Origin of the sequence: Xylanimonas oleitrophica (assembly GCF_003244315.1) — a bacterium.
GTDB lineage: Bacteria > Actinomycetota > Actinomycetes > Actinomycetales > Cellulomonadaceae > Xylanimonas_A > Xylanimonas_A oleitrophica.
In genome coordinates this window covers 1-114,316 of the sequence record NZ_QKWH01000008.1, presented here as the reverse complement: position 1 = coordinate 114,316, position 114,316 = coordinate 1, and the positions used below count along the sequence as shown (strand labels likewise).

At 74.7% G+C, this 114,316-nt stretch carries 101 protein-coding genes, 1 tRNA gene and 2 pseudogenes (1 of these 104 cut by a window edge); 54 read left to right on the top strand and 50 right to left on the bottom strand.

Features of this window, described 5'->3' with window-relative positions; all coding sequences use genetic code 11:
- Positions 1 to 387: the 3' end of a DNA integrity scanning diadenylate cyclase DisA gene (disA, locus tag DNL40_RS11215; RefSeq protein WP_111251343.1), read on the top strand. It extends 699 nt beyond the left edge of the window; only the last 387 of its 1,086 coding nucleotides appear in the window; its start codon lies off the left edge, out of view; the stop codon is at positions 385 to 387.
- A gap of 27 nt (positions 388 to 414) precedes the next feature.
- Here the strand turns inward: disA and DNL40_RS11210 are convergent, their stop codons facing one another.
- Entirely contained in the window at positions 415 to 1,161 is a 747-nt protein-coding gene (locus DNL40_RS11210; RefSeq protein WP_146252080.1) for a hypothetical protein, read from the bottom strand.
- A 701-nt stretch (positions 1,162 to 1,862) separates the two neighbouring features.
- Here DNL40_RS11210 and DNL40_RS11205 point away from each other — a divergent pair.
- Positions 1,863 to 2,747: an HhH-GPD family protein gene (locus DNL40_RS11205; protein WP_245885860.1), complete on the top strand. Its 885-nt coding sequence runs from the start codon at positions 1,863 to 1,865 to the stop codon at positions 2,745 to 2,747.
- 81 nt (positions 2,748 to 2,828) lie between these two features.
- Here DNL40_RS11205 and DNL40_RS11200 read toward each other — a convergent pair whose 3' ends face one another.
- The 3 genes from DNL40_RS11200 to DNL40_RS11190 form a co-directional block, all read right to left on the bottom strand.
- The gene (locus DNL40_RS11200; protein WP_218926047.1) at positions 2,829 to 4,298 is read right to left on the bottom strand and encodes a glycoside hydrolase family 64 protein; all 1,470 of its coding nucleotides are present in this window, start codon (positions 4,296 to 4,298) and stop codon (positions 2,829 to 2,831) included.
- A 229-nt stretch (positions 4,299 to 4,527) separates the two neighbouring features.
- Positions 4,528 to 5,088, bottom strand: coding sequence for an amino-acid N-acetyltransferase (locus DNL40_RS11195; RefSeq protein ID WP_245885857.1), 561 nt, complete (start codon positions 5,086 to 5,088; stop codon positions 4,528 to 4,530).
- 5 nt (positions 5,089 to 5,093) lie between these two features.
- Positions 5,094 to 6,143, bottom strand: a complete 1,050-nt coding sequence (locus tag DNL40_RS11190; protein WP_111251339.1) for a sugar-binding transcriptional regulator — start codon at positions 6,141 to 6,143, stop codon at positions 5,094 to 5,096.
- 176 nt (positions 6,144 to 6,319) lie between these two features.
- Between DNL40_RS11190 and DNL40_RS11185 the strand changes: the two genes are divergently transcribed.
- The 6 genes from DNL40_RS11185 (at position 6,320) to DNL40_RS11160 (ending at position 17,490) form a co-directional block, all read left to right on the top strand.
- Entirely contained in the window at positions 6,320 to 8,065 is a 1,746-nt protein-coding gene (locus DNL40_RS11185) for a glycerol-3-phosphate dehydrogenase/oxidase (protein ID WP_111251338.1), read from the top strand.
- A gap of 114 nt (positions 8,066 to 8,179) precedes the next feature.
- Positions 8,180 to 8,923, top strand: a complete 744-nt coding sequence (locus DNL40_RS11180) for an MIP/aquaporin family protein (RefSeq protein ID WP_111251337.1) — start codon at positions 8,180 to 8,182, stop codon at positions 8,921 to 8,923.
- 56 nt (positions 8,924 to 8,979) lie between these two features.
- Positions 8,980 to 10,494 carry a glycerol kinase GlpK gene (gene glpK, locus DNL40_RS11175; protein ID WP_111251336.1) on the top strand — a complete coding sequence of 505 codons (1,515 nt, stop codon included), beginning with the start codon at positions 8,980 to 8,982 and terminating at the stop codon, positions 10,492 to 10,494.
- Between the two features lie 139 nt (positions 10,495 to 10,633).
- Positions 10,634 to 11,941, top strand: a complete 1,308-nt coding sequence (locus DNL40_RS11170) for an alpha/beta fold hydrolase (RefSeq protein ID WP_218926046.1) — start codon at positions 10,634 to 10,636, stop codon at positions 11,939 to 11,941.
- A 237-nt stretch (positions 11,942 to 12,178) separates the two neighbouring features.
- Positions 12,179 to 16,171: a Pls/PosA family non-ribosomal peptide synthetase gene (locus DNL40_RS11165; protein WP_111251335.1), complete on the top strand. Its 3,993-nt coding sequence runs from the start codon at positions 12,179 to 12,181 to the stop codon at positions 16,169 to 16,171.
- Between the two features lie 11 nt (positions 16,172 to 16,182).
- Positions 16,183 to 17,490, top strand: coding sequence for a M1 family metallopeptidase (locus DNL40_RS11160; RefSeq protein WP_111251334.1), 1,308 nt, complete (start codon positions 16,183 to 16,185; stop codon positions 17,488 to 17,490).
- Between the two features lie 21 nt (positions 17,491 to 17,511).
- Here the strand turns inward: DNL40_RS11160 and DNL40_RS11155 are convergent, their stop codons facing one another.
- Positions 17,512 to 18,093 carry a 4'-phosphopantetheinyl transferase family protein gene (locus DNL40_RS11155; protein ID WP_111251333.1) on the bottom strand — a complete coding sequence of 194 codons (582 nt, stop codon included), beginning with the start codon at positions 18,091 to 18,093 and terminating at the stop codon, positions 17,512 to 17,514.
- Positions 18,090 to 19,586, bottom strand: coding sequence for a helix-turn-helix domain-containing protein (locus tag DNL40_RS11150; RefSeq protein ID WP_111251332.1), 1,497 nt, complete (start codon positions 19,584 to 19,586; stop codon positions 18,090 to 18,092). The genes DNL40_RS11155 and DNL40_RS11150 overlap by 4 nt, the downstream gene beginning before the upstream one ends.
- Positions 19,587 to 19,695: 109 nt before the next feature.
- Here DNL40_RS11150 and DNL40_RS11145 point away from each other — a divergent pair, with 109 nt between their 5' ends.
- Positions 19,696 to 21,630, top strand: a complete 1,935-nt coding sequence (locus tag DNL40_RS11145; RefSeq protein WP_111251331.1) for a phosphoenolpyruvate carboxykinase (GTP) — start codon at positions 19,696 to 19,698, stop codon at positions 21,628 to 21,630.
- 71 nt (positions 21,631 to 21,701) lie between these two features.
- Here DNL40_RS11145 and DNL40_RS11140 read toward each other — a convergent pair whose 3' ends face one another.
- From DNL40_RS11140 to DNL40_RS11115, 6 genes are read right to left on the bottom strand one after another with little or no spacing between them, the layout of a single operon-like run.
- Entirely contained in the window at positions 21,702 to 22,781 is a 1,080-nt protein-coding gene (locus DNL40_RS11140) for an aminoglycoside phosphotransferase family protein (RefSeq protein ID WP_111251330.1), read from the bottom strand.
- Positions 22,771 to 23,985, bottom strand: coding sequence for a phosphotransferase (locus DNL40_RS11135; protein WP_111251329.1), 1,215 nt, complete (start codon positions 23,983 to 23,985; stop codon positions 22,771 to 22,773). Before DNL40_RS11135 ends, DNL40_RS11140 begins: the two co-directional genes overlap by 11 nt.
- The gene (locus DNL40_RS11130) at positions 23,969 to 25,780 is read right to left on the bottom strand and encodes an ABC transporter ATP-binding protein (RefSeq protein ID WP_111251328.1); all 1,812 of its coding nucleotides are present in this window, start codon (positions 25,778 to 25,780) and stop codon (positions 23,969 to 23,971) included. Before DNL40_RS11130 ends, DNL40_RS11135 begins: the two co-directional genes overlap by 17 nt.
- Positions 25,780 to 26,973 carry a glycosyltransferase family 4 protein gene (locus DNL40_RS11125; protein ID WP_111251327.1) on the bottom strand — a complete coding sequence of 398 codons (1,194 nt, stop codon included), beginning with the start codon at positions 26,971 to 26,973 and terminating at the stop codon, positions 25,780 to 25,782. Before DNL40_RS11125 ends, DNL40_RS11130 begins: the two co-directional genes overlap by 1 nt.
- Before the next feature lie 23 nt (positions 26,974 to 26,996).
- Positions 26,997 to 28,190 (bottom strand): glycosyltransferase, encoded by a 1,194-nt coding sequence (locus DNL40_RS11120; RefSeq protein WP_245885856.1) that lies wholly within the window; start codon positions 28,188 to 28,190, stop codon positions 26,997 to 26,999.
- Entirely contained in the window at positions 28,180 to 29,388 is a 1,209-nt protein-coding gene (locus tag DNL40_RS11115; RefSeq protein ID WP_146252079.1) for a glycosyltransferase family protein, read from the bottom strand. Before DNL40_RS11115 ends, DNL40_RS11120 begins: the two co-directional genes overlap by 11 nt.
- A gap of 100 nt (positions 29,389 to 29,488) precedes the next feature.
- Between DNL40_RS11115 and DNL40_RS11110 the strand changes: the two genes are divergently transcribed.
- The 3 genes from DNL40_RS11110 (at position 29,489) to DNL40_RS11100 (ending at position 32,411) form a co-directional block, all read left to right on the top strand.
- Positions 29,489 to 30,778, top strand: a complete 1,290-nt coding sequence (locus tag DNL40_RS11110; protein ID WP_179951049.1) for an MFS transporter — start codon at positions 29,489 to 29,491, stop codon at positions 30,776 to 30,778.
- 98 nt (positions 30,779 to 30,876) lie between these two features.
- A complete protein-coding gene (locus DNL40_RS11105) occupies positions 30,877 to 31,887 on the top strand; it encodes a DUF808 domain-containing protein (protein WP_111251324.1) in 1,011 nt (336 codons plus the stop codon).
- A 74-nt stretch (positions 31,888 to 31,961) separates the two neighbouring features.
- A complete protein-coding gene (locus DNL40_RS11100; protein WP_179951053.1) occupies positions 31,962 to 32,411 on the top strand; it encodes a tRNA (cytidine(34)-2'-O)-methyltransferase in 450 nt (149 codons plus the stop codon).
- Positions 32,412 to 32,447: 36 nt separating this feature from the next.
- Here DNL40_RS11100 and DNL40_RS11095 read toward each other — a convergent pair whose 3' ends face one another.
- The 5 genes from DNL40_RS11095 to DNL40_RS11075 form a co-directional block, all read right to left on the bottom strand.
- Positions 32,448 to 33,161, bottom strand: coding sequence for a ThuA domain-containing protein (locus tag DNL40_RS11095; RefSeq protein WP_111251322.1), 714 nt, complete (start codon positions 33,159 to 33,161; stop codon positions 32,448 to 32,450).
- Positions 33,158 to 34,075, bottom strand: a complete 918-nt coding sequence (locus DNL40_RS11090) for a PfkB family carbohydrate kinase (RefSeq protein WP_111251321.1) — start codon at positions 34,073 to 34,075, stop codon at positions 33,158 to 33,160. The genes DNL40_RS11095 and DNL40_RS11090 overlap by 4 nt, the downstream gene beginning before the upstream one ends.
- A gap of 5 nt (positions 34,076 to 34,080) precedes the next feature.
- On the bottom strand, positions 34,081 to 35,142 hold the full coding sequence (locus DNL40_RS11085; RefSeq protein ID WP_111251320.1) for an aldo/keto reductase: 1,062 nt from the start codon (positions 35,140 to 35,142) through the stop codon (positions 34,081 to 34,083).
- 96 nt (positions 35,143 to 35,238) lie between these two features.
- Complete coding sequence (gene eat, locus DNL40_RS11080) at positions 35,239 to 36,669, bottom strand: ethanolamine permease (protein WP_111251319.1); 1,431 nt, start codon at positions 36,667 to 36,669, stop codon at positions 35,239 to 35,241.
- A gap of 49 nt (positions 36,670 to 36,718) precedes the next feature.
- Complete coding sequence (locus DNL40_RS11075; RefSeq protein ID WP_111251318.1) at positions 36,719 to 37,813, bottom strand: phosphotransferase enzyme family protein; 1,095 nt, start codon at positions 37,811 to 37,813, stop codon at positions 36,719 to 36,721.
- Between the two features lie 344 nt (positions 37,814 to 38,157).
- On the opposite strand from DNL40_RS11075, the gene DNL40_RS11070 reads away from it, so the two are divergent.
- Positions 38,158 to 39,495 carry an aspartate aminotransferase family protein gene (locus DNL40_RS11070; protein ID WP_111251317.1) on the top strand — a complete coding sequence of 446 codons (1,338 nt, stop codon included), beginning with the start codon at positions 38,158 to 38,160 and terminating at the stop codon, positions 39,493 to 39,495.
- Positions 39,492 to 40,310, top strand: a complete 819-nt coding sequence (locus DNL40_RS11065) for a GntR family transcriptional regulator (protein ID WP_146252078.1) — start codon at positions 39,492 to 39,494, stop codon at positions 40,308 to 40,310. The genes DNL40_RS11070 and DNL40_RS11065 overlap by 4 nt, the downstream gene beginning before the upstream one ends.
- Before the next feature lie 15 nt (positions 40,311 to 40,325).
- On the opposite strand, the gene DNL40_RS11060 is transcribed toward DNL40_RS11065, so the two are convergent.
- On the bottom strand, positions 40,326 to 40,808 hold the full coding sequence (locus DNL40_RS11060; protein ID WP_111251315.1) for a SprT-like domain-containing protein: 483 nt from the start codon (positions 40,806 to 40,808) through the stop codon (positions 40,326 to 40,328).
- Positions 40,809 to 40,947: 139 nt separating this feature from the next.
- On the opposite strand from DNL40_RS11060, the gene DNL40_RS11055 reads away from it, so the two are divergent.
- The 4 genes from DNL40_RS11055 (at position 40,948) to DNL40_RS11040 (ending at position 44,045) form a co-directional block, all read left to right on the top strand.
- Positions 40,948 to 41,484 carry a histidine kinase gene (locus DNL40_RS11055; protein WP_111251314.1) on the top strand — a complete coding sequence of 179 codons (537 nt, stop codon included), beginning with the start codon at positions 40,948 to 40,950 and terminating at the stop codon, positions 41,482 to 41,484.
- A gap of 79 nt (positions 41,485 to 41,563) precedes the next feature.
- Complete coding sequence (locus DNL40_RS11050; RefSeq protein WP_111251313.1) at positions 41,564 to 42,403, top strand: DUF4097 family beta strand repeat-containing protein; 840 nt, start codon at positions 41,564 to 41,566, stop codon at positions 42,401 to 42,403.
- Between the two features lie 50 nt (positions 42,404 to 42,453).
- Positions 42,454 to 43,227 carry an ABC transporter ATP-binding protein gene (locus DNL40_RS11045; protein ID WP_111251312.1) on the top strand — a complete coding sequence of 258 codons (774 nt, stop codon included), beginning with the start codon at positions 42,454 to 42,456 and terminating at the stop codon, positions 43,225 to 43,227.
- Positions 43,227 to 44,045, top strand: coding sequence for an ABC transporter permease (locus tag DNL40_RS11040; protein ID WP_111251311.1), 819 nt, complete (start codon positions 43,227 to 43,229; stop codon positions 44,043 to 44,045). The genes DNL40_RS11045 and DNL40_RS11040 overlap by 1 nt, the downstream gene beginning before the upstream one ends.
- A gap of 78 nt (positions 44,046 to 44,123) precedes the next feature.
- Here DNL40_RS11040 and DNL40_RS11035 read toward each other — a convergent pair whose 3' ends face one another.
- A complete protein-coding gene (locus tag DNL40_RS11035) occupies positions 44,124 to 46,364 on the bottom strand; it encodes an LLM class flavin-dependent oxidoreductase (RefSeq protein ID WP_111251310.1) in 2,241 nt (746 codons plus the stop codon).
- 105 nt (positions 46,365 to 46,469) lie between these two features.
- Between DNL40_RS11035 and DNL40_RS11030 the strand changes: the two genes are divergently transcribed.
- The gene (locus DNL40_RS11030; protein WP_111251309.1) at positions 46,470 to 46,979 is read left to right on the top strand and encodes a MarR family winged helix-turn-helix transcriptional regulator; all 510 of its coding nucleotides are present in this window, start codon (positions 46,470 to 46,472) and stop codon (positions 46,977 to 46,979) included.
- A gap of 39 nt (positions 46,980 to 47,018) precedes the next feature.
- Here DNL40_RS11030 and DNL40_RS11025 read toward each other — a convergent pair whose 3' ends face one another.
- Positions 47,019 to 47,729 (bottom strand): FadR/GntR family transcriptional regulator, encoded by a 711-nt coding sequence (locus DNL40_RS11025; RefSeq protein WP_111251308.1) that lies wholly within the window; start codon positions 47,727 to 47,729, stop codon positions 47,019 to 47,021.
- Positions 47,730 to 47,841: 112 nt separating this feature from the next.
- On the opposite strand from DNL40_RS11025, the gene DNL40_RS11020 reads away from it, so the two are divergent.
- The 6 genes from DNL40_RS11020 to DNL40_RS16770 all read left to right on the top strand — a co-directional run bounded on the left by DNL40_RS11020 (position 47,842) and on the right by DNL40_RS16770 (position 53,369).
- A complete protein-coding gene (locus DNL40_RS11020; protein ID WP_111251307.1) occupies positions 47,842 to 48,663 on the top strand; it encodes a (Fe-S)-binding protein in 822 nt (273 codons plus the stop codon).
- Positions 48,660 to 50,300: a LutB/LldF family L-lactate oxidation iron-sulfur protein gene (locus tag DNL40_RS11015; RefSeq protein ID WP_111251306.1), complete on the top strand. Its 1,641-nt coding sequence runs from the start codon at positions 48,660 to 48,662 to the stop codon at positions 50,298 to 50,300. Before DNL40_RS11020 ends, DNL40_RS11015 begins: the two co-directional genes overlap by 4 nt.
- Positions 50,297 to 50,998 carry a LutC/YkgG family protein gene (locus tag DNL40_RS11010; RefSeq protein ID WP_111251305.1) on the top strand — a complete coding sequence of 234 codons (702 nt, stop codon included), beginning with the start codon at positions 50,297 to 50,299 and terminating at the stop codon, positions 50,996 to 50,998. The genes DNL40_RS11015 and DNL40_RS11010 overlap by 4 nt, the downstream gene beginning before the upstream one ends.
- 64 nt (positions 50,999 to 51,062) lie before the next feature.
- The gene (locus tag DNL40_RS11005) at positions 51,063 to 51,749 is read left to right on the top strand and encodes a uridine kinase family protein (protein ID WP_245885855.1); all 687 of its coding nucleotides are present in this window, start codon (positions 51,063 to 51,065) and stop codon (positions 51,747 to 51,749) included.
- 66 nt (positions 51,750 to 51,815) lie between these two features.
- Positions 51,816 to 53,027 (top strand): glycosyltransferase, encoded by a 1,212-nt coding sequence (locus DNL40_RS11000; protein WP_218926045.1) that lies wholly within the window; start codon positions 51,816 to 51,818, stop codon positions 53,025 to 53,027.
- A gap of 69 nt (positions 53,028 to 53,096) precedes the next feature.
- Entirely contained in the window at positions 53,097 to 53,369 is a 273-nt protein-coding gene (locus tag DNL40_RS16770; protein ID WP_245885854.1) for an SDR family oxidoreductase, read from the top strand.
- A gap of 60 nt (positions 53,370 to 53,429) precedes the next feature.
- Here DNL40_RS16770 and DNL40_RS16215 read toward each other — a convergent pair whose 3' ends face one another.
- Positions 53,430 to 53,570 carry a hypothetical protein gene (locus tag DNL40_RS16215; RefSeq protein ID WP_179951048.1) on the bottom strand — a complete coding sequence of 47 codons (141 nt, stop codon included), beginning with the start codon at positions 53,568 to 53,570 and terminating at the stop codon, positions 53,430 to 53,432.
- Here DNL40_RS16215 and DNL40_RS10990 point away from each other — a divergent pair, their 5' ends adjacent.
- From DNL40_RS10990 to DNL40_RS10975, 4 genes are all read left to right on the top strand, one after another.
- Positions 53,571 to 53,810 (top strand): hypothetical protein, encoded by a 240-nt coding sequence (locus DNL40_RS10990; protein ID WP_425450776.1) that lies wholly within the window; start codon positions 53,571 to 53,573, stop codon positions 53,808 to 53,810.
- A gap of 130 nt (positions 53,811 to 53,940) precedes the next feature.
- Entirely contained in the window at positions 53,941 to 54,264 is a 324-nt protein-coding gene (locus tag DNL40_RS10985; protein ID WP_245885853.1) for an STAS domain-containing protein, read from the top strand.
- Entirely contained in the window at positions 54,261 to 54,725 is a 465-nt protein-coding gene (locus DNL40_RS10980) for an ATP-binding protein (RefSeq protein ID WP_111251304.1), read from the top strand. The genes DNL40_RS10985 and DNL40_RS10980 overlap by 4 nt, the downstream gene beginning before the upstream one ends.
- Before the next feature lie 106 nt (positions 54,726 to 54,831).
- Positions 54,832 to 55,176 carry a hypothetical protein gene (locus DNL40_RS10975; RefSeq protein ID WP_111251303.1) on the top strand — a complete coding sequence of 115 codons (345 nt, stop codon included), beginning with the start codon at positions 54,832 to 54,834 and terminating at the stop codon, positions 55,174 to 55,176.
- Between the two features lie 47 nt (positions 55,177 to 55,223).
- Here DNL40_RS10975 and DNL40_RS10970 read toward each other — a convergent pair whose 3' ends face one another.
- Entirely contained in the window at positions 55,224 to 56,570 is a 1,347-nt protein-coding gene (locus DNL40_RS10970) for a PP2C family protein-serine/threonine phosphatase (RefSeq protein ID WP_111251302.1), read from the bottom strand.
- Between the two features lie 106 nt (positions 56,571 to 56,676).
- Between DNL40_RS10970 and DNL40_RS10965 the strand changes: the two genes are divergently transcribed.
- Positions 56,677 to 57,084, top strand: coding sequence for a hypothetical protein (locus tag DNL40_RS10965; protein WP_146252076.1), 408 nt, complete (start codon positions 56,677 to 56,679; stop codon positions 57,082 to 57,084).
- Here DNL40_RS10965 and DNL40_RS10960 read toward each other — a convergent pair.
- Positions 57,060 to 58,193: a mannonate dehydratase gene (locus tag DNL40_RS10960; RefSeq protein WP_111251300.1), complete on the bottom strand. Its 1,134-nt coding sequence runs from the start codon at positions 58,191 to 58,193 to the stop codon at positions 57,060 to 57,062. The two genes, DNL40_RS10965 and DNL40_RS10960, sit on opposite strands and share 25 nt — an antisense overlap.
- Before the next feature lie 73 nt (positions 58,194 to 58,266).
- Positions 58,267 to 59,274, bottom strand: coding sequence for a LacI family DNA-binding transcriptional regulator (locus DNL40_RS10955; protein ID WP_111251299.1), 1,008 nt, complete (start codon positions 59,272 to 59,274; stop codon positions 58,267 to 58,269).
- A gap of 114 nt (positions 59,275 to 59,388) precedes the next feature.
- Between DNL40_RS10955 and uxaC the strand changes: the two genes are divergently transcribed.
- Together uxaC and DNL40_RS10945 are read left to right on the top strand one after the other, a co-directional pair.
- Positions 59,389 to 60,891 carry a glucuronate isomerase gene (gene uxaC, locus DNL40_RS10950; protein WP_111251298.1) on the top strand — a complete coding sequence of 501 codons (1,503 nt, stop codon included), beginning with the start codon at positions 59,389 to 59,391 and terminating at the stop codon, positions 60,889 to 60,891.
- Positions 60,892 to 60,896: 5 nt separating this feature from the next.
- A complete protein-coding gene (locus DNL40_RS10945; protein WP_111251297.1) occupies positions 60,897 to 62,996 on the top strand; it encodes an alpha-glucuronidase in 2,100 nt (699 codons plus the stop codon).
- A gap of 73 nt (positions 62,997 to 63,069) precedes the next feature.
- Here the strand turns inward: DNL40_RS10945 and DNL40_RS10940 are convergent, their stop codons facing one another.
- The 6 genes and pseudogenes from DNL40_RS10940 to DNL40_RS10920 all read right to left on the bottom strand — a co-directional run bounded on the left by DNL40_RS10940 (position 63,070) and on the right by DNL40_RS10920 (position 69,109).
- Positions 63,070 to 63,846: a glycosyltransferase gene (locus tag DNL40_RS10940; protein ID WP_146252075.1), complete on the bottom strand. Its 777-nt coding sequence runs from the start codon at positions 63,844 to 63,846 to the stop codon at positions 63,070 to 63,072.
- Between the two features lies 1 nt (position 63,847).
- On the bottom strand, positions 63,848 to 65,152 hold the full coding sequence (locus DNL40_RS10935; RefSeq protein WP_342766647.1) for a GH39 family glycosyl hydrolase: 1,305 nt from the start codon (positions 65,150 to 65,152) through the stop codon (positions 63,848 to 63,850).
- A 91-nt stretch (positions 65,153 to 65,243) separates the two neighbouring features.
- Positions 65,244 to 65,396 (bottom strand): annotated as a pseudogene (locus DNL40_RS16950) (GH39 family glycosyl hydrolase); the annotation flags it as partial.
- 80 nt (positions 65,397 to 65,476) lie between these two features.
- Positions 65,477 to 67,126, bottom strand: a complete 1,650-nt coding sequence (locus DNL40_RS10930; protein ID WP_111251295.1) for an ABC transporter substrate-binding protein — start codon at positions 67,124 to 67,126, stop codon at positions 65,477 to 65,479.
- Between the two features lie 61 nt (positions 67,127 to 67,187).
- Complete coding sequence (locus DNL40_RS10925) at positions 67,188 to 68,126, bottom strand: carbohydrate ABC transporter permease (RefSeq protein ID WP_425450775.1); 939 nt, start codon at positions 68,124 to 68,126, stop codon at positions 67,188 to 67,190.
- Positions 68,120 to 69,109 carry an ABC transporter permease gene (locus DNL40_RS10920; RefSeq protein WP_111251294.1) on the bottom strand — a complete coding sequence of 330 codons (990 nt, stop codon included), beginning with the start codon at positions 69,107 to 69,109 and terminating at the stop codon, positions 68,120 to 68,122. The genes DNL40_RS10925 and DNL40_RS10920 overlap by 7 nt, the downstream gene beginning before the upstream one ends.
- 329 nt (positions 69,110 to 69,438) lie before the next feature.
- On the opposite strand from DNL40_RS10920, the gene DNL40_RS10915 reads away from it, so the two are divergent.
- The 3 genes from DNL40_RS10915 to DNL40_RS10905 all read left to right on the top strand — a co-directional run bounded on the left by DNL40_RS10915 (position 69,439) and on the right by DNL40_RS10905 (position 72,265).
- Positions 69,439 to 70,482 carry a LacI family DNA-binding transcriptional regulator gene (locus DNL40_RS10915; RefSeq protein ID WP_111251293.1) on the top strand — a complete coding sequence of 348 codons (1,044 nt, stop codon included), beginning with the start codon at positions 69,439 to 69,441 and terminating at the stop codon, positions 70,480 to 70,482.
- A 70-nt stretch (positions 70,483 to 70,552) separates the two neighbouring features.
- Positions 70,553 to 71,557, top strand: coding sequence for an NAD-dependent epimerase/dehydratase family protein (locus tag DNL40_RS10910; RefSeq protein WP_111251292.1), 1,005 nt, complete (start codon positions 70,553 to 70,555; stop codon positions 71,555 to 71,557).
- A gap of 39 nt (positions 71,558 to 71,596) precedes the next feature.
- On the top strand, positions 71,597 to 72,265 hold the full coding sequence (locus DNL40_RS10905; RefSeq protein ID WP_111251291.1) for an HAD hydrolase-like protein: 669 nt from the start codon (positions 71,597 to 71,599) through the stop codon (positions 72,263 to 72,265).
- A 237-nt stretch (positions 72,266 to 72,502) separates the two neighbouring features.
- Here the strand turns inward: DNL40_RS10905 and DNL40_RS10900 are convergent, their stop codons facing one another.
- Entirely contained in the window at positions 72,503 to 75,064 is a 2,562-nt protein-coding gene (locus DNL40_RS10900) for an ATP-dependent Clp protease ATP-binding subunit (RefSeq protein ID WP_111251290.1), read from the bottom strand.
- A 290-nt stretch (positions 75,065 to 75,354) separates the two neighbouring features.
- Here DNL40_RS10900 and DNL40_RS10895 point away from each other — a divergent pair, with 290 nt between their 5' ends.
- On the top strand, positions 75,355 to 75,990 hold the full coding sequence (locus tag DNL40_RS10895; protein ID WP_111251289.1) for a hypothetical protein: 636 nt from the start codon (positions 75,355 to 75,357) through the stop codon (positions 75,988 to 75,990).
- Between the two features lie 200 nt (positions 75,991 to 76,190).
- A complete protein-coding gene (locus tag DNL40_RS10890) occupies positions 76,191 to 77,081 on the top strand; it encodes a universal stress protein (RefSeq protein WP_111251355.1) in 891 nt (296 codons plus the stop codon).
- Between the two features lie 78 nt (positions 77,082 to 77,159).
- Here the strand turns inward: DNL40_RS10890 and DNL40_RS10885 are convergent, their stop codons facing one another.
- Both DNL40_RS10885 and DNL40_RS10880 read right to left on the bottom strand, forming a co-directional pair.
- The gene (locus DNL40_RS10885) at positions 77,160 to 77,795 is read right to left on the bottom strand and encodes a pentapeptide repeat-containing protein (RefSeq protein ID WP_245885851.1); all 636 of its coding nucleotides are present in this window, start codon (positions 77,793 to 77,795) and stop codon (positions 77,160 to 77,162) included.
- Positions 77,792 to 78,259, bottom strand: coding sequence for a hypothetical protein (locus tag DNL40_RS10880; RefSeq protein ID WP_111251288.1), 468 nt, complete (start codon positions 78,257 to 78,259; stop codon positions 77,792 to 77,794). Before DNL40_RS10880 ends, DNL40_RS10885 begins: the two co-directional genes overlap by 4 nt.
- Positions 78,260 to 78,365: 106 nt before the next feature.
- On the opposite strand from DNL40_RS10880, the gene DNL40_RS10875 reads away from it, so the two are divergent.
- Entirely contained in the window at positions 78,366 to 78,926 is a 561-nt protein-coding gene (locus tag DNL40_RS10875) for an alpha/beta hydrolase family protein (protein ID WP_111251287.1), read from the top strand.
- A 94-nt stretch (positions 78,927 to 79,020) separates the two neighbouring features.
- Here DNL40_RS10875 and def read toward each other — a convergent pair whose 3' ends face one another.
- On the bottom strand, positions 79,021 to 79,707 hold the full coding sequence (gene def / locus DNL40_RS10870) for a peptide deformylase (RefSeq protein ID WP_111251286.1): 687 nt from the start codon (positions 79,705 to 79,707) through the stop codon (positions 79,021 to 79,023).
- A gap of 96 nt (positions 79,708 to 79,803) precedes the next feature.
- Here def and DNL40_RS10865 point away from each other — a divergent pair, with 96 nt between their 5' ends.
- Positions 79,804 to 80,502, top strand: coding sequence for a UdgX family uracil-DNA binding protein (locus tag DNL40_RS10865; RefSeq protein ID WP_111251285.1), 699 nt, complete (start codon positions 79,804 to 79,806; stop codon positions 80,500 to 80,502).
- A gap of 42 nt (positions 80,503 to 80,544) precedes the next feature.
- Positions 80,545 to 80,871: a DUF6966 domain-containing protein gene (locus DNL40_RS10860; RefSeq protein WP_111251284.1), complete on the top strand. Its 327-nt coding sequence runs from the start codon at positions 80,545 to 80,547 to the stop codon at positions 80,869 to 80,871.
- A gap of 67 nt (positions 80,872 to 80,938) precedes the next feature.
- On the opposite strand, the gene yidD is transcribed toward DNL40_RS10860, so the two are convergent.
- From yidD to DNL40_RS10845, 3 genes are all read right to left on the bottom strand, one after another.
- Positions 80,939 to 81,235 carry a membrane protein insertion efficiency factor YidD gene (gene yidD / locus DNL40_RS10855; protein ID WP_111251283.1) on the bottom strand — a complete coding sequence of 99 codons (297 nt, stop codon included), beginning with the start codon at positions 81,233 to 81,235 and terminating at the stop codon, positions 80,939 to 80,941.
- A gap of 191 nt (positions 81,236 to 81,426) precedes the next feature.
- Positions 81,427 to 82,410 carry a glycoside hydrolase family 11 protein gene (locus tag DNL40_RS10850; RefSeq protein WP_111251282.1) on the bottom strand — a complete coding sequence of 328 codons (984 nt, stop codon included), beginning with the start codon at positions 82,408 to 82,410 and terminating at the stop codon, positions 81,427 to 81,429.
- A gap of 230 nt (positions 82,411 to 82,640) precedes the next feature.
- Complete coding sequence (locus DNL40_RS10845) at positions 82,641 to 83,594, bottom strand: helix-turn-helix transcriptional regulator (RefSeq protein WP_111251281.1); 954 nt, start codon at positions 83,592 to 83,594, stop codon at positions 82,641 to 82,643.
- Positions 83,595 to 83,710: 116 nt separating this feature from the next.
- On the opposite strand from DNL40_RS10845, the gene DNL40_RS10840 reads away from it, so the two are divergent.
- The gene (locus DNL40_RS10840) at positions 83,711 to 84,178 is read left to right on the top strand and encodes a VOC family protein (protein WP_111251280.1); all 468 of its coding nucleotides are present in this window, start codon (positions 83,711 to 83,713) and stop codon (positions 84,176 to 84,178) included.
- An 86-nt stretch (positions 84,179 to 84,264) separates the two neighbouring features.
- Here DNL40_RS10840 and DNL40_RS10835 read toward each other — a convergent pair.
- Positions 84,265 to 84,337: transfer RNA gene (locus DNL40_RS10835), tRNA-Thr, on the bottom strand.
- 113 nt (positions 84,338 to 84,450) lie between these two features.
- Between DNL40_RS10835 and DNL40_RS10830 the strand changes: the two genes are divergently transcribed.
- Positions 84,451 to 85,341 (top strand): potassium channel family protein, encoded by an 891-nt coding sequence (locus tag DNL40_RS10830; protein WP_245885850.1) that lies wholly within the window; start codon positions 84,451 to 84,453, stop codon positions 85,339 to 85,341.
- Between the two features lie 10 nt (positions 85,342 to 85,351).
- On the opposite strand, the gene DNL40_RS10825 is transcribed toward DNL40_RS10830, so the two are convergent.
- From DNL40_RS10825 to tmk, 4 genes are all read right to left on the bottom strand, one after another.
- Positions 85,352 to 86,893 carry an alpha/beta hydrolase gene (locus tag DNL40_RS10825; RefSeq protein WP_342766646.1) on the bottom strand — a complete coding sequence of 514 codons (1,542 nt, stop codon included), beginning with the start codon at positions 86,891 to 86,893 and terminating at the stop codon, positions 85,352 to 85,354.
- 70 nt (positions 86,894 to 86,963) lie between these two features.
- Positions 86,964 to 87,563, bottom strand: coding sequence for a hypothetical protein (locus DNL40_RS16460; RefSeq protein WP_179951047.1), 600 nt, complete (start codon positions 87,561 to 87,563; stop codon positions 86,964 to 86,966).
- 162 nt (positions 87,564 to 87,725) lie between these two features.
- Positions 87,726 to 88,877 (bottom strand): DNA polymerase III subunit delta', encoded by a 1,152-nt coding sequence (locus DNL40_RS10815; RefSeq protein ID WP_111251279.1) that lies wholly within the window; start codon positions 88,875 to 88,877, stop codon positions 87,726 to 87,728.
- A complete protein-coding gene (gene tmk, locus DNL40_RS10810; RefSeq protein WP_111251278.1) occupies positions 88,874 to 89,554 on the bottom strand; it encodes a dTMP kinase in 681 nt (226 codons plus the stop codon). Before tmk ends, DNL40_RS10815 begins: the two co-directional genes overlap by 4 nt.
- A 120-nt stretch (positions 89,555 to 89,674) precedes the next feature.
- Between tmk and DNL40_RS10805 the strand changes: the two genes are divergently transcribed.
- Positions 89,675 to 90,076: a pyridoxamine 5'-phosphate oxidase family protein gene (locus tag DNL40_RS10805; protein ID WP_111251277.1), complete on the top strand. Its 402-nt coding sequence runs from the start codon at positions 89,675 to 89,677 to the stop codon at positions 90,074 to 90,076.
- A gap of 40 nt (positions 90,077 to 90,116) precedes the next feature.
- On the opposite strand, the gene DNL40_RS10800 is transcribed toward DNL40_RS10805, so the two are convergent.
- Positions 90,117 to 91,247 carry an FUSC family protein gene (locus DNL40_RS10800; protein ID WP_179951046.1) on the bottom strand — a complete coding sequence of 377 codons (1,131 nt, stop codon included), beginning with the start codon at positions 91,245 to 91,247 and terminating at the stop codon, positions 90,117 to 90,119.
- Positions 91,248 to 91,419: 172 nt separating this feature from the next.
- Positions 91,420 to 92,541 carry a Gfo/Idh/MocA family protein gene (locus DNL40_RS10795; protein ID WP_179951045.1) on the bottom strand — a complete coding sequence of 374 codons (1,122 nt, stop codon included), beginning with the start codon at positions 92,539 to 92,541 and terminating at the stop codon, positions 91,420 to 91,422.
- A gap of 128 nt (positions 92,542 to 92,669) precedes the next feature.
- On the opposite strand from DNL40_RS10795, the gene DNL40_RS10790 reads away from it, so the two are divergent.
- The 11 genes from DNL40_RS10790 (at position 92,670) to DNL40_RS10740 (ending at position 105,575) form a co-directional block, all read left to right on the top strand.
- Complete coding sequence (locus tag DNL40_RS10790) at positions 92,670 to 93,449, top strand: NUDIX hydrolase (protein WP_111251275.1); 780 nt, start codon at positions 92,670 to 92,672, stop codon at positions 93,447 to 93,449.
- Positions 93,446 to 94,771, top strand: coding sequence for a quinolinate synthase NadA (nadA, locus tag DNL40_RS10785; protein WP_111251274.1), 1,326 nt, complete (start codon positions 93,446 to 93,448; stop codon positions 94,769 to 94,771). Before DNL40_RS10790 ends, nadA begins: the two co-directional genes overlap by 4 nt.
- 29 nt (positions 94,772 to 94,800) lie before the next feature.
- Complete coding sequence (locus DNL40_RS10780) at positions 94,801 to 96,495, top strand: L-aspartate oxidase (RefSeq protein WP_245885849.1); 1,695 nt, start codon at positions 94,801 to 94,803, stop codon at positions 96,493 to 96,495.
- Positions 96,492 to 97,388 carry a carboxylating nicotinate-nucleotide diphosphorylase gene (gene nadC / locus DNL40_RS10775; protein ID WP_111251272.1) on the top strand — a complete coding sequence of 299 codons (897 nt, stop codon included), beginning with the start codon at positions 96,492 to 96,494 and terminating at the stop codon, positions 97,386 to 97,388. The genes DNL40_RS10780 and nadC overlap by 4 nt, the downstream gene beginning before the upstream one ends.
- Positions 97,385 to 98,599 carry a cysteine desulfurase family protein gene (locus tag DNL40_RS10770; RefSeq protein ID WP_111251271.1) on the top strand — a complete coding sequence of 405 codons (1,215 nt, stop codon included), beginning with the start codon at positions 97,385 to 97,387 and terminating at the stop codon, positions 98,597 to 98,599. The genes nadC and DNL40_RS10770 overlap by 4 nt, the downstream gene beginning before the upstream one ends.
- Before the next feature lie 110 nt (positions 98,600 to 98,709).
- Positions 98,710 to 99,978: an ATP-binding protein gene (locus DNL40_RS10765; protein WP_179951044.1), complete on the top strand. Its 1,269-nt coding sequence runs from the start codon at positions 98,710 to 98,712 to the stop codon at positions 99,976 to 99,978.
- Positions 99,975 to 100,718 (top strand): response regulator transcription factor, encoded by a 744-nt coding sequence (locus DNL40_RS10760; RefSeq protein WP_111251270.1) that lies wholly within the window; start codon positions 99,975 to 99,977, stop codon positions 100,716 to 100,718. The genes DNL40_RS10765 and DNL40_RS10760 overlap by 4 nt, the downstream gene beginning before the upstream one ends.
- Before the next feature lie 143 nt (positions 100,719 to 100,861).
- A complete protein-coding gene (locus DNL40_RS10755) occupies positions 100,862 to 101,584 on the top strand; it encodes a TNT domain-containing protein (protein ID WP_179951043.1) in 723 nt (240 codons plus the stop codon).
- 138 nt (positions 101,585 to 101,722) lie between these two features.
- Entirely contained in the window at positions 101,723 to 102,535 is an 813-nt protein-coding gene (locus DNL40_RS10750; protein WP_111251268.1) for an ABC transporter ATP-binding protein, read from the top strand.
- A complete protein-coding gene (locus tag DNL40_RS10745; RefSeq protein WP_111251267.1) occupies positions 102,532 to 105,231 on the top strand; it encodes an ABC transporter permease in 2,700 nt (899 codons plus the stop codon). The genes DNL40_RS10750 and DNL40_RS10745 overlap by 4 nt, the downstream gene beginning before the upstream one ends.
- 35 nt (positions 105,232 to 105,266) lie before the next feature.
- Positions 105,267 to 105,575 carry a hypothetical protein gene (locus DNL40_RS10740; protein ID WP_146252074.1) on the top strand — a complete coding sequence of 103 codons (309 nt, stop codon included), beginning with the start codon at positions 105,267 to 105,269 and terminating at the stop codon, positions 105,573 to 105,575.
- 66 nt (positions 105,576 to 105,641) lie between these two features.
- Here DNL40_RS10740 and topA read toward each other — a convergent pair whose 3' ends face one another.
- From topA to DNL40_RS16455, 6 genes and pseudogenes are all read right to left on the bottom strand, one after another.
- Entirely contained in the window at positions 105,642 to 108,404 is a 2,763-nt protein-coding gene (gene topA / locus DNL40_RS10735) for a type I DNA topoisomerase (protein ID WP_111251265.1), read from the bottom strand.
- A gap of 166 nt (positions 108,405 to 108,570) precedes the next feature.
- A complete protein-coding gene (locus DNL40_RS10730; protein ID WP_111251264.1) occupies positions 108,571 to 109,488 on the bottom strand; it encodes a phosphatase PAP2 family protein in 918 nt (305 codons plus the stop codon).
- A 139-nt stretch (positions 109,489 to 109,627) separates the two neighbouring features.
- Positions 109,628 to 110,770, bottom strand: a complete 1,143-nt coding sequence (locus DNL40_RS10725; RefSeq protein WP_111251263.1) for a S1 family peptidase — start codon at positions 110,768 to 110,770, stop codon at positions 109,628 to 109,630.
- Between the two features lie 189 nt (positions 110,771 to 110,959).
- Entirely contained in the window at positions 110,960 to 112,591 is a 1,632-nt protein-coding gene (locus DNL40_RS10720) for a DUF7059 domain-containing protein (RefSeq protein ID WP_111251262.1), read from the bottom strand.
- Positions 112,592 to 112,619: 28 nt separating this feature from the next.
- Positions 112,620 to 113,273 carry a hypothetical protein gene (locus tag DNL40_RS10715; RefSeq protein WP_111251261.1) on the bottom strand — a complete coding sequence of 218 codons (654 nt, stop codon included), beginning with the start codon at positions 113,271 to 113,273 and terminating at the stop codon, positions 112,620 to 112,622.
- A gap of 72 nt (positions 113,274 to 113,345) precedes the next feature.
- Positions 113,346 to 114,316: pseudogene (locus DNL40_RS16455) on the bottom strand (hypothetical protein); the annotation flags it as partial.

The window sequence follows — 114,316 nt, the reverse complement described above, 5'->3', positions numbered from 1 at the left end:
GACCGTGAGTTCGTCGTCCGTGACTACGTCGACCTGGAGCGCTCGGGCAAGACCCTGGCCGACGTGCAGGCCGACCTGGGCGCCCTCGACTCCAGCCAGCTGCTCGACCTGGGGCAGATCGGCCGTGTCCTCGAGCTGCCCGGCGCGGGCATCGCCCTCGACGCCGCGGTCGCGCCGCACGGCTACCGCCTGCTGTCCAAGGTGCCTCGCCTGCCGGGCGCGATCATCGACCGGCTCGTGGCCCACTTCGGCGGCCTGCAGAAGCTGCTGGCCGCCAGCGTGGACGACCTCATGACGGTCGACGGCGTGGGCGAGCAGCGCGCGCGGGCCGTGCGCGAGGGCCTGTCCCGCCTCGCCGAGTCCAGCATCCTCGAGCGGTACGTGTAGCAGCGCCCTCCAGCCAGCACCACCGTGTCAGCCGGCGGGCACCTCGGGCGGCGCCTCGCCGGCGGGCTGCTCCACGGGCGCCTCGCCCTCGGGCTGCTCTCCGGCCCCCGCGTCGGCAGGCGCCTCGCCCTCCGGCGCACCCTCGGCTCCGGCGTCAGCCGACACCTCCCCCTCCGGCGCACCCTCGGCAGGCGCCTCGCCCTCGCCCGGCACCTCCGCGCCCTCCTCCGCCACGGTGACCGTGGAGACCTCGCTGACGGCGTCGGGGATCGCGACCATCACCACGCTGGCGGTGTACTCGCCGGGCGGCACCGGCTGCTGGTCGCGCGTGCAGGCGCCGGGCACCGACGGCTTGCCGGACCACCGCACGGTGCGGGAGTCCACGTCGCCGGGCCCGAGGAGCAGCTCGCGCGAGCCGGAGCTGCAGTCCGCGCTGGACCACACCTGGTTGCCGGCGGCGTCCGTGACGATCACCTGCCGGTTGGTCTCCGAGCCGTCGACGAGGCAGGGCCTGCGCCCGGAGTTCTCCACGCTCACCGCGAAGGCCACCATCTGCCCGGGCGCGACCTGGGCGTTGTCCGGCACGGCGCGCATGGTGAGGCTCGTGGGCGCACAGGGCCGGCTCGGGCCGCCCACGTCGATGGGCAGCGGGGGCGCGACCTTGGACGCCTCGAGCGCGGGAACAGGGTCGGGCCACACGTCGCGGACCCACAACGTGCCCTTGCCCACCCCGTAACCGACGGCGGTGCCGGCCCCGACCAGGACGGCCAGCACCACGAGCAGGCCGACGAGGAACGCACGCGGGGTGATCGCGTCCCCGCCGTTCGGGCGGCCGGTTCCCCGCCCCGGGCGGCCCGCTCCTCGCCCCGGGCGGTCGGTGGAGGGACGGGTGGTGGAAGGACGCGTGCTCGCGGACGGCCTGGCCCCCCGCGCGGCGTCGTCCCCGCGCCGGCCCGAGAAGGGGCCGTCGGAAGCCCGCGTGGCCCGGTGTCCGTCGCGCGGCCGGGGCCGCAGCTCGCGGACCTCCGCCCCTCGGCCACGGTCTTCTCGTCCACGGTCCCGCCGAGCGGGGTCGGCCCCTGCGCGGGGCGCGCCACCGGCACGCACGGCCCGCGCTCCCCGCCCCGACGACGAGCCGCGCTGCGCGCGGTCGCGGTCGACAGGTGCCACGGGAACCTCCGGCGAGGGCGATGACGGCGTGCAGGACGGGGCAAAGGTACGACATATCCGCGGGATTCCGCGGGTGCCGCGCCCGCTGGCTCCCGCCCTGCCGCGGTGGCCCGCAGGGGCAGGCCCGGGCCGCCTCCCTGTCCGCGCGCGTCGCCGTGCTCTCGCTCGCCGCTCCGCTCGTGCCCCGGCCCCGGGCGCCCCGGCCCGGCGACTACCGTGTGCGGGTGCTCCGCTCGCCGCTCCCCCCAGGCTCTCGCACACCGACGTCCGGGCACGCCGGGCACGAGCCGGACCTCGACGAGCTCGTGGAGCGCACCGTCGGCTGGTTCGCCACGGCCCGGCGCGACCTGCCCTGGCGTGCCGCCGACCGCACCCCCTGGGGTGTGCTCGTCAGCGAAGTGATGCTCCAGCAGACGCCGGTGGTCCGGGTCGAGCCGGCCTGGCGGGCCTGGATGGAGCGGTGGCCCACGCCCGCGCACCTCGCGGCGGCGTCCACGGCAGACGTGCTGCGGGCCTGGGACCGGCTCGGCTACCCCCGCCGCGCGCTGCGCCTGCAGGAGTGCGCCCGCGCCGTCGTCGAGCGCCACGGTGGCGCGGTGCCCGACGACGAGGAAGCGCTGCGTGCCCTGCCCGGGATCGGCGAGTACACCGCCGCGGCGGTGCGGGCGTTCGCTTTCGGGCGCCGCTCCGTGGTCGTGGACACCAACGTGCGCCGCGTGCTGGCCCGGACGATCACCGGGGCGGCGCTGCCCGCCCCCTCCCCCACGGCTGCGGAGCGGGCGGTGGCGGCCGCCGTCGTGCCGGACGGCGATGCCGACGCCGCCGCGTGGGCGGCGGCCTCGATGGAGCTCGGGGCGCTGGTGTGCACGGCACGCTCCCCGCACTGCCTGACGGACCCGGGTGCCTGCCCCGTGGCGGACCTGTGCGCCTGGCGCGCTGCCGGCTACCCCGCCGACGAGCACGCCCACCGGCGTCGTGCGCAGTCGTGGCACGGCACGGACCGGCAGTGCCGCGGCCGCATCATGGCCGTGCTGCGCACCGCCCCCGGGCCGGTGGGCCGGGTGGCGCTGGACGCCGCCCTCGCCACCGAGCCGGACGACCCCCAGGTGACCCGCTGCCTGGGCGGGCTCGTCGAGGACGGCCTCGTCGAGCAGGACGACGCCGGGGCGTACCGCCTGCCGGAAGACTGACCCGTCCGAGCGCGACACCGGGGGCGGGGGCCGTTGCGGCCCCCGCCCCCGGTGCTGTGAGCACTACGTCCTAGCGGGTCGTCACCAGAACTTCAGGGTGCCGAACCAGTCGCCGACCTGCACGAAGAAGGTCTTCTTGGGCTTCTCCGTCTTGGCCGGGGCGGTCTCCGACGAACCGGCGCCGGACGACGCCGTCTCGCTCTCGGTCGCGGAAGCGTCCGCCGTGGCGGTGCCGGCGGGAGCGGTCGCCCCCTCCTCGGCCGGCGCCTCTGCGGCGTCGGCCGTGGCCGTCTCAGAGGCGGCGGCCGGAGCCGGCGTGCCGGCGTCCTGCGTGGCGGCGGCGGGGGTGCTGCCCTCGATGGGCGTGGTGGCACCCGCGAACGGGTCGAGCTTGATGTACGCGGCGGTCGGGTTGCCGTCGTGGACCAGCGACTCCTGGGCCACCACGTCGTCGAAAGCGAAGGCGTACGCACGACCGTCGACCATCTGCTCGTGGACGAACTTGGCGTAGTAGTTGGTGACCGGGTCCTGGTAGAACGCGGCCGGGTCCTGCGTCGGCTGCTCCGAGCCGAGCAGCAGCGTCGATCGGTGGAAGCCCGCGCAGAGGGTGCGCGAGATCGCGCCGACGTCGTCGTTCGGGGCGGCCAGGTCGTTGTGGCAGCCGAAGATCGAGTCGCTCGACGGCTTGTTGAAGGTCGCGACCTGCGCGCCGGAGCCGTCGGTGAACGTCATGACGTCGCCCGAGACGCGGCCGGTGAACACCGTGCCGGGGTCGTAGGAGTACGGGCGGACCGTCATCGACTCGTTCGAGTAGTGGGCCCAGACGCGGTCCACGTAGTCGTCCAGCACGTCGGCAGCGATCTGGCCGACGCCGATGGCGTGGCCCGGGGAGAGCACCCGCAGCACCTCACCGTTCGGGGCACGCTGGACCAGGTTGTCCCAGCCGGGCGTGCCGTCGAGCGCCGAGATGACGTTCTGGAAGCCGTCCGGCTTGAGCATGCCCGTGCTGATGACGGTGCCGTCGGCCTTGCGCAGGCCGGTCTGGTACGGCGCCGAGAAGAAGTCCACCTGGGTGCTGTTGATCCACAGGCCCGCGTCGTTGAGCGTGTACTCCGTCCAGGAGAACATGATGTCGCGGTTCGGGTCCGTGGGGTTCTGCACGGCGGGCTGCACGAGGCGGCCGTCCAGCACGATCTGGAAGTTGAGCTTCTCGCCGTAGGAGAAGTAGACGCGGCCCGAGAGCTTGGGCATCTGGATGGTGATCGATTCGCCCTGCGCGGGGCCGGGGATCGAGGCGTCGGGAGCGGGGACGGGGACCTCGCCCGCCGAGGGCCACGGGTGGAAGGCGCCCGAGGCGTCGGCGTAGCCGAGGCGGCCGTTCTGCTCGCCCAGCACGTACAGGTAGACGGGACCGCCACGGTCCGAGTCGTTCGTGATCGTCAGCGGGATCGTGTCCGGCACGGCTGCGGCCGGGGCAGCGACGCCCACCGCCGTGACGGCGGCGACGGCGAGCGCTGCGAGGGTTCCGATGAGTTTCCTGACCGGTGACAAGCGAACCTCCTCCGGGTCGTCGGGCCCTGCGGGCGTGCGCCCCTCGGGCCCTCGTGGTCACGACCATAGGGAAGAAGTCGGGCGTTTGTCACCACCTCTGACAAATTCGGACAGAGCGGTCGGAGGCCGCTATCCTCGCGGCCGCGCGCGGGTACCGAACCCGCCCGGCGGGATGCACTGGCGGCAGGCCGGTGCCGCCTCCCGGCAGCGGCGGGGACCAGGGGGAGGTTCAGAGGTTCAGCAGCATCCGCGTGTTACCCAGGGTGTTGGGCTTCACGCGGGCCAGGTCCAGGAACTCGGCGACGCCGTCGTCGTGCGAGCGCAGCAGCTCCGCGTACACGTCGGCGGAGACGGGCGTACCGTCGATCTCCTCGAAGCCGTGCCGACGGAAGAAGTCGACCTCGAACGTCAGGCAGAACAGGCGCCGCAGACCCAGGGTCCGAGCCCGGGCGACCAGCGCCTCGACCAGGCGGTGCCCCAGGCCCTGGCCGAGGTGGGCGGGGTCGACGGCGAGGGTGCGGATCTCCGCCAGATCGTCCCACATGACGTGCAGAGCGCCGCAGCCCACCACGGGCCCGGGCCCCGCGTCGTCGTGCTCCACCACGTCCGCGACGAGGAACTCCTGGACGGCCTCGAAGTAGCCCACCATCTCCTTGGCCAGCAGGATGCGCTGCTCGGCGTAGGGCTGCACCAGCGCGCGGATCGCGCGGACGTCGGCGGGCAGCGCGGCACGGACCCGCACCACCGAGGTGGCTCCGGGGCCGGTTCCTGGACCTTCAGCGTCGGGCACGCCCGTCACTGTAGGACGGCCCTGCGCCCGCGGGCCGCAGGCTCCACCGGCGCACGCGGGCCGCTGCTGGCGCTGCTGGCCCTGCTGACACTGCCGGCACTGCCGGCGCTGCCCGTCACCAGGCGCGCGGCGGTCCGCTCGTCCACCACCAGGTCCGTCACGAGCCCCGCCGCGAGCGCCGCCCGCAACCCGGCCACCTTGTTGTCCCCCGCGACGGCGCACAGGCGGCGCGGGATGCGCCGCAGCTGGTGGGGGGCGGGGCCGCTGGTGCGGTCGTTGAGCGGGATGTCGCGGTAGGTGCCGTCGGCGCGCAGGAACACGGTGCAGACGTCGCCCACCACGCCCTCCTGCTCCAGCACGGCCACGTCCTCGGGGTCGAGGTAGCCGCCGGCGGAGACGTGGGAGGGCACTCCCCCGGTGAGCGCCCCGACGGAGAACACGGCGAGGTCGGCGCGGGCCTGGACGTCGAGCACGCGGCGCACGGAGCGTTCGCGCCACATGGCGGCCTTGGTCTCGGCGAAGTCGAAGAAGGCGGGCACCGGGAAGTGGTGCACGTGGGCGTCGAAGGCGGTGCCGAACGCGGCGATGAGGTCGCCCGCGTAGCTGACGCCGGAGGTGCGGGTGTTGGCGGCGCCGTTGAGCTGGACCACCTCGGAGCCGCGGGTGGGCTTGCGGGGCAGGTGGCGGGCGACGGCGGCCAGCGTGGTGCCCCAGGCGAGGCCGAGCACCATGTCGGAGTCGAACCAGCGGCCCACGAGGCGGCCGGTGGCCACGGCGACCTGGTCGAGCCGTTCCTCGAGCGGCGCCGCGTCGGGGACGGGGACCACGTACGCGTCGATGCCGTACGCGGCCGACAGCGCCTGGCCGAGGCCGGGCGCGCGCGAGCGGTCGGGGCGCAGCGTGATCTCGACGATGCCTTCTTCGCGGGCCCGCTTGATGAGGCGCGAGACGGTGGAGCGGGAGGTGCGCAGGTGCTTGGCGATGGTCTCCATCGTCAGGTCCTGGAGGTAGTACATGGTCGCGGCCATGACCATCTCCCGTTCCCTCTCGGGCACGCGCTCGCCTCCGTCCGTCGCTCCTGTCCCCGGTCTGCACGGGGGTACGGCGCGGCCACCGGGGTCCGGTGTGCCGCTCGGGGCAGCCTGCGCCCGGCTGCACGTTCGTGCAACCCGGTTGCGAGGACGTTCGAGCGGTGTGAGGTTGGCGGGGTCACGAACGGGGAGGAACGACCATGGCCACCACCCGACTCACCGCCGAGTCGCGCGCCCAGGCGCTGTCGGCGCTCGAGGCCTCGACCACGCCGAGCGCCGAGCTGGACGTCCTGGTCGTGGGAGGCGGTGTCACCGGCGCGGGCATCGCGCTCGACGCCGCGACCCGCGGCCTGTCCACGGCGATCGTCGAGGCGCAGGACTGGGGCTCGGGCACGTCCAGCCGCAGCTCCAAGCTGGTGCACGGCGGGCTGCGCTACCTCCAGATGCTCGACTTCAGCCTCGTCCACGAGGCGCTGACGGAGCGTGACCTGCTCCTGAAGCAGATCGCGCCGCACCTGGTGCGGCCGGTGCCCTTCCTCTACCCGCTGGAGCACCGCGTGTGGGAGCGGGCGTACGTGGGCGCGGGCATCGCCCTCTACGACACGCTGGCCGCCGTCGCCCCCGGCAGGCGTGCGATGCCGCTGCACCGGCACCTGACCCGCCGGCAGATGGAGCGCAAGTTCCCCGACCTGGCGCACGACGCCGCGATCGGGGCCGTGCAGTACTGGGACGCCTCGGTGGACGACGCCCGGCTCGTCTCGACCCTGGTGCGTACTGCCGCCAAGTACGGGGCGCACGCCGCCAGCCGCACCCAGGTGGTGGAGCTGACGCAGTCGGCCACCGGCACCGTCAACGGTGCCGTCGTCGTCGACCTGGAGACGGGCCGGCGCATCACCGTGCGCGCCCGCGCCGTCATCAACGCCACAGGCGTGTGGACGGAGGACACCGAGGCGCTGGCCGGCACCGACGGCGGCCTGCGGGTGCTCGCGTCCAAGGGCGTGCACATCGTGGTGCCCCGCGAGCGCATCCGCGGGAACGTGGGCCTGATCCTGCAGACCGAGAAGTCGGTGCTGTTCGTCATCCCGTGGTCCCGGTACTGGGTCATCGGCACCACCGACACCCCCTGGACGCAGGGCCTGCAGCACCCGGTGCCCACGGCGGCCGACGTCGACTACGTGCTCGAGCACGCCAACCAGGTGCTCGCCCACCCGCTGACCCGCGACGACGTCATCGGCACCTACGCGGGCCTGCGCCCCCTGCTGCAGCCCGGCACCAAGGAGGGCACCAGCTCCGCCAAGGTCAGCCGCGAGCACACGGTCGCCAGCCCCACGCCGGGGCTGTCCGTCATCGCCGGCGGCAAGCTCACCACGTACCGCGTCATGGCGAAGGACGCGGTGGACCACGCCCTCGGGCAGCGTGCGGCGGCCCTGCCGTCGATCACGCACCAGATCCCGCTCGAGGGCGCCGTCGGCCTGCGCGCCGTGCAGCGCCAGGCGCGCACCTGGGCCAAGCGGTACGGCTGGACGCCACCGATGGTGGACCACCTGCTCCACCGCTACGGGTCGAACCTCGCCGAGATCGTCGACCTGTGCGAGGCCGACCCGTCGCTGGCCGAGCCGCTGGAGCACGCCCCCGCCTACCTGCGGGCGGAGGTGCACTACGGCGTCTCGCACGAGGGCGCCCTGCACCTGGAGGACCTGCTGCTGCACCGCACCCGCCTCGTCTACGAGGTGGCGGACAGCGGGCTGGCCGCCCTGCCGGAGATCGCCGACGTCGTCGCCCCGCTGCTCGGCTGGGACGACGCGACGCGCGAGGCGGAGATCGCCGCCTACCGCGAGCGCGTCGAGGCGTACACCGCTGCCACGGAGCAGCCCGACGACGAGTCCGCGGAGCGCGCCCGCGCCGCGGCGAAGGACGTGGCGGGGATGGTCCCGCTGCACGGGTGACCTCACGGCCCGCGGCACCCGCCGCGGGCCGACGCCCGTCGGGGCACCACGAGCCCCGGACCCCGGCACCCGCCGGGGCGGACGACGAGGTCCGAACGGAGGAGAGCACAACAGATGGACTCACTGCTGCTGGATGCGTTCTGGTCCGAGCTCCTCGGCACCGCGACGCTGATCCTGCTGGGTGCCGGCGTGGTCGCGAACGTGATCCTGCCGAAGAACAAGGGGTTCGGGCCGGACTGGCTCCTGATCAACTTCGGCTGGGGCCTCGCGGTGTTCGTCGCCGTGTACGTGGCCTTCAAGTCGGGCGCCCACATCAACCCCGCCGTCACGGTGGGCCTGTGGACGGCCGGCCAGCCGTTCTTCGAGGGTGACGCCGGGACGATCGACGCCACCTTCGGCAACGCGATGGTGTACTTCGCCGCCCAGATGATCGGTGCGGTGATCGGTGCGGCCCTGGCGTTCCTCGCCTACAAGAAGCACTTCGACGAGGACGCCGATCCTGCTCTCAAGCTGGGTGTGTTCTCCACCGGGCCGGAGATCCGCTCCTACGGGTGGAACCTCGTCACCGAGATCATCGCGACGTTCGTGCTCGTGTTCTGGGTCCTGGTCAACGGCCCCACGCCCACGCAGATCGGCCCGCTCGGCGTGGCCCTCGTCGTCGTCGGCATCGGTGCCTCGCTCGGTGGGCCCACGGGCTACGCGATCAACCCTGCCCGCGATCTCGGCCCCCGCATCGCCCACGCCCTGCTGCCCATCCGGGGCAAGGGCTCGAGCGACTGGTCCTACGCCTGGGTGCCCGTGGTCGGGCCCCTCGTGGGTGCCGTCCTCGCCGGCCTCCTGGGAGCCGCCTGGGCCTGACCGACCGACCCGCCCCCGCCACGACCGCACCACGCACACGACCAAGGAGCCGCACCATGGCTGACTACGTCCTCGCCATCGACCAGGGCACCACGAGCTCGCGAGCCATCGTCTTCGACCACTCGGGCCGCATCGTCTCGACCGGCCAGCTCGAGCACGACCAGATCTTCCCCCGGGCCGGCTGGGTGGAGCACAACGCCGAGCAGATCTGGAACAACATCCGCGAGGTGGTGGGCATCGCGCTGACCCGCGCGAACCTCAACCACTCGGACATCGCCGCCGTCGGCATCACCAATCAGCGCGAGACCGCCGTCGTGTGGGACAAGACGACGGGCAAGCCGGTCTACAACGCGATCGTCTGGCAGGACACCCGCACCCAGAAGATCGTCGACGAGCTGGGCGGGGACACCGGCCCGGACAAGTACAAGTCGGTGGTGGGCCTGCCGCTGGCCACCTACTTCTCGGGCCCGAAGGTCAAGTGGATCCTCGACAACGTCGAGGGCGCCCGCGAGGCCGCGGAGCGGGGCGACCTGCTGTTCGGCAACACCGACTCGTGGGTGCTGTGGAACATGACGGGCGGGGTGGACGGCGGCGTGCACGTCACCGACGTCACCAACGCCTCGCGCACCATGCTGATGGACCTCGACACGCTCACCTGGCGCGAGGACATCGCCGCCGACATGGGCATCCCGATGTCGATGCTGCCCGAGATCCGCTCCTCGTCCGAGGTGTACGGGCACGGACGCTCGCGCGGCTGGCTGCCCGACGTGCCCATCGCGGGCATCCTCGGCGACCAGCAGGCCGCCACGTTCGGGCAGGCGTGCTTCGAGGTGGGCACCGCCAAGAACACGTACGGCACCGGCAACTTCATGCTGCTCAACACCGGCACGGAGAAGGTGCCCAGCAAGAACGGCCTGCTGACGACCGTCTGCTACAAGATCGGCGACAAGGACCCCGTCTACGCCCTCGAGGGGTCGATCGCCGTCACCGGGTCCCTGATCCAGTGGCTGCGCGACAACCTGGGGCTGTTCCACGACGCCCCCGACGTCGAGTGGATGGCCCGCAAGGTGGACGACAACGGCGGGGCCTACTTCGTGCCCGCGTTCTCCGGCCTGTTCGCCCCCTACTGGCGGCCGGACGCCCGCGGTGCGCTGGTGGGCCTGACCCGGTACGTCAACCGCAACCACGTGGCCCGTGCCGCGCTGGAGGCCACGGCGTTCCAGACCCGTGAGGTGGCCGAGGCCATGCGGGCCGACTCCGGCGTCGAGCTCACCGAGCTCAAGGTGGACGGCGGCATGGTGGCGAACGAGCTGCTCATGCAGTTCCAGGCCGACCAGCTCGGTGTCGACGTCGTGCGGCCCAAGGTGGCCGAGACGACGGCGCTGGGTGCCGCCTACGCGGCCGGCATCGCCGTCGGGTTCTGGAAGGGCGAGGAGGACGTCACCGCCAACTGGGCCGAGGACGAGCGCTGGTCGCCCGCCATGCCCGAGGAGGAGCGTGAGCGGCTCTACCGGAACTGGAAGAAGGCCGTGACGAAGACCTTCGACTGGGTGGACGCCGACACGGAGTGACGCTCTGCGCTGGTCCCGCCGAGGGACCGACGTCGTGCACGCGGCCGCGTGCACGACGTCGGTCCCTCGGCTCGTCCTCCGGCTCTCCGCGGTGGCGTCCGCCCCCACCTCGGGGTGCGGCGGGAACTAGGGTGGCGGGGTGAGCAGCTCCGTGACCAGCAGCGTCGAGTACACGATCCCCGGTGTCCACCTCACCGACCGCACCCTGCAGGTGCCGCTGGACTGGTCGCGGCCGGACGACGGCCGGTCGCTGACGCTGTTCGCCCGCGAGGCCGTGGCCGCGCACCGCCAGCACGAGGACCTGCCGCTGCTGGTCTTCCTCCAGGGCGGCCCGGGCGGCAAGGCCCTGCGTCCCACGGGAGCCGACGGCTGGCTCGGCACCGCCCTCGAACGCTTCCGCGTGGTGCTGCTCGACCAGCGCGGCACCGGCCGCTCCACCCCTGTCAGCGCCCGCGCCCTCACCGACGTGGGCGACGCGCAGGCGCAGGCCGAGCACCTGACCCGCTACCGCGCCGACAGCATCGTGCGCGACGCCGAGCACGTGCGGAAGACGGTCTACGGCGGGCGCCGCTGGTCGTCGCTCGGCCAGTCGTTCGGCGGGTTCATCACGCTCACGTACCTGTCCCTGGCCCCCGAGGGGCTGGAGGCCTCCTACGTCACCGGCGGGCTCGCCGGCCTGACCGCGAGCGCCCGGGACGTCTACGAGCGCACGCAGCCGCGCGTCGTCGCCAAGAACGCCGTGTTCCGCGAGCGGTACCCGCACGACGCCGAGGTGGTGCGGCGCCTGGTCGAGCGGGTCGCGGCGGGCGACGTCGTCCTGCCGGGCGGCGACGTGCTCACGGTGCCGCGCGTCCAGGCGCTCGGCATGGGGTTCGGCATGAAGCCCGGTTTCGAGCGCCTGCACTGGATCCTGGACGAGGCGTTCTCGCCCGACGGCGAGCTCACCGAGACGTTCCTGGCCGAGGTCGAGGCGGAGACCTCCTTCCGCACGAACCCGCTCTACGCGGTGGTGCACGAGTCGATCTACGCGCAGTCCGGCACGGGCCCGACGGCGTGGGCCGCTCAGCGGGTGCTCGACGCCGACCCGGCCTTCTCCCCCGGCGCCGACCCTCTGCTGTTCACGGGCGAGATGATCTACCCCCACATGTTCGACCAGGCGGAGCTGCGCCCCTACCGCCCGGCAGCCGAGGCCCTGGCCGCGTGGGAGGACTGGGACGACCTGTACGACCTCGACCGGCTCGCCGCCAACGAGGTGCCGGTCGAGGCGGCCGTGTACTTCGACGACATGTACGTGGACGCCGGGCTGTCGCTGGAGACGGCCGCGCACGTGGGCAACGTCCAGGCCTGGGTCACCAACGAGCACGAGCACGACGGGCTGCGCCAGGGCGACGTGCTCGCCCGGCTGCTGCGCCGGATGGACGAGCGCGGCGGACCCCGGCGCGGCTGACACGGCTCCCGGCGCCGCCCGGCACCTGCCTGTACCGACGTAGCAGCCGCGCGGCGCCTCGGTCGTGGCGCGCAGTCCGTCTGCGTGCGGTATCTCCACGTCCGCCGAGACGACCTGGGGACGTGGCCAGCGGGCGCGTCACCTCCCGGCCCGGGTGTCGTCCACCGCCTGTTCACCTCTCGTCCTTACCCTGCCCCGGGCGGCACGCCGTCCGCCCACCTGTGACGAGAGGACCCGATGAGCACGTCCCCCGCCCTTCTCGCCGGCGGTCGCGCCCCCGAGGCGCGCACCCTCGTCGACGTGCTGGACGCGACGGCGGCGGCGTACCCGGACGCTCCGGCGGTCGACGACGGCGTCCGCGTCTGGTCGTACGCCGAGGTGCAGGCGGAGGTGCTGGCGAGGGCCGGGGCGCTGGCCGCCGCGGGTGTGCGCCGCGGCGACCGCGTAGGGGTGCGGGCGACGTCGGGCCGTGCGGACCTGTACCTGTCGATCCTCGCGGTGCTGCGGGCGGGTGCCGCGTACGTGCCGGTGGACAGGGACGACCCGGCCGAGCGTGCGGAGCTGGTGTTCGGCGAGGCGGGCGTGGTGGCCGTGGTGGGCGACGACGGCGCGATCGACGTGGTGGTGGAGCGGGCGGCCGCCGAGGGTGACCAGCGGCCGACGCCGCAGGACGACGCGTGGATCATCTTCACGTCCGGTTCCACGGGTGTGCCGAAGGGCGTGGCGGTCACGCATCGCAGCGCGGCGGCGTTCGTGGACGCCGAGGCTCGCATGTTCCTCCAGGAGGCCCCGCTGGGGCCGGGCGACCGGGTGCTGGCCGGGCTCTCGGTGGCGTTCGACGCGAGCTGCGAGGAGATGTGGCTGGCATGGCGTCATGGTGCCTGCCTGGTGCCGGCCGACCGCGCGCTGGTGCGCACGGGGCTGGACCTGGGGCCGTGGGTGGCGCAGCAGGGGATCACGGTGATCTCGACGGTGCCGACGCTGGCGGGTCTGCTGCCCGCCGCCGACCTGGAGCGGGTGCGGCTGCTGATCTTCGGCGGGGAGGCGGTGCCGCCCGAGCTGGCGGCGCGGCTGGTGGCGACGGGCCGCGAGGTGTGGAACACGTACGGCCCCACCGAGGCCACGGTGGTGGCGTGCGGGGCCGTGCTCGACGGCGTGGGCCCGGTGCGCATCGGGCTGCCGCTGGACGGGTGGGACCTGGTGGTGGTCGACGAGGCGGGCGAACCGGTGCCGGAGGGCGCCACGGGCGAGCTGGTCATCGGCGGGGTGGGCCTGGGCCGCTACCTGGACCCGGCCAAGGACGCCGAGAAGTTCGCGCCGCTGCCGTCGCTCGGCTGGGAGCGGGCCTACCGGTCGGGTGACCTGGTGGTCAACGATCCGCAGGGGCTGCTGTTCGTGGGCCGCGCGGACGACCAGGTGAAGGTGGGTGGGCGCCGCATCGAGCTGGGCGAGGTGGACGCCGCCCTGCTGGCGGACGCGCAGGTCGCCGCCGCGGCGGCGGCGGTGCGCCGGGCCGCCGCGGGCAACCAGGTGATCGTGGGCTACGTGGTGCCGGCCGCCCCGGAGACGTTCGACACCGCCGTGCTGACGGCGCACCTGCGCGAGATGCTGCCCGCGGCGCTGGTGCCGCTGCTGGCCGTGGTGGAGGAGATCCCGACGCGGGTGAGCGGCAAGGTGGACCGCGACGCGCTGCCGTGGCCCCTCCCCGGGGACGACGACGCGCGCGGCGCCTCGTCCGCCGCGCCGTCGGACCTCGGCGGGGCCACCGCCACGTGGCTCGGCGAGCGCTGGGCCGCCGTGCTCGGCGTCGCCCCCGGCGACCCGGACGACGACTTCTTCGACCTCGGGGGCGGCAGCCTCACCGCCGCGCAGGTGATCTCGGCGGTCCGTGAGCGCTACCCGCTGGCCACCGTGGCCGACCTGTACGCGCACCCGACGGTGGCGGACCTGGCCGAGCACCTGGAGGCCACGTACGGCGTGCCGGACGAGGCCGCTCCGGTCGGGGCGACGACCGGCGGGTCCCCCACGCCCGCCTCGATGCAGGCCTTCCAGCAGGTGGCGCTCGTGGGGCTGCGCGTGGTGGCGGGGCTGCGCTGGGCGGCGTGGGCCGCCCTCGTGGTGGCGCTGGTCCGGGCGGCGTCCGACGCCGGGCTGCTGCGCCTGGGGGTCGGGGCGCAGGCCCTCCTCGCGGGGCTGCCGCCCGTCTCCTGGCCCGCCCTGCTGGTGGCGTGGCTGCTGCTGGTCAGCGCGCCGGGACGGCTCGCCCTGGCGGCCCTCGGGGCACGCCTGCTGCTGCGCGGCGTGCGGCCGGGCGACCACCCGCGCGGCGGCAGCGTGCACCGGCGCCTGTGGCTGGCCGAGCAGCTCGTGGAGGCCCTGGGTGGCGTGACCATCTCCGCCGCCCCGCTGGTGGGCCTCTACGCCCGGGCGCTGGGGGCGAAGATCGGGCGGGGCGTCGACCTGCACACCCTGCCGCCCGTCACCGGGCTGCTCACGGTGGGCGACCGCGCGGCGATCGAGCCGGAGGTGGACCTGTCCGGGCACTGGCTGGAGGGCGACGTGCTGCACGTCGGCCGGGTCGTGGTCGGGGCGGACGCCACCGTGGGCGCCCGCAGCGTGCTCCTTCCCGGTGCCCGGGTGGGCCGCGGCACCGACGTCGCGGCCGGGTCCGCCGTCGTCGGCCGCACCGGCAAGCGCGAGTACTGGGAGGGTTCGCCCGCCACGCGACGGCGCAGCGAGGTGAAGCACCCGTGGCCGGACGAGCGGCCGCCGCACGCCCCCGCCTGGGCGGCGGTGTACCAGGTCAGCGGGGTGATGCTCGCGCTGCACCCGGTGATCGCGGTCGCCGTGGGCGTCGCCGTGCTGCTGGCCGGGCTCCCGGGCGGTGCCCCGGGCGAGACCGCGCCGGGCACCCCGGCGTCCGCCCTCGCCGTCGTCGCCGGGCGCCTGCCGCTCGCGGCACTGGCCGGGTTCGCCGCCTACGCCCTGACGACGCTCGTGCTCGTGCGGCTGCTGGCCCTGCGCATGCGGCCCGGCTTCCATCCCGTGCGCAGCCGCACCGGGTGGCAGGCGTGGTGCACCGAGCGCGTCATGGACGCGGCCCGCACCGCCCTGTTCCCGCTGTACTCCAGCCTGTTCACCCCCGGCTGGTTGCGCCTGCTCGGCGCCCGCATGGGGCGCCGCGTCGAGGCGTCCACCGTGGTGGGCATCCCCAGCATGATGGAGGCGTCCGACGGCGCGTTCCTCGCCGACGACACGATGGTGGCGCCCTACGAGCTGGGCGGCGGGTGGCTGCGCGTCGCCCGCGCCAAGGTGGGCAGGCGGGCGTTCCTCGGCAACTCCGGCATCACCGCGCCTGGCCGCTCGGTGCCCAAGAACGGGCTCGTGGCCGTGCTGTCCGCGGCACCGCACAAGGCCAAGAAGGGCTCCTCGTGGATCGGCAGCCCGCCCGTGCTGCTGCCGCGCACCGCGGCCGACGCCGACGACGAGGCCCTGACGTTCGACCCGCCCGCACGGCTGCTGTGGGCCCGCGGCACCGTCGAGGTGCTGCGCCTGGCGGCCGTGGTGGTGTCCGCGGCGCTGGGCGTCGGCGTCGTGACGGTGCTGCTCGAGGCGGCCCGCGCGTGGGGCTGGGCCGCCGCCGGGGCGGTCACCGGGCTGGCCCTGCTGGCCGCGGGCCTGGTGGCCGCCGCGGTGACCACCGCCGTCAAACGGCTGCTGGTGGGCCGGTTCCGCGCCTCGGAGCACCCCCTGTGGAGCGGGTTCGTGTGGCGCAACGAGCTGGCCGACACCTTCACCGAGGTGGTGGCCGCCCCGTGGTTCGCCGACCACGTGCTGGGCACCCCGCTGCTCAACGCCTGGCTGCGCACCATGGGGGCGCGCATCGGCCGCGGCGTGTGGTGCGAGACGTACTGGCTGCCCGAGGGCGACCTGGTCACCCTCGGTGACGGCGCCGCCGTGGGCCGCGGCACCGTGCTGCAGACGCACCTGTTCCACGACCGGGTCATGAGCCTCGACGGGGTGGAGGTGGGCGCCGGCAGCACCGTGGGCCCGCACGCCGTGGTGCTGCCCGCCTCCCGCCTGGGCGACGGCGCGGTGGCCGGCCCGGCCTCCCTGGTGATGCGCGGCGAGGTGCTGCCCGCAGGGTCGCGGTGGCAGGGCAACCCCGTGAGCCCCTGGCCCCACGCCCGCAGAGACGCTCCGGCGGCCACCGACCCCGTCGCTCGCTAGGCTCACGCCCCATGCCGCACTCCCGCGCCAGCGACCCGGACCCCTACCTGCCGCACCACGGGGCGTCCGAGCACGTCGTCGACCACTACGCGCTGGACCTGCGGTACCGGGTGGAGCCCAACCGCCTCGAGGGGGTGGCACGCCTGGACGTGCGGGCCCTGGAGGAGATCGACCACGTGCGGCTCGACCTCGTGGGGTTGCGCGTCTCGCGCGTCGAGGTGGACGGCCGGCCCACGAAGTTCGCGCAGAAGCCGCGGTCGCTGCGGGTGCGGCTGCCGCAGCCCCTGGCAGCGGGCGGCACCGCCGTCCTCGCGGTCACCTACGCCGGCGACCCCTCCCCGGCCCGGGGGCCCTGGGGCGAGACCGGATGGGAGGAGCTGAGCGAGGGCGTGCTGGTGGCAGGGCAGCCCGACGGCGCCCCCACCTGGTTCCCCTGCAACGACCACCCCGGCTACAAGGCCACCCTCGACCTCACCTTCACCACCGACGCGCCCTACACGGTGGTGGCCAACGCCCCGGTGCGCAAGGTCACGCGGCGCGCCACGACCCGCACGTGGGTGTTCGAGCGCACCGAGCCGATGTGCGTCTACCTGGCCACGGTGCAGGTGGGTCGGTACGACGTCGTCCCGCTGGGCGGCGACGGGCGCGCCCAGGTGGCCCGCACCGCCGGGCAGGGCACGGCCGTCGACCACGACCTGGACCGGCACGAGGAGCTGCTCAGCGTCTTCGCGGAGCTGTTCGGCCCCTACCCCTTCGCCACGTACACCGTGGTGGTCACGCCCGACGAGCTGGAGATCCCGCTCGAGGCGCACGCCGCCTCCGTGTTCGGCGCCAACCACCTCGACGGCACCCGGCCCGCCGACCGGCTCGTGGCCCACGAGCTCGCCCACCAGTGGTTCGGCAACAGCGTGTCCGTGCAGCACTGGCGCGACATCTGGCTCAACGAGGGGTTCGCCTGCTACGCCGAGTGGCTGTGGTCCGAGCGGTCGGGCGGTCCGGACGCCGGCGCCCTGGCCCACGAGCACCACGCCCGGCTCGCCCGGCTCGACCAGGACCTCGTGCTCACCGACCCCGGCCCGGACCTCATGTTCGACGACCGCGTCTACAAGCGCGGGGCGCTGGCCCTGCACGCGCTGCGCACCGCCGTCGGGGACGACGCGTTCTTCGGGCTGCTGCGCGAGTGGACGCAGCGGCACCGGCACGGCAGCGTCACCACGGCGCACTTCCGCGACCTCGTGGCCGAGCGCTGCGGCCAGGACGCCGCCGACGGGCTGGGGCCGTGGCTCGACGCGGCGGCCCTGCCCGCGCTGCCGCGCTAGCCGCGCCCGCCGCGGGGTCGGTCAGGAAGGTGCCAGCGCGACGGCGGTCACCAGGGCGAGGCGGTCGCCGTCTCCGAGCGTCGTCTCGGACCACGCCACCGGGCGCGGCACCGCGGCGTCCGGCACGTCCCAGACGAGGAGCCCCGGGTCGCCGCCGGGTGCGCGCAGCGTGACCGACGACGGCGGCACCGCCAGCCCGTGCCCGGTCGCCTTGAGCAGCGCCTCCTTGCGCACCCACGTGCGGGTCAGTGCCGCGGCGTCCTCGAGGTGGCCCGCAGCCCGCTCGTCCGGTGAGAGCAGCACGTCTGCCACCGGGTGAGCGGCCACGGCGGCGACCTGCTCGACGTCGACGCCGACCGGGCCGCCGTCGGACGCCGCCACCACGAGCCACGTGGCGGTGTGCGCGAGGCTCACGTGCCAGCCCGCGGCGAGGGCGGCGGGGACCTCGGGCTTGCCATGGCCCGGCTCCCCGCAGGTGACGCACCGGCGCACCACGCGCGCCTCGGCGCCGACGCCGGGGACGCCGGCGTCGCGCAGCACCGCCGCGAGCAGGGCGGCCGGTGTCGTCGTGCCCGCAGGAGCGGGCAGCACGAGCAGGCTCACGCGTCGTCGTCCTGCGGAGCGTGCCGCTCCAGGAACGCGTACACCTCGGCGTCGTCCACCCCCGGGAACGCGCCGCTGGGCAGCGCGGCGAGCACCTGCTGGTGGATGCGGGCGCTGGGCCAGGCGTCGTCGGCCCAGCGGCGGGCGAGGTCGGCGGGCGGGCGCTGGCAGCACGCGGGGTCGGGGCAGGTGGAGACGCGGCGCTCGGTGGTGTCGCGCCCGCGGAACCACTTGGCGTGCGCGTAGGGCACGCCCACGGTGATGGAGAACGCGCCCGCCCCGAACCCGACGGCGGCGCCGGCGCTGTCGGTGCCACGGGTGCCCGTCTGCACCGAGTCCCAGAACGTGCCCGCCGGCGTGTCGGTGTACTGGTAGTACTCGGTGGCGCGGTCGCGGCGCTCGAAGGCCGCCCGGGCCGCCCACCTGCGGCACACGAGCTGGCCCTCGATGGCGCCGGTGACGTCCTGCGGGAACGGCATGCCGTCGTCGGCGTACCCGCGGAACAGGGCGCCGTCGTCCCCCACCCGCAGGAAGTGCAGCGGGATGCCGAGGTGCACGGTGGCGAGGTTGGTCAGCCGCATCGCGGCGGCCTCGTGGGTGATGCCGAACGCGTCGCGGAAGTCCTCCACGGCCAGGTCCTTCTCGCGCTTGCGCGCCTGGAGGAAGTCGACGGCGGAGCGTTCCGGCGCCAGGCACGCGGCGGCGAAGTACGTGATCTCGACGCGCTGGCGCAGGAACTCGGCGTACGAGCGCGGGCGGGTGTGGCCCAGCACGCGGTGCGCGATGGCCTGCAGCGCCAGCGACCGCAGGCCGTGCCCGCCGGGGATGGACGCCTGGGGCAGGTAGATGCGGCCGTGACGCAGGTCGGTGACGGTGCGGGCCGAGCGGGGCAGGTCGGTCACGTGCAGCACCCGGAACCCGAGGTCCTCGGCCATGCGGGCCACGGTGCGGTGCGTGACGGCGCCGGTGCCCGCGTAGCCGGCGCGCAGCACCAGCTCCTGGGCGACCCGCTCGATCTCCGGGTAGTGGTTGCGGCGCGCCTGCCGCTCCAGGCGCAGGTCGGTGTTGGCCCGCCGCGCCTCCTCGGGGGTGGCGATGGCCTCCTCCGCCTTGCGCTCCAGCTCGCGGTGCAGGCCCACGAGCTGTTCGAGCACCGGCATCGGCAGCTTCTGGCTGGGCTTGACGGCGGGCAGGCCCAGCTCGGCGAAGAGCGGCCCGCGCTGGGCCCGTTCGAGCGCGATCTCCAGGGCGGCCCGCCGGTCCGGCGCCTCGTCGGCCAGCAGGTCGCCCAACCCGACGTCGAGGGCCTCAGCGATCGAGCGCAGCAAGGTCAGGCGCGGCTCGCGGCGGCCGTTCTCCACCAGGGACAGCAGCGACGGGGCGCTGCCCACCTTCTCCCCCAGCGCGTCGAGCGTCAGGCCCCGCTGGGTGCGCAGGTGGCGGATGCGCCGGCCCAGCGTCAGCAGGTCCGGGGTGTCCCTCTCGTCGGCCATGCGTTTCACGCTACGTGAAGATCGGTCGATCTTCACGCCCGGAACGCTGGAAACGAGGGCGGACCTTGCGCGACCGTGGAATCAACAGGTCCACGTCAGGAGGCCCGCCATGTTCCCCACCACCCCGCGCCGCACCGCCCGCGTCGCCGAGCTCGTCCACGAGCCCGAGACCGCACCAGGCGCCGGGCCGGACACCGCCCCCGACACCCGGCCCCGCCGCCCCGCGCCCCCGCAGCCCGACCTGCGCACCTGGGTCGAGGAGATCGCCGCCCTCACCCAGCCCGACGAGGTCGTGTGGTGCGACGGCTCCGCGCAGGAGAAGCAGCGCCTGCTCGACCAGATGGTCGAGGCCGGCACCCTGATCCGGCTGGACGAGGCCAAGCGCCCAGGCTCCTACCTGGCCCGCTCCCACCCCTCCGACGTCGCCCGCGTCGAGTCGCGCACCTTCATCTGCTCCGAGGAGCAGGACGACGCCGGCCCCACGAACAACTGGCGCGAGCCCGCCGGGATGCGCTCCGAGCTGCGCAGCGTCTTCGCCGGCTCCATGCGCGGCCGCACCATGTACGTGGTGCCGTTCTCCATGGGCCCCGTGGGCGGCCCCATCTCCCAGGTGGGCGTCGAGATCACCGACTCGCCCTACGTCGTCGTCTCCATGCACGTCATGACCCGGGTGTCCCCGCAGGTGCTCGACCTCATCGACGCCGGCCACGCGTGGGTGCCCGCCGTGCACAGCGTCGGCGCCCCCCTCGCCGAGGGCCAGGAGGACGTGCCCTGGCCCTGCAACGACACCAAGTACATCGTCCACTTCCCCGAGAGCCGCGAGATCTGGTCCTACGGCTCCGGCTACGGCGGCAACGCCCTCCTGGGCAAGAAGTGCTTCGCCCTGCGCATCGCGTCGGCCATGGCCCGCGACGAGGGCTGGCTCGCCGAGCACATGCTCCTCGTCAAGGTGACCTCCCCCGAGCAGCGCGTCTACCACCTGGCTGCCGCGTTCCCCAGCGCCTGCGGCAAGACCAACCTGGCCATGCTCGAGCCCACCGTCCCCGGCTGGAAGGTCGAGACCCTCGGCGACGACATCGTGTGGATGCGCCCGGGACCCGACGGCACCCTGCGCGCCATCAACCCCGAGGCCGGGTTCTTCGGCGTCGCGCCCGGCACCGGCGTCGACACCAACCCCACCGCCATCGCCACCCTCGACCGCGACGTCATCTTCACCAACGTGGCCATGACCGACGACGGCGACGTCTGGTGGGAGGGCCTCACCCCCGAGCCGCCCGAGCACCTCGTCGACTGGACCGGACAGGACTGGACCCCCGCCGACGGCGAGGCCGGCCGCCCCGCCGCCCACCCCAACTCGCGGTTCACCGTCGCCGCCGCCCAGTGCCCCACCATCGCCGACGACTGGGAGGACCCGGCCGGCGTGCCCGTCGACGCCATCGTGTTCGGCGGCCGCCGCGCCACCAACGTGCCCCTCGTGGTGCAGGCGTCCAGCTGGGACCACGGCGTGTTCCTCGGCGCCACCATCAGCTCCGAGCGCACCGCCGCCGCCGAGGGCACCGTGGGTGAGCTGCGCCGCGACCCCTTCGCGATGATGCCGTTCTGCGGCTACAACATGGCCGACCACTGGGCCCACTGGCTCGAGGTGGGCGACGCGCTCGACCCGGAGCTCAAGCCGCGCGTCTTCCAGGTCAACTGGTTCCGCAAGGGCCCCGACGGCTCGTTCCTGTGGCCCGGGTTCGGCGAGAACTCGCGCGTCATCGAGTGGATCGTCAACCAGATCGACCGGGCCCGCGGCCTGCGCACCGACACCGGCGCCGTCTGCTCCCCCGTGGGGCTGCTGCCCGCTCCGGACGCCCTCGACACCGACGGGCTCGACCTGCCCGAGGAGCACCTGCGCGCCCTGCTGGACGTGCCCACGGAGCCGTGGCTGGAGGAGACGGCGCTCACCGAGTCGTTCTTCGACACGTTCGGGGACCGGGTGCCGCAGCGCCTGCGCGACCAGCTCGACGGCCTGCGCGACCGGCTCCAGCGCCAGGCCGGCTGAGCCCGCTCCCCCTGACCGCGCGCGCCGGTCCGCACGCACCCGAGGCATGTGCGTGCGGACCGGCGTTCGTGTCAGGTGGCCCGGTCGGCGGGGCGGAAGGCGTACACGGCCCGCAGCCGCTCCCGGGCGGCGGCGGCCCACGCGGGCACCCGGGCCAGCACGGTCGGCGCGGGCCGGTAGCCGTCGAGGACGGCGTCCCACAGCGGCTCGGGGTCGGCGCACAGGCCCTGCCGCTGCCGCAGCTCCAGGTGCACGCGCAGGTTCGCCAGGTCGAGGGCCGGGTCCCCGGCGGCGAGCAGGTCGAAGTCGAGCAGGCCGACCGAGCCGTCGTCGTCCACCAGCACCTGCTTGTCGTGCAGGTCGCGGTGCAGGAGCGTGCGCTCCTTGGCAGGCACGAGCGGGAGGTCGGGGACGGGGGCCGCGCCGGTGGCCGGGCCGAGCCCGTAGGCCCGGGCGTGCTCGGCCCAGCGGCGAGTGACCGCGGCCTCGGCCTCGGCGTCGTGCACCGCTGTGCCCGCCGGCACGGGCAGCGCGTGGAGCCGGGCGAGGGCGGTGCCGAGGTGGCGGGCGGCCACGAGAGCGAGCGGGTCGTCGAGCAGGTCGTGCAGCGGCCGGCCGGGCAGCGCGCCCAGGGTCACGACAGCGGTGGCCGGGTCGGCGTCGAGCACGGCGGGCGTGCGCAGCGGCAGCGCCTCGGCGGCGCGGGCCGCGTCGACCAGGGCGCCGAACCGGGAGGCTCGCACCGTCTTGGCGTAGGCGGTCCGGCCAGCGGTGCCACCACCGGTACGGCGGCGCACGACGGCCCGGCGCTCGGGCCGGTGGGCCACGAGGCGGGCACCGGGGTCGGCCAGGAGGCCCTGCAGGGCGGGCAGACGGCGGTCGGCCCCCTGGGGCTGCAGCACCAGGGACCCGTGCACCCGTGCCCCTGGGGTGGCGGCTCCCACGCGCGCGGCGCGGGCCGGGTCGGCGAACCACTGCGCGGCGACGGCTTCCGGCACGCTGCCGGAGGTGCCCTCCGGGCCGCCGGGCACCGTCAGGTCGAGCAGCAGGTGCTCGGCGTCGCGCGGCCAGGCACGCACCACCTGACCGCCCGCCGCGCCGACCGCAGCGCGGACCTGGTCGAAGCGCGAACGTGCTGGGTCAGCGGTCATGACGGAGCACCTCCTCGGCGCGGGCGAGCACCTGCTCGACGCGCTCGGCCCACGCCGTCTCGGCGTGGCGGAACGGTTCGGGGGCGCGGCGCAGCAGTGCGGCGGCGGTGCGTGCGGGGAGCCCTCCGGGCAGCGGTCGCACCTCGGCGTACCCGGTGTGCAGGGCCTCCACCGCGCCGCCGTCGAGGCCCGCGGCGGCCGCGCCGGCGAGGTCGTCCCCGGCCGGGCCGGTGCACGCCTCGTCCCAGTCGACCAGCGCGACGGTGCCGTCGGGGCGCAGCACCACCTGATCGGCGGAGAAGTCGCCGTGGCGCAGCACGCCCGCGTGCCCGGCGGCGGCGTCGTGCGCCTCGGCGGAGGCCAGCCCGGCGTCGACGGCCTCGACCACGGCGGCGACCCGGTCGGCCAGGTGCGGCAGCAGCGCGGCCACCTGGCGGGCTGACGCGGCGTGGTCGCCGCGGGTGCGCACGGGCAGGCCGTCGCCGTGGTGCTGGTGCACGCGGGCGAGGGCGCGCCCGGCGGCGCGCAGCTCGTGAGCGCCCGCCGCCCCGCGGGCCAGCGCCTCGTCGAGCGGCTCGCCCGGCACGAAGCCCACGGCGAGGGTCGCGTGCTGCTCCGAGTACGCCAGCGGCGGCGGCACGAGCCCGGTGGTGGCCACGCGCAGCAGGGCGTCGTGGTGCTGACGGGAGGGTCCTGGCCGGTGCGCCCGCAGGAGCACCCGCTCCTCGGCGGCGTCGGGGGCCTCGACCAGCGCCACCCAGCGCCGCTGGGCGTTGTGCACGAGGGTGCGCACGGTGTGCGGGCGCTGCGCGAGGCCGGGCAGGAGGCGCCTCACGGTGCCCTCGGGGTCGCGGGCTCCGGGCAGGTCGCGGTCGGCGGCGGGCCGGGCGAGGAGCATCCCGGCGGGGTCGGCGGCGATCACGGAGCCGGCGGGCGCGCGGCGCACAGTCTTGGCCACCTTGGCGGCGGCGTCGGGCGTGGTGCCCAGCAGCCAGGCGGGCCCGTCGTCGAGGTCGAGGGTGACCACCACGCTGGTGCCGGGCTTGTAGCGCACGGCGCGGCGGCGCAGGAGCCGGCGGCCGTGGGCGGCGAGCAGGTCGGCGAGCAGGTCGTCGTCGAGCGCGAGCGGCAGGGCCGGCAGGTGCGGGTCGGCGGCGACGAGCCGTGCGACGGCCTCGCGGGTGGGGTCAGGCGTGCCCGGCACGGGCCATCACCCCCAGCACCTCGTCGGGCGCGCCCTGCAGGCGCACGGTGCCCTCCTCGATCCAGACGACGCGGTCGGCGTCGCGGGCGGCCTCCAGGTCGTGGGTCACCACGAACGTGGTGCGGCCCTCGGTCAGGCGTCGCAGGGCACCGACCACCTCGCCCTCGGTCTGCGGGTCCAGGCCGGTCAGGGCCTCGTCGAGCACCACCACGGGCGCACGGCGCACGGCGGCGCGGGCGATGGCGATCCGCTGCCGCTGCCCGCCCGAGAGGGTGGCGCCACGCTCACCCACCACGGTGTCGTAGCCGTCGGGCAGCGCCATGATGAAGTCGTGGGCGCCGGCGGTGCGGGCCGCCTCCTCGATCTCCTCGTCCGTGACGTCGCGCGAGACGCCGAGGGCGATGTTCTCCCGCACCGACAGCGCGAACAGCACGCTCTCCTGCAGCACCACGGACACCTGGGAGCGCACCGACTCCAGGGTGAGGTCGCGCAGGTCGTGCCCGTCGATCATCACCTGGCCCTGGTCGGGGTCGCGCAGCCGGGACAGCAGCGCCACGAGCGTGGACTTGCCGGAGCCGGAAGGGCCGACGACGGCCACGCGCTCCCCGGCCCGCACCCGCAGGTCCAGGCCGCGCAGCGTGGGGTGCCCCGGGGAGTAGGCGAGCCACACGTCCCGCAGCTCGACCCAGCCGCGGAACCGGGGCGCGGGGCGGGCCCAGCTGGCGTCCACGAGGTCGGGGCGCTGGTCGAGCACGTCCACGATGCGCTCGCCGGAGGCGGCGGCCTTGGCGATGCGGCCGGTGTACTTGGCGACGTCGCGCATGGGCTTCATGGCCGTCTTGAGGTAGGTGAGGAACACGGTGAGCTCGCCGGGGGTCAGGTCGCCCGAGAGCACCCGCCAGCCGCCGGCCCACAGCACCAGGGCGGTGGCCACGCCCACCAGCACGTCCGTCTTGCGCTCCAGCCCGGCCGACAGCTTCTTGGCGCGCACGCCGTCGCGCAGGGAGCGTTCGTTGCTGCCGCCGAACCGCTCCTGCAGCCGCCCGGCCAGGGAGTAGGAGTGCACCACGCGCATCGAGCCCAGCGACTCGGTGGCGAGCGACGCGATGGCGCCCTCGGCGCTGCGCTGCTCGCGCGAGACGCCCGCGATGCGCCGGGTGAGCCGCACGTTGATGACGGCGAAGAAGGGCAGCACCACGAGCACCACCAGGCCCAGCACCGGGTCGAGCACCGCGATCACCACGAGCATCCCCACCAGGGTGACCACGTTGCCGACCAGGGGCAGCAGGGCCGTGACGGTGGCCTCCTGGAGGCGCCCCACGTCCCCGGTCACGCGCGTCACCAGGTCGCCGGTGCGCGCCTTGTCGTGGAACGCGACCGAGAGCCGGTTGAGGTGCGCGTACAGCTCGGACCGCACGCGGGTCAGCACCCGGTTGCCCGCCAGGGCGAAGCAGACGGTCATGGCGTAGGAGGCCAGCGCCCGCAGGGCGACGACGGCGAGCAGGCCCACGGCGCACAGGGTCAGCAGCGCTGCGGTGCCCAGGCCCGGCTGCTCCTGCGCGGCACCGGTGGCCGAGCCGAGCTCGGCCCCGGCCTGCACCACGAGGTGGTCGATGACGTACGCCAGCGGCCACGGCTCCAGCAGCCGCATGGCCACCTCGGCCAGCAGGGCGAGCGAGCCGAGCACCAGCAGCCGGCGCTGGTCGCGCACGTGGTGGGAGAACCGGCGCAGGATGCGGCCCAGGCCGGGGACCGCCTCGCGCAGGCTGGGCTGGCGGCGCTTCTTCTCGGCCATCAGGCGGCGCTCCTCCCGGCGGCGGGCAGCACCAGGCCGAGGCTGCGCTCCACCACCTGCGTCCACGTGTGCCGCTCGACGGCCCGGGCTCGCGCGGCGCCGCGCAGGTGCTCCCGCCGCGCGACGTCGGCGCGCAGGGCGGCCAGGGCGCGGGCGAGCTCGTGCTCGTCGCCGGGCGTCACGAGGGTGCCCAGCCCGCCGTCTGCGAGCGCCTGCGGCACCTGCCCGGTGCGGCTGGCGACGACGGGAAGCCCGGCGGCGAGGTACTCGTAGACCTTGAGCGGGGAGAAGTAGGAGTCGGCGGTCTGCGGGTAGGGGGCGCAGGCGGCGTCCATGCGGCGCAGGTGGTGGGCCACCTCGTCCTGGCTGACGGCACCGGTGGTCTCGACGCGGTCGGCGACGCCCAGGCGGTCCGCGAGGGCGGCGAGGTCGGCCGCCGTCGGGCCGTCGCCCACGAGCAGCAGGCGCCAGGTGGGGTCGCCGGAGGCCAGGCGGGCGAAGGCGCGCAGCAGCACGTCGACGCCGTGCCAGGGCTTGAGGGTGCCCACGAACCCGACCACGAACTCGGTGCCGTCGGCGGGGGTGACGGGCCGGTCGGCGGGGCGCACGCGCCGGGTGTCGACGCCGTTGGGGATCACGTGGACGCGCTCGGGGCGGGCGGAGACGGTGCGGGCCCAGGCGGCCACGCCGTCGCTGACGCACACGACGGCGCCGGCGTCGGTGAGGGCGCCGCGCGCGACGGCTTCGGCCCCCGCGGCGTCGACGAGGGTGCGGTGGGCGGCCTGCTCGCGCGGCAGGGGGGCGTTGACCTCGAGCACGCTGGGCACGCCGCGGGCGGCGGCCCACGCGGTGGCGGTGCGGCCCCACAAGGCGTAGCGCTCGTAGACGAGGTCGGGGGCCACGGCGTCGAGCACGCCGGCGACCTGGGCGTCGACGGCGCGGGCGGCGTGCTCGCGCTCGGCCGGTCCCTTCGTGCGGTCGGCGCGCGGCACGGCGGGCAGCTCGTGCACGACGACGGCGCGCAGCGGGTCGCCGTCGTCGCTGCCGAGGGTGCCGCCGGGGCGCGGGGTGACCAGGTGCACCTCGTGCCCGCCGGCGACGAGCTCGGCGAGGACGGCGCGCACGTGCACGGAGGCGCCCTTGGTCCCCGCGACGGGGATCCCGGGGTCGGTGCAGACGTAGGCGATGCGCACGGGTGTCTCCTTCCTCGGGCCGGTCAGGCGAAGGTCTCGGCCACGCGGGCGGCCTGGCGGGTGGTGTCGAACTCGGTCTCGACGAGCTCGCGGGCGGCGGCGGCGAGCCGGCGGCGCAGGAGCGCGTCGTCGAGCAGGCGGCCGAGGGCTACGGCCAGCGCCTGCGGGTCCCGCTCGGGCACGAGCAGCCCGGTGGCGTCGTCGTGCACCACCTCGGGGATGCCGGTCACGGGGGTGGAGACGACAGGGGTCCCGAGGGCCATGGCCTCGAGCAGCACGGTGGGCAGGCCGTCCCGGTTGCCGTCGGCGCCCACCACGCACGGTGCGGCGAAGCAGGCGGCACCGGCCACGACCCGGCTCACCTCGTCCTGGGGCAGGGGGCCGCGCAGGTGCACCACGTCGGCCAGCCCCAGGCGGTCGCGCCGGGCCCGCAGGTCGTCGGCCAGCGGGCCCGCTCCGACGAGCTCCACCTCGACCTTGCGGCCGGAGCCCACGAGGACCGCCACCGCCTCGAGCAGGTCGGCGAACCCCTTCTTCTCCACCAGGCGTCCCACGGCGGCCACCACCGGCGGGCGGTCGCCCGGGTCGGCGTACGGGAAGCCGCGCAGGTCCAGGCCGTTGTAGACGCGGCGCACGCGGCCGGCGTCCGGTCCCAGCTCGGCGCGCAGGTGGGCGAGGTTGTAGTCGCTCACGGTGACCACGGCGCGGGCGTCGGCGACCTTGCGGCGCAGGTCGGCCGGGTCGACCTCCTCGTGGAAGATGTCCTTGGCGTGCGCCGTGACCGAGTAGGTGATGCCCGTCAGCAGCGCGGCCAGCCGTGCCACCGTGGTGGCCACCGAGGCGAAGTGGGCGTGCAGGTGCGTGATGCCCCGCTCCCGCACCGCCACGGCCAGCTCCAGCGCCTGCACGGCGTCACCCACCTCGGCGGCGAGCAGCTCGTCCAGGTGCGCGTCCACCTCGGGCACGGCGGCCCGGGCCGCGCCCAGCGCCGCCCACACGTCCGCGGCCCGCAGGCCCCCGTGCTTGAGGTAGGTCACCGGTGCGCGCATCTCGGCCAGCGAGGGGTGGAACCGCCCGTCCACCGGGTACCGCAGGCTGAACACCTCGAGGTCCACCCCGAGCCGCTGCATCGACAGCAGCTCGGTGACCACGAACGTCTCGGAGAACCGCGGGTACATCTTGAGCACGTAGCCCACGCGGGTCGTCTCAGGCAGCACGGGTGGCTCCTTCCAGGAGGCGGTCGGCCAGGATCGGCACCCGATCCAGGCCGTCGAGGTCCACGGGGTGGGGCGTGGCGGTCGTGGCACCGGGGTGCGCACCGGTGACGGCTGCCTCCAACCACCGCCCCAGCCGCTGCGGGGTCGCCTCGCGGGGGTGCAGCACGTCGGCGTGGCCGAGCTCGGCCAGCCGCCGCGCCCGCACCATCTGCTCCAGCCGCGGGGCGGTGCGGGGCACCAGCAGCGTGCGGGCACCGGCGTCGAGCAGCTCGCACACGCTGTTGTACCCGGCCATCGACACCACGGCCCGGGCGCCGGCCACCAGGGCGGGCACGTTCGCCACCAGCTCGCGCACCTCGACCCGCGGGCTGCGCGCGGCGATGGCGTGCAGCTCCTCGCGCACCGCCGTGGGCATGAACGGACCGGTCACCACCAGGCCGCGCACGCCGTCGGGCAGCGGGGCCGCGGCGAACGCACGGGCCAGGTCCACGCCGTCCTGCCCGCCACCGCACAGGCACAGCACGTACGGGTCGGACGGCGGCGCCTCGACCACACCGCGGGCGCTCGCGCCGGCGTCCCGGCCCCGGGCCAGGTAGCCGGTGAAGTCCACCATCCGGGCCACGTCGCCCGGCAGCCGGTACTCGGCCACCGTGTCGTACACGGCCTGGTCGCCGTAGACCCACACGGCGTCGTAGTAGCGGCGCACCGCCTGGGACGTGCGGCTCACCTCCCACTCGCGCACCGCGACGTCGGGGGCGTCGAGCACCTCGCGCAGGCCCAGCACCACCCGGGTTCCGCCCGTCTCGCGCAGCCGTCGCAGCACCGGCTCCAGCTCGCCGCCCAGCCCGAGCGCCACCTTGTCCACCACCAGCAGGTCCGGGGCGAACGTCGTCAGGGTGGCCTCCAGCACCGCGGACCGCAGGCGCAGCACCTCGTCGAACCCGATGCCCAGCGCGCGGCTGTCGTACCCGCCTCCGGCGTCCTTGCGGACCGTGGGCAGGGTGACCAGGTCGGTGCGCGGCGGGCGCGGCAGCGTCGCGGCCTCCGGGTTGCCCGTGAGCACGACGACGTCGGTGCCCGCGTCCGCCGCGACGAGCGCGTCGGCGATCGCGAGGTTGCGCCGGATGTGGCCCAGTCCCTGGGTGTCGTGGGAGTACAGGGCCACCCGGCGGGCGGGGGCGGTCGTGGTTCCTGGCATGGCTCCAGCCTGGGAGACCCGGATGAAGCACGGGTGAGAGCAACATGAGACACCTCTCATGCGGCGCCTACCATGCGGTGTGACAGGTGAGGGAGCACGCGTGGACGGCACGAGCAGCAGCGGGGGCCGCAGGGCCTGGATCGTCTGGGCGGCAGGGCTCCTCACCTACGTGGTGGCCGTGGCGCACCGCTCCTCGTTCGGTGTCGCCGGGCTCGAGGCCACCGACCGGTTCGGCGTCCAGGCCACCGTGCTGTCCCTCTTCGTGGTGGTGCAGCTGGCCGTCTACGCCGCCATGCAGCTGCCGATGGGCGTGGCCCTGGACCGCTGGGGGCCGCGGCGCCTGCTCGTGCTGGGGTCGCTCACCATGACGGTGGGGCAGCTCGTCATGACGTTCGCGCCCGGCGTCGGGGTCGCCATCGTGGCCCGCGTGCTCATCGGCAGCGGTGACGCCGCCATCTTCGTCTCCGCGGTGCGCCTCGTCTGGTCGTGGTTCCCCCGCCGCCGCGTGCCGCTGCTGACGCAGGTGACCGGCATCGTGGGCCAGTGCGGGCAGGTCGTCTCCGCGCTGCCGTTCGCCCTCGCCCTGCACGACCTCGGCTGGACGTGGGCGTTCGCCGGGCTCGTGGTGCTCGGCGTGCTCGCCACGGTGCTCGCCGGCCTCGTGGTACGGGACCGCCCTGCGGGCGAGCCGCCGCTGGCCGCCCCCAGCCGCCTGTCCGGCCTCGGCGACACCCTGCGCAACCCCGGCACCTGGCTCGGCTTCTGGACGCACATGATCGGCGGTGTCAGCGCCAACGTGTTCGTGCTGCTGTGGGGCGTGCCGTTCCTCGTGCAGGGTCAGGGGCTCACCACCGCCCAGGCCGGGGGGCTGCTGACCCTCAACGTGCTCGTCGCGATCGTGGCCGGTCCCGTGATCGGTGAGCTCACGGCCCGCCACCCGCTGCGGCGCTCGTGGATCGCGCTCGCGGTGGCCACCGGCGTCGCCGCCGGCTGGGCGCTGGTGCTGATCCCGTCGGGGCCCCGCCCGCTGTGGCAGCTCGCGATCTTCGTCGCCCTCGTGTCCGTGGGCGGCCCCGCCTCGCTCATCGGGCTCGACTTCGCCGCCTCGCTCAACCCGCCGCAGCGCCTGGGCGCCGCGCAGAGCGTGGCCAACATGGGCGGGTTCGTCTCCACGTTCGCGGTGATGCTGGCCGTGGGCGTGGTGCTGGACCGGCTCGCGCCCGACGGCGCCCCCACCCTCGACGACTACCGCGTCGCGCTGTGCGCGCTGCCCGCCATGATGGCGGTCGCGCTCGTGGGCGTGCTGGTGACCCGCCGCCAGGCGCGCGCCGTGCACGACATCCGGGTGCCGCGGCTGATCGAGGGCTGGCGGCGCGGCCGCTCGTCCTGACGCCGGTCGCCCCGCGCCCCGGGCCCGCCAGCACCCGGGTGCTGATCTACGCTTCGCGACATGAGTGCTGAACCCGTGCCGGCCTCCCGGAGCGCCCGGTGAGCGCCGGTCTGCTGGGCCTGCTCGACGACGTCGCCGCGATCGCGCGCATGGCCGCCGCCTCCATCGACGACGTCGGTGCGGCCGCCGGGCGCGCCACGGCCAAGGCGGCGGGCGTGGTGATCGACGACACCGCCGTCACCCCGCAGTACGTGCAGGGGGTGGCTGCCAAGCGGGAGCTGCCGATCATCCGCAAGATCGCCGTCGGCTCGATCCGCAACAAGCTCGTCATCATCCTTCCCGTCGCCCTGGTGCTCAGCCAGTGGGCCGAGTGGCTGCTCACGCCGATCCTCATGCTCGGCGGCACCTACCTCGCCTTCGAGGGCGCCGAGAAGATCTGGGGCCGGCTGCGCGGCCACGACGCCCACGCCGCGAAGGTCGTCGACGTCGGGGAGGACGCCGAGAAGACCCTCGTCTCGGGCGCCATCCGCACCGACCTCATCCTGTCGGCCGAGATCATGGTCATCTCGCTCAACGAGGTGGCCCACGAGGGGTTCTGGGCGCGGCTCGCCATCCTCGTGGTGGTGGCGCTGGTCATCACGGTCGTGGTCTACGGCGTCGTCGCTCTCATCGTGAAGATGGACGACATCGGGCTGGCGCTCGCCCAGCGCCGCTCCTCCCTCAGTCAGAAGGTGGGCCGCGGTCTGGTGCGCGGCATGCCGCGGCTGCTGGCAGTGATCTCCGTGGTGGGCACCGTGGCCATGCTGTGGGTGGGCGGGCACATCCTGCTCACCGGCACCGACGAGCTCGGCTGGCACGGCCCGTACGGCTGGGTGCACCACGTCGAGGAGGGCATCCACCACGCGGTGCCCGCCGTCGGTGCCGTGCTCGCATGGCTGTTCAACACGTTCTGCTCGTTCGTGGTGGGCGTGCTCGTCGGGGCCGTCGTCCTGGCCGTGGTGCACGTGCTGCCTCTCGGCCGGCGCGAGCACCACAGCGGCGGGGCCGACGCCGCGGCGGGCACCGCCGTCGTCGAGCACCCGGCCACCCCGGAGGAAGGACGGCAGTGACCGACCCCCGCACCACCCACCCCGCCAACCCGCACCCGAGCGCACCTGCCGCCCCGGCGGCGTCGTTCGCCCACATCGTCTACTTCGAGCCGCGCATCGCGGGGAACACCGGCTCGGCCATCCGGCTCGCCGCCGTCACCGGGGCGCGCCTGCACCTGGTGGAGCCGCTGGGGTTCGACCTCGAGGAGTCCAAGCTGCGCCGGGCAGGGCTGGACTACCACGACCTCGCCGTCATGGACGTGCACCCCACGTTCGACGCCGCCCTGACCGCGCTGCCCGGGCGGGTCTTCGCCTTCACGGCGCAGGCGACGACGTCGTACACCGACGTCGCCTACGAGCCGGGCGACGTGCTGCTGTTCGGGCCCGAGCCCACCGGGCTGCCCGAGGAGGTCATGGCGCACCCGCGGGTGACAGACCGGGTGCGCATCCCGATGCTGCCGGGGCGCCGGTCGCTCAACCTCACCAACGCGGCCTCGATCGTCACGTACGAGGCGTGGCGGCAGCAGGGGTTCCCCGGCGCCTGACGCCCGCCGCGACCAGCCCGCCGGGCAGGCCAGCGGTCAGGCCAGCAGCCAGGTGGCCGCGCGGCGCAGCAGCTCCTGGTGCGACGGCGAGGCGAACGACCGCACGTCGTGCCCCAGCGCGCTGTACACCGTGCGTCCCCCGTGGGCCTCGGTCACCCACAGCGCCGGGTGCGGGTCCCCCGCGTCGTCGTCCACCCAGCCCAGCACCTGCGACGACGGCGCCACCCGCAGCCCGCAGTAGCGCTCGTCGATCGCCTCGACCGCGCCGACCCGCTCGGTCAGCGGGTGCGCCCCGGACGCCAGCCGCAGCCGCGCCCGCCCCAGCGGCGGGTGGCCCGAGACGCCCTCGACCCAGCGGCCGCCCAGCACCTCCTCGAACCTCGGCGCGTCCCCGAACGCGTTGGCCGCCTGGTGCAGGGCCAGCAGCCGCCCGCCGGCCCGCGCCCAGGTGTCGAGACGAGCGTGGAACGGTGCCCAGTCGGCGTCCGTGCCGCCGATGCCCGCCTCGCGGTAGCCCGGCTGCCAGGTGCCCGCGTTCAGCACCAGCAGATCGACGTCGTCCAGGCCGTCCAGCACGTCGCGGAAGACCGAGCGCACCTGCACGTCCACGCCGTCGAGCGCCCCCAGCACCCCGGCCACCGCGTGCGACGTGGCGGCGTGGTCGTGCCACGGGTCCTCGTACCGTCCGCGCCCGGCCAGCACCAGCACGCGGGCCGTCACGGCAGCGCCCTCACCGTCGCCGCCCGTCACCAGCCGTCCTCGAGGTGCTCCAGCCACCCGCGCGGCCCCACGTGGGCCACGCGCGTGCTGGCCACCCGTGCCGCGAGCGCCACGGCGTCGCCCAGCTCACCGCCCCGGGCGAGAGCCGCGGCCAGCGCCCCGTGGAACGCGTCGCCCGCGCCGAGGGTGTCTCGCGCGGTCGCCCCCGGCACCTCGACGGTGCCCACGGCACCGTCGGTGTCGCGCCACTCCACCGGGTCGGGGCCGTGGGTGACGACGACGGCGCGCGCGCCGAGCGTGAGCACCCCCTCGACGGCGTCGTCGTGGTCCGGCACCTGGAAGTCGGCGGAGAGGGCGGCGACGTCGGCCGCGGGCAGCAGCTCCTCGAAGAACGGGCGCCACCGGCCGGCGTCGAGCACCACGCGGGGGCGGGGCTCGAGCGATGCGAGGAACGTCATCACCGCGCGAGCGACCGCCGGGTGGTGGCCGTCCAGCAGCACGGCGTCGGGCAGGCCGTGCTCGCGGGCGAGCGTCTCCAGCTCGGTGCGGGTGGCTGCGGGCGCGGTGGCGAGGGCGCCGTCCGGCGAGACCACCGACCGCTCCCCCGTCGCGTCGTCGACCAGCACGGCGGAGACCGCCATGGGGAACATGTCCGCCTCGCGGTCGCCGACGACGTCGTGCACCAGCACGCCGTGCGCCTCCAGGTCGGCGCGGGCGGCCGCGGCCACCGGACCGGAGCCCAGGGCGCTGACCAGCACGGCGCGGGCACCGAGGGCCACGGCCGTCACGGCGGCGTTCGCGGCGGGCCCACCAGCGGCGACGTCCTGCCGGGAGGCCGTGATCTTCTGGTCGGGTCCCGGCCGGGCGTCGGCGCGGTGCACCACGTCGAGGGTCGTCAGGCCCGCGCACCACACCACGGGCGGCGCTCCGGTGATGGGGTCCATGCCGCTCACCGCCCCGTCCCGTCGACGGCGTGCGGCTCGATCGCGGCCAGCTCGTCGTCGGTCAGGGGGCCGGCCGCGAGCGCGCCCACCGTGTCCTCGAGCTGGGCGACGCTGGAGGCGCCCACGATCGCCGAGGTGACCCGCCGGTCCCGCAGCACCCAGGAGACGGCGAGCTGGGCCAGGCTCTGCCCGCGCCCGGCGGCGACCTCCTGCAGGGCGCGGGCCCGCTCCAGGTACTCGGCGGACAGGTTGGACTCCGAGAGGAACGGGGAGTCGGGCCGTGCGGCCCGCGACCCCTCGGGGACCGCCCCGTCCAGGTACCGGCCGGTGAGCAGGCCCTGCGCCAGCGGGGAGAACACGACCACGCCCACCCCGAGCTCGTCGGTGACGTCCAGCAGGGCCTCCGTCTGCCGCCCGTCGTAGGGGTCCTCGCGGTCGGCGACCTCCACGTGCCGGTTGAACATGGAGTAGCTGGGCTGGTGGAGCAGCAGGGGCACGCCGAGGCCGTCGAGGATCTCGGCCGCCCGGCGGGTGCGGGCCGGCGAGTAGTTCGACACGGCCGCGTACCGGGCCTTGCCCTGCCGCACCGCCGAGGCGAGCGCCCCCATCGTCTCCTCGAGCGGCGTCGCCGGGTCGGGGCGGTGGTGGTAGAAGACGTCGACGTGGTCCAGACCCGTCCGGGCCAGCGAGGCGTCGAGCGAGGACAGCAGGTACTTGCGGGAGCCGTGGTCGCCGTACGGGCCGGGCAGCATGTCGTAACCGGCCTTCGTGGAGATCACCAGCTCGTCCCGGTAGGGCGCCAGGTCCTTGGTGATGATGCGACCGAAGTTCTCCTCGGCGGAGCCGTACGGCGGGCCGTAGTTGTTGGCCAGGTCGAAGTGCGTGACGCCCAGGTCGAACGCCCTGCGCACCACCTCGCGCTGGGTGGCGAACGGCGTCGTGTCGCCGAAGTTGTGCCACAGGCCCAGCGAGAGGGCCGGGAGGTCGAGGCCGGAGCGGCCCGCCCGGCGGTACGTCATGGACTCGTAGCGGGCCTCGTCGGCGAGGTACCGGGGTGCGGTCGGCATGTCTTCCATCCTGCACGAGACGCGCGCGCCACGAGTCCTGGGACCTCTGGGCCGGGAACCGGACCCGCAGGTCCCAGGACTCGTGGCGCGCGAGGCTCAGCGCAGCGCCGACTCCGCCGCGGCGATCCTGTCGAACTCCTCCTCGGGCGCGTTCGCCACCAGCCGGTGCCGGCTGTACAGGCCGTAGTAGGCGAGGAACGCGGCGAAGATCGCTGCCGTGATGCCGGCCGCCAGCGGATCGACGACGAAGGTGGCGACCAGCGCGACCACGCTCAGCACGAGCGCCACCGAGGTCGTCACCACGCCCCCCGGGGTGCGGTAGGCACGCGGCATGTCAGGCTCGCGCAGCCGCAGCACGATGTGCGACGCGTTCAGCAGCACGTACGACACCGCCGCGCCGAACACGGCGATGTTGATCAGCCGGTCACCGTTCGCGATCACCACCGCCAGCACGAACCCGATCGTCCCGGGCACCACGAGCGCCCACGTGGGAGTCTGCCGCGCGCTCGTGCGCGAGAGCCACCGGGGCAGGTACCCGGCACGCGAGAGGGCAAAGAGCTGGCGCGAGTACGCGTACACGATCGAGAAGAACGACGCGACGAGACCGGCCAGGCCCGCATAGTTGACGAACGTGGCCAGCCCCGGGCGCCCGGCGGCGTCCAGCGCCTCCGGGAGAGGGCTCCCCGAGGCGCCCATGGCCGCGCTGCCCGCAGCGCCCGGCGCCAGCAGCAGGACCGTCAGCCCGGTGACGACGAGCACGCCCAGGGCGGCGATGATGCCCCGTGGCAGGTCCCTGCGCGGGTCCCGGCACTCCTCGGCGGCGAGCGGAACGCCCTCGATCGCCAGGAAGAACCAGATGCCGAACACCAGCGCTGCCATGGCTCCGGAGATCCCGAACGGCAGGAACGTGCTGGCCCCCGCCGCGCTCGCGTCCGGCACGATGTCGAAGAGCCGCTGCGCGTCGAAGCTGCCGACGGTACCGGCGGCGAACACCACGAGCGCCACCACGGCGACGGCCGAGATCGCGAACATCGCTTTGAGCGCCTCCCCCACCCCGATCAGGTGGATGCCCACGAACACGACGTAGCAGGCGAGGAACACCGGCCACGAGCTGGTCAGCCCGAACAGCCCCAGGTACTCGACGTACCCCCCGATGAACACGGCGATCGCCGCAGGTGCGATCGCGTACTCGATCAGGATCGCCATCCCGGTGGCGAAGCCCGCCAGCCGCCCGAGCGCACGTCGCGCGAACCCGTAGCCGGCACCGGCCGACGGCAGGGCCGACGAGAGCTCTGCCAGGCCGAGCACCATGCAGGCATACATGAGGCCCATGAGCACGAAAGCGATGAGCAGCCCGCCCCAGCCTCCCTGGGCGAGCCCGAGGTTCCAGCCCGAGAAGTCCCCGGAGATCACGTACGAGACGCCCAGGCCGGCAAGCAGCACCCAGCCGGCTGCGCCGCGCCGCAGCGTGCGCTGCGCGAAGTAGGAGTCGTCGGCCTGAGCCGGCGACCTGTCGATGACGGTCATGTGCGGGGTCCTTCCAGGGTCAGGGCGGGTCGGAGACGGCGTCGGAGGCTCAGGAGGAGGGCGCGTGGTCGAGGAGCCACGTGGGGGAGGCGAGGAAGCGGCTCGCCACCTCGACGGTCCCGGGCAGCTGCGCCTCGTACAGCCCCGGTGGCAGCGCGTCGGCCCGGTGGCTGGTGGTCCAGCCCAGCATCTGCAGGCGCCGCAGCATCGACAGGGCGCTCGCATGACGCAGGTCGTCCTCGCCGAGCGGTGCCACCTCGCGGTAGCCCGCCACCCAGGCAGCGGCCATGGCGGGGGCGTACGGCTCGTGCTCCACGAAGGAGAGCGCCGCCGCGTAGTCGTAGAGGTAGTAGCCGTACCCACAGTCGTCGAAGTCGATGACGGTGAGCCGGTCACCGTCCGCCAGGATGTTCGACGGGCGCAGGTCGGCGTGGATCAGGCCCCACCGTCCAGGGACTCGGGGGAGGTCGGCGAGCTCCTCCATCGCCCGGTCCTGGGCACTCTGCAGCAGGCGACGGTGAGCCGGGTCCGTGACGGCGTCCTCCCAGCGGCCCCAGCGGCAGCCCGGGCCGACCATGTCCGCCAGGTCCCACGTGAAACGGGTGAAGCCGTGCGGCGCCTCCCACGTGCGCGCCTGGGCGTGAAACAGGGCGCTCCAGCGGCCGATGGTCTGGTAGTGGGCCGCGGGGTCGGGGAGGTCCTCGAGCGCCTGGCCGGTGACGAACCGGGTGCTGACGCACGCCCACCCGTTCCCGCGCGTGTCCTTGACGACGGCGGTGAACGGCCCGCGGACGGTGGGCACCGGGTCGATGACCCGCACCTCCTCCAGGTCGTGCAGGGCACCCAGCCACGCCATCTCGGACGCGATGGCGTCCGGGCCCCCGACGTATCCGGGCTGGGACACCCGGACGACGCCGACGGGGCGCGCGTCCAGGTCCAGGCGGAACGTGGCGTTCTCGGACACCGTGATCAGGGGCATCTCGACGCGGCCCGGGTCCAGCCCCCAGGCGGCGCACACCCCGCGGTGCAGCCAGTAGGGGGCGGGGGCGCCCTTGCTCAGCGCGTCGAAGACGGCGAGCGAGACGTCGCCGCTCGGCGCGGTCCGGGTGTCGTCAGCGGTCTCGACGACGGCGTGTGTGCTCATGAAGTCCCTCGATGACGTCCTGTGGTTGCGGTCGTCGAGGGGAGCGGGCGGCTCGGCGCAACGGTGCACCCGGCGAGCAGCAGCACGCAAGGGCGGCAGCCGGCCGCGAGCCGGTGGAAACGCACTTTTCACGTGCGCCGCCGCGCGTCATCGGCCTTTTACACGAGTGCCCGGTGCCGTAACGCGTTCTTCACCGGGCGGGCTCGGCTCCGGGCCGTCGGCCGACGACGATGGGTGCTGCGGCGGGCCGGGCCCGCCGGGCGAGGCGGGGCCGGGCGGCTCACCGAGCCGGCGGTGGTGCGCGCGAGCGGCGCCACGGCCACCAGCACGACGAGAGGACCCCTGTGGCGACCCGTTCCACGATCATGGACACGAACAGCTTCCGCCCCGAGGCCGCCGAGGGCGTCGCACCCGAGATCCTCGCGATGACGCGGCGTCGTGCGAGGTTGCTGGGGCCGGCGTACCGGTTGTTCTACCGCGACCCGGTGCACCTGGTGCGTGGGGAGGGTGCTCACCTCTTCGACGCGGACGGCGAGCGCTACCTCGACGTCTACAACAACGTGGCGTCGGTGGGCCACGGCCACCCGCGGGTCGTCGAGGCGGTGCACCGCCAGATGACCACGCTGAACACCCACACCCGCTATCTCCACGAGGCGGTGCTCGACTACGCCGAAGACCTGCTGGGCACGATGCCGGCACAGATCGGCCGGCTGATGCTGCTGTGCACCGGCTCGGAGGCCAACGACCTGGCGGTACGCGTGGCGCAGGCGCACACCGGCCGACGAGGCGTGATCGTCACGGCGGAGGCCTACCACGGGAACACCGCGGTGGTCTCCCAGCTCTCCCCCGCCCTGGGGAGCGCGCAACCGCTGGCACCGTGGATGCGCACGGTGCCCGAGCCCGACCCGCGCCTCGCGGGCTCCGAGGACCTCGCCGGCTGGTACGCCGCACAGGTGAGCGCACAGATCGCGGACCTGGAGAGGTCGGGGTTCGGGTTCGCGGCCTTCCTCGCGGACTCGATCTTCTCGTCCGACGGCGTCTTCCCCGACCCTGCGGGCTTTCTCGCTCCGACCGTCGACGCCGTGCACTCCGCCGGCGGGGTCTTCGTGGCCGACGAGGTGCAGCCCGGGTTCGCCCGCACCGGCAGCGCCTTCTGGGGGTTCGAGCGCCACGGCGTCGTGCCGGACGTCGTCACCACGGGCAAGCCGATGGGCAACGGCATCCCCGTCTCCGGCATGGCGGCCCGGCCCGAGGTGCTCGCCTCGTTCGCCGGGGAGCTGCCCTACTTCAACACCTTCGGGGGCAACCCTGTCTCGGTCGCGGCCGCGCAGGCGGTGCTCGACGTGATCCGTGAGGAAGGGCTGCAGCAGAACGCGGACCTGGTGGGCGCCGTCCTGCTGAGCGAGCTGCGCTCCCTCGCCGCAGAGCACGAGGTGGTCGGGCAGGTGCGCGGGGCCGGCCTGTACCTGGGTCTCGAGGTCGTCTCCCCCGACGACGGCGCGCCCGACCGCGACCGTGCCCTGGACCTCGTCGAGGAGCTCCGCCGGCGCCGGGTGCTGACCTCGGTGTGCGGAGGTCAGGGCAACGTGCTCAAGCTGCGCCCGCCGCTCGTGTTCTCGCCCTCGGACGCGGAGTGGCTCGTGACGGCGCTGGCGGGGGCCTTGACCACCGTGGCCCCGTGACGAGCCCGCCTCCCGCGCCCGAGCGGTCTGCGGCGCCGCCGGCCGCACCGGCGCCGGACCGGCCGGTGGAGGAAGCCGCGGCACGGCTGCGCGCCATGATGCGGCGGGCGGAGCTCGCCCCGGGTGACCGCCTGGGCGACGAGCGCACGCTCGCAGCCGAGCTCGGCATCCCTCGGGCACGCCTGCGCGAGGCCCTCGCGGTGCTGCAGGCGGAGGGCGTGGTCCGCAGGCGGCTCGGACGGGGCGGTGGCGTCTTCGCGTCGGACGGGCGGATCGAGCGCAACCTCAACACGATCGAGGGCCTGCCGGACATCACACGGGTCCAGGGGGTGCACCTGACCACCACGGTGCTGCGTGCCGAGATCGCCGTGCCCTCGCCCGCCGACCGACGTGCCCTGGGGCTCGCCGAAGGGCAGATGGTCTATCACGTCCAGCGGCTGCGGATGGCCGACGGGACGGGGCTGAGCCTGGAGGACACCCGCGCTCCGGCCGCGCTGTTCCCGGACCTGCACCGGCAGGACCTGACCTCGTTCTACCGATGCCTCCGTGAGGTGTACGGCGTCGAGCCGAAGGTGAGCGACGAGAGCGTCGAGGTGACGTACGCGGACGCCGAGCAGGCCCGACTGCTGGGCGTGCCTCCTGCGGCGCCGCTGCTGCGGCTGGTGCGCCGCACGCTCGACGGTCGCGGCCGGGCGATCGAGGCGGGCACAGAGCTGTTCGTCGCGGACCGCATGCGCCTCCACCTGCGCCGCTACGGCGTCGTCGGCGACCCCCACCACGCGCCCGCTGCGGGCGGGGACCGTCGCGTCAGGTGACGGCGCCGAGGGCCCTCACCGGCCCCGTCGGCCTCCGGCGGCGCGCACCGGCACGCCACGGTGCCACCACGAGAACAGGTTCGCCGGGTCGAAGCGAGGGCCGCAGCGCCCGCAGGCCAACGGCCGCGACGGTCGGCGGAACCGCGTCACCCGGTGACCGGCCGGGCACACCCCCACCCAGTCACCCTCGACCGCCGGGGCCCCCGGGTCGGTGGTGCGGCGGCCGGAACCGCCGATCCGCAGCGCCTGCGCCCGCCAGACGGCGTCGTGCCCGTGCCGCGGCCCGACGAGCGCGTGCGCGATCTCGTGCAGCACGGTGTCGCGCACCTGCGTCTCGTCGTAGAGGGCGGTGAGGTGGCGCGAGAGGGTGATGCGGCGCAGGTCGTGCCGGCACTGCCCCGCTCGCCGGCGGGCGTGGTCCCATCCCAGCTCCCAGCCGCGCAGGCCGTGCTCGTCCATCAGCCGCCGGCCCAGCGCGGCGGCCGCCGTCAGCTCCATGCGTCCCCCTGCGTCACGCCCGGAACCGTACCTGGCACTCCGCGTCAGCCGCTGCCCGCGGCACCGACACCCGGCTGCGGACACCACGACACCATCGATGGTGTTGCGATGACACCATCGATGGTGTCATAGTGGCGTCATGGACCTCACGCGCTACGTCGACGACCTCCAGCACCGCCTCGCCACCGCCGCGGGCACAGCCGGTGACGACGCCCGGCAGCTCGCCGAGCGACTGACCGCACCGCTGGACGCCGCCGTGCGCCTCGTCCTGCTCGACGCGCTCTCCCACGCCGCCGGCGAGATCTCGGCCGAGCTCGCCCCCGGCTCCGTGGACGTGCGGCTCCGCGGCGGAGCACCGGAGTTCGTCGTCACCGCGCCGGTGCAGCCCGAGCAGCAGGTGAGTGCAGCACCCCTGCCGCCGTCGCCCACCGAGCCGGTCTCGCCTTCCGGCCCGGCCGAGCCGGAAGGCGCCGGAGCCACCACCCGTACCACCCTGCGCCTGCCCGACCACCTCAAGACGCAGGTCGAGGTCGCCGCCGCGCGCGACGGCATCTCCGTCAACACCTGGCTCGTGCGCGCGGTAGCCACCGCGCTCGAGCAGCCGACCGCACGGCCCGCCGCCCCCGGCCGGCCCGACCAGCGCAGCAGCACCCGCCTCACCGGCTGGGTGCACTGACCTGCCACCGCGACCGCGGGACACCCCGCGGCCCGCCTCCGACACCTCGACACCACCCCAGACACCCGGGAGCCTCGTCATGCCCACCTTCCCCGCGCCCCACCCCGTCCCCGTCCGCGTGGACGTGCCCGCCGGCAGCCTGCACGTCGTCGCCGGCGAACGGGACGACGTCGTCGTCACCGTGCTGCCGGCGGACCCCACCAAGCCGGGCAGCGTGCGCGCCGCCGAGGAGGTGCGGGTGGAGCACGACGGCGACGCCGTCACCATCACCTACCCGGCGAGCTGGAAGCAGTACCTCCTGCCGTTCTCCGCGGGCACGGCGGCGATCACCGTCGAGCTGCCCGCCGGGTCGCACCTCAGCGGCAAGACGGGCTCCGTCCTCGCCGAGGGGCCCCTGGGCGAGGTCGACCTCGCTCTCAACGGCGGCGACGCCCGCATCGAGGAGGCGTCCCGGCTGACGCTCACGGTCGCTGCCGGCGCCGTCGTCGTCGACCGCGCCCCCGGTCCCACCAGCATCAAGGCCAGCGCAGGGTCGGTACGGATCGGGGAGCTGGGCGGCCAGGGCACCGTCCGTGCCGCCAACGGCGCCACCACGGTCGGTTCCGTCACCGGTGATCTCACCGTGACGGGAGCGCACTCCGAGATCGCCGTGGGGCGCGTGCGCGGGACGCTGACGGCCACGGCCGCGCACGCCACGATCCGTGTCGCAGACGTCGCGGGCACCGTCCGGCTCACCACCTCCTACGGCTCGATCGAGGTCGGGGTGCCCGAAGGGGTGGCCGCCTGGCTCGACGTCGCGTCCGCCCACGGCACCGTCCGCAACCACCTCACCCCCACCGACGGACCCGTGGAGCACGAGGCCACGGCCGAGATCCACGCGAGCACCTCCTACGGCGACGTCATCGTCCGTCGCCCCTGAACCGCCCCTGAACCCGCTGCACCCGCCCTGCACCCCGTGAGGAGACCGTCATGACCACCGACCTCGCCGTGGACGTCCGCGGCCTGCGCAAGTCCTACGGCGACCACTCCGTGCTCGACGGCGTCGACCTCGCCGTCCCTGCCGGGACCGTCACCGCGCTGCTCGGCCCCAACGGGGCCGGCAAGACCACCACCGTGGGCATCCTGTCCACGCTCCTGCGACCCGACGGGGGCACGGTGCGCGTCGCCGGCCACGACGTCGTCGCGCAGCCGGAGGCCGTGCGTGCCGCCATCGGTGTCACTGGCCAGGTGTCCGCCGTCGACGACCTGCTCACCGGCACCGAGAACCTGCGGATCGTGGCGTCGCTGCACCACCTGGGCCGCCGTGAGGCGCGCGAGCGCGCCGACGCGCTGCTGGAGCGGTTCGATCTCGTCGCTGCCGCGGGCAAGCCCGTGTCGACGTGGTCGGGCGGGATGCGCCGCCGGCTCGACCTGGCGATGACGCTCGTGGGATCCCCTTCCGTCGTCTTCCTCGACGAGCCCACCACCGGCCTCGACCCGCGCAGCCGCCGCGCCCTGTGGGGCGAGGTGCGGGCTCTCGTGGCGGGCGGCACCACCATCCTGCTCACCACGCAGTACCTCGAGGAGGCCGATCGGCTCGCCGACGCCGTCGCCGTGCTCGACGGCGGCCGCGTCGTCGCCCAGGGCAGCCCTGCCGAGCTCAAGTCCGCGCACCAGGCCGGATCGCTCGACGACGTCTTCCTGCGGCTGACCGATCCTTCCACCCTTTCCACCGCAGAGCAGAGCACCGAGGAGGTGGCCTGATGACCGCCGTCGCCGTCGCCCCCGCGGGAAGGCCCCTGGCCGACACCCTGACCATGCTGCGCCGCAACCTCCTGCGCGCGGTCCGTTACCCCGGTCTCACCGGCTTCACCGTGGGCATCCCCGTCGTCCTGATGCTCCTGTTCGTGTACGTGTTCGGCGGCGCCCTCGGAGCCGGCGTGGCCCCGGGCGTGACGGCCGGTGCTCAGGGCCGCGCCGCGTACCTGGACTACATCACCCCGGCGATCGTGCTCTTCGCCGTCGTCGGAGCGGCGCAGAGCGTGGCCATCACGGCCGCCATGGACGCCACCAGCGGCATCATGGCCCGCTTCAAGACGATGGCGATCGCTCCCGGGTCCGTCCTGGGCGGCCCGGTGCTCGGGACCGTGGTCCAGGGGCTCGTCGCCGTCGTGGCGGTGCTGGGGCTCGCCGTGGCCCTCGGTCTGCGGCCCGCCGCCGGAGCAGGTGGCTGGCTGGCCGTCGCGGGGCTCGCGGCCCTGGTGACGTTCGCGCTGAGCTGGCTGTGCGTGGCGATGGGCCTGGCGGCCCGCTCGGTGGAGACGGCCTCGAACACGCCGATGCTCCTCACGGCGCTCCCCTTCCTCGGCAGCGGGTTCGTCCCCGTGGAGACGATGCCCGCGGGCGTCCGCTGGTTCGCCGAGCACCAGCCCTTCACGCCCGTCATCGAGACGACGCGCTCCCTGCTGGCGGGCACCGGCCTGGATACCTCGACCACGGTCCAGGCGCTCGCCTGGACCGTGGCGATCGGGGCCGCCGGCTACGCCTGGTCGAGGTCCCTGTACCGCCGGGAGCGCCGCTGACCCCCGGGTGCGACGGCGGGTCGGGCCCCGCCGTCGCACCCGTACGCACTCCGGCGCGGTGCCAGAGGGCCCGCCGGGTCAGTCGGCCGGCGGGATGGGGAAGTTGGCCCGGAACACGTTGTCCGGGTCCCAGTCCCGCTTGAGCGCCCGCAGCCGGGTGAGGGTCTGCCCGGGGAACGCCTCGGCGAGCCGCTCCGGGCGGGTGTCGGTGTCGAAGGACAGGTACAGCCCCTCGGTGTGCGGCCCCATCTCGGCGTCCCACACGGGGTCGATCTCGGCGTGGTCCGAGCCCATCGCGGAGAGCAGGAAGTTCTGGTGCCGGTGGGCGTAGGCGGTGGCGTCCGGGGCGACGTCGTTGCCGGCACCGCCCGTGGCCCGGATCTGCAGGAAGTACGCGGCACCCGACCAGGCGACCTTCTCGAAGGCTCGCGCCACCTGGTCGTCCACGTGCGTGACCAGGCTGGAGCGCACGACCGGGTCTCCCCCGCCGCCGTGGTGCTTCTCGGTCTGCTGGACCACCCCGGTGTAGGGCAGCAGGTACGCCTGGTGCTGCAGCACCGGCCCGGAGTCGGCCAGCAGCTCCAGGTGGGTGACGGCCGCGTCGGTGTCGTCGCCGGCCCACACGGTCATGAGCTGCGCGACAGGTCCCTGCCCGCGGCGGGCGGGCGAGAGGATCAGGAACGAGGTCAGCTCCCGCGGAGCGTCCTCCACGGCTGCGGCCCAGCGCTCGAGCAGCCCGGCGGTGTCGGAGGCGTCGAGCGCCATCTGCGAGAAGACGACGTCGCCCAGCACGCCGGCCTCGAGCTCGAACGAGGTGACGACTCCGAGGTTGGCTCCCGCACCGCGCAGCCCCCAGAACAGCTCGGGGTTCTCGTCGGCGGAGGCGCGCACCACGCGCCCGTCGGCGGTGACCACCTCGGCCGCCACCACGTGGTCGATGGTCAGGCCCTGCGAGCGCCCGAGGAGCCCGACGCCCCCGGCGGTGGCGAGGCCTCCGACCCCCACGCCGCCAGAGTCGCCCGAGGTGATCGCCCACCCGTGGGGGGCCAGCTCGGCGGCGACCTTGCCCCAGGTGGCGCCGGCGCCGACGCGCACGCGGCGGGTGGCGTGGTCGAGCACCTCGACGTGGTCGAGCGCCCCGAGGTCGACGACGATGCCACCGTCGTTGGTGGAGCGGCCGCTGATGCCGTGGCCGCCGGAGCGGATGCCGAGCGGCACGTCCTGGGTGCGGGCGTAGGCGAGCGCCTCGACCACCTCGCTGGTGCCGCGGGGGCGCAGCACGAGGCCGGGGGCGCCGCTGCGCAGGTAGTTGTGCCGCACGCCGGGGTAGGCGCGGTCGCCGGGCTCGACGGCGCGCTCGGCCAGGGCTGCGGGCACGGCGTCGTAGTCGATGCCGTCGCGGCGCAGGGCGATGGCGCGCGGGCCGCGGCGGGAGGCGGCGGGCGTCGTACCGGCGGACGCGCGCTCGGCGGCGACCCGCTCGCGGACGGCGGGGGCCACCTCCTCGCCGAGCAGGCGGACGGTGGCCGGGTCGTCGGCGGCGACGACGAACGTGCCGACGCCGTCCTCGAGAGCGAGCCGCACCAGCTCCTCCACCCACTGCTCGGTGGGGCCGGACGGCGGGGTGACGTTGAGCAGGCGGCGGATCTCGGCGGGGTGGCGCCCGGCGGCGTGGGCGGCCTCGTCGATGATCGCGTTGCCGCGGGCCAGGTCGCCGTCCTTGAGGTAGGGCGCCGAGGGCAGCCAGCCGTCGGCCTTCTCGGCGACGAGGCGGAGCATGCGGGGCTTGTAGGCGCCGATCCAGACGGGGATGTCGTGGGCGGGGGCGGGGCCGCGCTTGGCACCGGCCACCCGGTGGTGCTGCCCCTCGACCCGCAGGGCGCGGCGCTCGGTGGTGTCCCAGATGCCGCGCACGACGTCGATGGCCTCGCTGAGCGCGTCGACGGACTCGCCGGGGGTCAGGCGGGGGGCGCCCATGGACTCGATGGCGTCCCAGAACCCGCCGGCGCCGAGCCCGAGGGCGACGCGGCCCCCGCTGAGCAGGTCGAGGGACGCGGCTGCGCGGGCGAGGACTGCGGGTGGGCGCAGCGGGAGGTTGAGCACGTTGCCCGCGACGGTGACGCGGGAGGTCTGGGCGGCCACCCAGGAGAGCAGGGTCCAGGTGTCGAGGAAGGACGGCTGGTAGGGGTGGTCCTGGAAGGTGACGAGGTCGAGCCCGACCTCCTCGGTGAGCCGCGCCAGGCGCACGGGGACCTGCGGGTCGGCGTTGGTGGGGGTGATGAAGGTGCCGAACGCCAGGTCGTGGCCGTAGTCCGTCATGCGTGCGTCCTCGGGGTAGTCGGTGCGACAAGATCGTCTGCTGCACAGACGATATCAACGACAACTCGTCTGCGGACCTGTTGCTTCCCGGCCTACCATCGAGTCATGACGACGCCGGCCCCGCCCGCAACCGCGGCCACCACGCCCTCCCTCCTGGGGTGGTCGCTCGCCGCCCTGCTGCGCGAGTGGAGCGCGCGGGTCGCCGAGCTGTCCCAGGAGCTGCCGCACGGCCCTCGCGGCTACCAGGTGCTCGCCGCCGTCGTCCACGACGCCCCGCCCACGCAGGCAGCCCTCGCCGCCCGGCTCGGCATCGACCGCACCGTGATGACCTACCTGGTGGACGCGTTCGTGGGCTGCGAGCTGGTCGAGCGCCAGCAGGACCCGGCCGACCGCCGGGCGCGGCGCATCGTCGCCACCGAGCACGGGCGGCGGGTGCTCGCCCTGATCGACGCCCGCGTGCGGGAGGCCGAGCGCGAGCTGCTCGGCGACCTCGACGACGCCGAGCGGGACGTGCTCTACACCCTGCTGGAGCGCGCGGCGTCGGGAGCGGCGCACGACGACGACCGGTGCGGCGTCGTGGCCCAGGCGCAGAACGCGGCGGACGCCGGCGCCTAGGGGCCACGCCAGGACGGGCGCTCGCGCAGGCGCCCGGGCTCAGCCCTCGGCCGACGCCGAGGCCAGGCCCGTCTCCTCGTAGAAGCCCCAGATGTGCTGGTGAGCGAGCTTCTCGGCCCGCTCGCCGTCACGCTCGGCCACGGCCGCGACGATCGCCTTGTGCTCGGTGCACAGGCGCGCGCTCGTGGTCTCCCACGACGGCAGGCGCTCGGCGCCGGCGGTCACGTAGGAGCCGATGGCGGTGCGCAGCCCGGAGAGGATGGCCTCCACGAGCTGGTTGCCGCCCAGGCGCACCAGCGCGATGTGGAAGTCCTGGTCGCGGCGCACGAACTCGGCCGTCGAGATGCCGGGCTCGTCGAGCGCGGCGAGGAGCTCCCGCACCTCCTGCAGGTCCTCCTCCGAGGCGAGGCGCTCGGCGGCCTGCGCCACGGCCCACGTCTCGAGCGCCGTCCGGGTGGCGACGACGTCCTCCACCGGCAGCGTGCCCGACGCCACGTGCAGGCGCACCGCTGCGCCCAGGCCCGCGGCGGGGCGGTCGATCACGGTGGCGCCCGCCTCGGGGCCGGAGCCCACGGCGGTGCGCACGATGCCCATCGCCTCCAGCACGCGCATCGCCTCGCGCACCGAGGGGCGGGAGACGCCCATCTGCTCGGCCAGGGCGCGCTCTCCGGGGAGGCGCTCGCCCAGGCCCCACTTGCCGGAGGCGAGGTCGGCCTCGATCTGGGCGAGGACTCGTTCATGGGTACGCACCGCCCCAGCATAGACCTGTGGACGGACCACAGGGGTGGAAACCGCCGTCCAGGGGTTATGGTGTCGTGTGGTCGGTCCACAAAGCCGTGGACCGGGACGAAGGAGCCCCACCTTGCGCATCGCCCTGGCAGCCACGTGCATCGCCGACACGCTCTTCCCCGACGCCCCCCGCGCCGTCGTCCGCCTCCTCGAGCGGCTCGGCCACGAGGTCGTCTTCCCCTCCGGCCAGGCGTGCTGCGGCCAGATGCACGTCAACACCGGGTACACGGCCGAGGCCGTGGGCGTGGTGCGCAACCACGTCACCACGTTCGCCCCCGTGGCCGACGGCGAGTGGGACGCCGTGGTCATCCCCTCCGGGTCCTGCGCCGGGTCCGTGCGCCACCAGTCCGCCGGCGTGTGCCGGCGCGCCGGCCTCGACGCGCTCGCCACCACCGCCGACGCCGTGGCCGCCCGCACCTACGAGCTGTCCGAGCTGCTCGTGGACGTGCTCGGCCTCACCGACGTGGGCGCGTGGTTCCCGCACCGCGTCACCTACCACCCCACCTGCCACTCCCTGCGGATGCTGCACGTGGGCGACCGGCCCGTGCGCCTGCTGCGCGCCGTCGAGGGCATCGACCTGGTCGAGCTGCCGGAGGCGGAGAGCTGCTGCGGGTTCGGCGGCACGTTCGCCCTGAAGAACGCCGACACCTCCGCCGCCATGCTCGCCGACAAGACGGCGCACGTGCGCTCCACCGGTGCCGCCGTGGTGACGGCCGGTGACATGTCGTGCCTCATGCACATCGGCGGCGGGCTCTCCCGGCAGCAGGCCGGGGTGCGCGCCCTGCACCTGGCGGAGGTCCTCGCCTCGACCCGGCAGGACCCGACGCCGCTGCCGCGCGGCGTGTTCTCGACGTCGGGCGCCGCCGCCGGCCCGACGGCGGAGGCCGTCCGATGAGCCGCACCTTCCTCGGCCTCCCGGCGCTGCGCCGGGGCGGGCACGGCGGCCCGGGCGGCGGCACCGGCGACCCGGCCGGCGCCCACCGCGACTCACCCGTGGCGGACGAGCCGTTCGGCCCCGTCCGCCACCCCGACGCCCCCCTGCGCTGGGGCGAGTCGTTCCCCCGCGCCGCCAAGGAGGCGCTCGGCAACGCCCAGCTGCGCCGCAACCTGGCCCACGCCACGAGCACCATCCGCGCCCGGCGAGCCGCCGTCGTGGGCGAGGTGCCGGACTGGGAGGCGCTGCGCGACGCCGGCTCTGCCCTCAAGGAACAGGTGCTGGCACGCCTGCCCGAGCTGCTGGAAGAGCTGGAGCGCAACGTCACCGCCCGCGGTGGCGTCGTCCACTGGGCCCGGGACGCGGCAGAGGCGAACCGGATCGTGGCCGGCATCGTCAAGGCCGAGGGCGCCGACGAGGTGGTCAAGGTCAAGTCGATGGCCACCCAGGAGATCGGGCTCAACGAGGCGCTGGCCGCCGAGGGGATCGCGGCCGTGGAGACGGACCTGGCCGAGCTCATCGTGCAGCTCGCGGACGACATGCCGTCCCACATCCTGGTGCCCGCCATCCACCGCAACCGGTCGGAGATCCGCGACATCTTCCTGGCGCGCATGGGCGACGCCCCGCCCGACCTGAGCGACGTGCCGCGCGAGCTGGCGATGGCCGCCCGGGCCCACCTGCGGCGCAAGTTCCTCTCGGCCAAGGTCGCGGTGAGCGGCGCCAACTTCGCCGTGGCGAGCACGGGCACGCTGGCGGTCGTCGAGTCCGAGGGCAACGGGCGCATGTGCCTGACCATGCCCGAGACGCTCGTGACGGTGATGGGCATCGAGAAGCTGGTGCCCTCGTTCGAGGACCTCGAGGTGTTCCTCCAGCTCCTGCCCCGCTCGTCCACCGGCGAGCGCATGAACCCCTACACCTCCCTGTGGACGGGCGTGACACCCGGTGACGGCCCGCAGAGGTTCCACCTGGTGCTGCTCGACAACGGCCGCTCCCAGGTGCTGGCGGACGAGACGGGCCGGGCCGCCCTGCACTGCATCCGCTGCTCGGCCTGCCTCAACGTGTGCCCCGTGTACGAGCGGGTGGGCGGCCACGCGTACGGCTCGGTCTACCCCGGGCCCATCGGGGCGATCCTCACCCCGCAGCTGACCGGGCCGGGCGCGCGCACCGGCGGCGGCCACGGCGACCCCAACGCCGCCCTCCCCTACGCGTCCACCCTGTGCGGCGCCTGCTACGAGGTGTGCCCGGTCAAGATCGACATCCCCTCGATCCTCGTGGACCTGCGGGCCCGCGAGGTCGACGCCGACCGCGGCCGCCTGGCCGACCCGACGGCGGCGGCGATGAAGGTGGCCGGGTGGGTGATGTCCGACGGCGGCCGGTTCGCCGCCGCGGGCCGTGCGGCGTCGCTCGGGCGCGTGGCCGGCGGGCGCGACGGCGTCGTGCGGCACCTGCCGTTCCCGGGCTCGCGGTGGACGGCCTCGCGCGACCTGCCGGCACCGCCCGGCCAGACGTTCCGGGACTGGTGGACCAAGGAGCACGAGCCCGGGCGCACCCCGCCCCCGGCGCACGAGCCGGGGGACAGCGGGGAGGAGCAGCGGTGAGCGACGCACGCACGCAGGTGCTGGCCCGGGTCCGGCAGGCGCTCGGGCGGGGCACGCCGTCGGAGCCGGTTCCCCCCGAGGTGCCGCGCGCCTACCGGTCCGCCGGCGAGCACGCCCCCGGCTCCGCAGCGGTGCTGGACCAGCTCGTGGACCGGCTGGAGGACTATCGGGCGCACGTGCACCGGGTGGCGCCCGGCGGCGTGGCCGACGCGGTGGCGCAGATCGTCGGCCACGCCACCACCGTGGTGGTGCCGCCCGGGCTGGACCGCGAGTGGCTGGCCGGCCTGGTCACCGACCCCACCTCCGGCCGCTCGCACGACGCGGTCCGCGTCGTCGTCGACGACCCCGCCGCACCGCTGCCCGCCGAGATGCTCGACGCCGCGTCCGCCGTCGTCACCGCGGCACGGGTCGCGATCGCCGAGACGGGCACGATCGTGCTCGACGGCGGGCCCGACCAGGGGCGGCGCGCGATCTCCCTGGTGCCCGACGTCCACCTGTGCGTGCTGCGCGCCGGCCAGGTCGTGCAGACCGTCCCCGAGGCCGTGCGCGCCCTGGCCACCTCCCCGGCCAGGCCGCTGACGTGGGTCTCGGGCCCGAGCGCGACGAGCGACATCGAGCTCAGCCGCGTCGAGGGCGTGCACGGACCGCGCACCCTGCACGTGCTGCTGGTCGAGGAGGCGGGCGCCCCGGGTGCGTAACGCTGCGCACACCCGGCGCCCGGCGGCCGGGGCCACCGCCGCCCGTGCCGCAGAATGGACGTCCGTGACCACCCCCGCACCCGACCCCGGTACCGCCGACGCCGTCGAGCCGGGCACCCTCTTCGACGTGCCCGACGGCGCCCGCCGCCCCCGCGTGCGGATCGTGCTCCTCACCGGGGCCTCGGGCTCGGGCAAGACGGCGCTGACCCGCCGCCTGGGCCTGCCGGTGGTCATGCTGGACGACTTCTACCTCGACGGCGACCACCCCGGGCTGCCGCACCGGTTCGGCATCGTCGACTGGGACGACCCGCGCAGCTGGGACGGCGAGGGCGCGCTCGCGGCCCTGTGCGAGCTGGCGTCCGACGGGCGGGCCGAGGTGCCCGTCTACGACATCCCGACCAACCGCCGCACCGGCAGCGCCGTCGTCGACGCGGGCAGCTCTCCCGTCGTCCTGGCGGAGGGCATCTTCGCCGCCCAGCTCGTGGCCGCGTGCCGGGCGGAGGGCATCCTGGCGGACGCGATCTGCCTGCGGCGCTCCCCGCTGGTGACGTTCTGGTTCCGGTTCCTGCGCGACGTCGCGGAGGCCCGCAAGCCCGTGCCGACCCTGCTGCGCCGCGGCTGGGCGCTGCTGCGGGCCGAGCCCGACCTCGTGAACCGATGGAGCGCTCTCGGTTGCAGAACCGCGACCCCCGCTCAGGCCGAGCGAGACATCCGCGCGCTCGCGGGTCAAGATTCCCCCAAGACGTCATAGGAAGTTAACAGGGCGGACATCCACGCCTCACCAGGGGACCTCACCCTGGGGTGAGGAGGTGGTCCCGTGATCCAGCGCTCGTCCCAGCACGGCCTGCGTGTGCTCTCCCTCTACGAGGGGTTCTTCTCCGGCGGAGCCCGGCAGCTGCACTCGACCGTCGTGGCCGGCCTGCACAGCAGCGGCCGCCAGCGGCACAGCGCGCTGAGCATCCACGAGGAGGTCCGGCGCGAGGCCACCCTCCAGCGGATGGTCGACGACCAGCGCTACCGCCTGCTGCGCTCGGCCGGCGTGCCCGTGACCTCCCTGGGGCGGCGCACCGACGACGCCCCCGACCCGCGCACCTTCACCGAGCAGGAGATGGAGCGGGCCGTGCGCGAGGTACGGGGCACGCACGTGGTGCTCTCCCTCAAGGAGCAGCCCCTGCGGCTGGTCAACCAGCCCGGATTCCCCGACCGCCCCGTGGTGGCCTGCCTGCACCGCTCCGACCCCGAGCACCAGGGCGCCGCGCTGGACGACCTCATCGTGGCCGCGGACACCGGGCGCCTGGCCGCCGTGGTCTGCTGCGCCGAGTCCACGCGCGACGCCTACCGCGACGCCGGCGTCCCGGCCAGCCTGCTGCGCGTGGTGCCCAACGGCATCAACCTCGCCCGGTTCCGCCCCGTCTCCGGGGCCCGCCGCCTGGCGCTGCGCGGGGCCACCGGCATCCCCGCGGACGCGAACGTGGTGGTCTACGCCGCCCGCTTCGACACCATGAAGAACCCGGGCCTGTTCGTGGCCGCCGCCCGCCAGTACCTGGAGCGCGACCCGCGCGGCCACGTGGTCATGTGCGGGGCGGGCATGAGCCCGGCCAACGAGGACCTGATGGCCGAGCTCGACCTCGCGTTCGGCGACAGGCCGGAGCTGCTCGAGCGCGTGCACCCGCTGGGCGTGCGCACCGACATGGAGCTCGTCTACGCGGCGGCCGACGTCGTCGCACTGACCTCCGTGTTCGGCGAGGCCGCCCCGCTGTGCCTCATCGAGGGCGCGATGTGCGGTGCGATCCCCGTGACGACGCCGGTGGGCGACAGCGCCCGCATCGTGGACGGCATCGGGTTCGTCACCGGGTTCGACCCCGCGGAGATCGCCGAGACGTGGATCGAGGCCGCCGCCCGCCGCGACGAGCTCACCGCCGCCCTGACCAAGGCGCGGCCGCGTTTCAGCCACGTGCGCATGCTGGCGGGCTACGCCTCCGTCATCGAGCGGGCGCACCGCGACGCGGGGGTGCTCGTCCGGGCTTGAGCGCCGGCCACCACGCAGGACTCCGCGAGGCCGCCCGCCGCGGCCCGCCTCGGGGCTAGCGTGGGGTCCGTGGCCCCCCTCACGCTCGTCACCGGTGGTACCCGCGGCATCGGAGCCACCGTCGCGCTACGGCTCGCGGAGGCGGGGCACGACCTCGTGCTCGGGTACACCGCGGACGACGACCCCGCGGGCGACTCCGGCCGCGCCGCTCGCGTGGGCGCCGTCCACCCGATGCGACGCGTCGCCACCCCCGAGGAGGTGGCCGCCGTGGTCGCCTTCGCGCTCGGCGACGACGCCTCCTACATCACCGGGGAGACGATCCGGGTGGCCGGCGGGCGCTGAACCCGCACCCGACGCCCCTGCGGCCAGGCTCTGCGACGGGGCTCTGCGGACCCGCGCCGGTCAGCCCGTCGACTCGCGCAGCACCACCTGGGTACCGAGCGGCGTACCCCACGCCGCGTCCCCGGCGGGCGCCACCGCCGCCGCGACGGCCTGGCGCCCCATCTCCTCCAGCGGCATGCGCACCGTGCTCAGCGCTGGCACGTGGTCTACCAGGTGTGCGACTGGGTGCTGCCGCTGCAGCCCGAGCCGCTCCACTCCCGGGGTCACGTCGGCGACGGCTACGTGGACTTCCCCACCATCACCCGGTGGGTCGCCGAGGCCGGGTACAGCGGCGACGTCGAGACGGAGATCTTCCACGAGGGCGTCTGGGCCACAGACCCGCACGAGACCGCCCGGACGGTCGCCGCGCGCTACGCGAGGCACGTGCTGCCGTCGCTGTGACGATCCTCCCTTCATCCACCGACCACCCGTGCAGCCCGCGCGGACCCCGCCGGGCGCGAGTAGTGTCAGGGCGGTCACCCGGCGGCGGACCGTTCGCCGCCGGGGTTTGGTGGGTACGAGGAGGACGAGCGTGACGCAGCACGGCGACGTCAGGATCGAGGACGACGGCGCCCTGTGGGTCATGAGCGGCGAGATCGACGCCGCGGTCCAGGCCCGGGTCGAGGACGCCCTGCAGGACGCGGCGACGTCGGCGGGACGCCGGATCGTCGTGGACCTCTCGCAGGTCACCTTCATGGACTCCGGCGGCCTGCGCCTGCTCTACCGCGCGGCGTCGGCCAGCGACGAGCCGCCCCTGCTGCGCGGCGTGCCCGACCACATCGACGACCTCCTGCAGCTGACGGGCGTGGCCCCGCTCTTCGAGAGCGCACCTGCCGGGCCCGGGGGCGCCCGATGACCCTGGCCGAGGCTCTCCCGCCGCCCGAGCTGACCGAGGTGGCGCGGTGGACCATCCGGTCCGTCGACGACCTGGCGATGGTCCGTGCCGCGCTGCAGGCGGCCCTGCAGGACCCCGTCGAGGCACCTGCGGGCGGCAGCGGCGGGACCACCGCGGTCGTCCTCGGCACGGTCGCGCAGGCAGAGATCCAGCGCATCGTGCTGGTGGCCAGCGAGCTGGCCACCAACGCCCTGCGCCACGGCAGCCCGCCCTTCTCGGTGCGCCTGCTGCGCGACGAGTCCAGCGCCACCGTCGACGTCGTGGACCACCGCCCCGACGTGCCGCCCGTGCTCGCCGCACGCCGCGCTCCCGGTGCCGGCGGCTTCGGCCTGCAGCTCGCCCGCCGCGTCTCGCGCGAGGTGGGCTGGTTCCGCTCGGGAGACGACGAGAAGCACGTCTGGGCCTGCTTCCGGACCCTCTGACGCCCCTTCGACCCGCCGAGGGGCCGCACTCGTCTCACGACGCGCTGACGGACGCCGATCGGGGGGAAGGCGTCGAGGAGGAAGCGCCACTCGGACGGGAGCGGTCATGTCTGGCATCAGCATCAGCGCGAGCTCGACCAACCTCGGGAAGGTCGCGGCCGTCAGCGAGGCGTCGGGAGGATCTCCGGCGCAGCGAGCGTACGACAGAGCGCTCAAGCGCCTGGACGAGGCGCAGAAGAAGCTGGCTCAGGACGTGCTCGAGCGCGCCCCGGAGGAGGTCGTCAAGGTCAGCGAGGCGCGGGTCGAGGCAGCGGCCGCGGCCCTCCAGGCGGCCGCAGCCGCCGTGGCCCACGAGCAGGCGGACGCGCAGCGAGCCCAGCAGGCAGAGGTCGGTCAGGGCGTGCCCGCTCCGGAGCCTCGGCGTGGCAGTGAGGTCGACGTGTACGCCTGACCTGCCGGCGTGCTCGTCCCTCGCGGACGGCAGCCAGGTCCGCGAGGTCAGCCCCGGCGCAGCACAAGCAGCGTGGCGTCGTCTGCCGAGCCCGGGTCGCGCGTCGAGCGCACGACGTCGTCGACGTCCGCGGCCGAGCCAGCCCGGAACGCCCGCTCCAGCCGGGACAGCCCCACCCGGATCGACTCGCCGCGCCGCTCCACGAGGCCGTCGCTGTAGAGCACCAGCGCCCCGCCGTCGGGCACGTCCAGACGGACCGCCGGCGGCCGCTCGGCGGCGATGCCGAGCGGCGGTGCGTCGGCACGCGGCCCCCACGTCGCCTCGCCTCGCGGCCCGACGACGAGCAGCGGCGGGTGGCCGAGCGAGACGTGCTCGACCTGCCCGGTGGCGGGGTCGAGCAGGGCCACCACCACGGTGGCGACCTCGCCGGGCAGCGTGAGTGCCGCGATCTCGCAGAGCCGCTCGGCCGCCGCCGCGATGTCCTGCGTCGTCATGAGCGCGGCCCGCAGCGTGTTGCGCAGCTGCCCCATCGTGGCCGCCGCCTGGAGGCCGTGCCCCGTGACGTCGCCGACCACGAGCGCGACCTTGCCGGTGGGCAGCAGGAGGGCGTCGTACCAGTCCCCGCCCACGAGCCCTGCCCCGGCGGCGTCGTAGCGAGCCTGGAGGTGCCAGCCGTCGACGGCGGGCATCTCGCCCGGCAGCAGGCTGCGCTGCAGGGCCTCGGTGGCCCGCACCTCCTTGCGACCGCGCAGGTACAGGGCCTCGACGAGGTGACCGCGCAGCGCGACGGCGTCGTCGACGTCCCGCTCGGACCACGTGGCCGGCGGCTGGTGGCGCAGCCACACCAGGGCCTGCCCGTCGGGCAGCGCGATCCCCAGGACGGCGAGCACGCCCGGGAGCGAGGCGGCGATGCCGGGGGCGGTGACGGCCATGTCGTGGGCCACCACCACCTCCTCGTCGCGGGAGCCGACCCACTCGAGCACGGCGGACACGCCCTCGTCGCCGGGCACCTCTCCGACCGTGGTGACGCGACCCTCGGCCCGCACGATCGCGCCGTCGGCGCCGACGAGGCGACGCGTCCACCCGGAGCGGGTCAGGGCGATGCCCAGGGGCACGGACTCGTCGCGCGAGTCGGCGGCGAGATGGGCGAGCACGCGCTCGCGGCGACGGGCGTCGTCCTCCCGCTCGGCGATGCTCGCGGCGACCTGCCGCGCGGCGATCGTCTGGTGGGTGAGGGCGTCGACGAACTCCTTGACGTGCCGCACCGCGACGTCGTGGACCTCGGCAGGGGTCACCGCCGCGTCGAGCTCGGCGAGAGCACGCCGCTCGACGTCTCGGATCGCTTCGATCGCCAGCGGCGCCCGCTCGGGGCCGGGCGGGACGATCGGGGTCACGCGCCCTCCTCGAGGTGTTGCCGGAGGCGTCAGATTACCTGACGACCCTGTCCGGATCTTCGGGTTCCTGTCGTGTCACGGCTCGTGTCGCACCAGCGCCCCGGACGTGGCGACGACGGCAGTGCACGGGCACCTCGACGGGCCCGTGGGGGAACCGGGCGGTCTCGACGAGCTCGACGCTCCCCGGCGCACCCCCGGAACCCGGGGTGACCAGGCCGAGCATCACCCTGCCGCTCGTGGCCCCCAGGTCGACGGCGGCGAACGCTGCCGGCCTCTGCCCGCCGGTCTGCGCGCTCACCGCAGGAACGCCGCGGCCACGCCGGCGTCGACCGGCACGTGCAGCCCGGCGGTGCGCCAGCCCACCCACGCTCTCCGGGAGAGCGCCGCCGAGCTGCTGCTGCGCGGCCCGGACGCCACCCCCGAGCAGGTGGTGTTCCAGCCGGAGCTGGTGGTGCGCACCTCCAGCGGCGGGCCGGTGGGCGGCCCGGCTCAGCGCGGCGAGGGCGCCTCGTAGCGGCAGGCGTCCCACACGCCCAGCAGGTACTGGATGCCCAGCGCCCGGTCGTAGAGCCCGTAGCCCGGGCGCGGCCTGTTGGTGGTGTTCTCGTCCCACAGGTGGCGGCCGTGGTCGGGGCGCACGTAGCCCTGGTACCCGGCGTCGGCGTAGGCCTTCATGATGCCGACGGTGTCGATCGAGCCCTCGCAGGCCCGGTGCGCCACCTCGGTGAAGTCCCCGTTGGGGAAGTGCTTGATGTTGCGCACGTGCGTGAAGTGGATGCGGTCCATGAACGTCTTCACGGCGTCGACCGGGTCGGAGTCCGGGTTCGAGCCGAAGGAGCCCAGGCACAGGGTCAGCCCGTGGTACGGCGAGTCGTTCAGGGACAGCACCCGGGCCAGGTCCTCCTTGCGGGAGACGACGCGGGGCCAGCCGAAGATGTCGAACGCCGGGTCGTCCGGGTGCACGCCGATCTTGACGTCGTACTCCTCGCAGGTGGGGATGATCGCGTCGAGGAAGTACTCGTAGCTGGCGTACATGTCCTCGCGCGTGACGCCGACGTACGCCTCCTTGAGCTCCTGGAACGACGCCAGCCGCTCGGGCTCCCAGCCCGGCAGCGTGAGGCCGCCGTCGCCCAGGTGCATCGACTCGATGAGCGACTCGGGCGTCATCAGGTCCACCACGGCCTTCTCGTAGAACAGCGCCGTGGAGCCGTCGGGCAGCGGGTGGAACATGTCGGTGCGCAGCCAGTCGAAGACGGGCATGAAGTTGTAGCAGACCACCTTGACGCCGGCCCGCCCGAGCCGCTCGATGGTGGTGACGTAGTTGGCGATCGCCTCGTCGCGGCTCATGCCCAGCACCGTCTTGCCGAGCTTGATCGACTCGTGCACGTTGACGGACTCGACCACCTCGGCGTCGAACGTCTTGGTGATGCCGCGCGCCCGGTGCTCGTCGGTGAGGCCGGTGATGGCGGCGATCTCGGCGGCGATCTCCGCCTCCTCCCAGACCTCGCCGGCCTGCTTGTGGTGCAGCGACCAGACGATGGTCTCGACCCCCGGGACCTGGCGGACCTGGTCCAGCGAGACGGTGTCGTTGCCCTCGCCGTACCAGCGGAAGCCCATCTTCATGTGCGGTTCTCTCTCCTCGGTGAGATCGGTGCCCGTCGTCGTCGACGGGCTCGCGGTGCGGGGCCGGCCGGCCTCAGCCGGGCGGCAGCAGGGACGCGGCGGGCGCGGTGGACTCGCGCACCACCAGCCGGGCCGGCAGGAGCGTGTCCGTGGCGGGCTCGCCGTCGGCGCCGCCCGCCCCGGCGAGGCGGCGCACGAGGAGGTCGGTGGCCTGCCGCCCGACGCCGCGCAGGTCGGTGTGCACGCTGGTGAGGCTGGGCGTGACCAGGTGGGCCAGGAACGTGTCGTCGAAGCTCACGACGGACAGGTCGTGCGGCACGCGGACGCCGAGGTCCTGGACGCGCCGCACGAGCCCCACGGCGACGACGTCGTTGAACGTGATCGCGGCGGTGGCGCCGGACGCGACGACGACGCCGGCGGCCGCGGTGCCGCCCTCGACGACGGGCCGGTGCGGGCCGAACGTGAGGATCTCCAGGTCGGGGCGGTGCCGGCCGGCCTCCGCCAGCGCCGCGCGCCGCTGCTCGTCGGACCACGACGTCGTGGGGCCGCCCACGTAGGCGATGCGCCGGTGGCCGAGGGCGTGCAGGTGCTCGACGGCGAGCTCGATGCCGGCGGTGTTGTCCGACCCGACGGAGACGGTGCCGTCGATGCGGTGGTTGACGACGACGACGGGCTTGGCGCCCACGACCTCGCGGTCTCCGGTGACGTCGCGGGGAGAGCACAGGACGACGCCGTCCGTCTGGTGGGCGAGCCCACGCAGCAGCTCGGCCTCGATCTCGGGGTCCTCCTCGGAGTCCACGACGAAGACGCCGAGGCCGTGCTCGCGCGCCCGCTCGGCCACGCCCTTGGTGACGGCGGCGAAGTACGGGTTGGACAGGTCGGGGACGAGGAGCCCGAAGGTGCCGGTGCGCCCGGCCCTCAGGCCGCTGGCGGCGCGGTTGGGCAGGTAGCCGAGCTCGGCGGCCACGGTGGCCACGCGCTCGCGCGTGGAGGCGGCGACCTTGTCCGGCGCGGTCAGGGCGCGCGAGACTGTCGAGATGGACACGCCCGCGGCGCGGGCGACGTCACGGACGGTGACCACGGCGGCCCCTCTGCGTCGGCTCGGACGGGATGAAAACGTTCCCAGCGGAGCCTACCTCCATGCTACCGGCGCTGTCACCGGGTGAGATGGAGCGCGCACCAGCCTGACGGCGCTATGCTGCAAACGTTCTCATCAACGACGTACGAGGAGCACAGCGACGTGACCCCTACCGACGCCGGTCCGTGGACGCTGCACGAGGACCGCGCCCTGCCGGCCGACCCGACCACGAGGCCGATCGCCCACGAGATCTACCAGGCGGTCAAGGACCTGCCGATCGTCTCGATGCACGGCCACGTGCCCGTGGAGTGGTTCGCCGACGACTCCCCCTTCCCCGACCCGGCCCAGCTGCTCGTGGTGCCCGACCACTACCTGCTGCGCATGCTCGTGTCCCAGGGCGAGACCCTGCCGCGCCTGGGCGTCGGCCCGGTGCCCGGCGCCGCCGGGGACGCCGAGGCCGCCGAGAGCGACCCGCGGGAGATCTGGCGCCGCTTCTGCGCCGGGTGGAAGCACTTCCGCGGCACCCCCACCCGGTTCTGGATGGAGACGGAGCTCGTCGAGATCTTCGGCGTCACCCAGCGCCCGTCGGCCGAGACGGCCGACGCGATCTACGACCAGATCGCCTCGGTCATCGCCGACCCGTCGTTCCGCCCCCGCGCGCTGCTCGACCGGTTCGGCATCGAGGTCATCGGCACCACCGACCCCGCCTGGTCCTCCCTCGAGCACCACGACCGCCTGGTGGCCGACGGCGAGCGCCGCGTGCTGCCCACGTTCCGCCCCGACCCCGTGTACACGATCGACTCGCCCACCTTCGCGGCCGACGTCGAGCGCACGGGCGCCGCCGCGGGCGTCGACGTCACCTCCTACGCCTCCTACCTGGAGGCGCTGCGCGTCCAGCGCCAGCGGTTCAAGGAGGCCGGCGGCCTGGCCACCGACCACGGGCACCACCTGCCCGACACCACGCCGCTGCCCGCCGACGACGCCGCGCGCCTGTTCGACAAGGCGATGCTCGTCGCCCGCGGCGGCGACCCGGTGACCGGCGCGGAGGCGGCGGCGTTCAGCGCGCACATGCTGTTCCAGACGGCGGCCATGGCCGCCGAGGACCACCTGGTGATGCAGATCCACCCCGGGGTGGAGCGGGGGCACGCCTCGGCGGAGACCCGGGTCTTCGGGGCCGACAAGGGGTACGACATCCCGTTCGCGATCGACTTCACCCGGTCGTTGCGGCCGATGCTGGACGCGTTCGGCCACCACCCGGGCTTCCGCACGATCGTGTTCACGATCGACGAGGACACCTACAGCCGCGAGCTGGCCCCGATGGCGGGCGTGTACCCGGCGATGCGGCTGGGCGCACCGTGGTGGTTCCTCGACTCCCCGGAGGCCATGCGGCGGTTCCGCGAGGCGGCCACCGAGACCGCCGGGTTCTCCAACATGTCGGGCTTCGTGGACGACACGCGCGCGTTCTGCTCCATCCCGGCACGCCACGACCTGGCGCGCCGGGTCGACGCCGGCTACCTGGCCCGCCTGGTGGCCGAGCACCGGCTCGAGCTCGACGAGGCGGTCGACACCGCCGCCGACCTCGCCTACCGCCTGCCCCTGCTCTCCTACGCGAAGGCCTGATCCGCATGAGCTCCCCCGCAACCGCCACCGGCTTCCCGGTGGTGGACCCGTCCGTGCACGCCGCGTGGCTGCCGGACGCCGCCCTCGCCCCCCTCGGTTCGCGCCGGGTCGCCGTCGTCGTGCCCGACGGCGGCGCCCCCGACGTCGTCGCCCAGACCGTGCGCGACGAGGTGGCTGCGGCGACCGCCGCGCACGGCGGCGCCGTCGTCGACCCGCAGCAGGCGGGCACGGCCGACGTCGTGCTCGCCGTGCGCGCCTCGACCGGCGCCCCTGCCGGCGCCCCTGCCGGGTCCGCCGCAGCGGACCCGGAGGCGTTCACGCTCACCCGGGCCCTGGGCATGGTCACGGTCACGGCGACGACGTCGCACGGCCTGCTCCACGGCCTCTTCCACCTGGTGCGGCTCGGGGAGCACGCCTTCACCGACCCGGACGGCACGTGGACCCACGCCCCCACCACCGCGCTGCGGATGCTCGACCACTGGGACAACGTGGCCGTCCACCCCGTCATGGGGCAGGTGGAGCGCGGCTACTCCGGCGGCTCGATCTTCTACGACGACGGCCAGGTGCGTGCCGACCTCACACGGGTGGCGCAGTACTCCCGCCTGCTCGCGGCGTCGGGCATCAACCGCGTGGCGATCAACAACGTCAACGTGGGCCCGCGCGAGTCGCTCCTGCTCACCGACGACCTGGACGAGGTGGCCCGCATCGCCGCGGCGTTCCGGCCCTACGGCATCCGCACCCACCTGTCGGTGAGCTGGGCCTCGCCCGTGCGGCTCGGCGGCCTGACGACGTCGGACCCGCTGGACGAGGACGTGCGCGCGTGGTGGCGGGCCGCCGCCGACCGGGTGTGGGCCACGATCCCCGACTTCGGCGGGTTCGTGGTCAAGGCCGACAGCGAGGGCCAGCCCGGCCCGTTCGCGTACGGCCGCTCGCACGCCGACGGCGCCAACATGCTCGCCGCGGCCGTCGCCCCGCACGGCGGCCTGGTCCACTGGCGCGCCTTCGTCTACGACCACACGCAGGACTGGCGGGACCGCAAGACCGACCGCGCCCGGGCCGCGTACGACCACTTCGCCCCGCACGACGGCGAGTTCGCCGACAACGTGATCGTGCAGATCAAGCACGGCCCGCTCGACTTCCAGGTGCGCGAGGCCGTCTCCCCCGCCATCGCCGCGCTGCCCCGCACCCGGCTGGCCGCCGAGTTCCAGGTGACCACCGAGTACCTGGGCCACCAGAAGCACGCCGTGTACCTGGGGCGCATGTGGAGCGAGCTGCTGCGCTTCCCGTACTGGGGCGAGGGCTCGGCCACGATGGCCGACGTCGCGGCGGGCAGGCACCCGGAGTCGGACGGCACGGGCGGCGACGGGACGCGCGCGGGCGGGTTCGCCGCCGTGTCCAACGTCGGCGACGACGTCTTCTGGACCGGCCACCCCTTCGCCCAGGCGAACCTCTACGCGTGGGGCCGCCTCACCTGGGACCCCACCCTGGACCCGATCGGGATCCTCGACGAGTGGGTCTCCCTGACGTTCCCGGGCGCGGACCCGCGCGTCCGCGAGACGGTGCACGCCGTGCTCGACGAGTCGTGGGAGACGTACGAGCGGTACACCGCGCCGCTGGGCGTGTGCTTCATGGTCAAGCCGCACACCCACTACGGCCCCGACCCGGACGGCTACGAGTACAGCCCGTGGGGCACCTACCACTTCGCCGACCGCGACGGCGTGGGCGTGGACCGCACCCGGGCGACGGGCACCGGGTTCACCGGCCAGTACCCGGCCCCCTGGCGGGACGTCTACGAGTCGCTGGAGACGGTGCCCGACGAGCTGCTGCTCTTCTTCCACCACGTCCCCTACGGCCACGTGCTCCGCAGCGGCAAGACGGTGATCCAGCACGTGTACGACACCCACTTCGAGGGTCTCGAACGGGTGCACGCCGCCGTCGAGGCGTGGCAGGCCGCAGCCGACGCGTTCCCGCCCGACGTCGCCGAGCGGGTCACCGAGCGGTTCGCGGAGCAGGTGCGCTCGGCCACCGACTGGCGGGACGTCGTCAACACGTACTTCTTCCGCAAGTCCGGGATCCCGGACGCCGCCGGGCGCACCATCTACTGACCGGCGGGGACCTCCGAGGGCCCGCACCCCTGTCGGGTGCGGGCCCTCGGACGTCGGGCGGGGGCGCGTGCGGTCAGGCGGCGGTGCCCCCGCCGTCCTCCTGCTGCACGGCCTGCGGCACCGTGAACCGGCGCGCCACGTCAGCCACCAGCGGGCGGGCGTTGCCCAGCAGGAAGCCCAGCCACACCACGGTGAACAGCCACAGCACGGCCTCCGTCGTCGTCCACACGACACCGATCGCCACCACCACCAGGGCGAGCAGCCCCACCGTGACCCGCCACTGCCGGGCGATGTAGAACACGGCCAGCCGCAGCACGTCCCGGCCACGGAAGCTGAAGAACGTCGCGATCGTCAGGGCGTTGAGCGCCCACAGCACCACGAGCACGCCGATGACGACCAGCACGCCCGCGTACGTCAGGGGCACGCCCGCGGCACCGAGGTTGGCCAGGCTGCCCGCGAGCACGGCGAGCACCACCATGGGCGGGGTCCACGCCTTGAGGGAGTCGGCCCAGCCGAGGCGCAGCCCGCGCAGGAACGAGCGGGCGGGAGTCAGGCCCTCGCTGCGGGTGCGGTCGCGCAGCGCGTACAGGCCGGCCGAGAGCACCGGCCCGTACAGCACCAGGCACAGCGGCACCAGCAGCACGTTGCCCGCCGAGCGGCCCAGGAGCAGGAGCAGCAGCACCGCCGGCAGGGACCCCACGTTCATCAGCGCGCCCACGACCATGTACCAGTACACGAACGCCGTGGCACGCCCCAGAGTGCCGGAGCCGAAGCCCGGCTCGGTCGGCGTGGTGGCGGGCTCGTCCCCCGGGTCGGGCTGCGGGACGGCGGGTCGCGGGGAGGTGCTCACGTCACCCACCGTACGGGCCACGCCCCAGGATGCGGCCGTCGTCGAGCCACTCGGGCGTCTCGTCCACCACCGGGTCGATCTCCAGCAGGGTCACCCCGTGGCGGCCCAGCGTGACGTCCAGGCGCACCCGGCCGTCCACCACGGGCAGTGTGGTGTGCGAGCGCACCGGCTCGGCGGCCTCGCGCAGCGCGTCCTCCTGCCGGTGCGTGGGCGAGGCGGGCCGGCCCATGCGCTGCCACGCCGTGAACGCGTTGCCGCGCTCCTCGTCGGTGTCGGACCGGTGCACGTACGCGGCGGCCGGCAGTCGGCCGGGGCGGGCAGCAGCCGGCCCCACCGGTACGGACAGGCTCAGCTCGTGGCGCTCCGGCTCGACCGGGTCGTCGGTGCCGCCCACCGGCTGCCACGCCAGCACGGTCACCCGGCCCGCGGCGTCCCGGGTGACCAGGTGGTCGTCCCCGCGCGCCAGCACGTCGGCGCCCATGCGCGCCATGAACGCGTACAGGTGGTACGTCGGCTTCTTGATCTGGCGGTGGGTGAGCATCCCGAACCCGCCGTGGAAGATCGACGTGGGGATGTTCTCCTCCTCGAAGACGTCGCAGAACGTCCAGTAGGAGAACGAGTCGACGACGTCGCCGCCCGCCGCGAGCACCGGAGCCAGGTAGGCGGCGTTGTACGCCGTGTCGTGCACCGGGTTGTCGGGCCGGTAGCTGGTGTTGAACTCCGTGACGTGCACCGGCTTGCCCGCCAGCACCGTGCCGGCCAGGAGCTTTCCCGGCGTCGCGAACTGCTCCAGCAGGCTCTCCGGGCGCCGCAGCGTCTGGTACACGCCGAACGGCACGTGCTGAGCCGGGCCGCTCGTGTACGCGTGGAACGAGACGAAGTCCGTCGGCAGGTCGCGGCGGGCCACGAAGTCCGCGAACGGCGCCCACCAGTCGTCCGCGCCGGGCGAGATCGCCGGGCCGCCCACCTGCAGGTCCGCGTCCACCTCCTTGAGCGCCAGCACCGTGGTCTCGTACAGCCGGAAGTACGCCTCCTGGTCCGCGCCCTGCCAGAAGTTCACCAGGTTGGGCTCGTTCCACACCTCCACCGGCCAGGTGCGCACCTCCTCGATGCCGTACCGGTCCACCAGGTGCCGCAGCACCGCCTGCACCAGGGCCGCCCACTGCCGGTGGTCCGCCGGCGGCGTCACGTTGCCCTTCCACCAGAACACCGTCTGGTCGCCCGACGCCAGGCCCGAGGGCATGAAGCCCAGCTCCAGGAACGGCTTGATGCCCACCTCCAGGTAGGCGTCCACCACCTGGTCCACGTACGTGAAGGCGTACCGGGTACCCGAGCGACCCCCCCACGTCGTACGGGCGGTGCACCCCGACGTCGTCGGACAGCAGGCCGTGCCCCCGGACGTGCCGGAAGCCGATCTCCTCCTGCACCAGCGCGAGCGACTCCTGGTAGTCGGCCCGCAGGGCCAGGTTGAAGCGGCCGGTGCCGACGCAGGCGCGCCAGGCGTCCGACAGGACTCCCGCCGGCGTCGACGGGACGAGGATCGTGCTCACGGTGAGGCTCCTTCGGTGGGGAGAGCGGGACGGGGCGGGGACCCGAGTCCCCGCCCCGTCCGTTCAGACGTGCTCGAGCGTCACTGCGCGCGCTCGGCGGCGCCGTTGACGATCTCGACGTACCGGTCCATGCCGGCCGCCTGGAGCTCGGCCACGTAGGCGTCCCACTGGTCGAGCGGGCGCTCGCCCAGGATGAAGCGCGCCGTGTTCGTCATGACGACGTCCTGGAGGTTCGTGCGCAGCAGCGCCGACTCCTCACGCTCCAGCTCGTCCATCGGGATGCCGGGGCCCGGGTCCGCGACCTCCTTCTCGTTCATCGCTTCGAGGAACTCGACGGCCTCAGGAGCCAGCGTGGACTGCACGAGGTCCGCGGTGGAACCGTGGGCAAGGACCCAGACGCCGTTGTAGAAGCCGAAGTCGGTGTTGAGGAGCTTGCGGTCCTCGCCCGGGTTCAGGCCGTTCCAGTCGACGTCCGCGGCGAGCTGCCGCGTGCCGTCGGCGTCCTTGGTGAACGTCTCGCCCTCCACGCCCCACTTGGCGAACTCGAGGCCCTCGTCGCTGAAGTACTGCCAGTCGACGTACTGCAGCAGCGCAACGAAGTCGTCACGGTCCAGCGCCTTGGACGCGATGGCCACGCCGGACTCGAACTGCGCCCCCGTGGTGGCGTCCATGCGGTCGCCCGCCGGGCCGGCCGGGACCACGATCTGCTTGAGCACGGCGTCGGTGTTGCCCGCCTCCTGGAGACCGGTGCGGTAGGCGTTGATCTCCTGGTCGTTGGCGCCCAGGGCCGCCACCCTGCCGGTGGTGAGCTTCGCCTTGGCCGGGTCGTCCTCCTGCGTCAGACCCTCCGGGTCGAGCAGGCCGTCGGCCACCAGGCTGTGGAAGTACGTGACGAGGTCCTTGTACTCCTCGGAGGCACCGGTGTACTCGAACTCCGAGCCGTTCCAGGTCACGCCGTCGCCGTAGCCCCAGCCGGCCTCGGTGCCGAAGTTGCCCGCCGCGGCCTGCAACGTGGCCTCCATGGGGCCGTTGATGGACCAGCGCTCGGTGTACGGGTACTGGAGCTCCGGGTGCTGCTCCTTGATGACCTGGAGCTGCTCCTTGAACTCGTCCCACGTCTTCGGGTCCTCGAGCCCGGCGGCGTCCCACCAGTCCTTGCGGATCGCGATCGAGTACTGCGGCCTGGGCTGCTCGTGCAAGCCGGGCAGCACGTAGAACTTGCCGTCGTCGCCGCGGGTGCGGTCCAGGTCGTCCTGCAGACCCCACTTCTCGATCTTGTCCATGAAGTTGGGCAGGTAGTCGAGGTAGTCCGAGACCGGGAGCAGCGCGCCGCCCGCGGTCAGCGTCTCCACGTCCGCGATGTACGTCGACGGGATGATGTCGGCAGCGTCGCCCGAGCTGATGAGCAGCGAGCGCTTCTGCTGCCAGTCCGCGAGCGGCACCGACTGGTAGTCGAACGTGACGTTCCGGTCTTCCTCGAGGTGCTTGACGATCGACCAGTCCGCCTTGAACGGGTAGTTCGGGTGGTCGCGGTACATGAGGCCGAACTTCACCGGCTCGGTGGCCTTGAAGCTCGTGCCGACGCCGTAGTCCTCCATGGCGCCCTTCATCTTCCCCGACAGGTCGGCGGGGTCGCCCCCCTCGGCGCCCGCCCCCGACGAGCACGCCGCCAGCGTGACGGCCAGGGCGGCCGCGGCGCTCGCCGCGACGGCCTTGTTGCGGATCTTCATTGTTCCCTCCGGTGTGAACGTCGTCGTTCGGATCAGTCGGTGGTCGGTGGTGCGGGGTGCCTCAGCCCTTGACGGAGCCGAGCATCACGCCCGAGACGAAGTACTTCTGGATGAACGGGTACAGGCACACGATGGGCAGCACCGTCAGCAGCGTGGTGACCGCCTTGACGTTGGCCCCGACCTGGACGGCGATGTCCGACAGGCCCTCTCCCGTGCCCGTGGCACCGGCGATGATGTTCCGCAGGAACACCGTGACCGGGTACATGCTCGGGTTGTCCATGTAGAGGAACGCCTGGAACCACGAGTTCCAGAACGCCACGGCGTAGAACAGGATCATCGTGGCGATCACGGCCTTGCTCAGCGGCAGCACGATGCGCAGGAAGATCCCGTACGTGGACAGCCCGTCGATCGCCGCGGCCTCCTCCAGCTCGGTCGGGAAGTTCTCGAAGAACGACTTCATGACCAGCAGGTTGAAGACGCTGATCGCCTGCGGCAGCACGATCGCCCAGATGGTGTTCTTGAACCCGAGAGCGCTGATGAGCACGTAGTTGGGGATCAGGCCGCCGGTGAAGAACATGGTGAACAGCGCCAGGCCCACCAGGAAGGTGCGGCCCTTGAGGTGCTTCTTCGACAGCACGTAGGCGAACGTCGTGGTCAGCACCATGGCGATCGCCGTGGCCAGCACCGTGTACACCACCGTGTTGCGGTAGTTGATCCAGAACATCTCCTGCGAGACGACGCTCTGGAGCGTGGTGGTGTTGAACCCGACGGGCCAGGCGAACACCTCACCGCCACGGATCGCGGCCTCTGAGCTGAAGGCGCGCGCCGCGAGGTTGAGGAACGGGTAGAGCGTGAGCGCGCCGACGACGGTCAGGGCGACGATGTTGAACCACGTGAACACGCGGTAGCCGGCCGTCGCCTTGACGGTGGTCGTGGTGCTGCGCACCTTCGCGAGGTCAGGGGTCTGCTGGACCGGGTCCAGCTCGGTCGTGGTCACCACAGGGAGCTCCCGGTCAGTCGGCGCGAGATGGTGTTGGCGGACAGGACGAGCGCGAGACCGATGAGCGCCTCGAACAGGCCGATCGCGGTGGCGTAGCTCAGCTGCCCGGACTGCAGGCCCACGCGGTAGATGTACGTCGAGATGACGTCGGCGGTCTGGTAGGTCAGCGGGTTGTAGAGGAGGAAGATCTTCTCGAACCCGACCGCCATGAACTGGCCGATGTTGAGGATGAGCAGCACCATCATCGTGGGCCGGATGCCGGGCAGCGTGACGTGCCAGGTCTGCTTCCACCGGTTGGCGCCGTCGATGCGTGCGGCCTCGTAGAGCTGCTCGTCGATGGTGGTCAGCGCGGCGAGGTAGAGGATCGTGCCCCAGCCGACGGTCTGCCAGACCTCGGACGAGATGTAGATGGTGCGGAACCAGTCGGCCCGCTGCATGAACGAGATCGGGTCGCCGCCCACCGCGCGGATGATCGCGTTGATCGTGCCGTCGAGCGAGGTGAGCTCGTAGACGAAGCTCGCCACGATGACCACCGACATGAAGTGCGGCAGGTAGCTGACCGTCTGGATGGCCTTCTTGAACCACCGCACGCGCACCTCGTTGAGCATGAGCGCGAGGATGATCGGCAGCGGGAAGACGATCAGGAGCGAGAGGCCGCCGATGATGACGGTGTTCTGGAAGACCTCCCAGAACTTCGCGTCCTGGATGAACCGCTGGACGTAGTAGAAGCCGGCCCACTCTTCGCCGAAGATCGAGCCGCCCGGGCGGAACCGGCGGAACGCGATGACGTTGCCGAGCATCGGCACGTAGCGGAAGAGCAGCAGGAAGACGACGGGCAGGATCGCCAGCGTGTACAGCTGCCAGTCCCGGCGCAGCGCACGGCGCCAGGTGTCCCGGTTGCGCACCGGAGCGGGTGCCAGGGGCGCATCCCCCGTCAGCACGTCCCTGTTCGGGGGGACGGCCGTGCTGAGTGACGACGACATCGGTGTCCTTCCGTCGCGACACCGCGACGCGCGTCCGCAACGGTGCGGAAGAGCCACGTCCTCGTGGTGTCTCGAAACTATCGGCGGGCTGCCGATCGCTTGACACCGGGGACACTACGGGCGGCCCCAGGGGGCGTCAACCCATGATGGGAACGTTTGCGGTCACGGTATGGTCACGCTCTCCAGGACCGGCAGAAACACCCTCCCGGGGCTCGGCGCGCTGCCCGCACCCCACGCGGCGGCGCTGGTGTACGGTCGCCGCATCGAAAGTTGCGGCGGCCTGCCGACACGTCAGCGCCGACGCACCTGTCCCAGGAGCCCGAGGCACGATGACGTCCCAGACCTCCCCACCCGCCAGCACGACCGGCACCCCCACGATCGCCGAGATCGCGCGCGAGCTCGGCGTCTCCGTCCCCACCGTCTCCAAGGTGCTCAACGGCCGCGCCGACGTCGCCGCGGCCACCCGCGAGCGCGTCGAGGCGGCTCTCGAGCGGCACGCCTACCGGCGCCGTCGGCGCCCCGCCCGGCCACCGGTGGGAGCCGGGCTGGTCGACCTCGTCTTCCACCGGCTCGGGTCCACCTGGGCGATGGAGATCATCCGCGGCGTCGAGGCCGCGGCCGCCGAGCGCCGCACCAGCGTGATCCTGTCCCAGCTCGGCGGCGAGCACCGCCCGCCGGCCACCTGGCTCGAGGCCACCCTGGCCCGGCCGCCGCTCGGCGTCCTGCTCGTGGCGTCCCGGCTCACCGACGCCCAGCAGGGCGTGCTGCGCAGCCGCTCCATCCCCGTCGTCGTCATCGACACCGACGGCGAGCCGCCGGCCGACGTGCCCACCGTGGGGTCAGACAACTGGAACGGCGGCCTGGCCGCGACCCGCCACCTGCTCGGGCTGGGCCACCGCCGCATCGCCGTCGTCACCGGACCCGCCGACATGCTGTGCTCCCGGGCCCGGGTCGACGGGTTCCGCAGCGCCCACGAGGAGGCGCGGGTGCCGCACGACCCGGCCCTGGTGCGCGGCGGCAACTTCTACGTCGAGGCCGGCTACCACGCCGGGCTCGACCTGCTCTCACGCCCCGACCGGCCCACCGCGATCTTCGCCGGGTCGGACATGCAGGCCCTGGGCGTGCTGCGCGCCGCCCGCGAGCTCGGCCTGGACGTGCCGCGGGACCTGTCCGTGGTGGGCTACGACGACCTGCCGCTCGCGGAGTGGACGGCTCCCGCGCTGACCACGGTGCGCCAGCCGCTGCACGACATGGGTGTGATGGCCACGCGGATGCTGCTCGACCTGGTGGACGGGCAGGCTCAGCCGGTGCGCCGGGTCAACCTCAGCACGGAGCTGGTGGTGCGAGGGTCGACGGCTCCCCCGCCCCCCTGAGCGTCGAAACGTTGCGACCCGAGAGGTGGCACCCCTGGCCGTGACGCCCTGCCGGGTCCAGGATGAGCCCATGACCACCCGCAAGCCCCTCTCCGTCCTGTTCGTGGGCGGCAGCGGCATCATCAGCCACGCCAGCGTCGCGCGCGCCGTCGCGCTCGGCCACCGCGTCACCGTGCTCAACCGCGGCCGCTCCTCGCAGCGGCCCGTGCCCGACGACGTCGAGACCCTCGTCGCCGACGCGACCGACCACGACGCCGTGGACGCCGCGCTCGCCGGCCGCGACTTCGACGTCGTCGCCCAGTTCCGCGCCTTCACGCCCGACCACGTGGCCCGGGACGCCGAGCGGTTCGCCGGCCGCACCGGCCAGTACGTGTTCATCAGCTCCGCGTCGGCCTACCAGAAGCCGCCGGCCCGGGTGCCCGTCACCGAGTCCACGCCTCTGGTCAACCCGTTCTGGCAGTACTCGCGCGACAAGATCGCGTGCGAGGACGTGCTGGTGCGGGCGCACCGCGAGCACGGCTTCCCCGTCACGGTGGTGCGGCCCTCGCACACCTACGACCGCACGCTCATCCCCACCACCGGCGGCTGGACCGACGTCGCCCGCATGCGCGCGGGCAGGCCCGTCGTCGTGCACGGCGACGGCACCTCGCAGTGGACGCTCACGCACACCGACGACTTCGCCGTCGGGTTCGTCGGGCTGCTCGGCCACCCCCTCGCCGTCGGCGACACCTTCCAGATCATGGGCACCCACGCGCCCACCTGGGACCAGGTCTACCGCTGGCTCGCTGCCGCTGCCGGTGTCGAGGAGCCCGAGCTCGTGCACGTGGCGAGCGAGACCGTCGCGCGCGTGCTGCCCGACGTCGGACCCGGCCTGCTCGGCGACAAGGCGCACTCCATGGTGTTCGACTGCTCCAAGCTCCAGGCGCTGGTGCCCGAGTTCGGCACCACCGTCACCTACGACCAGGCCGCCGTCGAGCAGGTCGCGTGGTACGACGCGCACCCGGAGGCGCAGCGGGTGGACGAGGTGCTGGACGCCGGGTTCGACCGGCTCGTGGAGCACGCCCGCTCGCTCTGACCCGCCCGCCCCGGCGGGAGCCGCCCGTAGGGTGCTGGGGTGACCGCCTCACCCCAGCACCCTCTCGTCCTGCTCGACCTCGACGGCACGCTCATGGACTCCGCGCCCGGGATCCTCGCGTCCGTCACCCACGCGTACCGCACGCTCGGCCTGCCCGTTCCCGACGCCGCCACCCTGCGCTCGTTCGTCGGCCCGCCCATCACCGAGTCCTTCCCCTCCCACGGCGTGCCCTCGGAGCAGGTGGAGGAGGCCATCAAGCTCTACCGCGCCGACTTCGCCGAGACGGGCATGTGGGACAACTCCGTGTTCGACGGCGTCCCCGCCCAGCTCGAGCGGCTGCGTGACGCCGGCTGCACCCTCGCCGTCGCCACTTCCAAGCCCGAGGTGTTCGCCCGGCCCATCACCGAGCGGTTCGGGCTCGCTCCCCTGGTCGACGCCGTCTTCGGCGCCCCGCTCGACGAGCAGGGCACCAAGGCCGACGTCATCGCCAAGGCCCTCGCCACCCTCGGGCGCACACCGGCCGACGGGCCCGCGCTCATGGTGGGCGACCGCGAGCACGACGTCGTCGGCGCCCGCGAGCACGGCATCGACTGCCTCGGCGTCACCTGGGGCTACGCCGCCCCGGGAGAGCTCGAAGAGGCCGGCGCCGTCGCGGTGCTCGACGACGTCGATCAGCTCGCCGAGCAGGTGCTGCGGCTCCTGGGCTGACCTCCCCGGCCCAGCGGTAGCGGTACAGCCGCACCCGCTGGACGGCGAACCCGCCCCGACAGCGGGCGCACGTGGCGCGCCAGGCGCGCCCGCGCTCGACCCTGGCACGACGACGGCCCCGGCCCTCCCGAAGGAGGACCGGGGCCGTGCGTGGTCCGGGCGGCCGAGGTCACCGCTGCCGAGCCGGCAGATGACCGCGCGGCTCAGCAGGGCAGGTGGCTCAGCACACCCGGTGCGTCACTCGGCGCCGGCAGCCAGCTCGCCCGTGGGCGGCAGGTCGGTGCCACCCGTGCGCGGCACGTCCGTGCCCGACGGCGCACCCACGGCGACCGGCTCGCGGTCCGCGGGCTTGGGCTCGCCACGGAACGTGAACTCGCCCAGGATGCCCTCGCCCTCGCCGTCGACCACCACGAGGTCGCCCGGCTTGAGGTCGCCGAACAGGATCTTCTCGGACAGCGTGTCCTCGATCTCCCGCTGGATCGCCCGCTTGAGCGGACGCGCACCGAGCACCGGGTCGTAGCCCTTCTCGGCCAGCAGCGTCTTGGCGGCCGGGGTCAGCTCGATCGCCATGTCCTTGTCGCGCAGGCGGCGGTCCAGCTTGGCGATCTCCAGGTCGACGATCTGGATGATCTCGTCCTGCGTGAGCTGCGGGAAGACCACCACGTCGTCGACGCGGTTGAGGAACTCGGGGCGGAAGTGCGTCTTCAGCTCCTCGTTGACCTTGGCCTTCATGCGCTCGTACGAGGTCACCAGGTCACCGCCGGCGTTGAAGCCGGTCTGGACGCCCTTGGCGATGTCCCGCGTACCGAGGTTGGTCGTCATGATGATGACGGTGTTCTTGAAGTCCACCACGCGACCCTGCGAGTCGGTGAGGCGGCCGTCCTCGAGCACCTGCAGCAGCGAGTTGAAGATGTCCGCGTGGGCCTTCTCCACCTCGTCGAACAGGACCACGGAGAACGGACGGCGCCGCACCTTCTCGGTGAGCTGCCCACCCTCGTCGTAGCCGACGTACCCGGGCGGGGAGCCGAACAGGCGCGAGACCGTGTGCTTCTCCGAGAACTCCGACATGTCGAGCTGGATGAGCGCGTCCTCGTCCCCGAAGAGGAACTCGGCCAGCGCCTTGGCCAGCTCGGTCTTGCCGACGCCCGTGGGGCCGGCGAAGATGAACGACCCACCGGGGCGCTTGGGGTCCTTGAGGCCCGCACGCGTACGGCGGATGGCCTGCGACAGCGCCTTGATCGCGGCCTCCTGGCCGACGACGCGCTTGTGCAGCTCCTCCTCCATGTGCAGCAGGCGGCTGGACTCCTCCTCGGTCAGCTTCACGACCGGGATGCCCGTGGACATGGCCAGCACCTCGGCGACCAGCTCCTCGTCCACCGTGGCGACGGTGTCGAGGTCCCCGGAGCGCCACGCCTTCTCCATGTCGGCGCGCTTGGCGGCGAGCTGCTTCTCCTTGTCGCGCAGCCCGGCAGCCTTCTCGAAGTCCTGCTCGTCGATCGCGGACTCCTTCTCCCGGCGGGCCTCGGCGATCTCCTCGTCGAGGACCTTGAGCTCGGGCGGAGCCGTCATGCGGCGGATGCGCAGGCGCGCGCCCGCCTCGTCGATCAGGTCGATCGCCTTGTCCGGCAGGTAGCGGTCGTTGATGTACCGGTCGGCCAGCGTGGCGGCCGAGACCAGCGCGCCGTCCGTGATGGAGACGCGGTGGTGCGCCTCGTACCGGTCGCGCAGGCCCTTGAGGATCTCGATGGCGTGCACCAGGGACGGCTCGGCCACCTGGATGGGCTGGAAGCGACGCTCCAGGGCCGGGTCCTTCTCGACGTACTTGCGGTACTCGTCGAGCGTGGTGGCACCGATCGTCTGCAGCTCGCCGCGGGCCAGCATCGGCTTGAGGATCGAGGCGGCGTCGATCGCTCCCTCGGCGGCACCCGCACCGACGAGGGTGTGGATCTCGTCGATGAACAGGATGATGTCGCCACGGGTGCGGATCTCCTTGAGCACCTTCTTCAGGCGCTCCTCGAAGTCACCGCGGTAGCGCGAGCCCGCCACCAGGGCACCCAGGTCCAGCGTGTAGAGCTGCTTGTCCTTGAGCGTCTCGGGCACGTCGCCGCGCACGATGTCCTGGGCCAGGCCCTCGACGACGGCCGTCTTGCCGACGCCGGGCTCGCCGATCAGCACCGGGTTGTTCTTGGTGCGGCGGGACAGCACCTGCATGACCCGCTCGATCTCCGTGGAACGCCCGATGACCGGGTCCAGCTTGCCCTCGCGGGCGGCCTGCGTCAGGTTGCGGCCGAACTGGTCGAGCACGGCCGAGCCCGAGGGCTGGCCCTCCTGCGGCCCGCCGGCGGCCACGGGCTCCTTGCCCTGGTAGCCGCTGAGCAGCTGGATGACCTGCTGGCGCACCTTGTTGAGGTCGGCGCCCATCTTGGTGAGCACCTGGGCGGCCACGCCCTCACCCTCGCGGATGAGGCCGAGGAGGATGTGCTCCGTGCCGATGTAGTTGTGACCGAGCTGCAGCGCCTCGCGCAGCGACAGCTCCAGCACCTTCTTGGCACGCGGCGTGAACGGGATGTGCCCGCTCGGGGCCTGCTGGCCCTCGCCGATGATCTCGGTGACCTGCGTGCGCACGCCGTCGAGCGAGATGCCCAGCGACTCCAGCGCCTTCGCGGCCACGCCCTCACCCTCGTGGATGAGGCCGAGGAGGATGTGCTCGGTGCCGATGTAGTTGTGGTTGAGCATCCTCGCCTCTTCCTGGGCGAGGACGACGACCCGACGGGCTCGGTCCGTGAAACGTTCGAACATGTGCTGCTCCCTCACGAGCGGCGTACCTGCGCACGCGTCGGATTCCTGCGTCTCAAGAACGACGGCGACAGCCTGACCGCTACGACTCTATGCGGTCCCAACGAGGCCAACCCCCGGGATCTGCCCGTGTTCGCCAGGGGCGTGAATCCGCACCCCCGCTCAGGACGGCGCCGCGCGCGCCGGCGCACGTCGCGGGACCGAGCGGCGCGGACGGTTGACCCGGTCCGCGCACGGATGCACGCTCGGAGCGGGTGCCGCGAGGCCCCGCCGGACCGACCGCAGGGGGACCCATGGAGGAACGGCACACCAGCGGGCACCGCCCGTGGGACGAGCTCGTCGCCCGCTTCACCCGCACGCCGGGCGTGGTGGGCGAGGTGGAGGACCCGCTCACCTGGGGCCTCGACCTGGAGGAGGAGACGGTCACGGGCGACGGCCAGGAGGACGACCCGACCTCGGGCCGGTTCCTGCGCGCCTACCGCAGCTTCGCCGGCGAGGCGCTCGAGGTGGAGACGCTGCACGCGCCCTGCCCGCCCGAGACGGTCGAGGACGTCGTGCGAGCGGCGGCCTCCGGAGCGCTGGCCGCGCCGCTGCACGCCGACCTGCGCGCCCCGGTCGAGGCGCCGTCGGACGCCCCGGACGAGGGGCCGGACACCCCCGACTTCGCCGAGGCGTACCAGGACTACCGCAGCGCGATGCGCGCCATCGTCGAGACCGTCGACGAGGTGCCGCTGACCGAGGGAACGTTCGTCGTGGACGCCGCGCCAGTGCCGTGCGTGCGCGTCCAGGCGCGCGGCGTGGTGGCGCTCTACGCCGAGGTCAGCGGCCGGGCGCTGGTGGTGACCGGCCCCGCCGACCTGGTGGACCGCGCCGGCGTCGTCATGCGGCCGGTGCGCAGCATCCTGCAGGGCGAGGGCCCGCGCGACTGAGGCCCCGCGCCCCGGGGCAGCGCCGTGCGGACGGCCGTGCGGACGGCGCTGCGCGCGGGGCCCTCGGGCCGGGCACGCGGGGCAGCCGCACCGGACGTGCGATCTGGCCGCGACATTCGCCCCACAGGGTGCGCGCGTGCACCTATGCTGCGCAGAGAGCGCCCTGGCGGGCGGTCGACGACGACGGGGAGGACTCGGCGATGCGTGGCGTCGTGGTGGGTGTGAGCGGGTCGGCGGAGGCAGAGGCCGCCCTGGACTGGGCCCTGACGGAGGCGGCGTCCCGGCAGGTCCCCCTGACCGCGGTGCTCGCATGGACCGGCCCCCGGGGTGTGCAGCCCAGCGAGTACCAGGACGAGCTCGAGCGCCGGCGGGAAGACCTGCTCGGGCTGCTCGACGCCTCGTGCCGCCGCACCTCCCTGGGTCTGGACGTCAGCGCCCAGGTGGTGGAGGGCGACCCGACGGACGCTCTCCTGAACGCGGGCGAGGACGCCGACCTGCTGGTGCTCGGCCGCCGGCGGCGCGGCCGTCTGGGCCGGCTCGTGCTGGGCTCCGTGTCGTCCGAGGTGGTGGAGCGCGCCGAGGTGCCCGTGACCGTGGTGCGGGTCGACGCCGGTGCCGGGGACGACGACGGGCAGGGTGGCACCGACCCTGGGTCCCCCCAGGAGGGCCCGGCCCGTGTCGTCGTCGGCGTCGACACCTCCGGCCCCTCCGTGCTGGCGCTGCAGCACGCGGCCGAGGTCGCCGCCCGCACCGGGGCGGTGCTCGACGCCGTCTTCGCCTGGCAGATCACCACGCTCGCGCCGCTGCCCGGCTCGTGGGGCTACGCGCCGCCGCTCGACGAGTACGAGGCGTTCGCCGCCGAGCGGCTCGACGAGGTCATCGCCGAGGCCGGCGTCGATCTGCCGGAGGACCGCCTGGTGCGCAACGTGGTGCACCGCTCCCCCGCCACCGCGCTGATCGAGGCGTCGGCGGGCGCCGAGCGCGTCGTCGTGGGCGCCCGCGGGCTGGGCGGGTTCGACCGGCTGCTGCTCGGGTCGGTGAGCCGGCAGGTGCTCGAGTACGCCTCCGCCCCCGTGACCGTCGTCCGCTGACCCGGCGCGCCGACAGCCCGGCGCGCCGCGCCCGACGCCCGGTACCGCCGGGCCGCAGACCCGTCGCGACGCCGGGCCTCAGCGACCGACGACGACGGCGCCCAGCGCCTCCGCCAGCACCACGGCCTGGTCCGCGTCCACCACCGCCCCCGTCAAGCGTGCCCGCAGCGGGTCCAGCGAGCTCAGGTCGCTGCCTCGCAGGTCGGCACCCCGCAGGTCCGCGTCGGTGAGGTCGCTGCCCGACAGGTCGAGCCCGCGCAGCAGCGCCCCCTCCGCCTTGACTCCGGCGAGGTCGGCCTCGCGGAGGCGGGCGCCCTCCACCCGTACGCGTTCGAGGGACGCCCGGTGCAGGTTGACGAACGACCAGTTGCCGCCCTCGACGTGCAGCAGCCCGAACGTGCAGTCGTCGAACCGGGAGCCGACGAGCTTGGCACGCTCGAACCGGGCGTCGAAGAAGCTGCAGCGCCGGAACGTGCAGCCGGTGAACGCGCTGTCCGTCCAGCGGGAGGCGTTGAACCGCACACCGGAGAACACGCAGTCCGTGAAGACGGCGCCGGTGGCGGTGGTCTCGGTGAGGTCGACGTCGGTGAACCGCACCCCCGTGTGCTCGACGCCGGAGAGGTCCTGCCCCCACCAGTCCTCGCCGTGCACCGCCTCGCCCGGTTCCGTGCGGCGGGTCGCCCCGCCGCCCAGCTGCGGCCCGGAGGGCGTCACGCGGCGGCCAGGCGCGAGGGGACGACGCCGGTGGCGACGCCCGCGAGCGTCAGCGCCACGGCGTCCTCCACGATCGCTGCCGGCCAGTCGGGCAGGCCGCGCGAGGCGGACAGACGGCGCCAGCCGTACCCCGCCCACGTCATGGCCGTGGCCCCCAGCACGCCTGCCAGCACCGCCGGCACGGATCGTTCGAGCTGGGCGGCGCCCACACCCCCCGCGACCGCACGCACCAGGGTGCCCCCTCTCGCCACGCGCGACGGCGTCACCGGCAGCTTGTCGCCCACCAGCTCGCCGGCGATCCCGGCCGCCGCAGCCGTCCGCGCCGCCGCGGCCACGCGCGGCGAGCCCGGTGGGCGGACGACGCCGGCGGCCGTCGGCCCCAGGAGCGCGAGCGTGGAGCGCGAGCCCCCGGCCAGCCCGAGGAGCAGGCTGCGGAGGATGACGGGCGGGACGGCGTCGGGCATGCCTCCAGTGTGGGCACCGGCACCGACACCCGCGATCGGGCCGCCCCCGGGGCCTGGCCCGCCGTCGTCCGCACGATCGCCTCTCCCGGCACGGCAGACTGTGCCCATGCCGCAGCCTGCCGGACTGATCCTGACGCCCGGGGCGGGCGCGAGCCGCGACCACCACACCCTGGTCGCCGTCGAGCGCGCCGTCGCCCCGCTGCCCACCGAGCGGCTCGACTTCCCTTACCGGATCGCCGGCAAGCGGATGCCGGACCGCCCGCCGGTCGCCGTCGCGCACCTGCGCGAGGAGGCCGCGCGCTTCGCCGCGGCCCTCGGCACGAGCACGGACCGCCTGCTCCTGGGCGGGCGGTCGTACGGCGGCCGGATGTGCTCGATGGCGGTGGCCGAGGGCCTGCCCGCCGCCGGGCTGGTGCTGCTCAGCTACCCGCTGCACCCGCCCGGCAAGCCCGACCGGCTGCGCGTCGAGCACCTGCCCGCGATCGACGTGCCGGTGCTGCTCGTCTCGGGCGACCGCGACCCGTTCGGCACCCCTGACGAGCTGGCGGAGCACGCCGCCGCGATCCGCGGGCCCGTGACGCTGGTGACCCTCCCGGGCGCGCACGACGTCAAGGGGAAGGACGCCGAGGTCGCGGCCGCCGTCGCCGGCTGGGTCGCCACGCTGTGAGCGAGCGGTGTGAGCCAGCGGTGTGAGCGGCAGCCGTGAGCGGTGTCATGACGAGCGCGCCGGACGTCCCGCGCTCGTCCTGGCACGAGAGGGGTCAGCGCCCGCCCGCGGGCTCCGCCGGGTACTCGGGCGGCGTCTTGCCCATCTCGAGCGCGATCTCCTCGCGCCCCGCCAGGATCTCGGACCGCTCCTCGTCGCGCTGGCGCAGCGCGTCGGCCTGCAGCTCGGGCGACAGGTGGTCCCAGTACAGGGTGCCGTCCAGGTGCTGTGCCTCGTGGATGAAGCAGCGCGCCAGGTAGCCGGTGGCCTCGAGCTGTACCGGGCCACCGTGCTGGTCGACCCCGCGGATCGTCGCCGCGCCCGGGCGCTCCAGCGGCGCGTACGCTCCCGGCACCGACAGGCAGCCCTCGTCCTCCGTCTCCGGCTCGGCGTCCGGGTCGGTCTCGAGCACCGGGTTGACCACGTGGCCCACGTGCCGGTCGCCCTCCTCGTCCGTCAGGTCGTAGACGAAGACCCTCAGGTCCACCCCCACCTGCGGCGCAGCCAGCCCCACGCCCTCGGCCACGTCCATCGTGGTGAACATGTCGTCGATCAGCCGCGCCAGCTCCGGCGTCGAGAACTCGGTCACCGGTCGCGCCGGCGTGTGCAGCACCGGCTCGCCGATCTCCGTGATGCGCAGCGCCCGGCCCCGCTCGGACTCGGGCGCCAGCGCGGGGTAGGCGTCCACGGGCTCACCGAGCAGGTACGTGACGGGCCGGCGTCGGCCGAAGGTCCAAGCCATGCCCCGAGCGTATCCGGGGCTGTGAGGGCCGGCCGCCCCCCGGCCCCGGCCAGGCCCGAGCGCGCGAGCACCACCCGCCCGCGCCACGGTGGACGCATGGCGAAGAGGGCGGCGGGCACGACGACGGCCGGGAGGACGGCAGGCAGGGCGGCCGGCGGGGCGGCCGGCAGAGCGGCGCGCCCCGGCGCGCAGCAGTGGGTGCCCGACGGCGGCGACGTCGCCGCGCTGCGGCAGGCGGCGCACGCGTGCCGTGGCTGCGAGCTGTGGGCCGACGCCACGCAGGTCGTGTTCTCCGAGGGGCCCGGCGACGCCCGGCTCATGCTCGTGGGCGAGCAGCCCGGCGACCACGAGGACCGCGAGGGCGAACCCTTCGTCGGCCCCGCCGGACGGGTGCTCGCCGATGCCCTCGCCGCGGCCGGCGTCGACCCCGAGACGGTCTACGTCACCAACGCCGTCAAGCACTTCCGGTTCGAGCAGCGCGGCAAGCGTCGGCTGCACAAGACGCCCGACGTCGCGCACGTCCGTGCGTGCAGCCCCTGGCTGCGGGCAGAGCGGGCCGCGGTGCGGCCCCACGTCGTCGTCGCCCTCGGCGCCACGGCCGCGCGCGCCGTGCTCGGCCGCCCCGTGCGCGTGGGCGCCGAGCGCGGGCAGGTGCTCGACAGCGAGGGCTCCGCCGTCGTCGTGACCACCCACCCCTCGGCCCTGCTGAGGCTGCGCGGCCGTGACGGCTGGGACGAGGCGTTCGACGCCCTCGTGGCCGACCTGCGCACGGCCCGGGCCGCCGCCGGCGAGTGACGCCCTTCCCCGGGTCATCCCCCGCTCGCTACCCTGCCGCGCATGCCCCCACGCACCGCGCAGCACAAGACGCTGACCAAGCGTCTCGAGGACACCATGACGTTCCTTGAACGCCACGGCGAGTTCCACTGGGTCCAGTGGCTGCGGCTCACCACCCAGCACCTCGACGACGGCGAGGCCCGCGCGGGGGCGCAGGTGCTGCGGGCGTTCGCCGCCCCCGGGTCGTTCGACGACCTCGTCATCTCCGCCGACGGCGGGCACGACGTCTCCCCGGGCGACGAGGCTCGGGCCAACCGCCGGCTCGCCGAGCTGCGGGACGCCGTGCGGGAGGAGGCGGCGCGCCTCTCGCGCCGGCCGCGGCACGTCTGACGGCCCCGAGAGTCGGCGGGGCACAGCGACGGCCGTCCAGGGAAGGACCCCGCGGCGGGCCAGCGGCTCAGCGGCCGCCCGACCCGCCGAACCCGAACGGGATCGGGATGCCACCGCAGCAGCAGACGCCGCGCACCTCCGCCAGGGCCAGCACGTGAGCCGCCTGGTAGCAGGCCCAGAACCGCACCGCCGCGGGCAGCACGCTGCGCACCAGGCCCCGGCGGGCCACGAGATCGCGCACGGCACCCGAGCACCCGGCGCCGCCGTGCAGCACCCCGTGCGCGCAGCGCCACCCCTTCCGCGGCGAGATGCGCCGCTGGTACGTCGCGATCGCTCGGTCGACCATCGTGGCTGCTGGGCTCATGCGGGCACCGTACGGACGACACCGGGCACTCGCCCGTGGGCACCCGTCCGCCGAGCGGCGCGGGCGCGCGGGCTGGCGTGCCGTCGGTGCCGCCCCCTGCGGCACCAGCAGGACGAGCGCGGGCACGCCGCGGGGCGGGACGCGTGCCGTCGCCGCGCCCCGCCCCGCCTCCTGTGCCGGACTGCTGCGCGTCAGCCCGACGTGCAGCTCGCCGTAGGCAACGTGCTGTTCCCGTTCTTGTAGACGGTGATGCCGAAGCTGTTGCCCGACCCGTTCGGTGTGGCGGTCAGGGTGCCGGTGCTGCCCGTCACGTTCGCGTTCCAGCTGTTCTGCAGGCTCTGGCCGCCCTGCAGCCGGATCGTGGTGCGCCAGCTGTTGGTGCCGCTCACCGAGAAGCTGACGTTGAAGCGGTCGCTCCACTCCTCGCCACGGGTCACGTTCACGGTGCAGGCCGCGCCACCACCGCCGCCGCCACCGCCACCGCCTCCGCCGGAGGCCGTGCCGACAGTGACGTTCGAGCTGCCGCTGCTCTGGTACCCCTCCGTGGCCATGATCTGGTAGTCGTGGCTGCCCAGGCGCATGCCGTGGGACGCCCACGCGTCGAAGTGGTTGCCGGTGGTGATGGTGCCGCTGGTGCGCTTCTGCTGCCGCACGCTCCAGTACTGGTCGAACGTGCGGGTGCCCTCGATGGACGGTGCGTTGGTACGGGTCGTCTTGTAGATGTCGTAGGTGCCGCCGTCGCTGTTGACGGTGCCCATGAACTGACCGGTCGGGCGGTACGTGCCCCAGCTCTCCACGATGTAGTACTCGACCAGCGGGTTGCGGGTCCAGCCGTAGAGGGTGAGGTAGGCGTTGCCGGACGGGTTGAACGAGGCGGTGTACTGCACGCTGCGCCGCGCGCCGGTGCTCCAGCCCTTGCCGGCCACGAAGTTACCGGTGTTCCTCCACTGCGTGGAGTAGTTGCCGCCCGAGCCGAGGTCCATGGACACGGTGCCCGGCGCGTCCGTCCAGAACGAGTAGAAGTACCCGCCGTGGTTTCCGGTCTGGTTGGTGTCGATGGCGCTGGCCGGCGCCGCGGTGCCCACGGTCATCCCGACGACGGCGGCCAGGGCGACGAGCGCTCCCCTGACCGTCCGGCGCCACGTGCGCTCTGCTGTGGTAAACGATTTCGACATTGCTGCACTCCCTCGTGCGATGCACTCGAACATTGCCACTGCTTCGTCGGACGCTGCCCTGGGATGCGACGGTGCACCCGAGCCCGGCGCCCGTACCCGCCGATCTCTCGGCGCGCGGGACGGCTCCGCAGCGTCAGTGTCCGGCTACCTCGGACCGAAAGGCAACACCGCTGAACTAATTGACGCATTCGCGTCACGGAGTCGCTCTCCGCCCATGCCGGGAGCGCCCTTCAGACGCCGGCAGGGTGCGCTGCTGCCCCCAGGCGCCCCTCCAGCACGGCACACGCCTCGCGGAGCGGTGCGGGCCCCTCGACGGCGAACGGCGCGTCGAACCGCAGCACCTGGGCGAGCACCCCGGTCCAGGACCAGGACCCGACCGTCAAGCGGCAGGATCGTTCGCCCAGCACCTCCAGCTCCCCCTCACCGGCCCAGGGGGCCACCTCGCTCGCGGGGAGCTCGAGGACGACCACCCCCACGCACGGCCAACGGTCCTCGACGTCCGACCCCTTCGACCGTGCCGCGAGGAAGGTGCGGGCGTCGGGCGCGGGCAGCGGTCTGGGGGCGAACCGGGCACCCGCCGGCGTCCGCGGCCACATCCGGTCCAGCCGGAAGATCCGCCAGTCGGCCTGCTCGAGGTCCCAGGCCACGAGGTACCAGCGCCCGTGCTGGGTGAGGACGGCGTGCGGCTCGACGTGCCGCGGCGTCGCGTCCTGGTCCCGGTAGGCGAACCGCAGGGTGCGCCCGTCCCGCACGGCGACGCTGACCGCCTCGAGCACCGCCGGGTCGACCCGCTCGACGGGCTCGGCCCCGGCGAACCGGATCGCATCGACCCGGTGCCGCAGCCGTGACGGCATCACCTGGCGCACGGTGGCCAGCGCCCGGGCCGCCGCGTCATCGACGTCGACACCGCTCGACGGGACGCTCTGGAGCGCGACGGCGATCGCGACGGCCTGCTCGTCGTCGAACAGCAGCGGGGGCAGCTCGGCACCCGGGGCGAGCCGGTAGCCGCCGTCGGGCCCCTTGGCGGCTCGTACCTGGTACCCGAGCTCGCGCAGCCGGTCGACGTCGCGGCGCACCGTCCGCGAGCTCACCCCGAGCCGCTCGGCGAGCACCTCCCCCGGCCAGTCACGGCGCGCCTGCAGGAGGGACAGCAGCGCGAGCAACCGGGACGACCCTGTGGACATGTCCCCAGTGTGCTGCAGGTAGCGGACACTCTCCGTCCTCTACCCCTGTCACGGTGGTCTCAGACGGCACACCCGCCGCCGCACCCTCGACAGGACCCTCGACAGAAGGACGCACCGTGAGCATCACGACCACCACCCACCTCAACTTCCGCGGCACTGCACGCCAGGCGCTCGAGCTCTACCAGAGCGTCTTCGGCGGCCACCTCGCCCTCACCACCTACGGCGACCTCGGCATGCCGCAGGACGCCCCGGGGGCCGACAAGGTCGTCTTCGGCCAGCTCGACGGCCCGGACGGCTTCCGCCTCATGGCCTACGACATCCCCGGCCAGGACGGCGGCCACACCCCCCAGAGCGCCGGCTCGACCCACCGCGAGAACGGCATGACCATCACGGACCGCCCGTTCTTCCAGTCCGTGCGCGGCCAGTCCCTCGACGAGGTCAGCGCCTGCTGGGACAAGCTCGCCGAGGGCGCCACCGTCATCGAGCCGCTCGCCGCGTCGCCGTGGAGCCCCGGCTTCGGCATGCTCACCGACCGGTTCGGCGTCACCTGGGTGCTCGACGTGCAGCCGCCCGCCGCCGGCTGAGCCGAGCACACCGCACGGCGCGCGAGAGACCGCGCCACGCACGAAGAAGCCCGGGATCCACGAGGATCCCGGGCTTCTTCTGTCGGAGCCGCCTGTGGGAATCGAACCCACGACCTATTCATTACGAGTGAATCGCTCTGCCGACTGAGCTAAGGCGGCGTGCTGCACCGTCTCCGTGCGGATCGGCGAGCGCGCCTACAGTACCCGACGCGCCGCCCTCGCTCCAAAGCGGGCAGCCAGGCCGCTGCTGTGCCGTGTGCCACCATGCTGGCGTGCTCCCTGAGACGCCCCTCCCGGCCGATGCCGAGGCCCGCGCCGGGACCCGCACCACGGCCCGTGCGGAGGCCCCCGGCGAGAGGTCGCCGTCCCTGACCCGCCGCAGCCGCCTGGAGCGCTGGGAGTCGCTGACCGAGTGGCCCATGGCCGCGCTCGCGATGCTGTTCCTGGTGGCGTACGCGGTACCGATCGCGTGGCCCGGCGTCTCGCAGCCGGTCCGTGCGCTGTGCACGGTGGTCATGACGGCCACGTGGGTGACGTTCGCGCTCGAGTACGCGGTGTGCATCACGCTCGCCCCGGCCCGCTGGGCGTACGTGCGGCGCAACCTGCTCACGCTGGGGGCCATCGTGCTGCCGGTGCTGCGCCCCCTGCGGCTGCTGCGGCTCGTGGCGCTGGTGACGATCCTCAACCGGGTGGGCGCCAGCTCGCTGCGCGGACGCGTGGTCACCTACGTGGTCGGCGGCACGGCCCTGCTGGTCGTGTGCGGCGGTCTGGCGATCACGGACGCCGAGCGAGGCCGGCCCGGCGCCAACATCGCCCACCTGGGTGACGGCCTGTGGTGGGCGCTGACCACCATGACCACGGTGGGGTACGGGGACCGCTACCCGGTCACGGACGTGGGCCGCGTGGTGGCCACCGCCCTCATGGTCGCGGGGATCGCGCTGCTCGGTGTGGTCACCGCGACGCTGGCCTCCTGGCTGGTGGAGAGCGTCGCGGCCGAGCAGGAGGCGCGCGAGGCGGCCACCCCGGCGACGTCGGCCGAGGTGGCCGCGCTGCGCGCCGAGGTGGTGCGGCTGCGCGAGGCGCTGGAGCGTGAGGCCGCGGAGCGTGGCGCCCCGGTACCCTCGACGCCGCCGGGCCCGGCCGCTCCCCCGGCGGCCGACTGAGCCGACGGGCTCAGCACTCGGTGCCGTCGCGCGGCACCTGCCCGTCCACGAGGTAGGCGTCGACGGCGTCCATGACGCACGCGTTGGAGCGCCCGTAGGCGGTGTGCCCCTCGCCGTCGTAGGTGAGCAGCACGCCGGACTCGAGGGTGTCGGCCAGCGCCTGCGACCACACGTACGGCGTGGCCGGGTCCTGCGTGGTGCCGATGACCACGATGGGAGGAGCCCCCGCGGCGTGCAGGTCGCCCTCCTGCTCGACCACCGGGTACGGCCAGTCGGCGCAGGACATGCCGGAGAAGGCGAAGAACCGGCCCACCGTGGGGGCGGCCTCCTCGATGCGCTCGGCGTCGGCCCGCATCTGCGCCACGTCGGTGGTGCCGCGCGAGTCGAGGCAGCCCACCGCCCGGAACGCCTCGGCCGAGTTGCTCGAGAACGAGCCGTCGGCCTCGCGGTCGTTGTAGTAGTCCGCGAGGTACAGCAGCACGTCACCGTTGCCGTCGGTGATCACCCCGTTGAGCGCCTGGGTCAGCAGGCCCCAGCTGCCCTGGTCGTAGAGGGTGACGGCGATGCCGTAGAAGGCGAGCGTCTGGGTCACCACGCGCCCGCTCGACGTCGGGTACGGGTTGTCCAGGGCGCGGTCGAGGATCTCGCGCACCTGCTTCATGCCGGAGTCGACGTCGCCGCTCAGCGGGCACGTGCTGGAGCCCTGGCAGTCGGTCACGTAGTTGCGCAGCGCCTGCTCGAACCCGACGGCCTGGCCGGCGGAGACGCCGTCGGCGTCGAGCGTGATGTCGACCGCGCCGTCGAGCACCATGGGGCCGACCCGCTCGGGGAAGAGGCCCGCGTAGGCGGCACCGAGCTGGGTGCCGTAGGAGAAGCCGAGGTAGCTGAGCTTCTCGTCCCCGAGGGCGGCGCGCAGCATGTCCATGTCCTTGGCCGCGGACTGGGTGTCCACGTTGCCGAGCAGCTCGCCGGTGTTCTCGGCGCACGCCTGGCCCCAGGCGGCATACTCCTGGGCCATGGCGGCCAGGCCCGCGTCGTCGTCGTCGAAGTCCTTGGCGAGCGACTCGTCCTTGCGGGCGTCGTCGAAGCACCGCACCGGGGTGGACTCGCCGACGCCGCGGGGGTCGAACCCGACCACGTCGTAGGCGGCGCGCACCTTGCTGCCGAAGGTGCCCCACGCGCCGGTGACGAACTCGATGCCCGAGCCGCCGGGGCCGCCCGGGTTGATGAGCAGCGAGCCCTTGCTCTCGCCCGTGGCGGGGTGGCGCTTGACCGCCAGCTCGATGCTGCCGGCGTCGGCGTCGTGCCACGACAGCGGCGCCTCGACGGTGGCGCACTCGAACCCGCCGCCGCAGTCCGACCACTCGATCTGCTGGGAGTAGAACCGCTCGAACCCCTCGGGTGCGCCGCCGGCGGTGGCGCTGCCCGTCGCGTCGTCGAGCGGTGTGCGGTCCTTGCCGGGCACCGAGCAGCCGGCGAGGAGCACGGCGAGCACGGTCAGCAGGCTGACGGTGGAGACGAGGGTTCGCGGAGAGGCGGACGGCAGGCTCACGCGGCCAACCTACCTGCCCCGGCCGCACCGCCCCTGACCGTGGTGTGAACGGTCGGTGGAGCGGTGGGGCTCACTCGGCCTGGACCCACGCCACGGGGCCGGTCTCGCCGGGCGCCGGGCGCGGCGCCACCTCGACGCTGCCCTTGTCCCCCAGGTGCACCGTGACGGGTTCGCCGCCGTCAGCGCCCTCGGGCACCGCGACGACGCTCGTGGTGGGCGCCCAGTCCATCGTGCACATGCCCGGGTCGGGCGGCAGCACCTGCACCGTCAGGGCGGTGGCGTCGCCCGTGGCCCGCGGCTCGGTCAGCGCGGGGCACGAGCTGGAGCCGTAGGTGACCACGTACAGCAAGCCGTCCTCAGCCGTCCACGCCGCGCCGGCAGGCGACTCGGCGGAGCCTTCGACGCCCGCGGGCAGGCCCCGCCCGGCGGCGCCCGCCTCGAGCGGCATGCCCTCGGCCAGCGGGAGCTGCCCGGTCGGCGCGGGCGTGGCCTCGCCGGTGGGGGCCGCGGGGTCGGGAGCGGCCTCGACGCCGTCGTCGGCCGCGGCACCGCCGGCTCCTGACGGCGTGGCGCACGCCGTCAGGACGGCGACCACGGCGACGGCGGCGCCGAGCAGCAGCGGCAGCAAGGACGGGCGGGACAGGGGGTGCGTGCGGGCTGTGCGGTGCATCGGTGCCTCCTCGGGTCGACGTCGGGCGGCCGGCGTCAGCCGCCGCCGACGGCGCGGGCGCGCCGCCACGAGGTACGTGCCGTCCACGCTAGCGGTGACGGCCCTCGTACGGTTCCTGTGGCGGGAGCCGCAGATCTTTCACCGCGGGCGCCCACGCGGGGCTCATCCCTGGGGCCGCAGCGCCACCGCCATCGCCTCCAGCGCCAGGAGCGGGGCCACGTTGCCGGCCAGCCGCTCGCGCGCGAGCCCGATCGCGTCCATGCGCCGCACCGTCTGCTCGGGCGTGGAGTCGGCGGCCAGGGCGCGCACGATCGCCGCGTCGCCCGCGTTGACCAGGTCGACGTCGGCACCGAGCTGCACCACGAGCACGTCCCGGTACAGCGAGAGCAGGTCGAGCATGGCCCGGTCGAGCACGTCACGCTGACGGCGGGTGGCACGGCGCTTCTGGTCGTCCTCGAGCTGCTTGAGCTGGGAGCGCAGCCGGGGCGGCAGCGTCTCGCCGTCCCCTGCTCCCAGGGCGCGGAGCAGCTCGGCCTTCTCGGCGGCGTCACGCTCCTCCGTCGCCGCCTTGGCCTCGGCCTTGGACACCTCGACGAGCTCGTTGGCGGCCAGCACGGCGTCCCCCACGCCCCGGATGCGCCGGGCGACGTCGAGCACCGCGGTGCGCCGTCGTCGCGCCTCGGGGTCGCGGGCCAGGCGCCGGGCGAGGCCCACGTGGGACTGCGCGGCGCGCGCCGCCGTCAGCGCCACCTGCGGGTCCACGCCGTCGCGCCGCACCACCAGGTCCGCCACGGCCTCGGCCGGCGGCACGCGCAGCACCACCGCGCGGCAGCGGGAGCGGATCGTGGGCAGCACGTCCTGGACGCTCGGCGCGCACAGCACCCACACGGTGTGCGGCGGCGGCTCCTCGATCGCCTTGAGCAGCACGTTCGTGGTGCGCTCGGCCATGCGGTCCGCGTCCTCCACCACGATGACGCGGTAGCGCCCCAGGGAGGGGGTGCGGGCGGCGGTGCCGATGAGGTCACGCACCTCGTCGATGGTGATGACCACCTTGTCGGTGGCCACCACGGTGAGGTCCGGGTGGGTCCCGGCAAGCGTGGTGGTGCACTGGTGGCACCGCCCGCACCCGCCCGTGACGCCGTCCGTACCGGTGCACTGCAGCGCCGCGGCGAAGGCGCGGGCGGCGACCGACCGGCCGGACCCGGGCGGGCCGGTCACCAGCCAGGCGTGCGTCATCGCGGTGGGATCGGTCGCGGCCCGCTGGAGCAGCTCGACGGCGTGCTCCTGCCCGACGACGTCGTCCCAGACGCTCATACGTCCTCCGCCACCCCGGCGGCGACGTCGCTGTCCGTGGCCTCCTCGACCACCGGCGTCAGGTCCAGGCGGGCGGCGAGGTCGACCCGGATCTGCGCCTGGACGTCTTCCACCGTCCCTGCGGCGTCGATCACCACCCAGCGCCCCGGCTCCGCGGCGGCGCGGCGCAGGTACGCCTCGCGGGTGCGGCGGTGGAAGTCCTCGCCGGCGCGCTCCAGGCGGTCGGGCTCTCCCGTGAGCCGGGCGGCCGACGTCGCGGAGTCGACGTCGAGCAGCACCGTGACGTCGGGCATCAGCCCCTCGACGGCCCAGCGGGAGATGCTCTCCACCTCGTCCTCGCCCAGCTCGCGGCCGCCCGCCTGGTAGGCCACGGAGGAGTCGATGTAGCGGTCGGTGATGACGACGGCGCCACGCTCCAGCGCCGGGCGCACCAGGCTCGCCACGTGGTGGGCGCGGTCGGCGGCGTACAGCAGCGCCTCCGTGCGGGGGTCCATGTCGTCGCCGTGGAGGACGGCGCGGCGCAGCTCGGCGCCCAGCGGCGTGCCGCCCGGCTCGCGCGTCACCACCACCTCGCGGCCCGTCACCTCGCCGATCCACTCGGCGAGCAGCCGCGCCTGCGTCGTCTTGCCGCCGCCGTCGCCGCCCTCGAAGGAGACGAAGTACCCGGGTGCTGTCACGGGGAAACCCTAACCGCGCCCGGGGACGGCGCGGGCGGCGCCCGCCGCTGGGCGAACGAGGTGTGGTCGGGCCACACTGGGTGGGTCTTGCCCGCTCGACGACCCACCGTGGAGGCACACATGTCCGACCCGACCAGCGTGGTCACCCCGCTCAGCGAGGACGAGGCCTGGGAGCTGCTCGGCCTCCAGCCCATGGGCCGCCTGGCCACGGCCGTCGCCGGGGAGCCCGAGATCTTCCCCGTCAACCACGCCGTGGCCGGCCGGCGCGTCTACGTGCGCACCTCGCCCGGCAGCAAGCTCGCCGAGATCGCGATCAACGGCAACGTCGCCTTCGAGGTGGACCAGATGAGCGCCGACCTCGCCTACAGCGTGGTCGTCAAGGGCACCGCGGAGATCCTGGAGAAGGACGCGGACCTGACCGAGGCCGAGGCCACCGGCCTGATCACCTACGACGACCTGCCCAAGAACGTGTGGCTGCGCATCACGCCGCGCGAGATCTCCGGGCGGCGATTCGCCCGCTGAGCGGCCGCGCGCGACCGGGCCGGCACCGGCCGCGCGCCGCTCACGCGGCGAGCGCCACCCGGGCCCGCCGCAGCTCCAGCACGAGCGCCCCCGCCACGAAGTAGTCGCGGTCGTCCTCCTCGCGGGCGTGGCGCACGCCGTCGCGCAGCGCGGTGATCGCCGCCGCCAGGTGGTCCAGGGCCTCCTTGGCCTCCTCGCGCTCCGCCGGGTCCTGCGCCTCGAGCCGCAGCCGGTGCGCCCGCAGGGCGTCCGCGAGGGTGTGCAGCGCCTCCGCGGCCAGCGGCCGCAGGCGGCGCCCGAGAGCCAGGTCCGGCAGGTCGCTGCGCTCCCAGTCGGCCATGAGGCGCGTGGTGTCGTCGACGACGTCGGCCACGGTGCGCAGCGCCTCGGCCCTGCGGGTCTGCGCCTGCGCCCAGTCCCGGTAGCGGCGCACGCGCCGGTTGGCGCGCACGGCCTCGCGGCTGCGCTCGACGGCGGTCTCGGCCTCGGCGAGCGTGGGCCCGATGGCCCGACGGCGCTGCGTCCAGCCGTCCTCGTCCGGCGGCTCCTGGCGGTCGAGGCCGTCGGCGAGCGCCTCCAGCTGGTCGACGAGGGTGTCGCGCAGCCGGTCGAGCATCACCTCCGACGGCGTGAGCGGCAGCGAGGGGAACAGCAGGTTGACCGCGACGCCGATGGTGGCGCCCACGACGACCAGGCCGGCGTACGCCCCCACGAACACCTCCGGGTCGGCGGACCCGAGGATGAGCACGAAGAGGGCGGAGGTGGCGGTCCAGCCGCCCATCTCCCCCAGGCGGCGCCAGCCGCTGACCACCAGGGCGATGCCGGTGGCGAGGGCGATCGCGGCGGCCCCGGGGTCGAGCACCGCGTCGACGGCGCGGGCGATGAGGGCCCCGAGCAGGATGGCCGCGGTGGCCTGCAGCGACGTCCGGGCCGAGCGGGCGAGCGTCCCGGTGGCGGCCACGACCGCACCGAGGGGCGCGTAGTAGGGGTAGTCGGAGAAGGGTGCGGGCACCAGGTGGCCCACGAACCAGGCGATCGCGGCGGCCACGGCACCCTTGACCGCCGTCGACCAGGAGGGGTGCAGCACCCACAGGCGGTGCGCCCCCTGGGCGAGGACCCCGGCCCGCGAGCGCCGCGCCCGGTCGACGACCTGGGGGATCCGCTCGTGCACGGACCTCACCGTACGAGCCGCGCCGCCGCCGCGCAGGCCGGTGGCCCCGACCGCCGGGCGCGACGGCACCCTGCGCACGGGCACGGGCACGGGCCGGCGCCAGGCACGTCCCCGCCGGCGGGGCACGCCGCCGGCACGGCACGTGGGGCGCCGGGCGGGCGCCGTCGTGCGCTCACTCCCCCGGGTAGACGACCCCGACCTGCGAGCGGGCCTCGTCGAGGAGGGACATGACCTCGAGGGTGTCGCGCCAGGTGTGGCGGGGGCTCTCGACGGCCCCGGCGGCGATCAGGCGGGCGACCTCGGCGGCCTCGTACGCCTTGCCCTCGCCGCGCGGGCTCTCGTACGTCCACCGGGTGCCGTCGGCGCGGGTGACGGTGAAGTCGGTCGGCGTGAAGAAGCCCTGCGCCAGCTCGATGCGCCCCTGGGTGCCGATGATGGTGGCGGCCTGGGGGCCGGCGGCGCGCGAGGAGGTGTGGAGCACGGCCTGCTGCCCCTCGGCCCACTCGAGGAGCATCCCCACGTGGTCGTCGACACCGGTGGGGGCGAGCGAGCCGCGCACGGTGACGTACTCGGGCATGCCGAGCAGGTCGTGGGCGAACGCGAGGGGGTAGACGCCCAGGTCGAGGAGGGCGCCGCCGGCGAGCCCGGGGGCGAAGAGGCGGTGCTCGGGGTCGTAGGGGAAGGCGACGTCGAACTCTGCCTGGACGGTCCTGACCTGGCCGATCTCGCCGCGCGCGATCACGGCGCGCAGGGCGGCGACGTGCGGCAGGAACCGGGTCCACATGGCTTCCATGCAGAACACGCCGGCCTCGCGGGCGGCGTCGAGCAGCAGCTCGGACTCGGCGACGGAGCGGGTCAGGGGCTTCTCGACGAGCACGTGCTTGCCGGCGCCGACGGCCAGGAGGGCGTGCTCGAGGTGGTGGGAGTGCGGGGTGGCCACGTAGACGACGTCGACGTCGTCGTCGGTGACGAGCTCCTCGTAGGAGCCGTGGGCGCGGGCGCCGGGGGCGTGCGCGGCGGTGAACGCCTCGGCCTTGGCGGCCTGCCGGGAGCCGACGGCGGTGATGCTGCCGCGGGTGCGCGAGCGGACGCCGTCGGCGAAGGAGGCGGCGATGCTGCCGGCGCCGAGCACGCCCCAGCGCACGGGCGGCGCGTCCATGAGGTCGGGCACGGTGCCGAGCAGGTCGGCGGCGGTCAGGCGCGGTGCGTAGGCCGCGGGGTCGGCGAGATCTGCCGCGAGCCCTGCGGGAAGGCCGGCGGGGAGGTCTGCGGCGGTGACGGCGTCGTCGGACATACCCGCAACCTACCCGCCGGCGGCTGCGGAAAGTCACGGAGAGCCGGCGAGCTTCGTGACGACGCGTAGCCATCGGCAGGGAGTTGGGGTCGCGGTGACCCGAAGTGCTAGACTTAGTTCAGGTCAAGATGACCTTTACTCATCGAAGAGCCTCCGGAGCCCCTGTGAGCGACATCGACCTCGCCGTCTCGACGGTGATCTTCGCGCTGCGCCCGCACCCCGACTCCGGCCGCCCCGTGCTCTCCCTGCCCCTCGTGCGGCGCACCCGCGACCCGTTCGAAGGGCACTGGGCCCTGCCCGGCGGCTGGGTCGGCACCCACGAGAGCCTCGAGACCTCCGCCGGCCGCACCCTCGTCGAGACCACCGGGGTGCGCCCCTCCTACCTCGAGCAGCTCTACACGTTCGGCGCCCCCGACCGCAGCCCCACCGGCCGCGTCGTCTCCGTCGTCTACTGGGCCCTGGTGCGGCCCGAGCAGATCGGCGAGCGCACCGACGCCGCCTTCGACGCCCAGAACGTGCGCTGGTTCGTGGCCGACTCCCTCACCGGCGAGCAGGGCGACGAGGCCCCGGCCCTGGCGTTCGACCACGCCCGCGTCGTCGCCTACGCCCTGTGGCGCCTGCGCACCAAGGTCGAGTACTCCCGCATCGCCCAGGCATTCCTGGGCGAGACCTTCACCCTCGCCGAGCTGCGCCACGTCCACGAGGCCGTGCTGGACCGCGAGCTCGACCCCGCCAACTTCCGCCGGCAGATGGAGAGCTCCGGGGCCGTGGTGCCCACCGGGGAGCGCGTCACCGGCGGCCGGCACCGCCCCCCACGGCTGTACCGGTACGACACCTCCGTCGACCTGGTGGACAACGGCCCCCTCGTCGACGACGGACCCATCGCACCCTCCGGAGCAGAGTCATGACCTCGGTGAACCTCACCATCCAGCAGCTCACCAGCAGCGCCCCCGGCGCCGTCTGCACCCCCGACCTGGCCCAGGGGCCGTGGGACTTCGACACCGTGCCGGGCTACGGCCCCGGCTCCTCCATGCACGACACGATCCCCGCGTCCGCGCCGCGCCAGGGCGCGCTGCCGCAGGAGTACCGCGACGCGTCGGACGACGAGCTGCACCGCCGCATCACGGCCGCCCGCGAGACGCTCGGCCGCCGCGTGGTGGTGCTCGGCCACTTCTACCAGCGCGACGAGATCGTGCAGCACGCCGACTTCCTCGGTGACTCCTTCCAGCTCGCCAACGCCGCCCAGACGGTGCCCGACGCCGAGACCATCGTGTTCTGCGGCGTGCACTTCATGGCCGAGACGGCCGACGTGCTCGCCAAGGAGGGCCAGCGCGTGATCCTGCCCAACCTGGCGGCCGGCTGCTCCATGGCCGACATGGCCGACATCGACTCCGTCGAGGACGCGTGGGCCCAGCTCGAGGCCCTGTACGGCACCGAGCCCGACGCCGACGGCCGGGTGCCCGTGATCCCCGTGACGTACATGAACTCCGCCGCCGACCTCAAGGCGTTCTGCGGCCGCCACGGCGGCATCGTCTGCACCTCCTCCAACGCCGAGACGGTGCTGGAGTGGGCGTTCGAGCGCGGGCAGCGGGTGCTGTTCTTCCCCGACCAGCACCTGGGCCGCAACACCGCCAAGAAGATGGGCGTGCCGCTCGAGCAGATGCCGATGTGGAACCCCCGCAAGCCGCTGGGCGGCAGCAGCGGCGACGAGCTGCTGGACGCCCGCGTGATCCTGTGGCACGGGTTCTGCAGCGTGCACAAGCGGTTCACCACCGAGCAGGTCGCCCGGGCACGCGCCGAGCACCCGGGCGTGCGCGTGATCGTGCACCCGGAGTGCCCGATGCCGGTGGTCGACGCCGCGGACGAGGCCGGGTCCACGGACCACATCCGCAAGGCCGTGGCCGGCGCGACCGAGCCCACCACGTTCGCGATCGGCACCGAGATCAACATGGTCAACCGGCTCGCGGCCGAGCACCCGCAGCACACGATCTTCTGCCTCGACCCCGTGGTGTGCCCCTGCTCCACCATGTACCGCATCCACCCCGGCTACCTCGCCTGGGTGCTGGAGGAGCTCGTGGCCGGCCGCACGGTCAACCAGGTGTCCGTGCCCGACGACGTCGCGGCCGACGCCCGCGTCGCCCTCGAGCGGATGCTCGCCGCGAAGCCGAAGTCGGCCGCCGGGACCCCGCAGGCCCCGACGACGCCGGCCGCCGAGGCCCAGGGCCGCTGACCGTGCGCGTCGTCGTCGTGGGATCGGGCGTGGCCGGTCTCGTCGCCGCCCACCGCGCGAGCCGCCACCACGAGGTGGTGCTGGTGACCAAGGCCGACCTCGCCGAGTCGAGCACCCGGTACGCCCAGGGCGGCATCGCCGTGGCGATGTTCCCCGAGGACTCGGTCGAGGCGCACGTGGCCGACACCCTGGCCGCCGGCGCCGGCACCTGCGACGAGGCCGCCGTCCGGGTGCTGTGCGGCGACGGCCCCCGCCGGGTGCGGGACCTGCTGGACCTCGGCGTCGAGCTGGACCGGGTGGCGGGGCCGGGCAGCGAGCTGGCCCGCGGGCAGGAGGCGGCCCACTCGGCCCGCCGCATCGTGCACGCCGGCGGCGACGCCACCGGGCTCGCCGTCGAGCTGGGCCTGCTGCGCGCCGTGCGCTCGACGGCGGTCGAGGTGCACGAGCACACCGCGCTGCGCGACCTGCTGCTCGCCCCGGGGCCGGGCGGGGCCCCGCACGTCGTGGGCGTCCGCGCCCTGGGCCCCGCCGGCGAGGAGATCGAGATCCGCGCCGACGCCGTCGTGCTGGCCACCGGGGGCGCCGGGCGCCTGTACCCGCACACCACCAACCCGGCAGTGGCCACGGGCGACGGCGTGGCCGCCGTCCTGCGCGCGGGCGCCGTCGTGCAGGACCTCGAGATGTACCAGTTCCACCCCACCGCGCTCGCCGTGCCCGGCACCCCCCTGGTCTCGGAGGCCGTGCGCGGCGAGGGCGCCGTGCTGCGCGACGAGAGCGGCCGGCGCTTCATGCTCGACGTCCACCCCGACGCCGAGCTGGCCCCCCGCGACGTCGTGGCCCGCGGCATCGCCGCCGCCATGACCGCCCAGGGCGGGCGCCCCGTGCTGCTGGACGCCACCGCCCTGGGCCGCGAGCGCCTGGCCGCACGGTTCCCGTCGATCACCGCCACCGTGGCGGCGCACGGCCTGGACTGGGCCGCCGAACCGGTGCCCGTGACCCCGGCGGCCCACTACTGGATGGGCGGGGTGCGCACCGACACGTGGGGCCGCACGTCGCTGCCCGGCCTGTGGGCCGTGGGCGAGGTGGCCTGCACCGGCGTGCACGGCGCGAACCGGCTGGCCTCGAACTCGCTGCTGGAGTCGCTCGTGTTCGCCTGGCGGGCGGCCGAGGCGATCGACGCGGCGGGCACTGGCGGCACTGGCGGCGCTGACGGCACTGACGCGGCAGGCACAGCAGGCGCGGTCCGTGACCTCCCGGGCAGCCTCGCCGACGCCGGCACCGGCACCGGTACAGGCGCGAGCACCGGTCCGGCGGAGCCGTTCTCGCGCGCGGCGCTGCAGACGACGCTGTGGGAGCTGGTGGGCCTGGAGCGCGACGAGACCGGGCTCGCGGAGGCCGCCCGCCGCATCGACGCGTGGCGGGCCGCTGTGGCGGGCCCCGGGTCGACGGCGACGCCGGGCACCGAGCAGGCGCTGCCGGGCGTGAGCGCGGCGCCGCCCGGCCCGGTCACCGCCCTGGAGGACCGCAACCTGCTCGACGTCGCCCACGCCGTCGTGGCCGCGGCTCGTGCCCGCACGGAGTCGCGCGGGGCGCACGCGCGCCGTGACGCGCCGCGCCTCGACCCCGCCCAGGCCGTGCCGACGGCCTGGGCCTGGCCCACCCCTGCCGTCCCGATGACATCGCCGACGACCCCCACCTCTCTCACCGCCGGAGCCCTCTCATGACCCTGACCCCGCTGGCCGCGCTCGACGACGTGCTCCACCGCGCCCTGGCGGAGGACGCCCCGTGGGGCGACGTCACGAGCGAGGTGCTCCTGCCGGCCGACGCCAGGGCCGAGGCGTTCCTGGTGGCCCGGGAGGCGGGCACCCTCAGCGGTGCGGCGGCGTTCGCGCGCACGTTCGCGCTGCTGGACCCGTCGGTCGACGTCACCCTCCACCGGGCCGACGGCGACCGGTTCGAGGCGGGTGACGTGCTCGCCGCCGTCGCCGGGGACGCCCGGGCGGTGCTGCGGGGCGAGCGGGTCGCGCTGAACCTGGTCCAGCGCCTGTCGGGCGTCGCCACGCTGACGGCCCGCTACGTCGCGGCGGTGGCCGGCACGGGGGCGCGCGTGGTGGACACGCGCAAGACGACTCCGGGGCTGCGCGTGCTGGAGCGGCAGGCGGTGCGCGACGGCGGCGGGCACAACCACCGCTTCTCCCTCTCGGACGCCGTGCTCGCCAAGGACAACCACCTGGCGGTGCTCGCCGCCCGGGGCGTCGGGGTCGGGGACGCGATCCGTGCGGCCCGCGAGCGCCTGCCGCACACCACGCGCATCGAGGTGGAGGTGGATCGTCTGGACCAGGTGGAGGAGGTCGTGGCCGCGGGGGTGGACACGATCATGCTGGACAACTTCTCCCTGGCGGACCTGCGAGCAGGGGTGGCGCTCGTCGCGGGCCGGGCCCTGGTGGAGGCCAGCGGCGGGATCACGCTCGACACGGTGGCCGACGTCGCGGCGACGGGCGTGGACGTCATCTCGGTGGGGGCGCTGACCCACGGGGTGCGGGCGCTCGACCTGGGTCTCGACATGGACGTGTCCGAGGGTGCGCGCGGTGTCCCGGGCGCGGGGGCCGGCAGGTGATGTACCTGGACGCGGCCGCGACCACCCCGGTGCGCCGGGAGGTGCTCGAGGCCATGTGGCCCTACCTGACGGGCGAGTTCGGCAACCCGTCCAGCCGGCACGAGCTCGGCTCCCGTGCGGCCGAGGCCCTGGTCGCGGCCCGCGCCCAGGTGGCGGCCACGCTGGGCTGCCGGCCGGGCGAGGTCACGTTCACGTCGGGCGGCACCGAGGCGGACAACCTGGCGGTCAAGGGGCTGGCGCTGGGTGCCGTCGACCCCGCGCGGGGACGGGCGGCCCGGGCCCGGCACGTGGTGACGACGGCGATCGAGCACGAGGCCGTGCTGGAGTCGGTCGAGCACCTGCGTCGCTGGCACGGGTTCGAGGTGACGTTCGTGGACGTCGAGCCCGACGGCCGGGTGACGCCCGCGGCCCTGCGCGCCGCCCTGCGCCCGGCGGGGCCCGGCGGCACCGCGCTGGTGAGCGTGCACCACGCGAACAACGAGGTGGGCACCGTGCAGGACGTCGCGGCGCTGGCGGCCGTGGCGCACGAGGCAGGGGCGCTGCTGCACACCGACGCCGTGCAGTCCGCGGCGTGGCTCGACGTCGGGCTGCGCGCGCTCGGCGCGGACGCCGTGAGCGTGTCCGGGCACAAGCTCGGGGCGCCGAAGGGCGTGGGGGCGCTGGCGGTGCGGGCCGGCGTCCCGCTGGAACCGCTGGTTCACGGCGGTGGGCAGGAGCGGGGGCGGCGCTCGGGCACGGAGAACGTGGCGTTCGCCGTCGGGCTCGGTGCGGCGCTGGCCGGGCTGACTGGACGGCGCGCGCGGGCTGCCGACGTCGCGGCCACCCGGGACGCCCTGGTGGCGGGAGTGCTCCGCCGGGTGCCGGGGGCCGTGGTGACCGGGCCGCACCCCGCCGCGGGCACCGGCACGGCGGCGGGGCGCCTGCCGGGCCACGCCAGCTTCTGCTTCCCCGGCACCAGCGGGGAGGCGGTGCTGCTGGAGCTCGAGCGCGGCGGCGTCCTCACGTCGTCGGGCTCCGCCTGCGCCGCGGGGCGCGACGAACCGTCCCACGTGCTCACCGCTCTCGGCGTGCTGCCCGAGGTGGCACAGACGGCGGTGCGCCTCACGTTCGACGCACCGCTCCCCGACCCCGAGGGCCTTGCCGGCGCGCTCGCCGCCGCAGCAGGAGCCGTCGGCGCCCTCGGCCACCGGCCTCCCCCGACGCCGGCCTGACCTGCCCCTTCAGGCGTTCCCCGGGGCTCGGGCTTACCCTGGTCCGCGCGGCCGGGGACGTCCCGACCGTGGCCCTCGCGGGCCGGTCACCAGGGTCGACGAGGAGGGGCATGGGCGTCCGGACCAGGTTCCTGTCCCTGGCCCACCTGCCCACCACGACCGCGGGCGTCGAGCGCGCGATCACCTATCTGGTGGCCGGGGTGCGGATCGGCACCGTCGCGCAGATGGTGCCCGCCCTGCGGCTCGGGGTCGACATGTCCCCGCGCTCCTCCCTGTACCTGGCCTGCTGGGTCGTCGCCGCCGTCACCGCGCTCGTCGTCAGCGGCGTCGCGCTCGTCACCCGGCGCCCCCTGTCGACCCCGGTGGTCTCCGTCGACGTGCTGATCGCCGTCGGCGTCCTGGCCCTGAGCGCCTGGGTGGTCGCCCCCGACCACCGCGTCGGCACGTGGGTGGCGTTCCAGACCGGCTACGCACTCTCGGTGGTCATCACGGCCACCACCGTGCGCTCCCTCACCGTGGTCGCGTGGGGCCTGCCGGCGGCGCTGGGGGCGTACCTGTTCCAGGTCTCGGAGGTGTCGGGCTCCGCGCTCGGCACCACGGTGGCCGGCAACCTGCTGACCTTCGTGGTCTACGCCGTGCTGTGCAGGCTGGTCCTGACGTTCGTGCGCCGCGTGGGCGAGGACGCCGACCAGGCCCGCGCCCGTGCCGCCGAGCTCGCCCGCCGCGAGGAGCAGCGCCGTGCCCAGGTGGTCATGCACAACGGCGCCGCCGTGCTGCGCCTGCTGACCGAGCCCGACCTGCCGCCCGCCGCCCGCTCGGCGCTGGTGGACCAGGCGATGGTCGAGCTCGAGCAGATGCGCTCCTACCTGCGCCCTGCCCCCGCACCCGTCCCGGGGGACGACGTCGCGGGCACCGTGCGCCTGGCCGACAGCCTCGCCGCGACCTGCGCCCGCTTCCCGGACCTGCGTGTGGAGCGCGTGCCGGGGCCCGGCGCCGACGTCGAGGTGGACGCCGTGCGGGCCCACGCCGTCGCGCGCGCCCTGGACAGCCTCCTGCTCAACGTGCGCGAGCACGCCGGGGCCGACCACGTCGTCGTGCACCTGGAGGCCGACGCCGCCCGCACCTGGACGCTCACCGTGCACGACGACGGCGCGGGGTTCGACCCCGCGGCCGTGACCGCCGGCGTCGGGCTGCGCGAGGTGGTGGTGGGTGAGCTGACCCGGCACGGCATGGACGTCACCGTGGACTCCCGCCCTGGCGAGGGCACCACCGTCACCGTCCGCGGCACGGCGACGGCGCCGGCCCCGGCACCGGCCCCGACGCCGGCGGGGCGGGCGCGCACGCCCCGGCAGCCCCACGCCGGAAGGCGCCTGCGGTGAGCCCCGGCACGAGCGGGCCCCCCGCCACGACGCCCGACGCCGCGGACCGTCCCGCGGTCGCCGTCGTCGACGACGCGGCCGTGTTCCGCGAGGCGATCGGCCTGCTGATGCCGAGCCTGCGGGTGACGCGCTCGGCCGCGACCGCCGAGGAGCTGCTGCGGCACCGGCCCCAGGTCGACCTGGTGCTGCTGGACCTCCACCTCGCCAACGGCACGCAGCCCGGGGTGCGGCAGGGCGTGGCGGCCGTCCGCGCTCTGAGCCGGGCCGGGTACCGGGTGTGCGTGTACTCGCAGGAGGAACGGCCCTTCGTGCTGGCAGCGTGCCTCGCTGCGGGTGCCGTGGGCATGGTGCCCAAGTCGGCCCCGACGGCGCGCGCCGAGCGGGACTTCGTCGAGGCAGCCCGGGGTGGCACCGTGGTGCCGCCCACGGTGGCCGGCCTGCTCGACGTGCTGGTGCGCCGTGGGGCGATCACGCTGCTGAGCGAGCGCCAGCGCCAGGTGCTGCACGGCCGCGCCCGGGGTCTGAGCTACGGGCGGCTGGCGCGCGAGCTGCACACCGGCGAGAGCACCCTGCGCGGCTACTGGGCCGACATCACGCGGGCCCTGTCGCTGTACCTCGCCGAGAGCACGCCGGCCGAGGTCGAGCACGCCCTGGGGCTCGCGCCGGGCGACCTGCTCGAGGTATGGCCGGACGACACGGACGACTGGTGGCGGGCCACGCCCGGCACCCACGCCGGCTAGCGACCGGCCAGCGGCCGCACGACGCACGTGCGCCAGCGGCGTGTTCCCGCCACCGGCCCGGTTCCGCGCGTTCGTGGGGTCCGTCGCCGCAGCGGGTGACGGAGCCTGACGGCGCCCGGCACCACCAGTCGCACGGAGGACGCATGACCGGACCCATCGGTGACCCGCGATCCGTGGCGCGCCCGCGGGTGTCCGACCCGTCCGCCCGGCCGCTGGTGCGGCGCCCCACGTTCTCGACCCTGCGCGCCGAGCTGGACCGCCGTGCCGTCGCCCAGGCCGCCGTGGTGCTCCCGGGCGACCCGCGCCCGGCGTCCGCGCTCGACGCGCCGCTCGAGGGGGCCCTGCACGTCACGTGGGACGGCCCCGGGTACGCCCTGAGCACGGTCGACTACGGGCACACCACCGTGCTGGCCCGCTGCCCGTCCGAGCCCGTCGCCGCCCGGCGCCTGCTGCAGTACCTGGACCGTCCGCTCCCGCCGCGGGTCCGGCTCCAGCCCCACGAGGTGGACGACGCCGAGGGCAGGGCCGCGCCCGCCCTCTTCGAGCTGCGCCACCGCGCCGCGCACGGTCCCCTGCGGGTCGAGCTGCCCGCGGGGGTGCTGCTGGACCGCGTCGGCGCGCTGGACGGCACCATGCTCTTCCCGTACGGCACCTCCCTCGAGGCGCGCGCCCTGCCGCCCATGAACCCGCAGGCCGGGTACCACCCGCTGCGCACCGTGGTGCCGCTCGCCGTCCACGTCCAGGTCGCGGCGCCGTGGTCCGGGCAGCCCGGTGGCGGGCTGCGCTGCACGCTCGCCCAGGAGGGCGTCGGGGTGCGCGACCTCGTGGTCCGCGGGCTGCTCGAGCGGGTCTCACCCGTCCGCTGAGGCCCCGGAGGCCGGGCCCCCGCCCGCCGCCTCCGGTGGCCACCCGTGCCGCCACCCCTGCAACCACCCTCGCTGGCACCCTCGCTGGCACCCTCGCTGGCCCGTGCGACCAGGCGCGCTCGCGGTCAGGATGGCCGCATGGAGGCCACCGCACAGGCCTGGGCCCGCGACCTCGTGCGCACCTACGGCACCGGGGACGCGCAGGTGCGCGCCCTGGACGGTGTGAGCGTCGAGTTCGCCCGCGGCCGCATGACGGCGATCATGGGCCCGTCCGGCTCCGGCAAGTCCACGCTCATGCACTGCATGGCCGGGCTCGACCGGCCGACGTCGGGCACCGTCGTCGTCGACGGCACCGAGATCAGCTCGATGAGCCAGCGCGAGCTCACCCGGCTGCGCCGCACCCGCGTGGGCTTCGTGTTCCAGGCCTACAACCTGGTGCCCACGCTCACGGCGGCCGAGAACATCACGCTGCCCCTCGACATCGCCCGCACGCCGGTGGACCGCGCCTGGTTCGACGAGGTCGTGGCCGCCGTCGGGCTCGCCGGGCGGCTCGGCCACCGCCCCGCCGCGATGTCCGGCGGCGAGCAGCAGCGCGTGGCGTGCGCACGGGCGCTCGTGTCCCGGCCGGCCGTGGTGTTCGCCGACGAGCCCACCGGCAACCTCGACTCGCGCACCTCCCGCGAGGTGCTGACGTTCCTGCGCCGCAGCGTCGACGACCTGGGCCAGACGGTCGTCATGGTGACCCACGACCCGCGCGCCGCCGCGTACGCCCACCGTGTGCTCATGCTCGCCGACGGCCGCGTCACCGCCGACCTCGACCACCCCACCCACCGCGAGATCCTGACGGCCGTCGGCGCCGACGACGACGGGGCGGACGCCGGTCCGGGCGGTGCCCGCCCTGCCTCCTCGGGCCGCGCCGACCCGCCGCCCCCGGACGGTGCCGGCCCGTGATCCGGGTCGCGGTGCGCGGGGTGCGCGAGCACCTGGTGCGGTTCAGCCTCTCCGTGCTCGCCGTCATGCTCGGCGTCGCGTTCGTGGTGGGCACGTTCGCGTTCCGGGGCATGCTCGGCGCCACGTTCGACGACATCATCGCCACGAGCCTCACCGCCGACGTCTACGTGCGCGGGGACGCCGCCGCCCAGGCCGAGCCCGGCCCGCCGCAGCCGGGCACGGCCCCGGGCCAGGTCACCCGCAGCCCCGTGCCCGCCGCGCTGGCCGACGACGTCGCGGCGCTGCCCGGCGTGGACCGGGCGGTGCCGGACGTCTCCGGCCCCGCCGTCCTCGTGGGCGCCGACGGCACCGCCGTCGTCACCTCCGGGCCGCCCTCGATCGCCGTGGCCGTCGACCCCGACGACCCCCAGACGGTGCTGACGGACGGCGGGTGGCCCGGCGAGGGCGAGATCGCCCTGGAGGCCGGAGCCGTCGAGGCGTCCGGCCTGCGCGTCGGCGACCGCACCCAGGTGGTGCTCGGCGACCAGCCGCGACCCGTCACCGTCTCGGGGACGTTCCGCCTGTCGGCCTCCGCCGCCGGGGCGGTCGTCGTGGGCGTCGACGAGGCCACGGCCCGCGCCGTCTATGCCGCGGACGGCCAGGTGCAGTCCGTCGCGGTGTTCGCCGAACGCGCCCGGCCCGGCGAGCAGGTCGACGAGGAAGCCCTCGCCGCCCGAGTCGCCCAGGCGCTCCCGGCGGGCTCCGGCGCCGAGGCCGTGACCGGGGACGAGGTGCGGGAGGAGGCGCGCGAGGGCGTGCGCCAGGTGCTGGGGTTCGTCCAGACGTTCCTCCTCGTGTTCGCCGCCATCGCCCTCGTCGTCGGCGCCTTCATCATCACCAACGCGTTCGCCATGTCGGTGCGCGAGCGGCAGCGGGAGCTCGCGCTGCTGCGCGCCCTCGGCGCCTCCCCCGGCCAGGTGTTCGCCTCCGTGCTGGCGCAGGCGCTCGCCGTCGGCCTCCTGGGGGCCGCGCTCGGCGCCGGGGCCGGGGCGCTCCTGGTGCGCGCGATCCGTGCCGGGCTCTCCCTGTTCGGCTACGACCTCGCCGGGCGGATCCCGCTCTCGGGCGGCCAGGTGGCCACCGCCGTGGGGCTGGGCGCGCTCGTGTGCCTCGCGGCCGCGGCCGTGCCCGCCCGCAGGGCCGCCCTGGTCCCGCCCGTCCAGGCGATGCGCGACGACGTCGCCCCCGAGCGCGGCGTGCGGGCACGGGCGCTGGCCGGCGTGCTGCTGACCACCGCCGGGGCTGTGGTGCTGTGGGCCGCCTCGCGCCTGGGCGGCTCCGTGGACGGCGTCGTGACGGGCTGGACGTGGCTCGACGCACGGGTCGGCGGCTGGTCGCCCCGGGTGCTGCTCGGCGTCGGCGCGGGCCTCCTGCTCACCGGGGTGCTGCTCGGCTCGCCCGCCGTCGCCCGGGGCGTGCTGCGGGTGCTCGGGGCCCCCGCAGCACGGCTGCTGCGGCCGCTGGGCGGCATCGCGCGCGGCAACGTGATGCGCAGCCCCCGCCGCACCGCCGCGACCGCGGGCGCCCTGCTCATCGGCATGGCCCTGGTGGCGTGCACCGGGGTCATCGCCGCCTCCACCCGCGCGTCGGTGCAGACCGTCGTCGAGAACGAGATCCGCGCCCCGCTGCTCGTGGACTCCGCCACGTTCCAGCTCCCTGCCGGGGCTGTCGACGCCGTCCTCGCCACCCCCGGGCTGGGCCGGGCGGACGTGCTCCGCTTCGGCGCCACGGCGGCCACGCTCGGCGGCGACGGGACTGACGGCGAGGACGACGACGGGGCTGACGGCGGGGCTGACGGCGGGGCTGACGGCGGCACCTCCCCCGGCTCCTCGGTGCGCCTGTGGGGCGTGCCCCCCACGTTCTTCGAGACGGCCCTCGACCCGGCGCGGCTCGACGGCGATCCTGGCGCAGCCCTGCGCGACGGCGAGGCCGTCGTGCTGCGCCGCACGGCCCTCGCCCAGGGCTGGCAGGTGGGCGACACCCTGAGCGTTGGCCTCGGCGGCCCCACGGCGCAGGTGCGCGTCGGTGCCCTCGTGGACAGCCAGGTGGTCCCCGAGGGGCTCGTGGTGCCGGAGGACGTGCTCGACGCCGTGGTCCCGGCGTCCGAGGTGGTGGTGCGCACCGCCTACGTCTCCCCCGCCGACGGCACCTCGGTGGACGAGCTGCGCTCCGCGCTGCGGACCGCCGTCGAACCGTTCCTGGTGGTCACGGTGCGCGACCACGCCGAGACCCTCTCGGCCATCGCAGCCCAGGTGGACCAGGTGCTGGCCATCCTCTACGCCCTGCTCGCCCTCTCGGTGGTCATCGCGCTGCTGGGCATCATCAACACGCTGGCCCTGAGCGTGGTGGAACGGACCCGCGAGATCGGGCTGCTGCGCGCCGTCGGGCTCGGGCGGCTCCAGCTCGCCGGGGTCATCGCGATCGAGTCCGTGCTCATCTCGCTGTACGGCACCGTGCTGGGTGTGGCCACCGGCGTGGCCGTGGCCGCCGCACTGCCCGGCGTGCTCGCCGACGAGGGTCTGAGCACCCTGGCCGTGCCCTGGACGCAGGTGCTGGCCGTCCTCGGTGTGGCCGTGGTGATCGGGCTCCTGGCCAGCATCGGGCCGGCCGTGCGTGCGGCCCGCCTGCCGGTGCTGGAGGCCGTGACGGTCGACTGAGCCGCCGGCACCCTCGCCCGCGCTATCTTCCGTCGATGAGGATGCTCAGGGTCGTGGTGGCACCCGCCGTGCTGCTGGGTCTCGCCGCCTGCACGAGCGGGACCCCTGCTGCGGAGCAGGACGCCTGCACCGCGATCCATGCGTGGGAGACGGGTGGGCGCGACCCCGAGCGCTACGACCACGCGGTGGCCTCGGCGCAGGACGCCCTCTCGGAGCCGGGTCGCGGCTCGCTCACGGCCGCCGCGGAGGCGCTGGCCGGCGCCGCGGTGCCGGACCGTGCCACCGCCGTCGAGGGCTTCCTCGCCCGGTGCGCCGACCTCGGCTGGCAGCCCCCCGAAGGGTGAGACGCGCGCCCCGGGGCCTGCGGTGCCGAGAGGTCGGCACCCAGACCCCCGGGGGCGCGCGACGGGCTACTTCTTGGTCGCGGTCTTGCGCGTCGTCGTCTTGCGGGCGGCCGTGGAGCGCGTGGTGCGCTTCTTGGCCGGCCCGGCCGCACGCTTCTCCGCCAGCAGCTCGACGGCACGCTCGGGCGTGATCGTCTCGGGTGTCAGGTCCCGCGGCAGGGTGCGGTTCGTCTCGCCGTCGGTGACGTACGGGCCGAACCGGCCGTCCTTGACGGTGATGGGCTTGCCGCTGGTGGGGTCGTCACCGAGCTCGCGCAGAGGCGGTGCGGCAGCGCCGCGGGCCCCACGTCCCCGCTTGGGCTCGGCGTAGATCTTCAGCGCCTCCTCCAGCGTCACGGTGAAGAGCTGCTCCTCCGAGCCGAGCGTCCGCGAGTCCGTGCCCTTCTTCAGATAGGGCCCGTACCGGCCGTTCTGCGCGGTGATCTCGTCCCCCGACTCGGGATCGGTACCCACCACGCGCGGCAGGGACAGCAGGCGCAGGGCGTCCTCGAGGGTGACGGTGTCGAGCGCCATCGTCTTGAACAGCGAGGCCGTGCGGGGCTTGGGCAGCGCCGCGAGGGCCTTCTTGCGGGCGGCGGCGCTCAGGCCCGGGTCGAGCTCCGGCTCGGGCAGCAGCTCGGTCACGTACGGCCCGTACCGGCCGGCCTTGGCCACGATCGTGTGGCCGGACTCCGGGTCGGTGCCCAGCACGCGGCCCTCGTCGCCACCGGCGGCCAGCAGCTCGCGCGCCTTCTCCACGGTCAGCTCGTCGGGCGCCAGGTCCTCGGGCACCGAGGCGCGCGGCGGGTTCTGCCCCTCCGGCACCTCGGCCGAGAGGTCCTCCACGTAGGGGCCGTAGCGGCCCACGCGCAGGCGGATGCCCTCGCCGATCTCGACGGAGTTGACCGCGACGGCGTCGATGTCGCCGAGGTTCTCCACCAGGTCGTGCAGGCCCCAGCCCTCCTGGGACCCGCTGCCGTCCCCGAAGTAGAACCGGCTCAGCCAGGCGGCGCGCTCGCGGTCGCCCGCGGCGATCTGGTCGAGGTCCGCCTCCATCTCGGCCGTGAACCGGTAGTCCACGAGCCAGTCGAAGTGCTCCTCGAGCAGCTTGGTCACGGCGAAGGCGAGCCAGGTGGGCACCAGGGCCTGGCCCTGGGTGCGCACGTAGCCGCGGTCCTGGATCGTCGAGATCGTGGCCGCGTACGTGGAGGGGCGGCCGATGCCCAGCTCCTCCAGCGCCTTGACCAGCGACGCCTCGGTGTAGCGGGCGGGCGGCGTGGTCGAGTGCCCGTCGGCAGCCAGGTCGCGGCCGGCCAGGGCGTCCCCCTCGGCCATGCGGGGCAGGCGGGCGTCGCGCTCGGACGACGCGGCGGCGCCGTCGTCCTCGACGTCGACGCTCTCCTCGTACGCGGCGAGGAACCCGCGGAAGGTGATGACGGTGCCCGACGCGGAGAACACGGCCTCGGTGCCGGCGAGCTCTCCCGCGGCGGCGGAGAGCGGGGCGGCAAGACGCACGGACGCCGTCGAGCCCTTGGCGTCGGCCATCTGCGAGGCGACGGTGCGCTTCCAGATGAGCTCGTAGAGGCGGAACTGGTCACCGCTGAGCTCACGGGCCACCTGGGCCGGCGTCCGGAACGAGTCACCGGCGGGCCGGATGGCCTCGTGCGCCTCCTGCGCCCCCTTGTTCTTGGACTGGTACAGACGCGGCGAGCCCGGCACGTACTCGGCCCCGTACAGCTCGGCGGCCTGGCGGCGGGCGGCGTCGATCGCCTCGGCCGACAGCGCGGGGCTGTCGGTACGCATGTAGGTGATGTAGCCGTTCTCGTACAGCGCCTGGGCGGTGCGCATCGTGGCGCGCGCGTTCATGCGCAGCTTGCGCCCCGCCTCCTGCTGCAGCGTGGAGGTGGTGAAGGGAGCGGCGGGCTTGCGCGAGTACGGCTTGGTCTCCAGGGACCGCACCGTGAACCCGCCGTCGACGGCGGACCCGAGGCCCGCGACGACGGCCTGCGCCCGTGCCTCGTCCAGCTGCACGACGCCGGAACGGACCTTGAGGCGGCCCTTGTCGTCGAAGTCGCGCCCGGAGGCCACCCGCTCGCCGCCCAGCCCCGTCAGGCGGGCCTTGAACGCCTGCCCCGCGTCGTCGCCCGTCGTGGGCGCGAACTGCCCGGTGACGTCCCAGTACTCCGCGGCGACGAACGCCATGCGCTCGCGCTCGCGCTCGACCACCAGGCGGGTGGCGACCGACTGCACGCGGCCCGCCGACAGGCCCTGGCGCACCTTGCGCCACAGCACCGGCGAGACCTCGTAGCCGTAGAGGCGGTCGAGGATGCGCCGCGTCTCCTGCGCGTCGACGAGGTTCTCGTCGAGGTCCCGGGTGTTCTCCAGGGCCCGCACGATGGCCTCGCGCGTGATCTCGTGGAAGACCATCCGCTTGACGGGGACCTTGGGCTTGAGCTCCTGGATGAGGTGCCACGCGATGGCCTCGCCCTCGCGGTCCTCGTCCGTGGCGAGGTACAGCTCGTCGGCCTCCTTGAGAGCCTTCTTGAGCTCGCGGACCTTGGCCTTCTTGTCGGCGTAGACCTCGTAGTACGGCTCGAAGCCGTTCTCGACGTCGACGGCGAACTTGCCGTAGGGGCCCTTCTTCATCTCCGCGGGCAGCTCGGAGGGCTGCGGCAGGTCACGGATGTGGCCGACGCTGGCCTCCACCTCGTAGCCGTCGCCGAGATAGCCGGCGATCTTGCGAGCCTTGGTGGGCGACTCGACGATCACGAGCTTGCGTGGCTGGGGCATCCATCCCTGCTTTCGGTCCTACGGAGAGGTGAGGCTCGGAGGGCGGCCCCGGGGTTCTTCACGGTACGCCACCGCCGTCCGCGCACCCTACCCGGGCCGGAGGTGCGATGCCTGGCGGCTTCCCCAGGGCCGGCGCCCCGGAGAGACCGAATTCACCCCGCGGTGCTCAGCGCTGGGGCCGTGCGGTCGCCTGGCGCAGCAGCAGGAGCAGCGCGAAGACCAGGGCGGTGACGGCGAGCACCCCGCCGACGCCGCCGCCGTAGGCGGTGACGTCGCCCTCGAACGGCACGCGCCCCGCCTCGGTGGACACGTCCGCGAGGGCGACGGCGGCCAGGACCGCCGCCACGGCACCGCCCACGAGCATGACGCCGGCCACGACCGAGGATCCCGGTGTGGCCATCGACGCGCCCGGAGCCGTGGGCAGGTCGAGCGACGAGCGGCCGGTGAGGGCGCACAGCGCCGCACCCCAGGCGAGCACGACCAGGAGGGCCGCGACGACGTCGGACGGCCGGTGCCACTGCCCCACCAGCGTGGAGACGCCCATGGCGCCCGTCCACGCGGCGCCGACGACGGCGACGGCGGGGCGCCACGCGCGCGGCACGGCCACGAGCACCGCGGCGGAGACGGAGGCGGCGACGGTGGTGTGCCCGCTGGGCAGGGTGTTCGGGCCGTTCCAGCCGGGGAGCAGGTCGGGACGCTCGTAGAACCAGTGCTTGGCGACCTGCGTGGTGACGTTGGACCCGGCGACGAGCACGGCCACCTGCACCGCCAGCAACCACCGGCGCCGCACGAGGGCCACGACGACGGCCGTGCCCACCCCGGCCACCACGAACGCGACCGAGACGACGTCCAGGACCGGCTCCGCGAGGACCCACAGGCGCCCCTGGCCGTGCTCGGCGCCCTCGAAGGCGAGCTCGTCGAAGCGCTGACCGCGCGCGGTGGCCACGAAGTACCGCCAGGTGGCGTGCACGCCGAGCACGGCGAGCAGCGCGACGACGGCGGCCAGCACGCGCGGGGCGGTGCGAGCCTCGTCGCGCGCTCCCGGCAGCTCGTGCCGTGGCAGCGGTCGGGTCACGTCCAGCATGGATACACGCTATCGGCCCGATGTGAGAAGCCCGTGATCGTCTGGCGCCAGCACGGGGCGGCCTCCTGGGAGAGAGCTGCGGGAGCGTGCCGACGCCCCCGGCACGGGTGTGCCGGGGGCGTCGGTGCCGTGCGGTGGGTCAGGAGGTGCGCAGCGAGAGCCCGTAGGCGCTCAGCACCGGGTTGACCGGCTGGAAGTACGTGGTGCCGCCGGTACGGCAGTTGCCCGAGCCGCCGGAGGTCAGGCCCTGGGCCTGGTTGCCGGCGAGCAGCGAGCCGCCGGAGTCGCCCGGCTCGGCGCACACGTTGGTGCGGATGAGGCCGCGGACGGAGCCCTCGGCGTAGTTGACGGTGGAGTTGAACGCCTGGATGGTGCCGCAGTGCCACCCGGTGGTGGAACCGGACCGGCACACCGAGGCGCCGACCGACGCCTGCTGCGAGCCGCGGACCGCGACGCGGCCGCCCGAGTAGTTGTTGACGGCGCCGATGAGGGTGTTGCCCGAGCCGACGCGCACGTAGGCGTAGTCGTTGCCGGGGAAGCTCGAGCCGACGAAGGTGCCGTTCGGGCTGGAGGTGGTCGCACCGGTGCGGCCGCAGTGGCCGGCGGTGATGAAGCCGTCGTTGACGGCGAAGCCCACCGAGCAGCGCGAGCCGCTGCCGATGTAGTAGGCGTTGCCGCCCACGACGTCGATGAGCGTGCGCGGCGCCTCGGTGGTGGTCTCGAGCGTCACGGCGTCGGCGGGCACGCCGGCGGCGGCGACGGCGGCCTCGGCGGCCGCACGGCCCTCCTCGGTGACCGAGACGACGACGGTGTTGCTGGTGGCGTCGACGTACCAGGACGGCACGGCCTCGGTGCCGGCCGCGGAGAGCGGTGCGTCGAGGGCGGCGCGGAACGTCTCCAGCTCCTCGGCGGTGCGCTCGACCGTGACGACGGTGGCGCCGAGGGCCTCGGCGACGGCGACCTCGGCCGGGTCGGCGACGGCCACGAACAGCTCGTCCTTCTCCGGGTCGAGCCACGTGCCGGCGTACGACTCGAGCGTCTCGGCCGCGAGCTCCTGGCTCTCGGCGGCCTCGTCCTGGAACTCGAGGCGGTCGATCGCTCGCTCGGCGGCCATGCCGAGGTCACGCTCCATCGCTCGGAGCAGCCCGGGCGCGTAGTCCTCTGCGCCCGGGATCTCGTCCAGGGGGGCGGCCGCGGGCGCGGCCTGGGCGGTCAGGGTCCCTGCGACGAGCGTGAGCGAGGCGGCCGTGACGGCCATCCCTCGCATCTGAGTCCATCTCATCTCCAGCGTCCTTCCGTCTTCTGCCCGGGCGGTTCCCGGACAGGAGCACAACGTAGAAGGTGATCCGTGTCACTCGCGCGCTCGCCCGGAAAGTTTTACGTGACGGAAATATGGACATGTGTCCACATTGTCCGGGTGAAAACGGGCGCGCCGGAGGGTGAAACCGCAGGCAGACGGGAATAAACCGGGTCAGGCAGGGCGCAGGAAACCGTCTCGCACGAGACCTCGCACCGCGGGCAGCAGCTCGGCCGCCAGGGCCTGCGCGTCCACGTCGAACAGGGTCGCGATCGCCCCCGAGATCTGCCCCACGGACAGCTCGCCGTCGCAGGCACCCACGAGCGCGGCTAACGCCGTCGAGGCATGGACGCCTCGCCCGAGGCCGTCGCCCTGACGCACCACGACGACGTTCGGGTCGCCCGCCCCCGGCGTGAGGTACCGCTCCTCGGTGACGTCGGGCGCCACCGTGAGGTGCGCCGCGGCCAGGGCGTCGTCGTCGCGCACCGCCAGCCAGTCGTGCGCGGCCAGGGACGCCGCCAGGTGCGGCCCCAGCGGCTGACGCACCGCGCCCGTGTGCTCCTCGAGCCGGCGCAGGCGCTCGCGCGGGCTGCCGTCCGGGCGAGCGGCGTCGACCGGCTTGCGGAGGGTGACGATGCCGAACCCGATCGCCTCGACGTCGCGCGAGGCGAAGTCGTCCAGCCACGCGCCGTAGGCGGCCGCCCACGCCTGCGGGTCGCGGTCCGGCGTGGTCCCGCCGTCGCGGATCCACGTCTCGGCGTACTCGGCGGGGTCGAGCACCTCGCGCTGGATCACCCAGCCGTCGAGCCCGGAGGCGTCGAGCCACTCCCCCACGCGCTCGGTCCAGCGCTGCCCGCGACGGTGCTCCCAGTTGCCCAGCAGCTGGGCGGTGCCACCGGGGGCCAGCACGTCGCCCACCGAGGTGACGAGGTCGCGCACCAGGTCGTCGCCCGAGCGGCCCCCGTCGCGGTACTCGTAGCCGCCGATGGCCTCCTGCACCGCCCGGCCGGCCTCACCCGTGTGCGGGGTGATGACGAACGGGGGGTTGGAGACCACCAGGTCGAACGTCTCGCCCGCCACGGGCTCGAGCATCGACCCCAGGCGCAGGTCCAGCGCGTCGTCGTGCCCCAGGTTCAGCCCGGCGTTGAACCGGGCGAACTCGAGCGCTCGCGGTGACACGTCGGTCGCCACGACGGCACCCGCGTGCCGGGTCGCGTGCAGCGCCTGGATCCCGCTGCCGGTGCCCAGGTCGAGCACGCGCGCCACCCGGTCGCGCACCGTGACCTGGGCGAGCGTCAGGGAGGCGCCCCCTGCACCGAGCACGTGGTCGTTGGCGATGGCACCGCCCCGGGCCAGCTCGCCCAGGTCGGAGGCGAGCCACCACGAGACGTCCCCCGTGGCGTCCTGCGCCGCATAGGGGCGCAGGTCGACGACCGCGCGGACCGCGTCGTCGGGCCCCTCGCCGGCCGCGACCACGAGCCCTGCCCGCACCGCCCCCGTGGTGCCGGTGGCGGGCAGCGCGGCGTCGAGCGCCGCCCGGGGCACCTGCCCACCCAGCAGGAACAGCCGCGTCAGCGTCGCGCGCGGGTCCCACGACGCCGGGGAACGGCCGCGGACGGCGTCCTCGACCGCCCGCAGGGCGGGGACGGCCTGCTCGCGGTGGAGGGCCGCGGCGGCCAGCCCGCCGACGAGCCCGGCGACGCCGTCCACCGTCCAGGACGCGGCATCGAGGTCGCCGCGCAGCGCGGCGAGCTCCGCGGCAGGAGCCGCGGGAGCGGGCAGGGAGGACGGCGCGGACGCGGTCATGGTGGGGCCCTCCTGGGGCGAGGTCGGGTCAGGACCGGCAGCCGTCGGCCACGAAGGCGGTGATCTCCTCGGCCGCCTGCGTGGCACGGGCGGTGTCGCGGGCAGAGATCTCCCGGGCCATGGCGGCGGAGACCGCGTCGGTGTCGTCGGCGTCGACGTCGGCCAGCGCGTCGTTGACGCGCCCCAGGTATGCGGACATCGAGCGCCACGCGTCGGCGACGTCGTCGGGCGCCTCGACGGGCTCCATGGCGCGGCCTGCCGAGCGGAAGCTCGTGACCAGCGCGCGCGGGTGGTCGGGGCTGAGGTTCACCAGCGCCTTGTTCGTCTGGCTCCAGGCGGCCTGGAGCTCGGCGCACGTGGCCGGGCCGGCGTCGTCCGCGGGCTGCGGGTCCTCGGCGGAGGACGTCTCGGCCTCCTGGGCCGCCTCGGCCTGGGCCTGCGTCGCGTCGACCGCGTCCTCGGCCGCCTGGGCGTCGTCGGCCGGGGCCTGCCCGCCCGCCACGGCACCCTCGGCGTCGCTCACCACGGCGTCGGACGGCACGGTGACCGCCGACGCGGCGGGCGCGGGCGAGGCCGACGGCTCGGCCTGGTCGGCTCCGCAGCCGGCGAGCAGCGCGGCACCGAGGACCAGAGCCGTCACGACGGCGGGGCGGTGACCGGGAGCACGACGGGTGAGGAGCACCCGTCCATGGTCACCCAGAGGGGGCGTCCGGAAAAATCGGACGGGCCCCCGCGTGGCGGGTCTCACGCCCCGTCACTCGGTGCAGCCCGCCTTGAGGTAGGCGGTCACATGACCTGCGGCCGCCGTCATCGCGGCGGTGTCGAGCCCGCCGAGCGCCTCGGCCACCGCGGCCTCCACGGCGGCGGGGTCGGCGGCGTCGACCCCCTCGACGGCGGTCGCCACCGTGCCCACGTAGCGCTGCACGGTGCCCCAGTCGTCCGCGACGGCCGGCGGAGGGGTCGCGGCGGCGAGCGCGTCGCGGGCGCCCAGGAACCCGGACCGGAGCGTGGCCGGGTCGGCGGCGTCCATCCGCACCTGCTGCGCCGCGGACTGCGTCCAGGCGGTCTGCGCCGCCGCGCAGTGCTCGGGCGTCGCCGCCACCACCGCGGGATCGTCGGGGCCGAGCAGGCTCACGACCGCACCGGTGCCCACGCCCGCCAGCAGCGCCACCACGGTGGCGGCCACGAGGACGGTGCGCCTGTCGAGGAGCCGCGGCACACCGAACCGGCGCGCCTGCCGCGTGCGCGAGCGGGCCCGGGAGCGGGACGGCACGGCGGCCGGGGACCGGACCTCGTCGTCGGGCTCCGCGACCGCACCCGGCTCGTCGTCGTCACGGAGGCCCGCACGGTCGGTGCGGGTCGCCCGAGCACGACCCTCCCCGCCCCGACCGGGGTCGCGCTCCTCGAGGGCGCCCTCCGGCCCGGGCTCGCTCTCGAGGCCGGGCTCCAGAGCGTCCCCGGCGGCCGGGGCCTCCGCGCCCGCCCGGGCGGCTGCCCGCCGTGCCCGTCGGCTGCGCGGCGGCGTCTCGCCCGGCGCGCCGGACGGCCTGCGCGGGAACGGCGACGGGTCGGCGGCCGGGGACGGCCCGGGAGACGGCGTCGGGAACGGGTTCTCGGGCACCAGCGGCTGACCGGCCACGGGCGTCCCCGTGCCGACGCGCTCGGCGGGCGGGGGCGGCGGGAGCGCGTCGGCACGGGGACGCCCGTGGCCGGTCAGCCGCTGGT

Coding starts and splice junctions, on each gene's coding strand:
- def (WP_111251286.1), bottom strand. CDS start 79,707: ATGGCTTGGACCTTCGGCCGACGCCGGCCCGTCACGTACCTGCTCGGT.
- eat (WP_111251319.1), bottom strand. CDS start 36,669: ATGACCGTCATCGACAGGTCGCCGGCTCAGGCCGACGACTCCTACTTC.
- DNL40_RS10730 (WP_111251264.1), bottom strand. CDS start 109,488: ATGCTGGACGTGACCCGACCGCTGCCACGGCACGAGCTGCCGGGAGCG.
- DNL40_RS10980 (WP_111251304.1), top strand. CDS start 54,261: ATGACCCTGGCCGAGGCTCTCCCGCCGCCCGAGCTGACCGAGGTGGCG.
- DNL40_RS10900 (WP_111251290.1), bottom strand. CDS start 75,064: ATGTTCGAACGTTTCACGGACCGAGCCCGTCGGGTCGTCGTCCTCGCC.
- DNL40_RS10765 (WP_179951044.1), top strand. CDS start 98,710: ATGGGCGTCCGGACCAGGTTCCTGTCCCTGGCCCACCTGCCCACCACG.
- glpK (WP_111251336.1), top strand. CDS start 8,980: ATGGCTGACTACGTCCTCGCCATCGACCAGGGCACCACGAGCTCGCGA.
- DNL40_RS11115 (WP_146252079.1), bottom strand. CDS start 29,388: ATGCCAGGAACCACGACCGCCCCCGCCCGCCGGGTGGCCCTGTACTCC.
- DNL40_RS11130 (WP_111251328.1), bottom strand. CDS start 25,780: ATGGCCGAGAAGAAGCGCCGCCAGCCCAGCCTGCGCGAGGCGGTCCCC.
- DNL40_RS11040 (WP_111251311.1), top strand. CDS start 43,227: ATGACCGCCGTCGCCGTCGCCCCCGCGGGAAGGCCCCTGGCCGACACC.
- yidD (WP_111251283.1), bottom strand. CDS start 81,235: ATGAGCCCAGCAGCCACGATGGTCGACCGAGCGATCGCGACGTACCAG.
- DNL40_RS10910 (WP_111251292.1), top strand. CDS start 70,553: ATGACCACCCGCAAGCCCCTCTCCGTCCTGTTCGTGGGCGGCAGCGGC.
- DNL40_RS10795 (WP_179951045.1), bottom strand. CDS start 92,541: ATGTCCGACGACGCCGTCACCGCCGCAGACCTCCCCGCCGGCCTTCCC.
- topA (WP_111251265.1), bottom strand. CDS start 108,404: ATGCCCCAGCCACGCAAGCTCGTGATCGTCGAGTCGCCCACCAAGGCT.
- DNL40_RS11055 (WP_111251314.1), top strand. CDS start 40,948: ATGGACCTCACGCGCTACGTCGACGACCTCCAGCACCGCCTCGCCACC.
- DNL40_RS10945 (WP_111251297.1), top strand. CDS start 60,897: ATGAGCTCCCCCGCAACCGCCACCGGCTTCCCGGTGGTGGACCCGTCC.
- DNL40_RS10805 (WP_111251277.1), top strand. CDS start 89,675: ATGTCCGACCCGACCAGCGTGGTCACCCCGCTCAGCGAGGACGAGGCC.
- DNL40_RS10920 (WP_111251294.1), bottom strand. CDS start 69,109: ATGTCGTCGTCACTCAGCACGGCCGTCCCCCCGAACAGGGACGTGCTG.
- DNL40_RS11015 (WP_111251306.1), top strand. CDS start 48,660: ATGAGCCGCACCTTCCTCGGCCTCCCGGCGCTGCGCCGGGGCGGGCAC.
- DNL40_RS16460 (WP_179951047.1), bottom strand. CDS start 87,563: ATGCACCGCACAGCCCGCACGCACCCCCTGTCCCGCCCGTCCTTGCTG.
- DNL40_RS11185 (WP_111251338.1), top strand. CDS start 6,320: ATGGCCACCACCCGACTCACCGCCGAGTCGCGCGCCCAGGCGCTGTCG.
- DNL40_RS10930 (WP_111251295.1), bottom strand. CDS start 67,126: ATGAAGATCCGCAACAAGGCCGTCGCGGCGAGCGCCGCGGCCGCCCTG.
- DNL40_RS11045 (WP_111251312.1), top strand. CDS start 42,454: ATGACCACCGACCTCGCCGTGGACGTCCGCGGCCTGCGCAAGTCCTAC.
- DNL40_RS11075 (WP_111251318.1), bottom strand. CDS start 37,813: ATGAGCACACACGCCGTCGTCGAGACCGCTGACGACACCCGGACCGCG.
- DNL40_RS10895 (WP_111251289.1), top strand. CDS start 75,355: ATGGAGGAACGGCACACCAGCGGGCACCGCCCGTGGGACGAGCTCGTC.
- DNL40_RS11060 (WP_111251315.1), bottom strand. CDS start 40,808: ATGGAGCTGACGGCGGCCGCCGCGCTGGGCCGGCGGCTGATGGACGAG.
- DNL40_RS11140 (WP_111251330.1), bottom strand. CDS start 22,781: ATGACCGCTGACCCAGCACGTTCGCGCTTCGACCAGGTCCGCGCTGCG.
- DNL40_RS10875 (WP_111251287.1), top strand. CDS start 78,366: ATGCCGCAGCCTGCCGGACTGATCCTGACGCCCGGGGCGGGCGCGAGC.
- DNL40_RS10815 (WP_111251279.1), bottom strand. CDS start 88,877: ATGAGCGTCTGGGACGACGTCGTCGGGCAGGAGCACGCCGTCGAGCTG.
- DNL40_RS10790 (WP_111251275.1), top strand. CDS start 92,670: ATGACCTTTACTCATCGAAGAGCCTCCGGAGCCCCTGTGAGCGACATC.
- DNL40_RS10880 (WP_111251288.1), bottom strand. CDS start 78,259: ATGCCCGACGCCGTCCCGCCCGTCATCCTCCGCAGCCTGCTCCTCGGG.
- DNL40_RS11145 (WP_111251331.1), top strand. CDS start 19,696: ATGTTCCCCACCACCCCGCGCCGCACCGCCCGCGTCGCCGAGCTCGTC.
- DNL40_RS10725 (WP_111251263.1), bottom strand. CDS start 110,770: ATGAGATGGACTCAGATGCGAGGGATGGCCGTCACGGCCGCCTCGCTC.
- DNL40_RS11150 (WP_111251332.1), bottom strand. CDS start 19,586: ATGGCCGACGAGAGGGACACCCCGGACCTGCTGACGCTGGGCCGGCGC.
- DNL40_RS11030 (WP_111251309.1), top strand. CDS start 46,470: ATGACGACGCCGGCCCCGCCCGCAACCGCGGCCACCACGCCCTCCCTC.
- DNL40_RS10845 (WP_111251281.1), bottom strand. CDS start 83,594: ATGTCCACAGGGTCGTCCCGGTTGCTCGCGCTGCTGTCCCTCCTGCAG.
- DNL40_RS11085 (WP_111251320.1), bottom strand. CDS start 35,142: ATGCCGACCGCACCCCGGTACCTCGCCGACGAGGCCCGCTACGAGTCC.
- nadC (WP_111251272.1), top strand. CDS start 96,492: ATGACCCTGACCCCGCTGGCCGCGCTCGACGACGTGCTCCACCGCGCC.
- DNL40_RS10755 (WP_179951043.1), top strand. CDS start 100,862: ATGACCGGACCCATCGGTGACCCGCGATCCGTGGCGCGCCCGCGGGTG.
- DNL40_RS10720 (WP_111251262.1), bottom strand. CDS start 112,591: ATGACCGCGTCCGCGCCGTCCTCCCTGCCCGCTCCCGCGGCTCCTGCC.
- DNL40_RS10740 (WP_146252074.1), top strand. CDS start 105,267: ATGAGGATGCTCAGGGTCGTGGTGGCACCCGCCGTGCTGCTGGGTCTC.
- DNL40_RS11050 (WP_111251313.1), top strand. CDS start 41,564: ATGCCCACCTTCCCCGCGCCCCACCCCGTCCCCGTCCGCGTGGACGTG.
- DNL40_RS11160 (WP_111251334.1), top strand. CDS start 16,183: ATGCCGCACTCCCGCGCCAGCGACCCGGACCCCTACCTGCCGCACCAC.
- DNL40_RS10975 (WP_111251303.1), top strand. CDS start 54,832: ATGTCTGGCATCAGCATCAGCGCGAGCTCGACCAACCTCGGGAAGGTC.
- DNL40_RS10915 (WP_111251293.1), top strand. CDS start 69,439: ATGACGTCCCAGACCTCCCCACCCGCCAGCACGACCGGCACCCCCACG.
- nadA (WP_111251274.1), top strand. CDS start 93,446: ATGACCTCGGTGAACCTCACCATCCAGCAGCTCACCAGCAGCGCCCCC.
- DNL40_RS10890 (WP_111251355.1), top strand. CDS start 76,191: ATGCGTGGCGTCGTGGTGGGTGTGAGCGGGTCGGCGGAGGCAGAGGCC.
- DNL40_RS10750 (WP_111251268.1), top strand. CDS start 101,723: ATGGAGGCCACCGCACAGGCCTGGGCCCGCGACCTCGTGCGCACCTAC.
- DNL40_RS10860 (WP_111251284.1), top strand. CDS start 80,545: ATGCCCCCACGCACCGCGCAGCACAAGACGCTGACCAAGCGTCTCGAG.
- DNL40_RS10850 (WP_111251282.1), bottom strand. CDS start 82,410: ATGTCGAAATCGTTTACCACAGCAGAGCGCACGTGGCGCCGGACGGTC.
- DNL40_RS10960 (WP_111251300.1), bottom strand. CDS start 58,193: ATGAAGATGGGCTTCCGCTGGTACGGCGAGGGCAACGACACCGTCTCG.
- DNL40_RS11165 (WP_111251335.1), top strand. CDS start 12,179: ATGAGCACGTCCCCCGCCCTTCTCGCCGGCGGTCGCGCCCCCGAGGCG.
- DNL40_RS11090 (WP_111251321.1), bottom strand. CDS start 34,075: ATGGACCCCATCACCGGAGCGCCGCCCGTGGTGTGGTGCGCGGGCCTG.
- uxaC (WP_111251298.1), top strand. CDS start 59,389: ATGCTGCAAACGTTCTCATCAACGACGTACGAGGAGCACAGCGACGTG.
- DNL40_RS11035 (WP_111251310.1), bottom strand. CDS start 46,364: ATGACGGACTACGGCCACGACCTGGCGTTCGGCACCTTCATCACCCCC.
- DNL40_RS10865 (WP_111251285.1), top strand. CDS start 79,804: ATGGCGAAGAGGGCGGCGGGCACGACGACGGCCGGGAGGACGGCAGGC.
- DNL40_RS11180 (WP_111251337.1), top strand. CDS start 8,180: ATGGACTCACTGCTGCTGGATGCGTTCTGGTCCGAGCTCCTCGGCACC.